The following is a 115343-nucleotide window of genomic DNA, read 5'->3' on the forward strand; positions in this document are numbered from 1 at the left end:
CCAGTGATTTTGAAAGAATTTTGAAGTTGATGGAAAAGTAAAATTATTCTCTTTAAGGATTTGTCAAGTCGAGCGCAGTCGAGACTCATCAATTAGGTCTCGACTTAACAAGATTAGGTATTGCTTATTTTATCATGCGAATATGTAACTCATAATTTATAACTCATAATTAATAATTTTTTTGAAAGCAACGTACCACAAATACATCCTTAATTTCAAACGCCCATCGGGAACTTCCCGTGGCGTTATGACCGAAAAAGAAACTTGGTTTATTGTCTTGGAACAAGATGGTAAAAGAGGAATAGGAGAATGCGGAATCCTTCGCGGATTGAGTATTGATGATCGGCCGGATTATGAAGAAAAATTGCGATGGACTTGTGATAATATTCATCTTGGAAAAGACCATCTTTGGGAAGCGTTATTAGAGTTTCCTTCAATACAGTTTGGAGTCGAAATGGCGTTTCAATCTTTAGTGAGTGAAACTCCTTTTTTACTCTTTCCTTCGGACTTTACAAATGGTACAAAATCTATCTTGATAAACGGTTTAGTTTGGATGGGTGAGGAGGTTTTTATGAAGCAACAAATCGAAGAAAAACTAGCACAGGGTTTCCGTTGCATTAAACTCAAAATAGGAGCGATAGATTTCGATAAAGAATTGCAATTATTGCGATTTATTCGGGAACATTTCACTCCGGAACAAGTCGAAATTCGGGTGGATGCTAACGGGGCTTTTGATGAAAATGAAGCTTTAAATAAATTAATACAACTATCTGAATTTAAGTTGCATAGTATTGAGCAACCAATACAAAAAAATCATACTGACAGTATGGCAGAACTGTGTAAAGCCACTCCTTTTCCTATTGCTTTGGATGAAGAGCTGATTGGTGTGTTTACTTTGGCTGAAAAAGAACAATTATTAGAGAAAATCAAGCCACAATACATCATTTTGAAACCTAGTTTTGTGGGTGGTTTTCGAGGCACGCAAGAATGGATTTCATTGGCTGAAAAGCATAAAATAGGGTGGTGGATTACCTCTGCTTTGGAGAGTAATATTGGACTGAATGCCATCGCGCAATGGACGTTTTTACAACATAATGTAATGCCTCAGGGATTAGGAACCGGAGCGCTTTATACCAATAATTTTGACTGTCCATTGGAAGTTTCAGAGGGACAATTATGGTATAAAAATGAATTGAATTGGGCGTTTGATTTTGCCCTTTTGAAATAGATTATTTCGTAGTTTTCTTTTGTTCACCGTCTCCCAATAAAACGGATAACGTCTTTAAGCTTGGTGTGCGGTCCGCAATCAACTTTGCTATACTGATGAAAGGAATGAAAAGAATCATTCCTGCAGCGCCCCATAAAATACCTCCCACAATTACCACAATAATTATAACCAATGTATTTATTTTCAAGCGGCTTCCTACTGCAAATGGAAATATAATATAGGCTTCCAGTAACTGTACAATTGAAAAAACTACAATAACGGCTAGTGGATACCAAATGGAATTATACGTAATCCAGGAAACTGCAATGGGCAAAAGAGCGGATATCATGATTCCAACATACGGAATAAAAGTTAAAATTGAGGCTATAAAACCAAACAGAAAGGGATTTGGTACCCCAATTATCCAAAGTCCAATGCTGTTTAATAAGCCAACTACTAAATAAACTACCAACATTCCTTTAATGAAATTGTAATATTCATGAATGGTTTCCACAAGGATTTCATGAATGGTGTTTTTTCTTTCAGGAGGAAAAAGCTCATATAAGGCATTCGATAACATCTGGCGATGGAAGAGTATTAATGTAGAGAAAACAGGAATCATGATTAGAAAAAATGCTGATTCAGACAGAGAATAAGCGGTGTTCCGAACGATTGAAAAGGCTTGTGAACCGGAGTTGTTGAGTGTATTATTGATAAAATCACTTTGTTTTTCCAAACTAATATCAAATCGTTCTGAAATAAATAGGCTCAATTGATTTACTGTTTCGGCTAGTTTCACTCGCAACGATTGCCACTCTTGAAGGAATTCTGAAAATTGCGCTATTAGTAAGTAGATGATACCTCCGACCAAAAGAGTTGCTCCTAAAATGGAAATGAAAATAGCAATTCCTTTGTTTATTCCTTTTGTTTCCATCCATTTACAAACAGGATACAGAATAAAACCAATGAGTAAAGAAAAACTTAACGGAATAAATAGTGTTTTGCCAAAATAAAGCAGAAGACAAGCTAAGACTATTAACTGAAGAATTTCTAAAACAGAATATTTTCTGTCGGAGTGAAATATAACGGGTGTCTTAGAAGATTGCAACATACAAATTTGTTTTTAAATCCGTTTTTACGATTCGTATTGTAAACGATTTTTAATAAAAGTACGAATTTTAAAGTATTGAAATACAGTAAATTGAATGTTTCTTATAATTACATTTTAGTATCTAATAATCGTCTGTGGTAATTGATTTGACCCAAATGATAGGCTAGGTGCGTAGTCAAATGGATAAGCATAAATTCAGTTGAAGTTTTATTTTGGAAAACTAAAAGGGGATATTCTGTATTTAAATCTTCTTCACAAATAACATTAAGCGCATTGTTAACCACAATTCTCGTTGCTTCGATTTTTGAAAGCAATTCTGTTTTTGGAATGTCTTTCAGTGAAAATTCGAGTGCTCTGTTTCTGATATATCCGGTTTTTCCAAATTCGGCTCCAATGTATGTATTTAAGTTTCCAATTAAATGCAAACACAGATTTCCTGCTGAATTGCTGATATTACTTTCGATTTTCCAAAGATTAATTTCATTTTGGTACGATTCAATTTCAAATTTAAGAATGTTTAAATCCCTATTGAAAAGTATCTTTAGAGTTTCAATCAACATGGTGGGTGTCTTTATATTTTTTCAAGGATAAGAGTGCTTTTTCTTGAATTTTTTTCTGAAAGAAACCGGTCCATCCAAATAGATGTCCGGTAATTCCAAAGGCTTGTTTCGACCATTTATAAAGATCAAATTCATCCGTATGCTTAATAATTAGTCCGTCTTTGAACTGAAATTGAGCCTGAATTACATTCACTACTTTTCTATTTGTTTTGCTGAAGTTGTAAGTTGCAATCCATTGTGCAGAACCTAAATATTCAGTAGCTTTTATATCTGAGTATTCGATTTTAATATTTCCATTACTTTTTTCTATCAGCATTTTCCACATTTGGCAAACATCATTTCCTTTCAATAAACCGAAAACAGGATCACGAAATTGTATCGTTGAATCGTAACATTCACACATTGTCTTTGCATCTGCATTTGAAAAAGCAGAATAGAATTTTACCAGGGTTTTCTCGTTATCAGTCATGTTTTACATAAAGTGATTAGTAAAATTACTAATTATTTTGCGAAAATTCACACTTTGAAATATAATTAGGGACTTGCAAAAATAAAAGATAGTCTCTTTTAATAGAAATATTAAAAAGAAGTGATTCCAATTCATGAAGTTACGAAGCATTTGTACTTTAAATTTTGGCACAAAAAAAAAGGATAGACTTTTTAGTTTCTATCCTTTTGGGTATTTATAAAATGTATTCTCCGACTACTTTAAATTATTTAACAGCAGGAATAATATCAATAATTACGGTACGGTTGTAAAAACGTTCCTCTGGAGTTTTATTTTCAAAAGGAGAATTGTTTTCATTTTCACCAAAACCAGAAACTTCAAATTTTACATCATTTCTACCAGTTTTAGCTAAAGCATTTGCAATGATATTTTTTGCATCATTTGCACGTGCAAGAGATAATCCTTGATTGTACACTTCTTCACCAATAATATCAGTATGACCTTTGATAAGAACCGTTGCTCCTACAGGAATTTTGGGTGTAACTACTTCAGTAAGGTATTTTTCATACATCGTAATTGCTTTTGACGTATTAAATTCATAGATGATACTATATCTTGTACCTTCTACCATTGTAGCAGGAGTCCAAAGTGTCACGTGAACCGGAGTTTCTTTCTCTATAATTTTACCACTTTTGGTTTGACCAATCATTTTTACTTTAAAATCACCTTCTGGACGATTTCCTAAAATTGATTTTCCAGGAATTTTAACCTCTTCTTCAGTATACGGTCCAAAAGATTGTACTTTTCCTTGTTCGTCAGCTATTTGTAATGACCAAGAAGATAAAGCTTCACCAGCTCCTTTGTTATTAAAGGTTACATAACTGTCAACGGGTGCGACTTGCGAAGCAACCATTTGAACTGGTTTTAATGGAGCATCAGGGCCACTTTGAAATTCCATCAATAAATCAGGACTGTTACTTTCAATAGAAACTCTGCGGTCACCTTCTCGTAGCAACACTAATTCTTGAGTTCCTCCTGGTTGTTCTGATGGGATATTTGGTTTATCTTGACCCTTAGTTGTAATTCTAGTTGCATTAATTGCAAATACGTTTACTAAATACGTTTTCACTGATTCTGCCATAGCAAGACCATCTGTATTTCCTTTTTCTGATGAACCAACCAAAGTAATAGTTGCAGCAGGATTTTTTTGCATACGATCCCCAAGGATGTTCAACACATTATAATAAACTGTCATTTGACGTTTAGAACGATCTGATAAATTTTTAGGAGCAAATGTTTCCAATTGATCTTCTTTAAAGTCTTTCACTTGATCTTTCGTTAATAAAACATAACGGTTTGGAATTTCAGTTGATCCTTCGTTAAAGAAAACGTAGTTTCTAAGTGGGAAAACTTCAGTCATTCTTTTTTCACCTTGAACATTGCTAGGAGAATTTACAGTAAAATCAACCTCACGGTCTTTTACCATATCTGTAGCTTGTTGGATATTTTGTCCTTGACCAAATTTAAGCGCTACACCAGCTCTAATTGTAGTAATGTTCCAAGTTTCTGTAGCACGTGGATTTTGACCAAAATAAGGTTGGAAAGAAACAAAAGGAGATAAAACAAATTGTGTTTTGTTACTATCAGAAGAAAGTGGAATATCATATCCAGCGCCAATTTGCATGGACAAAATAGTTTTTTCAATTTCACTAAATTCACCCGATACCGCCGCTGAAGGCTCTTGATCTGGGAATGCAGGATTAATTCCTAACTGATACGTAAATGATTTATCCAGATTGAAAGCCAAACGTGGACCTCCATAAAGGTAAAAATTAGATTTAAACGGAGCAAAACGTACGCTTGGTTCTACCGTGATATAACTAAGATCAGTAGATAAATCAGCTGGACAGTCACATGCTGTAAGCACTTGGTCAAAAGAACCTTTACGGCTATCAAAACCTGCTTGTAACATAACTCCCCATCTAGAAGTAGCAGGGCGATATTCTAAAAGCGGCGCAATAAAAAGTCCAACACCGTCACCGTCATGAAAAGTCGCAGGAGGTGTAAAAGCAGCATTTAGCTGATTTGTAGAACCACGGTAAAAGTTGAAATTTGCTCCACCGGCAACTCCAAAATACCAAGAAGGTTTTGCATATTTAATTGCTTGTGCTTCCTGTGCTTGTATAGGTGTTTGAACACTTAACCATGTCAAAGACACAAGTAAAAGACTTTTGATTGGTAAGTTATTAGGGGACCAAGCTTGGCGTAATCCCTTTTTTAAATTAGTTATATTGTTCATATTATTTATATTGTTTGATTCATTTTAAATATATCCCGCCTTTCGACGGGATAAAACTTTTTGTTTATTAAATCTATTGGACTAATGCTTAATTAGCAGGTACATTGATAGTTGTATTCACCATAGTAACTGAAGCTACTAATGAAATTGCTCTACCATTCAATACCGTTTGCACAGCATTTCCAGCAGTTGAGAATGTAACTCCGGCAGAAGCAATAATAGTTCCTGTCATAACTCCACCACCAGCGCCATTAATCACGGCTGCAGTACCAACATACCAGTATACGTTTTTAGCTTGGGCACCGTTTACTAATTTTACACTTTTAGCACCATTTGGACCAGCGATTCCTACTGTTAAACCAGCTGCTGTTTGAAAAATCCAAACTGCATTAGGATCACCTTTAGCATCTAAAGTTAAATCACCATTTGATATTTTGAAAGTTGCACCTGCTGATTTATAAATTCCTGGAGCTAAAACTAGATTCCCTAATTCACCTGCACCTGGATCCATTCCACCTGGTTTTTGTGCTGGAGAAATACTAAGATAAGCTGCATTTGCATCAACTAATCCTTGAGTAGCAATAGCTGCAGAGGCTGCTGAACCTGGAGCTGGGGGCGCTGTATGGATTCTTCCACTTACACGTCCTACATTAAGAGGAGTTTCTGTGTATACATCTCCTGTCGTACCATCATGAAATCCTGTTACTAGAGTCGCAGCAGCGGTTGTTCCAATATTTCCATTAATCACTGTATTCAAACCTTGATTCGTAATTCCTGCGTTTCCTCCAAAAACTCCGAAAAATAAACCGCTAGCGGCTGCTGGAGGTGGAGTAACAACTGCTGGATTCACTGTTGAGAAAGTCCATACATAGTTATTTGCCAATGAAGCACCTGCTACATTTTTAGCTCCTGTTGTGATAGTTGCAGTATAAGTAAGTCCTGCCTCAAAAGAATTAACTGGATTAAATGAAGCGGTTGTTCCACTGTAAGAAACTACTCCTGCAATAACAGTCGTACCTTGTCTTAAAGTAAAAGTTGTGGCATTAATAGTCAAAGGATCCATAGCTGTGCTAAATGTAGCAGTAACCGTTTTATTTAGATTTACTCCAGTTGCATTATTAAGAGGGTCAGTTGCAGTAACTGTTGGTGCAGCAGCGGTAGTAAATTTCCATACATAATTATTTGCTAATGGTATACCTGATACACTTTTTGCTCCTGTAGTAATTGTAACCGTATAATCATTATTTGCAACATATCCATTAGTAGCTGTAAAAGATACTGTTGAACCTGCATAAGTAATTACACCAGGCACTGTAAATGTTCCATGTTTTACTGTAAATGTTGTACTGTTTAAAGTTAAAGGATCCATTGGTACACTGAATGTTGCAGTAACCGTTTTGTTTAAACTTACTCCTTTAGCATTATTAGTAGGGTCAGTTGCAGTCACTGTTGGAGGTGCTTCTGTAGTGAAATTCCACACATAATTTGCAGCTAAAGGCGTTCCGTCTAAATTTTTAGCACCATTAGTAATTGTAACTGTATAAATTGTATTAGGAGTTAAGGCAGCAGTTGGTGTAAAAGTTACGACTGAACCAGCGTAAGCAATCGTTCCAGCAACTGAATTAGTTCCTTGATTTACGATAAAAGTAAAATTATTTATTGTCAATGGATCCATTGGAATACTAAATGTCGCAGTAATTGTTTTATTTAAAGGAACATTTGTAGCATTATTTGCAGGATCTGTTGTAATAACAGTAGGTACTATAACCATTCCAGTACTAAATGTCCAAACATAATCCGTTTGAAGGGCATTACCCATAACATCTTTAACACCAGTTTTAATTCTTCCAGTGTAAGTAGTGTTTGGTTTCAGAAAACTTGAAGGAGTAAATGTAGCAGTTGTTCCGCTATAAGTAACTGTACCTGCAACAGCAGTACCGTTAGCTTCCGTAACAATGAAAGTAGCTTCATTAATCGTTGTTGGGTTCATTTCTTCATTGAATGTTGCAGAAATAACTTGTCTTAAGGGAACACCTAAAGCCCCATTTAATGGAATTGTAGAAGATACTACAGGACAGACACCTTCTGTCTCAATAAAATTGTCTTCTGCACAACCTGAAATTAATGCAATAATCAGTATTGCAAAGGTTAGTAGTAGTTTTTTAGTATTCATTTTTTTAAATTTAGGGGATTAAGTATTTTATCGTCAAAGGTGAGCCTTTCATCGACTAAATAAGTTATACAATTAACTTTATAAGTTGTAAGATTCACTTATTTTATTTGTTAAAAAAATAATCAAGTTATTTAAAATCAATGTTTTAATATTTAAAAAGTGTTAACATTGTGTTATCACAATTAATTGTTAGGAAGAAAAAAAATATAAATGAAGACGATAATTGGAAAAAAGAAAAATAGGAGAGTATTCATTATTCTAAAACTATATTTTAAAATAATGTAAACGAAAAGTAGTATTTGTACCGTATGAAATAACAGCGTTATAAATAATTGCTTTTTAATACCAGTAGAAATTGGAGTGGTAGTAGGAACTAAAAGTTATATTTAAATAACTTTGAACTAAAAATTATTTAAATCATCAACATTTAATTCTTTTCCTTTTTGTTTTAAATTGGAAATAAAAATAGTAAGCTCTTTCGTAAATGTGTCAAGAGTTAATGCTGATTGTTTGATGAACTCTATACAGTCTTTAACTTCCTGTTGAGAATTGGAAGTTTGATCTAATTGGTTAGAAATTCCTAATATGTTTGTAACGGGCTGTCGTACACGGTGTGAAGTTATGAACATAATTTCTTGTAGTCCATTAATGTACGCTTTTTGATATTCCTTAGCGCTATTTAATTCAGAATTGATTTTGACAAGCTGCTCTGCTTTTTTTTCTTTCTCTTCGTTTTGAAAAGCAAGTTCTTTATTGGCAATAATTAATTCAGCAGCACGCTTTTCTTTTTCTTGGTTTTGAAAAGCAAGTTCTTTGTTTGCAATAATTAATTCAGCAGCACGCTTTTCTTTTTCTTGGTTCTGAAAAGCAAGTTCTTTATTGGCAATAATTAATTCTGCTGCACGCTTCTCTTTTTCTTGGTTTTGAAAAGCAAGTTCTTTATTGGCAATAATTAATTCGGCTGCACGCTTTTCTTTTTCTTGGTTTTGAAAAGCTAGTTCTTTATTGGCAATAACTAATTCAGCTGCACGCTTTTCTTTTTCTTGGTTTTGAAAAGCAAGTTCTTTGTTAGCGATAATTAATTCAGCAGCACGCTTTTCATTTTCTTGGTTTTGAAAAGCAAGTTGATTATTTTGAATTATTAATTCTTCCTTATTTACTCTTTTAATCATCTTGCTTCAATTTAAAATCTTTACTGAAAATTTTTTTAAAAATAGGTCAAAAAGCTTGTAATTTCCTATCAAAAATAAAAAATTAAAGATAATAATTAAAAAGATATAGAATTTAATAGTAAAAAAATATTAATCTAAAATTAGACATTTTCTAAGTCGTTGTCTTGTAGTTTTTCGGTCTTTTTAGTAACAATGTTGGTAATTACAAATTGTAAAACTGTTCCCAATATTCTTTTTATTGGATTGTGAGTAGATCCTAATAAAACTTTTTTAGTAATGTATCCTGTAGTCATTCCTAAAACATTGCTCAGGATATTTCCTTTAATTTCTGGGGATGTAGCTATAATGCCAAACGCATTTTTTATAAGATTTATTGGTTTTAAGCTTTCAACGGTATAATGATACTGATCTTTAAGTTGTACTAATTCATCAGCTTGTTTCATTTTCATTAATAAGATAGTTTCCTTAAGAATGTCTGTTTGGTTTATCTTTTTCATATTAATTTTTTTTAAGCATTTTAACAATCATGAAATTGCTGATAGGCATTTTAATCCACTCATCTTTAAAAATGTAAAGAATAATTGCGACAAGTAAATAAAAACTCGATACAATGAAAAAGCCATAATATAGTTTCCCAACTAATTCTCCAATCCATAAGGAAAGGCCAATATTGACCAAAAAGGCAAACATTGCAAAAACAATAGAAACAGCTAATCTAGAAATAAGAGAAGACATAACATCAGCAGTTTTATCCACTGCATGTAACTTCGCCAATTCTACTGTAGTTTTAGTGTAATTCTCTGCTCTTTCGAAAAGCATTTCTATTGTTGTTGCGTTGTTTTCCATGATATAATTTGTAAACGTATTGAATATTGAAATCTTAAAAATTGAATATCGAATTAGATATTTGTATTTTTAATTTCGTTTTTTGCATCGTAAAATTTTGATTTTCCTTCAGCAAGTAAAGTTTCACCTTCATTTTTAGCATCATAGAATTTTGATTTTCCTTCAGATACTAAAGATTCACCTTCTTTCCAGATTTTCTCGTATTTCTGAGTAATTGTACCTAATAAAGTATCTAACTTGCCTTTTAATTCATCAGCGTAGTCATTACTTTTGTCCATAATTTTAGTTCTTGTTTTGTCTCCTTTTTCAGGTGCAAACAATACTCCTAATAATGCTCCTACAGCTACTCCGCCTAAAACTCCTAATATTATTTTATCTGCTTTCATAATTATTTATTTTTATTTTTATTAATTTAAAAAATTGAATTATATACCTCTACCTTGAATAAGTCTAAAAAGTATTGCTATTACTGCAATAACAAGAAGTACGTGAATAATTGATCCTAAGCTGAATGCAAAAAATCCGATTGCCCAAAAAATTACTAGTATTACTGCGATTGTATAAAGAAGATTTCCCATTTTGTTTTTTTTTAATGATTTATAATTTTGATTTTTTTTAGTAGTCTTGAATTAAATTCTTCTACCTGATATAAGTCTGAATAAGATTGCAATTACTGCAATAACCAGAAGAATGTGAATAATTGATCCTGCACTATAGGCAAAAAATCCAATTGCCCAAAAGATAACTAAGATTACTGCGATGGTGTAAAGAAGGTTGCTCATGATTTTTAGTTTTAAATGATTAGTTATTATTTATTAGTTTAATCTCAATCCTACGTAAACGTTAAAAACACTGTTTTTTGCGTCAGAAGAAGTAAAGTTATTGTCCTTTCCTATTTTAGTTAAACCATAGTTGTAACGAACACCAAAGTTTACTACATCTAAATCTACTCCTACACCACCAGAAATACCAGCGTCAAACTTGTTGAAATCATCAGTGTCTAATTCACTTGTAGAAGATCCAAAATTAGTTTCAGTTGATGTTTTTCCACTAACCATGTAGGCTGCGTATGGACCAACATGTACATTAAAATTATCAGTCAAATTAGCAACTAATAAAACAGGTACTTCAATATAATTGATATTGAATTTTGATGTTCCCTGGAATACTGCGTTATCGTATATTTGCTCAGAACCTTTAGTTGTGTAATTTATTTCTGGCTGAATTGCAATACTATTTGTAATTGGGAACTTAGCATATAAACCAGCATTGAAACCTGTTAGTATATTACTGTCATCCACATTATCTGTATAAAAATTAGAAAAATTTAGTCCACCTTTAAAACCGTAAGAAGGTGTTTTTTCTTGCGCTTGTGCGCTTGTAAAGCTCATGAAACTTAATACTAATGAAGCAAAAATCAGTTTTTTTGAATTTTTCATTTTGTTTGTTTTTTAATTGAATTATTATATTACAAATATCCGCATCTTACCTTAGGCTATTGTTACATTACTTTTATTTAAAGTTACATTATTCACACTTTAGAGTATTTTAATAAATAGTTAAATTATTAAAATGCTGATAGTTATATTATTACCAAAAAAAAGGCGAGTTCTAAAACTCGCCTTTTACATTTTCTATTTATTATCTACTGTCAAGTTTTTCATTGCAGCACCTAGTTCATCCATGTCTCGATTGTATTCTTCTTTGAAAGATTGCCAGTCACTATTAGTATCATTTTTATACTCTTGCACTTTCAATTTGATGTTTTTATTTTTTAGCTCTAATGCTTCAATTTGTTTAGCATACATTTCATCAATTGATTTACCAGTTTTTTTCATATTGGTTTTCATTTCTGCAATGCGAATTTCATTTTGCTTAATTGTAGAATCAGTACTTTCTTTGAAATCATTCCATTCTTTCTCGGTAGCTGCTGCTCTTGCATCTGACAATTCTTCTTTTGCATCATCAAGATTATCTCTTGCTTCTTCTACGTTATCCTTAGCAGCTTCTTCTTTTTTTGAGGTGTCTTGGCATCCTACTAAAAGAGTTCCAGCCATAAATGTTGTAATGGCAAGTGTAAAAAATATTTTTTTCATTTTGAATTGTTTTAAGTTATTGATTTAATGTACAGTTTGTTATTGTGTTTTTGCTAGTATTTTTAAAGATGCTAAAATTATTTTTCGACAAAATTTTAATTTTAAATACAGTAATCTAAGAGGATTTTGAAGGATAGTAGAACCTAAAGACCTTCAAATATTTGTAGTAATTCTGCTCTGGATATTCCCAGTATTGCTTGATACTTTTTTAGCATTTCTTCTTTTTTCTCTTCAGAAAAAAGTGCTTTATTATTGGTTAAAGCAGCAAACTTTTCTTTTAGCTCTTTTTTTTGTTCTTCCCAGTTTCCCTCGCGCTCTATCGGATCCATTTATTTATTGTGTATTGTATGCGAAATAGTTTTCACTTTACAAAGTTCAGGCGTTTACAGGTTTTTGCAGTTATATAACTTTAAAGATTAGTTTCATTATTCACTGATTGAATAAAAATTAACACAGATTATGGGAAAATCTAAATAAATAAAAAAGTATTTTTTTACTATTAAGAAATCAATTGAAAACAACAATATTGCGTTTTATGTTTATTTATGACTTGAAATGTATTTCTCTACTATATTCTTAAGTGATTCATGATAATCAGTCAATACTTTAATAGTCATTTCGGGATTTTCAACGTCAGGAATTGTCACTGGCATCTCTAATAAATATTTGATCAATTCAGGATATTCATTACGGATTTTCATAGTAATTTCGAGTATTGCCTGATTGATTTCTTTTTCTGTTTTCATGATAAAGTATTTTAATGGATAAAATGGGTTGGTATTTAAAATAAAAAATTTAAAACATCATAATTGTTGCTAACAAGTATGATGTTTTAAATCAGTAAATATTGTGATTTCGGACTATTTTAAAGAATCATTTTCAGCACCAATTTTCAATTCTCTCTTCATTTCTTCCTCTTCTAAATCAGCTGCTGCTTCTTGCTTTTTTTCTTCCTCTTTTTTCTTTTTATTAAAATAACCTCTCAATAAGAAATTATTTTTTGCAGCTTCAATAACTTCATTCAGTCCTTTAGTTGCTGATTTAACATTAGTTAGTGAAGAATCGATTACTTTTCCCATTCTTTCATCGCTAACCAATTTTGACAAGGCGCCTTTTCCGTTATTCATATTTACTGTAAATCTTTTGAATTCCGTAGAGCTATTTTCAAGATTACTAACCATGGTTTTTATGCTGTTTCCAAATTCCTCATCAGAAACCAATCTGGATAGTGCACCGTTTCCATTATTCATGCTGTAACTGAATTGCGCCAATTGAGCAGTAATAACGCCCGCATTATCAACACTTTTCTTGACACTCACCATTAAATCATCCATTTCGATTGATCTTTTGGAAGTTATATAGTTGTTGTTTTCAACTATTACAGTAGAATTTTTACCGGATGAAATTGTCAAAACTTTATCACCCATCAAACCATCGGAATTAATACTCGCAATAGCATCTTTCTTGATGTATTTACGAACTTCGTCTCTTATGACTAATTTAATCACCACTGAGGTATCATTTAGAAAATCAATTTCTTCAACAGTACCAATATTAATACCAGACAAGCGAACATTGTTTCCAACTTCAAGTCCGTTAACCGAATTAAATTTAGAGTACAATTCAAACGTAGATCCAAATAAATTTTTTTGTTTTCCAACGAAATATATGGTTCCAACAAATAGTACCAATCCTATAATTACAAACATTCCCAATTTCCATTGGTATCCAGATTCTTTATTCATTTTTTATTTTTTAATTGGTTAGATGAAAAAAGAACGAACCCATTCATCGTCGCTTTTTTCTAATTCTTCATACGTTCCTTCAACATGTATGACGCCTTCTTTCAAAATAACGATACGATCGCTAGTATGTTTCGCACACGGCATATCATGTGTAATTATGATAGAAGATGTTTTATATTTTTTCTGAATTTCAAGCACTAATTCACTAATTTCTCTTGAAGTGATCGTGTCGAGTCCTGTTGTAGGCTCATCGTATAATATTATTTCAGGTTTTAAAATAAGTGTCCTTGCCAGACCAATTCTTTTGCGCATACCACCGGATAATTCTGAGGGCATTTTATCAATAGCTTCGCTCAAACCAACACTTTCTAAAATTTCCTTAATTTGATTTTCAACTTCCTCTGCAGATAAATCTTTGGCATGTCGCTTTAAAGTAAACCCCAGATTATCACGTACACTCATTGAATCATACAAGGCAGCATTTTGAAATAAAAATCCAATTCGGACTCTTATTTTGTTAAGCTCAACACTATCCAACTTAGTGATATCAGACCCAAACACTTTGATTTCTCCTTTGTCAATATCCATTAATCCAACAATACACTTGATGGTAATTGATTTTCCAGAACCCGATTTTCCTAAAATAACAAGGTTTTCTCCTTTATTCACCGTAAGATTAACTCCTTTTAAAACCTCATTTTTTCCAAAGGATTTGTAAAGTTCATTTATTTCTATCACTGAATCATTTACTGTAGTCACAGCGTTAAGTTCCAGATTTGTTTTTTCTTGTGTCATTTTAAAAAAATAAATCGGTTATTTGAACGGCCAACATATCAATAATAAAGATGGTTAATGAAGCAGTCACCACCGCTGAATTAGCCGCTTTACCAACGCTCTCTGTTCCGTTAGCTGCATTAAATCCTTTATAGCATCCAATCATACCAATGAAAAAACCAAAGAAAAAAGTTTTCATCGTTGCCGGAAAAATATCTAAAAAGGTAATTGATTCTAATACTTGAGCTAGATACCGATAAAAATTGACGTCGCTATGAATATTAATTCCAATATAGCCACCAATAATACCTATACCATCTGCATAAATTACTAATAGTGGTATCATAAGAGTCGTGGCCAAAATTCGGGTAACAACTAAATATTTATAAGGGTTTATAGCAGAAACTTCCATGGCATCAATTTGTTCTGTTACTTTCATGGATCCTAATTCGGCACCAATTCCGGAGGAAACTTTACCTGCACAAATCAAGGCAGTTATAACTGGCGCTATTTCCCTAATTAGCGACAGTGCCACCATACTTGGCAACCAAGATTCAGCTCCAAACTTGGCTAAAGTTGGTCTTGATTGTAGTGTAAGCACTAATCCCATTATAAAACCGGTGATGGTCACTAATGGCAATGATTTATAGCCTATCACATAACACTGTTTGATGAATTCCTTCATCTCATAAGGAGGCTTAATTACTTCTTTAAAAAAACGTAGAGCAAATAATGTCACTTTACCTACATCGTAAAATGTTTCTTTTAAATAGCTAATTATATTTTCCTTTTTTGCGGTTAGTGTAGTACTCATTTATAGTTGCTGTTATTTTTCGGACTCATTGGAACATTATAATTTTATACAGTTTGTGTGATAGGGTAGTAGTGAAGAAAAAATGAACGCTAGTCTAATACTTATTTGTGATTGTACTATAACATAATTTACGAAAAGTGTAAGCTATTTCACTGTGTGGTTCTAAACCAATAATTTTAAGTTCTCTTTATGAAATAGTGTGGAGTTTTGATAAAAAACTTTAAAAAAAAGATTTAATTAAAAAAATGACCATTTGAGTTGCCCACTAAAGGCCATAAATTAGTTATAGTTTTAATCTCCCACACATTCAATTACACTAAATGAACTAGAAGTTTTACTGGTAATACTTAAAAGAGCAATTGATTTCAGTAAAACGAGTATCTAATGTTCTTTTAAGACAACATCAAATCACCTAATTTTTTGACTTTATCATGGTGCTTTGTCAGCATAATTTGTTGTGATTTAAGCCTAATATGCAGTTCTGCGGTAAGATAATCCAGATTATTTGATAACGTATCTTTATAGCTTTTTATAGCAACAAACTCATTGTATTCTAAAGTGTTCAAAATATCTTCTCGATCTTTTCCCGCAATAGTTATTTTAAAATTAATCCAGAATCTTGAAAACAAGCTGTTTTTTTTACTGAGATTCACTGGGATGCCTCCCATCTTTTGTACTTCGTCTACTAGTTCTGATTTGAAAACGGTACTGGTTTCCTGAAATTCAGCGAATAAATCTTTTAAATCATTTTCCTCCGTTACTTTTTTGGCTGTTTTATAAATCTCAATTCTTTCATTATTGATTTCAATAAGATTATTTAAGACAACAATTGATTTTTCTTTATTCATGACCTTAACTATTAATAAATTAAACGAACATAGATAGTATCTTTAATAAGAACCATTGGTAAATAATAAAAGAATACTACTCTTTTTATTTTTTTGATTGTATTGCTAGTACGTATTTTATTTAAAAAGAGTAGTAGCCTTAAGCTATAAATCTCTAGAATGTACTAGAATCTATTTGTAGATAAAATAAGTTGCATTCCAGGATATTGAACATCTTGTTGATCTTCAGCTGTAATAAATATTTTTGAAGGTTCAAAAGAGGTAACAGTTTCAAAACTCGCTTTAAGTTTTGAAGACATAAAGCCTGTATCGCTTTTTATTTGTCCAATATTTTTAACAAGAGATTCTTCTGTTTCCATCCAAACTACATACACATTTTTTGAAGGTTGTAATCTGGTTACTTCTGCTAAATTTGATATCTTTATTTTAATAGAATAATTTTTATTGCTATCCTTTTTAACGCTTACATTCCCTTTTGCTGCAGGAACAATTGACGAATTTTGAAAAGCAACATTTTTTCCGCAGGAAGAAAATGATACAATTAGAAGAATTGCTGCTACACCTAAGAACAATTTTTTAATACTTAATTTTAATTGAATTGGCATGGTAATTTTTTTTGAGTTATTTTATCCTACAAAATTAAAGGAACAAATAATATAATAGCTTATATAAATATTTTAAAAAGTTATATTATTCACACCTAACCAGGCAATTCAAGCTATTACTTTCACACTTTTTTGTTAATTCCAGCTACTAACAAAACGACTCCTCCTACGGCGAGTACAATGCCAATTATTGGTGGCCAAGTGATGGGGTGATTTACTTCTTTATTGATCTCTATGGGTCCTATATCTACCACTTTTTCGGTGGTTGTGAAATTAAAGCTATTGTAAAACAGCATTATTGTCCCTAATATAATTAGGATGATTCCGATACTTTTTGATTTCATTTTTACAACTATTTATTTTATTTAAAGTAATTTCTGGATTATGCGCCAGAGAAATATTCTTTGACAAAATTGTGCTGCTGATTCACAGTCATCTTATCGGTATGCTTAATTTCAAATTTTATTTTTAAAAAGCGCTCATCTTCACTTAAGAGATCGAAGAGTTCAATTTTCGCATCAGTTGGTCCAAAAAGAATGACACGCTTATAATTTTTAACCGTTTCTCCAATTTTTTTATAATAATCGTAGAGTAGTTTTTTTTCTTTCTCCTTCATTAAATTTGTAGGCTTTGACAAATGCGTATTTTTGTCTTTTAATGCAAAATCTGATTCAATAGTTTCAATCTCAAAATGCTTAGAGGTAAATTCCATTAGATGAGCAAAGGAATGATCCATCCAAATACCCAATTTTTTTTTAGTTGTTATCATGATTTTTTTCTTGGATTAATCAATGCTACGTGGTTCAGCATTAACGAATAATGGATAATTTATAATAACCTAAATTTCAGTCATTTGCTTATTAAAATTGTTATATAAATTTATAATAAAATTGTATAATTCACAGGTTTCTCATAAATTAGAGGTCAATATAATTTAAAATTAAATCGAAGAACAGGATAATTTAAACTACGCTTTTATGTGAAAATTTAGTTTTAAACGATGGGAATAACGGGTAAGATGTTTTTTATTTTGCTTTATATCTCAAATGCTCTAAAACAAAAAAAGAGGACTGTTGTTTCCAACAGCCCTCAATTAACCAAACCAAAACCCAACCAAATCTTCTTATTTTTCGTAAGTCATTTTCAACTCTACTCTTCTGTTTTTTGCACGTCCAATAGCCGTTGCATTTGTTGCGATAGGTTTACTTTCACCGTATCCAATTGCTGTTACTCTTGCTCCAGAGATTCCTTTTTCCATCAAATAATTTTTAACGGATTCAGTACGTCTTTGAGATAATTCTAAATTAAAAGCATCACTACCATTGCTGTCAGCATGACCTTCAATAACTAAGTTTGAAGCATCGTATTTATTTATTAGACTTACTAATTCATCTAATTGTACTAATGAACCAACTTTTAATTTGTCGCTATTGTTTTCAAAGAATATTTTACTTCCTAAGTACGTAATTCTTTCAACATCTTGTTTTGTGATTTCTGGACATCCTTTGTTTTCCATAGTTCCTTTAACAGTAGGACAACGGTCATCTATATCAGCTACACCATCTCCATCAGTATCCGGGCAACCATTTAAACTTGCAGGACCAGCTACATCAGGACAACGATCTAAGTCATTTTGTATTCCATCTTGGTCATTATCCATAGGACAACCTGTAGCGTCAACTTTTGTTCCTGCTTTAGTATCTGGACATTTATCATTTATGTCTGCTACTCCATCATTATCTGAATCAGGACAGCCATTTAATAATGCAGTTCCTGCAACATCTGGACAAGTGTCTAAATAATCAGCAACTCCATCTTTGTCTCTGTCTAATGGACAACCATTTTCATCAACAACTATACCCGCTGGAGTATCAGGACACATATCTTTGTGATCAGCTACACCATCATTGTCAGCATCTTTTTTCTCTCCTAAATTGAAAGTCAATCCCGCCATATGAGAAAGGTAAGCATCTTTTTTGCCATTATCATTAACACCGTCTCTTCGGTCTTTATTAGAAAAACTGAACGTTTCTTGTAAATTAAGTGTAATGACATCACTCAATTTGAAATTCAATCCACCACCTGCAGTAGGCAAGGCGTAATCAATTCTGTCTTGATCAAAATTTACGTCATTATCAAATAAAATAGCACCAACTCCTGCAAAAGCATAAGGTCTAACTATGGATTCTGGACCTGTCATGTTAAATCTTAAATTCAATGCTACAGAATTAAAGTCACTCTTGAAACTTCTTAAAGGTCCGTCGTTGTATCCAATAGTTCCTTTTGAAGCTAAAAAATTCAAATCAAAATAGCGACCCAAGTAGCGCGAAACTGAAATACCTCCAAAACCATAAAACGCTTTATCAGTCTTATAAAAATTATTTCCTAAATCACCTTGATATTGTGTCACACCACTATGAAGACCAATGTTCCATTTCTTGTCCTCAGTTTGCGCTTTTGCGATAAATGTAAATGCTAAGCAAGTACATACTAATAGGATTTTTTTCATTATTATTTATGTTAAATTATTTCCTGCAAAGGTGATCAGCAGGGTGATTTTATTTGTTATAGAACTATTGTAATAAATTATATATTTCCCACATTTATGCTTGTTTACTATCTAATGACCAACTTTTTTGATAAAAAATAGAACCATTTAGAAACAGTATTCTCATTGAACTGCTCTAGGATACTATACTGAAAGTAGGCTATTAAAAGGATTTTAATTTTTTAAAAAAAACAAGGGGCTTAATTATGAAAAATAGTTAAAATCAAAATTCAAAACCCATTTTACTGCATATAAATAATGCTGTTGAAAATCGATTTCTGAGATTATTTTAAGTTATGCAACAGTTTTAAGAAGTAAATGTATTTACACAACGTTAACTTCTTAAAACTAGTTAGCTTCTGGTGCTCCAATCTCCATTTATTCGAACGTATTTAGTAAATAATTTATTCTAAATACCTTCTCAATGTCCAAGCCATTGTCTCGTGATCTTGCATTAAACCAGTTAGGAAATCTGCAGTTCCTGCATCTTTATTTTCATCTGCACTGAGATCTACATCTTTTCGCAATTGTACAATTAGTGTTTCATGATCCTCCACTAATTCTTTAAGCATTTCTTTTTGGGCGGGATATTGATTTGGAGATTCTTTGATTACAGTTAATTCCGAAAACTCTTTCATTGTACCAATAGTCTTTCCCCCTAATTTGCTAATACGCTCTGCAGCTTCATCAATTGATACTTCCAGCTGCGTATATTGACCTTCAAATAACTTATGAAGTTCCATGAAGCTTTGACCCGATACGTTCCAATGAAATTTTCTTAATTTAATGTATAAGGTCATTTCATTTGCTAAAATGGAGGATAGGATTTTAATACTGTTTTTTAAATGTGCCTCTGTAATTCCGATTTGAACTTTCATATTTTTTAGATTTTGTTTATTCTACAATGAGTTTTTAGAAAATAATTAGCTTTTCTTGACGTGAGGGACTTTTTATCAACATTCCTTTTGATAAATAAATCACTACACAAAGGTTATTTTATTCCTTTAATAAAGTATTACAGAATTACATTATTAATTTACATTTTTTACACTTTGTTAAATGTAAAATACTATTTATTAATGTTTTGTGGAATTTTAATCACTATTTAGATACTACTAATAAATTGTAAAATGCATTTTAAACTCCGTTGTTTTCCTTGTTTTAAAAAGAGTTAATTAGAAAGTATTTTGTAAAAAGTTAGGCTATTGAGACCTGATTTGTTAAATAGATTTTTTGGGCTACTTATAAGAGTTTAACGTCTTCTAAAAATTGTCTAATCGTTTTTTTTCCATGATTATTCCGAGACTTCCAGCTTGATAGTTCATGAGGACCGCCTTTATGACTTCAGTGAAAATTTGTTGTATGTTTTATTAACCCCAAGAATTAATCATTTTGATTCTTCTTGAATAACAATTGTTTCCTTTTTATAACGGCAGCGGGTGTATGGGAGGATCATTAGTTAATTTAGTAAACATGGTAGAAATTGTTAAGTAAAATTATGATCAGAGGAAAAATAAATTGGATTGGTAGTAAATGGACTTGCTTATTTATGCTTAATTCCTTGCGGAAAATTAAAATTTATTCAATACCAGAAAGGCAGGAAGGTTATTAGGTGGTGCTAAACTTCGAATCGGTTGCCCATTTCGATTGCTCTGTCAAAAACCAGGGCTAATGTGAAATGGTTTGGTTGAAAAGAGAGTCTTTCAGAATTATTTTTAAATAATTTAAAAAACAATCTTTTCAATCACCTTAAAAGTATATTAAATGAGATCTATTTTTTTCCATTCTTTTGGTCAAAACTCAGCTGCTAGAAAAAAAACCTTTTTATTTACAATTATTTTAATATCAAATTTTATAGACTGGATAATCTGTATATCCTTTTGCATCAGCGGTGTAAAACAAATCCATATCAAGGTCCTGGGATAAAGGCCAATCATTTTGCAATCTTTCTACTAAATCTGGATTATTTATGTAGGGTCTTCCAAAAGCAACGAGATCTGTAAGTCCGCTATTCAATGCAGATTCCGCACTTTCTTTATCATAACCACCACAGGTAATCAAGGTATTATTAAAATTATGACGAATCAATTTTTTAATTGCTAATGGTACAGCTGGAGCACCCATAGCAGAATGATCAACAAGATGAATATAAGCAACATCTAATTTATTTAATTCCTTAGATAAGTAGTCATACGTAGCCTCTATTTCAGGATAATGCGGCATATCACTGGCTACACCATAAGGCGATAGGCGAATTCCCGTTTTTTCTTTTCCAATAGCTTTGGCAACCGCTGTTACAACTTCAATCACAAATTTGCAACGGTTTTCTATACTTCCTCCATATTCATCAGTTCGGATGTTGCTTATTGGAGATAGAAACTCTTCTAGTAAATACCCATTGGCAGCATGTAATTCGACACCATCAAATCCGGCAAATAAAGCATTCTCAGCTGCAGAAATAAATTCTGTTTTTGCATGTATGATATCTTGTAATGTCATTTCATGGGGAACAACAAAGTCTTGCAATCCACTCGCATCAGTCCACATTTGCCCCGCAGCTTTGACCTGTGATGGAGCAAGTATTTGAGCATTTTTCGTCATATTAAGCGGATGACTTATTCTTCCTGAATGCATTAATTGGACGAATATTCTTCCTCCATTTCTATGAACGGCGCCTGTTGTTGCTTTCCAGCCTTCTACTTGTTCCGCATTAAAAATACCTGGTATTCTAGCATATCCCAAACCATTTGGCGAAGGTGATGTCCCTTCCGTTATGATTAGTCCTGCAGTGGAGCGTTGCTCGTAATAAGTGGCTATTAATTCATTGGGAACATTTCCTATCGCTCTGCATCGTGTCATTGGAGCCATTACGATTCTATTTTTTAAATCGATAGAACCCACTTTTTTTGGTTTAAATAATTCGTAATTTTTCATGTTTTTTTATTGTTATGTTGCTAATATAAAGGTAATTATATTAAATGATTTGTTTTTTAAAACCAACAAAATTTAATGTATTGCTGCTCTATAAAGCTCCTTTTCATTTTAATACCTTCAGAAAACTCGTTTCCATATTTACTTGCGATGAAATTTTGCTTAGAAAACCACTGCTCAGAAAAATATATTTTAAACGAGATTTCTTAAAGTATTAAACTATAGTAATCTAAATTTTTAGTAAACTAACGCCTAATTATTTATTCCTTTTTTTACATCAAGTTAGATCACATGGGTTAAAATTATGAATACTGGATGTCTAACTCGTGTAGTTAGACCATTGCAAAATCCTTTATATTCTAGATGCCGTTTCGCTATTCAGAGATATCAGAAATGTGGCTACTGAACAAAATTTAATCATTGTGTTCTTTAAAGTGAACGCTATAGTGGATCTGAAATTCCGCTAATACGGATGAGTTTTTTATTAACAAATTCCTGAATTCCTAATTCAGACAATTCTCTTCCATAACCAGAACTTTTTGTGCCTCCAAAAGGTAAATCAGCCTGCGTCCCAGTGGGATGATTGATGAATACCATTCCAGTATCAATTTGGTTAGCCATTTTTTCTCCACGTTTGATGTCTTTGGTAAAAATGGAACAACCTAGTCCAAAATCAGAATCATTTGCTAAGACAATCGCAGCTTCTTCATTTTTTACTCTGTAAAAAGACGCGACAGGTCCGAATATTTCTTCGTAATAAGCAGGTATTTCCGGTTTTAAATCAGTTAAAATAGTCGGTAGTACAAAAGCTCCTGGCAAATCAGCACGTGTTCCTCCTAATAAAATAGTAGCACCTGCATCAACGGATCTTCTTATCTGGTCAATGATGGTTACTGCCGCTTCCTCGCTGCTCATTGGTCCTAATTCGGTTCTCGGATCCATCGGATCCCCAATAATTAAGTTTGATAACTTTTCTTTGAATTTTTCAATAAATTCATCTGCTATAGCTTCTACGGCAATGAATCTTTTAGAAGCCACACAACTTTGACCATTGTTGTTAATTCTACCTACCACTGCCCATTCTACTGTTTTGTCAATATCAGCATCTTCCAGAATTATGAAAGCATCACTGCCACCCAATTCCAAAACGGACTTTTTTAAAGCGCTTCCGGCTTCAGCGGCAATACTGGCTCCAGCTGCTTCACTTCCGGTTAGCGAAACTCCTTTTATTCTTTTATCAGAAACCAAAGCTGATGCTCGTTTTCCAGAAATAAATAAATTCGTATAAATCCCATTTGGCGCTCCAGCTTCCTTAAATAATTCTTCAATTGCAATTGCGCATTGTGGCACCATGGAAGCGTGTTTTACCACTACTGTGTTTCCTACCATAAGGTTGGGAGCGGCAAATCTGGCCACTTGATAGAACGGGAAATTCCATGGTTCGACACCAAGAATGACACCTATAGGACTGGATTTTATGTAAGCGCTACCGTTTTCTGGTTCTAGAGGCTTGTCAGCCAAAAAGGTCTTTGCATTTGTAGCATAATAATCAAAAATAGAAGCACTTAACAAAATTTCACCTTCGGCCTGAGCAATTAATTTACCCATTTCTAAAGTTATTAATGTAGCTAACTGTTCTTTTTTTTCTCGCATTAAAGAAGCTACTTTGTGAAGTATTTGAGCACGTTCATCGTAGCACGTTTCTTTCCATGAAGTAAATGCTTTTGCCGATTTAGAAAGTAACAAATCAACAGTTTTTTCAGTCATTTCATCAAAGGCACTACCGACTTTATTAGTATAAGGATTAACAGTTTGAATAGCCATTTTTTATATATTTAGAATTATTAGTTATGTTTTTTTTATGTTTTTTGCGTTTGAGGATAAGCCGTACATAGCTTCATATTTTAAAACAATATTCGATTCACCTATTGAATTAAAAAAATCTTCAAGACGCTTAATATGATCCATTGTAAATTGTAAGTGTACTTTGAGTGCATTTGATAATTCTTCAGTAGCTGCGTTTTTTATCAATATGGGAATGGAAATTATTAATGCCTTTTCTGAAAAGTATATTTCTTTTAATTCCTCCATAAATATATTTCGACAGCTACTTTTAGTTTCAATAACAGATTCGTTCAAAATCACTTTCTCTTTTTGCAAAATTATTTTTTTATCGACTTTATTTGTACTATTTTTCATTTGCTAATTGTTTTAGATAGTAGTTATATACTCTATGGTAAAGTTCACTTTTAAAGTCCGAAAATTCATTACACAATATTATAAATGAGTTGCAATATTCACTGGTAGTAGTAGAAAATAAAATTTATTATTGGCGTTTTACTGTATTTTCTAATGATAGGTCGTTCTCAAAAAACACTATACTTTTATACTAATGCTAGTAATTTGTTTACTATTTCTTTGACAGAAGATTTAAATTTTTGCTGTTGCTAATAAATTAAGCTAAAATATTTTGACTAAAACCTAAATTTTATATTTCATTTGGAACTAAGTAGTTGGACTTATTTATTGCCGTACTATAAAGTCATTGAAATACTATTTAACATAAAAAGTCATGTAAGCATTAAACCTTAAATGACCTTATTATTGCTTACATTATCAGTCTTACACAAATGAAACTTCAATGACTTATATGGTAAAAAAAAATACGTCATTGTTTTATTCTTAGTACTTAATAATGTGGTTTTTAGCAAATATTTTGCGTTTATTTCGACCTCAATAAAGTTGTAAAATAAAAAGATGATGTTGAGTTATTGATTGATTCTAAAGAATGTAGAAATGAAAAACCAGTACAGTTATCAAGAAAAGATCTTGTTCGATTAAGAAGCAGAGCGAATATTTTTATTACCTACTTGGTTAATTGACAACTATAATTTCATGTCGAAATAAGTCAATAATAGATGATAAATACAACCTTTCGCTTGACATTTTAAATTCGGAAATAGGAGTAGCTCATTTGTAGGTTGGTGCTACTGTTTTAAAATTTGGAATTATTTTGACTTTTTTATTTTTTAAAGATTTGTGTCTTTTTTGATTCTGATAATACTTTTAATTCTCAGTAATTTTATTACCCTTTAATGATTCATACTTATTCTTTGATTGTTGAGATATACAGTAATTCTACTGTGCCATAAACACCATTATGATAATGTTGAACGGGTTTTATATATTTGTTAATCTCAATTTATTTGTCAGCAGATTTGCTTTATTATTGGCTAGTAATAAAAACTACTAGGAGAAGGTGTCTTAGACTTTTCGTGCCATAAAAAAACCCCTAAATAGTGTTTGACTTTTTAGGGGCGTTCCAAAAAGTTTAAATTTTCGGAGTTTAAGTTATCGTTTCTTAGTATTTCATTTTCTAACGAAAGGAGGCAGCAGTTTACTGGAAACTTCGCCAAAACCAATTCTTACGTGACCGTTTTGACAAAAGCCTTTCATGATAACAGTGTCATTATCATTAATAAACTTACGTTCTGTTCCATCATTTAATTTAATTGGGTTTTTCCCTCCCCAGGTAAGTTCTAGCATGGAACCAAAACTATCTGCTGTAGGTCCTGATATTGTGCCTGAGCCCATCATATCACCAGAATTAACACGACAGCCATTAGAAGTATGGTGCGCTAATTGCTGACTCATTGTCCAATACATATATTTAAAATTCGAACGTGATATCACGGTCGGTTCTGATTTTTCAGGTTGAATAGCCACTTCTAAATTAATATCAAAAGAATGCTTTCCTTTTTGTTGTAAATAAGGCAGGGGAGTTGGTTCTTGTTTTGGTCCTTTGGTTCTAAAAGGTTCCAGAGCATCCATTGTTACAATCCAAGGAGAAATGGAGCTAGCAAAACTTTTAGCTAAGAACGGGCCTAATGGAACATATTCCCATTTTTGAATATCCCGCGCACTCCAATCGTTCAACAATACCATTCCAAAAATATAATCTTCCGCCTCTGTTACGGCAATATTTTCGCCCATTATATTGACATCAGTAGTAATAAAGGCCGTTTCCAATTCAAAATCTACTAAACGGGATGAACCAAAAACAGGTGTAGTTTCTCCGTTTGGCAATGTTTGTCCCATTGGCCGGTGAACCGGAATCCCAGATGGAACTATAGTAGAACTTCTACCATGGTATCCCACAGGAATATGAAGCCAGTTAGGCAACAAAGCGTTTTCTGGGTCACGAAACATTTTCCCTACATTAGTCGCGTGCTCTTTACTGGAATAAAAATCAGTGTAATCGCCTATTAATACTGGTAACTGCATTTCAACATCTTCTAAATTGAAAATGATAATGTTTTTGTCTTTTACATTGTCTTGTAATTTCGGATTGGTCACATCAAAAAGATCAGCTATTCGGTTCCGAACCAAACGCCATGTTTTTTGACCATCAGAAATAAAATCATTCAAAGTATCCTGCATGAACATATCATCTGTCAATTCAATACCTTCAAAATAATTTAATTGTTGCAAAGCGCCTAAATCAATGGCGAAATCTCCAATTCTAGTTCCTACGGTTACTACGTTTTCTTTTGTAAGAAAAACACCAAAAGGAATATTTTGAATGGGAAAATCACTGTTTGCATCTACTTCTAGCCATGATTTTCTATTGGTATCGTTAGCTGTTATCGGCATATTTTGTTAATTAATTTATTAAAAATTACTTGTCAAATATATTATAATCTAACTATTAACCAAACGTTTTTTTGTATTTTTGCATCAAATTAACGAAAATCAAAAAAATGCAACGCGACGAACAAATTTTTGACCTTATTCTGGAAGAACAAGAAAGACAAATTCACGGATTAGAACTTATCGCCTCAGAAAACTTCGTGAGTGACGAAGTACTGGAAGCTGCTGGTTCAGTTTTAACGAACAAATATGCTGAAGGATATCCTGGCAAAAGATACTACGGAGGTTGTGAAGTAGTTGATGTTGTTGAACAAATTGCTATTGACAGAGCCAAAGAATTGTTTGGAGCTGCTTACGCAAATGTGCAGCCACACTCCGGTTCACAAGCTAATACTGCGGTTTACCACGCTTGTATTAAACCCGGTGACAAAATTTTAGGTTTTGATTTGTCTCACGGAGGACACTTAACACATGGTTCACCAGTAAATTTTTCAGGTCGTTTGTACACTCCTTCTTTTTATGGTGTAGACAAGGAAACGGGAAGATTAGATTATGATAAAATTCAAGAAATAGCTACTAAAGAGCAACCAAAATTAATCATTGCAGGAGCTTCGGCTTATTCTCGCGATATGGATTTTGAACGTTTTAGAGTAATAGCGGATAGTGTTGGTGCTATTTTATTGGCTGATATTTCTCACCCAGCTGGACTTATTGCCAAAGGGTTGATGAACGATCCATTGCCACATTGCCATATTGTAACTACTACAACACATAAAACATTACGTGGTCCTCGTGGAGGATTAATTTTGATGGGTAAAGATTTTGAAAACCCATTTGGTTTAACTACTCCAAAAGGCGAAATCAGAATGATGTCTTCTTTATTAGACTTGGCTGTTTTTCCTGGAAATCAAGGTGGTCCATTAATGCATATTATTGCTGCCAAAGCTGTAGCTTTTGGGGAAGCTTTGAAAGATGAATTTTTTACATATGCTTTACAATTACAAAAAAATGCGAACGCTATGGCTGATGCTTTTGTAAAAAGAGGATATGAAATCATTTCTGGTGGAACAGATAATCACATGATGTTGATTGATTTAAGAAACAAGAATATTTCTGGAAAAGATGCTGAAAATGCATTGGTAAAAGCAGAAATTACCGTAAATAAAAACATGGTTCCCTTTGATGACAAATCACCCTTTGTAACTTCAGGAATTCGTGTAGGAACGGCAGCTATTACTACTCGTGGTCTTGTAGAAGAAGATATGGAAACTATTGTTGCCTTAATTGACAGAGTTTTGGTAGACCATACTAACGAAGAGGTTATCGAAGCGGTAGCAAATGAAGTAAACGAAATGATGAGCGAAAGAGCTATTTTCGTATACTAATTTTTTTAGTCTAAAGGTTAAAGGTTAAGGTTTAAAGTTTAAATTTTTGGAATCAACAGTTATTAAATACTAGTAGGTATTTAATAACTGTAATTGGTCTCTGAATTTTAATTTTAAACCTTTTTCTTTAAACCTTAAACTTTTTTAAACTTTAAATAAATTTTCAATGTCTGTACTAAGATTAAAATTACCCACGGATCCGAGATGGGTTAATATTGTAGAAAAAAATATTGAGGAAATCTTGACGGATCATGCTTGGTGTGAACAAAAAGCAGCTACAAATGCCATTACGATTATTACCAATAATTCAGAACACCAAGATTTAGTGAGGGATTTATTGGCTTTGGCCAAAGAAGAAATCGATCATTTTGAACAGGTTCACAATATTATTATTAAACGCGGCTTGAAATTGGGGCGAGAACGTAAAGATGAATATGTGAATGAATTGTACCTGTATATGAAAAAAAGCAGCGATGGAAGTAGAGTTTCCAGTTTAGTGGAACGGTTATTGTTTTCTGCAATGATCGAAGCTAGAAGTTGTGAGCGTTTCAAAGTGCTTTCAGAAAACATTCAGGATGAGGAATTAGCCGTGTTCTATAGAGATTTAATGGAAAGTGAAGCAGGACACTACACTACTTTTATCACTTACGCTCGGAAATATGGCGTTGGAATAGATGTCGAAAAACGCTGGAGAGAGTGGTTGGAGTTTGAGGAAGCCGTTATTGCAAACTATGGTAAAAATGAAACGATTCACGGGTAATACCAAAAGTTTTTTTTTAAACTATTCAATTGATAATATTATTATTTTAATAGTGGAGTGCAACTTCTTGGCTTCAATTCGACCATTTCCTACTAAAATTAATCTAAAGGTAGCTATTCGTTATTTTTCGTCTACATTTATAAGATTTAACAAATGTTCAATAATTTATTTATTTCATGAAGCTCAATTATAATTACGATGGAAATATTGCTTGTAAAAGAATATTAGAAGATCATTTAGATAAATTAAATGTTGAATACCAAATTTTAGGATTAGGTCAAATTGAAATTAATGATGATTTATCGTTAGAAAGTTTTCAAAAACTACAATTGGAATTGGATAAATATGCTATACACATTATTAATAATCCAAAAGCTCAACTGATACAAACAATCAAAGACATGATTGTCGAAATTATTTATGAAAAAGATAAGTTTCCAAGTACGACAATCTCACAGTATTTAGCGGAAAAACTTGATTTGCGATACGGATACATTACAACTATTTTTTCTGAGTACACTTTTACTTCAATAGAAAACTTTATTATAATCCAAAAGATTGAAAGAGCCAAAAAATTAATTTTAGCAGAGAAATTAAGTTTAACGGAAATTTCATATGAATTAAATTATAGTAGTGTTGCCTACTTATCAACACAATTCAAAAAAGTAACGGGGTTAACTCCATCAATGTTTAAAAGAATAGTCCATAAAAAAAGACACCTATCAAAGGCGATTATCAAAGACGAAGATTAAATAAAACAATCCATACCCCAAATTTTATGATTAATAAAATAGATAGAATCCATATTTTGATTGCAGATGATGACGATGAGGATATTGAACTTTTTAATGAAGCTTTAGCCGAACTTAAAATGGACTCTAAACTAACCTCCTTTAAAAATGGTGAAGTTTTAATGAATTATCTGGAAAATATAGAAAATAAGTTGCCTCATATTTTATTCTTAGATTTGAATATGCCTTGTAAAACAGGACATGAATGTCTTAAAGAAATAAGAGCCAACTCGCGTTTCATAGATGTTTCAATTGCCATATATTCTACTTCCTCATCAGAAAAAGATATTGAAGAAACTTTTGTACAAGGCGCTAATATTTATATTAAAAAACCGAATGATTTTTCAAAACTAAAAAAGATAATTAAAGACGTAGTAAACATGGATTGGCAGTATCAATCGTCAGGTTTAAACAAAGAAACCTTTTTTTACAGTTTGTAACTAAGCAATAAGAATAAAACAATGGTGCATTTTTTTACCATATAAGTTATTTAAGTTTCATTTTTTAGGCTTATAAACCTTAAACAACAAAAAATTCATTTAAGGTTTAATGCTTATAGGACTCCAATGTTAAATATTATTTCAGTCATTTTATAATACGACATTAAATGGGTCCAACTACTTAGTAAGAAATTAAATTTTAAATCATTTTAAAATTTGCTAGTATTTAAAATTAGGTTAGGATGGAGTTGTATTCATGGTGCTGGATTGCATTGTACTATAATTTAATTTTTTTAATGGTTCAAATTGATCTGTAAGTTGAATGAATTAAAATTTCAATAGCCGAACTTGAATTAGAAAATCTTTTCAGCCATTCACCATTTATAAACTAATTGGAATAGTCAGTTGGTTGTTCGATAAATATTTTACGCCAAGACGCAGCATTTTATTTAAAATAACCCATTGAGAGTACTTATTCAAAACGTTTGTTCGAGTGTTTTTTGAGGAGTAAAACGGGGCAAAACTTCTCGATACGCTCCACTACTCGAAGTGACGTGTATCGAGAACCGTTTTTAATGAAATTTATACTGATCTCGATACATTTTTCTATCCAAGACTACTCGAAATGATGAAAAATTATATCAAAAACAAAGTACACCCAACGGGGCCAAATAGAATTCTATAAGAAACAGTGGTTGTAAAAGAGGATGTAAAGGTGTTTTTTAGGAGCTTCATTCGTGCTAGTGGAATCCAATTACAAATTAGTCAAATTAAGCATCTAGAGCACTGATTTTTTATCGAATTGGTAACCATTAACTTGATTTTATTCAAGCGGAAGGAAAACCAAATGCATTTTTTTTATTTTTATACCATTAGATAAGGTACTTTTATTACAAATAACTCAAATAACTCAATTTTAATGTTGTCAGTACACGAGGCTACTAGTAAAGATTTTAAAATAATTCAAGAAATTGCGTATAAATCTTGGCCAAATACCTATGGTTCTATTTTATCAAAAGAGCAAATTGATTATATGCTCGATTTGTTTTATTCAGAGCAAACCTTACTTCAAAATTTAAACGAAAAAGGACATCGCTTCTTATTAGTGTGTGAAGGAGCGCTTTGTCTTGGTTTTGCTTCGTACGAGCACAAGTACTTAAACGATAGATGCACTCGACTGCACAAAATCTATTTGCTACCCGAAGCACAAGGAAAAGGAGCGGGGAAATTGCTGATTGATACCATTGAAAACTTAGCCAAGGAAAATCAATCGGTTGTAATTTCATTAAATGTAAACAAATTTAATAAAGCCATCACATTTTATAAAAAAATAGGATTTGAAGTCATTTTCGAAGAAGACATTGAATTGGATCATGGCTATAAAATGGAAGACTACAGAATGGAAAAGAAGCTTTAACTTAGATTTTTTTTATTATAAAACACCTTTTTACACCCAATTTACAAGGACGAATTTAACTTTAACATTTATATTGTCGTATATTTATAGAAAGAATTTACAACAACCTATACGCTAAATAAGAAGTGAAATGAGTTTGAAATTGCGATCCCTATTCTGTTTAACAGTTCTTAGTTTGCTTTCTTGTTCTAAAAAGGAAATAGAAGAACTTAAACCCACAGTAGGAGAAGTTACGGAAAGTGTTTATGCATCTGGAGTTATAAAAGCAGATGGACAATACACGGTTTATGCTACTGTAAATGGTACTTTGCAAAAAGTGAATGTTACAGCTGGTCAATCTATTTCTAAAGGGCAGTTGTTATTTGAATTGGAAAGTGATAAAGCAGAACTGAATACGGAGAATGCTCGATTAGCGTATCAACTAAGTCTGGAAAGCAGTCGTTATATTCAGGATAAAATTGCCGAAATGGAAATGAAAGTCCAAGCAAGCAGAGATAAATTGACGTTGGACGAATCCATCTACATCCGAAACAAAAACATCCGAAATCAAGGTGGAATTTCGGAAGTTGATTTTGAAAGAGTCGAATTAGCCTATAAAAGTTCTAAAATCAATTATGAATCGGCTAAAAAACAACTGGCACAACTCAAAGCCCAATTGAAGAATGATCAAAGCAGAAATGCTGTCAACCTAAAACTCAACCAGAAGTCCCAAAGTGATTTTAACGTTAAAAGTGCCTTTTCAGGGCAGTTGTTCGATGTTTTGGTAAAAGAAGGAACACTAATTACACCGCAAACTCCTTTGGCAATAATTGGTCAGGCAAACTCCTTTTTGTTAGAACTAGAAGTCGACGAAAATGATATGGTTCGTGTGAGCACCGGACAAAAAGTTTTGGTTACCATGGATAGTTATAAAGGACAGGTTTTTGAAGCCGTCATTGATGAAATTTACCCGATAATGAACGAACGTTCGCGTACATTTAAAATCGAAGCGCATTTTGTAAAACCACCCGAGAAACTTTATCCAAATCTTACTGCCGAAGCCAATATTATCATTCAGATAAAGAAGAATACCATTACGATTCCAAAAACGTATTTAATGGAAGGCAAATATGTTTTAGTAAACAAAGACGAAAAGCGCGAAGTGAAAACTGGTTTAAGCGATTATCAAAAAGTAGAAATACTATCCGGTTTATCCGCCGAAGAAACGATTTATAAACCTAAATAATGAACTTTAAACTCATTTTAAATATTGCATTGCATTTGCTTCGGGCGCGATTGAAGCAAACGATTGTCGCGGCCATTGGCGTTACGTTTAGTATTGCCATGTTTATTGCTTTGGTTAGTTTTATGAATGGTTTAAATGATTTGCTGGATGGTTTAATGCTCAATAGAACGCCTCATGTGTTGCTTTATAACGAAATTAAACCGTCAGAAAATCAACCTGTACTTTTGTCCGAAGAGTTTAAGAAAAATACCAATTTTGTTCGTTCGATTAAACCGAAAGACCGAGGGAAATCCATTTACAACAGTAAAACTATTCTAGCAGTTTTAAAACAAGATCCACGCGTGATTGATGTTGCGCCAAAGGTGACTTCACCGGTTTTTTTTAATTCGGGAACGATCGAAATCTCTGGGATAATCAATGGAATTGATGTTTTAGCCGAAGATAAATTATTTAAAATCAGTGATTATATTATTGAAGGCAAAGTAGCTGATTTGCTTCAGAATAACAGTATTATTATCGGGAAAGGCTTGTCAGATAAAATGCTGCTTGCCAAAGGTGATATCATTAAGATTACGACTTCTAAAGGAAATTTAGCTTCGCTTAAAATTGTGGGTATTTCCGAAATTGGAATTGCTGAAATTGACAATGTGATGAGTTATACCTCTTTGGCGACAGCCCAGAAAATATTGGGAGAACCTACAAATTACATCACGGACATTCAGCTCAATTTATACGATATGACTGCAGCGCCTGCTGTTGCAAAAGAGTTTCAAGATACCTTTAATCTGGATACGATTGATTATCAAACCGCCAATTCTCAGTTTGAAACTGGAAGCGCAGTGCGAAGTATTATTTCGTATTCCGTTGGAGTAGTGTTGCTGATTGTGGCCGGTTTTGGAATTTATAATATTCTGAACATGATGATTTATGAAAAAATGGACAGTATTGCCATTTTGAAAGCCACCGGATTTTCAGGGAATGATGTGAAATGGATTTTCATTTCTCTTTCTGTAATTATTGGATTGGCTGGCGGATTATTTGGTTTGCTGTTTGGCTACATTTTTTCTTCTATTATTGATGTGATTCCGTTTGAAACGGCTTCTTTGCCCACAGTGAAAACGTATCCTATTAATTACAATCCGCTATTTTATGGTATCGGGATTACTTTTGCATTGTTCACCACGACCATTGCCGGACTTTTTCCTGCTTTAAAAGCCAGTAAAGTAGATCCGGTAGAAATCATCAGAGGAAAATAAAATGGAAAACAATACGGTTCTAGAGACAATTGGATTAAGTAAATATTTTTACGATCCTGTAAAATTCCAAGTTTTGAAGGAAATTAATATGCGTGTGAATCACGGAGAGTTTGTTTCGATAGTTGGTAAATCTGGCTGTGGTAAATCGACTTTGTTGTATTTGCTTTCTACGATGGATACGGATTATGACGGTCAGGTAATTATTCATAACGAATTAGTTACGGGGAAAACCGACAAAGAATTAGCATTAATCAGAAATGAAAAAATAGGTTTTGTGTTCCAGTTTCATTACTTATTGGCAGAATATAATGTGTTGAAAAATGTAATGCTTCCGGGCATGAAATTGGCTAAATATTCGGATAAAGAATTAGAGCATCGCGCCATGGAACATTTGAAAACCTTAGATATGCAGGATCAAGCGCTGAAAATGCCCAATCAATTGAGTGGCGGACAAAAACAACGCGTGGCAATTGCACGTGCTTTAATAAACGATCCGTTGATTATTATGGGAGATGAGCCTACTGGGAATTTAGACAAGAAAAACAGTGATTTGGTTTTTGATATTTTCAATAAATTGACTCAAGAAAAAAATCAGACTTTATTAGTGGTTACGCACGACACAGATTTTGCCCAAAAAACCAATAGAATCATTACTATGGAAGACGGGAAAATAATTTCTTAACTCCACAGGTGTAAGTATTCAAAACATCACTTTAGTTTATCCCGAACTTATTTTTTTGGAGTAAAAAGGAACAAAACTTCTCGATACTTTCTGCTACTGGAAGTGACGTGTATCGAGAACGGTTTTTAAATCAAAATCATCTTGTTTTCAATACCATTTTCTAACGAAAATCACTCAAACTGACGATGATTAGAATTAAAAACTAAGTACCTCCAACAGGTTATTTTACTATAATTTCATGTTTGTAGAGTAATCCTTTTAGTCCTTCCAAAGCAAAAATGGCTCTCTTCAATTTTGTTGTTTTAGGATCAATCGTATAATTATAGCTGGTTCTAAAATCAGCTTTGTTAGCAATTGCTTTCGCAAATTCAGAACGGTATAAATCGCATTTTTCAAAAACGACTTCGGTCAAATCAGTACTCATAAAATCAACTGCAACGATACTACAATTCGTAAATGATGTTCCTTTTAGTTTTAAGGTGTAAAATTTGGAGAAATCCAAAACACAATCTTTAAAAGCAATTTCGAAAATTAACTTATCGCACATGGCAAAATTTACGTCTTTGATTTCACACCGATTGAAAGCTACGGTTCTAAAGGCAACATAATTAATTTTGGCGTTACTAAAAGTGCAATCATTGAAGTTGCAATCAATGAAGGTAACCGCTACAAAAGTACATGGAGAGAAATTACAATTGGTAAACGTACAGCATTCAAATTCCTTGAAATTGACTTCTTCCTCCTGGTACGTTATGTCTTTGTATTCAATATCTAGAAAATATTCTGCCATTTATGGGTTTTAAATTCAGTTTGTAGTGCTGTTATAGGAACAAAGAAACAAAAATCTGAATTGTTATATTGGAATAATCAGCGTATTATTTGAGATTTAAACTCTTTCGTAGTCGCCTTTCCAGTGTTGAATCGCTTTTTTAATTTCCTTTCCTGAAAGAGATTCACTTAGTGCTCTTTGGGTAAGTGCTTGCAATTCCTCATCTGGGGCAAACCGCAAGGCAAATAGTTGGTCATCATTTAATTGATGTTCCAATTCCTCCAATCGTTTTCCTGTGATAGAAAAATAACGATATCGAAGTTCTAATCGCACGATTCGGTTTTGTAAAGTCAACGCATAATGCTGTCGCAACATGAATGCCAGACAAAAAAGCACTACAAAAACAGCGCTGATGAATGCCCAAATTAATGGATCTTCAGTGGTGAAACTAAAATAAATACTGAAGGCCAGCAATGTCATGATTATTGGATAATACACAAAATGATGCGGCGGATAGTACCGAACGTGATTTTTATAGGATTGAGTTTCCATTTTATTTTTTTTAAAGATACTCAAAACGACTTGCTTTTTGAAACATTTAATATGTAGAAACTAAAATTTTTCAGTTTCATTGAGAACTAGTTCATTTGTGGAGGAGTACTTTTTGATAGGAATCAAAAGAGCTGTAACGAAGTACATTTTCATCATTCCTTTATTTTTTACTTCAAATTCGCCTCTGTATTGGCAATCGAAATCATTTTTAATAATATTATATGTAAATTCTGATATATTTATTTTTCCTGCTTCTGAATTAGATTCCATTCGGGAGGCGATGTTTACCGTGTCACCCCAAATGTCATAGGAGAATTTCTTAATTCCAACTACTCCAGCTACCAGCGGCCCGGTATTGATTCCGATTCGGATTTCAAAGCGAGTTTGATTTTCTGTTGTTACATTTTTAGAAGCTTCTACAAATTCAGCAATTTCTAACGCTGCAAGTACTATTTTGTGCGCATGATCTTGTGTAGGGAATGGCAAACCTCCCGCGCACATGTAACAATCACCAACGGTTTTAATCTTTTCAAGATTGTATTTTTCCATGATTGTATCAAACTTAGAAAAATAAAAATCGATGCTTTCTACTAATTTTTCTGGAGATAATTTCTCTGAATATTTTGTAAATCCTTCAAAATCAGCAAATAAAACCGTAACAGAATCAAATTTTTTAGCTTCCACTTTTCCATTTTTCTTTAATTCAACAGCCGTTTCTTCCGGCAAAATGTTCAGTAATAAATTATTAGAACGATTTTTTTCTTCTTCGATAATGCTGTTTGTTTTTTTTACAAATTTATAGCGGCGGTAAAACCCGATTGTGATTACTAAAACTAGCAATAGAGATATTCCTGATGCATAGATGATGTTTTGTTGTTTTTTGTCTTTTAATTTCTGGATTTCAGCATCCTTTTCCAGTAGATCTACTTCAATTTGTTTCTGGGACACTTCATAATTTGTCCTGATGTCAGCCATTTGCTGAACCGCTTTGAGATTAGTGATGCTATCCCGATATGCAATGTGATTTTTATAATATTTAAAAGATTCTTCTGGGTTATTAGCTTTTTTATAAAGTTCAGAAATTTTCAGATTAGAATTGCTAATTTGTTCTTTTAGTCCATAATCTTGCGCCAGTTTCAGACTGCGTTTGGCATAGCGAAGTGCTGCAGGCCAATTATTCTGCGTTAGGTAGATATCGGACATGTATACTAAATAGTCTGAAATGGCATAATAATCTTCCACATCTTCTAAAATCTTTATTGCTTTTGTGATATAGGGCTTTGCAAGATCACTTTTACCTGTTTTGGCATAAACCATTCCGATATTTCCGAGAGTGTAAGCTGTGCCGCTCGAGTAATTGATTTTCTCAAAAATGACACCTGCCTCTTTAAAATAGGATAATGCTAACGCAAATTTTTTGTTCTTGGAATATTCATCTCCCGCGTTCAATAGCGCACTGGCCAGCGATATAGGGTCATTGGCCTTTCGTAATAATTGTATTGATTTCTCGTAGTAAATTTCGGCATTCGTTGAGTTTCCCATAACCGAGTATACATCTGCAATTGCCATATATGAAGTTCCCTCTCCTTTTATCGACTTCGCTTTGATGGCTGCTTTTCCACCATTAAAAAAATCGTTTAAAGCTTTGTTTAAATTTCCTGTTAGCCTATTTTTATTGCCTTTTTGATAATAACCTCGATAGAGATATAAGTTGTTTTTTTCTAATTTTGATAAAGCTATAAGTTCATCTGCATACTGCATTGATAATTGTAAATTAGTCACTTCATTGAACGATAAATTTCTCAGTAATTCTAATTTCTCTGAATTGGTAAGGTTGTTTTGCTGATAGATTTTAACAAGGCTATCAGCCACTTTTTGATTTTGTGCAAAAATACTTGGTATCTGAAAAAATATAAAAAACACAGTAAACAAGATTTTGACAAAATATTTAAAATCTCTTAAAAGTATCATGGGTTTGCGGCTAATTTTGGATCGATGTGAAATGATTTAGAAGAATTTCCATCGGCATAAACACTGAAAGTAATCGTGTATTTGTCGTGTTTATGGACCAAATTCGAATCATTTTTAACCTTAGCGGTAGCGTTTCCTGACCTTCCTCCAGTACCGTAAATAGTCTCAACGTCAAAGAAATTCACATCTCGGGTTTCCGGTTCATTAAAAATACTATCAATAGCTACGGAAAAGCCTCTATCAGTTGATATACCAATCCATTTGACATCTTGGTTGAGGTATACGTTAGATAAAAAGTCTTTCAAAGTTCCGTTAGAGGATCTACCTGAATTATCATCAGATAGGGAACAGGCAGTATCAATATCCTGTTGTGATGGATTGCTCATTGCGTAAAGACTGCTGGCTTGAACAGTCAATGCTATTTCTACTTTTTTGCCCATGATTATTATATTTAAAAATTATTAAATAATAATGAATTGAGACCGTGTTAGAATGAGGCAGTGATAATTAATATATTGATTTTTAGTAGGTATAGGTCTGATTTTAATATCAAATTTAATGATTTTTTCTAAATCAACATCAGTTTACTATGCACGCATTCCTGTTGTAATTCTCCTTTTTTATAAAATTATGAAATCGAAATCCGACAGGATTAGAATTGTTCCCGAGATTATTTTTGAATTAGTAAATTATAAAATTAGGAATGCAAGTACAAAAAAATAAATTAAATAAATATGTAAGGTGTTATCAGTCAGTAAATTGAAGTTTATTTATTAAATTAGTAGCACCAAAGAGTAGTAATTAAAATAGATCCTAATGATTACTGATCAAAATTCATTTAACTGGAAAAAAATATTTTGTTTTAAAAACATTGTCTTAAATTTAGTAGGAGTAGCCTTGATAACCCTCGCCTTAAAAGGTTTTATGATACCTAATAAGTTTTTGGATGGTGGAATCATCGGGATCTCCATATTAGTTCATGAAATTACAAAATGGCCTTTTGGAGTCTTGGTATTAATGTTTAATATTCCATTTTTAGTCATTGGAAACCGAATGCTTGGAAAAACATTTGCGTTACAAAGTTTGTTGACTTTCTTGTTAATCGCCATCAGTATGACGTTTTTAGAAGTGGATCCCGTGACATCAGATCCGCTTTTGATTGCATTATTTGGAGGTTGCCTTATTGGTGTAGGAATGGGCTTGTGCATTCGAAGCGGTTCAACAGCAGACGGAGTAGAGATCCTGGCATTATTGACTACCAAAAAAATTGGTCTTAATGTATCAGAAGTGATTTTTGCCTTGAATACATTATTGTTTCTTGCAGCTGCATGGTCTTTCGGAATTTCTACGGCTTTATATTCAATCGTTACTTATTTTTCAGCTGTAAAATCTTTGGATTATATTTCCCATGGATTAGAGCAATATACTTCGCTGCATATTATTTCTTCTAAAAGCGACTTGATTAAAGCATTGATTGTCCAAAAATTTGGAAAAGGAATCACCATTATTAAAGGAGAAAGAGGCTATTTACCGGATAAATTTGATGTAAAATTAGATTGTGATATTATTGTTACTGTAGTAACCCGACTCGAATTACTTCGGATTAAAGAGGAAATCCATAAGCTAGATCCTAAAGCATTTATGTTCATTCAATATATCAAAGAGGCCAGTGGAGGTATCTTGCGAAGCATGAATTAGCATCATTAAACTGCTACTTAAAATTAAAAATACAAGCGTGCTCACTCTTTCAACGTAGATGAAAATAGTAACAAGTGGGAATTATGCAACAAGTTTAAAGAGCGGACTAGAATAAATTTCATAATTTTATAAAAATTAGAAAATATGATACCAACGAAAGGATATGCAGTACAGGATGCTAAGACGGATTTAGCGCCATGGAATTTTGAAAGAAGAGAATTAGGACCACATGATGTGCAATTTGATATTCAGTTTTGTGGTGTTTGCCATAGTGATCTTCACCAAATAAAAGATGATTGGGGCGGAGCAATTTATCCTATGGTTCCTGGACATGAAATTGTAGGGAAGGTAGTCAAAATAGGAAGTCACGTAAAGAAATTTAAGGTAGGTGATTTAGCAGGAACAGGTTGTTTGGTCGATTCCTGCAGAACCTGTGAAAATTGTAAAGAAGGTTTAGAGCAATTTTGTTTAAAAGGAAGAACAGATACGTATAATGCTTTGGGACAAGATGGAGTAACACCTACTTACGGCGGGTATTCCGATACGATTGTTGTTCACGAAGATTTTGTTTTACATATTTCGGATAAATTGCCATTAGCTGCAGTAGCGCCTTTGTTGTGTGCTGGAATCACAACGTATTCTCCATTAAGACATTGGAAAGTAGGAAAAGGACACAAATTAGCGGTTTTAGGGCTTGGCGGTTTAGGTCACATGGCAGTAAAATTTGGAGTTGCTTTTGGTGCTGAAGTTACTGTTTTGAGTACATCGGCAAATAAAGAAGCAGATGCCAGAAAATTAGGAGCTCATAATTTTATTGTTACCAAAGATGAAAAGCAACTGGCAAGTGTAGCGGGTTCGTTTGACTTTATTCTGGATACCGTTTCTGCGCCACATGATTTGAATTTGTATTTGTCTTTATTAAGAGTAAACGGAGTGCATATATGTGTGGGAGTACCTCCAACGCCTTATGAAATCCATGCTTTTAGTCTTATTGGAGGACGAAGAAGTCTTGCAGGTTCATTAATAGGCGGTTTGCCTGAAACGCAGGAAATGTTAGATTACTGTGCTGAACACGGAATTGTTTCTGAAATTGAAATGATTGATATCAAAAATGTGCATGAAGCCTATGACCGAATGACAAAAGGCGACGTCCGTTACCGTTTTGTTATCGATATGGCGACATTGTAACAAACAGCAGTAGTTTATGGTTTACTATTCAAACACTCTAAGACGAGTTATCACGATGATTTTGAATATAAAGCATAAAAAAGACTACAGGAATAAAGTGTACTTGGTTTGTCATTTCGTCATTGGCGGAATGACAAAATAAGTACAAATAATAGTCAAGTAGTTGGACTTATTTATTGCCGTACTATAAAAGGAGTGAAATACTATTTAACATAAAAAATCATATAAGCATTAAACCTTAAATGACCTTATTATTGCTTAATTTATACAGGGCAAACGCATTATATTTTTTACCACATAGCGTCATAGAAAAATGCCAAAATACAGCATTAAATAGGAGTAATTCTTTCATCCCGAAGCTTCGGGACTATGTTTTCTATATGTAATGAAATGTTTTTTTCTCCAAACAAGCGAAATCTAAGTAATGAGAATTATTTATTGTCCTATTTTGCTTTTAAATCTTATCGGTTTTAAACTTGAAAAATTTATTCCGTTATTGTGTCATTTCGACGAAGGAGAAATCGCATTAGTTGCTCTCGTTATGTGATTTCTCCTTCGTCGAAATGACAAAAAAATTAAGTTTAAAAAATACGCCATTGTTTTATTCTTATTGCTTATTATCAGACAGTTGTAATGTCTTTTTGCAAATTACCCCATCAATGGCCAGTCCTTATACTGTCCTTCGGCTTGTTCCAAAACTTCTTTCAATAAATTATCCAGTTCTGAAAATGGGACTTTGCCTTTTAATTCTTTTTTAACGGCCAATCGTATTGCGGAGCGAGCATCTTCTTTTTTAGTCCAATCGAGTTGCAAGTTTTTCTTAACCAAGGCTACTACGCGATGCACTAAATCCTGAATGGGTCCTGATTGATTTATGATTTTTTCATTGGCAGATAGCAAATCATAAAAAGCCAATTCATCTTCGGTTAAACCTAATTCTTTGGTTCGTATGTCGTCATTTTTGAATTCGGTGGCGATGTCCAGCAAGTGTTTGATTGCCGCTATAGAATCGAGACTGTTCTTGTGGTATTTACTCAATACTTTCTCGAGTTCTTCTTTTAGGCTGGTCATTTTACGAATGTTCTTTACCATCCGCACTTTTAATTCATCATTGATGATGCGTCGTAATAATTCGACTTTGATATTCTCGCCGCCTTTTTCTTTAACCATGGCTTGAAAACGATCATCGATAATAGAAATGTCTATTTTGTCTAAATCGTACATAGCAGCCAGATCCACAATTTTTTGCGATTCGATAGATTTGCTGATTAAATCTTTGATGCGGTCGTTCTTCTTACGTTGTGGCCCGGGTGGTGATTTTATCTTTCGAATAACTTCCCGCATTTTCTGAATAATGGCTATTTCTTCCTGAATTTCCCAAATGCGTGGGTCAGAATTGGTCATGGCTACCAGCTCAGTCAATTTTCTTTCTTCTAACAAAAAAGCATCTGTAACTGCATCCGATTGTAATAAATCATTGACTGCATTATTCGACCATTTCATCTTTTCGCTTTCCTTCATGGTATTGAAAACTGCAATATCAAAATCAGGCATCAGCTCTTTTACCGCCACAAATTGCTCCAAACACAAGTTCACCGCCACATCCATATCGATGGTTGGTTTTCCTTCGCCACCGCTGCCGGTATATTTTTTGGTCGCTTCTGCTAAAAAGCCTGAGATTCCTATAAAATCCACTACTAATCCGTTTGGTTTATCCTCAAAAACTCTGTTTACACGAGCAATAGCTTGCATTAAGTTATGCCCTTTCATGATCTTGTCTACATACATCGTATGCGCACAAGGAGCATCAAAACCAGTTAACCACATATCACGAACAATCACCATTTTCAAAGGATCTTCGGGCGTGCGGAAACGCTTTTTGATGGCTTCCATATTGTCCTTCGTGCGTACGTGTTCATTCCAAGCCACTGGGTCTTTGCCAATATTGCTGGTCATAATCACAGCGATTTCCGGACAACCTTCAAGCGCTGTAATGGCATCGTACATTTTTACGCAGTTTCTTCGGCTCATGCACACAATCATAGCTTTTCCGTCGAGTGTTTGTATGCGGGCATTATAATGTTCTAGTATATCAGCCGCTACTGTCTTGACACGGTCTTCTGAACCTGCTGCATCTTCTATCGCTGCCCAAACGGTATGGGTGCTTTCTTCTTCGTCTTCATCTACCTGATCTAATTCGGCTGCATATTTAGCATTGATGTTCAGTGGAACCATTTTGGGCTCGTAGTAAATAGGCACCGTGGCGCCATCTTCTACCGCTTGTTTGATGTCGTAAGTATGTATCGTTTTTCCAAAAACTAATTCCGTATCGGCTCCTTTGCCATCAACGGGTGTTCCTGTAAAACCAATAAACGATGCATTAGGCAAGGCTCTACGGATGTTTTGCGCAAAACCACCATCATTAAAACCGTATTGCGTGCGGTGTGCCTCATCGGCCATGATGATTAAATTATAGCGTTCTGAAAGTACAGGGTGTTCTCGTTCTTTTCCGTTTTCTAAATCTTTTAACCTGAATTTCTCTATTGTGGTAAAAATTACGCCGCCGCCATCATTGCTGAGTAATGTTCTTAATTCATCGGTAGTGTCAGCGTGTTGTACATCGCCGACCAAGTCTTTACACAATACAAAACTCTCATACAGTTGCTGGTCTAAATCCGAGCGATCGACTTGTATGACGATGGTTGGGTTTTTCATTTCGGGCAATTGGCGCAAAATACCCGTTAGTATTGCCATCGAAATGCTTTTTCCTGATCCTTGGGTATGCCAAATTACGCCCAATCGTCCGTCACCGTTGGGTTTTATATTGGCTACTGCTGAGGTTACCGCTTTATTAATTCCCCAAAACTGGTGGTATTTAGCACCTTTCTTGATGATTTTGCCGTTGTGGTCTTCGTGAAAGATAAAATTTTGCAGGTAATTGAGTAAAATATCCTTTGGAAACAAGCCATTAATTAGGGTTTCCAGTTGCAGATCGGTGTTTCGTTCTATGGTGTCGCCGGTTACACTTTTCCATGGAGCAAACCATTTAAGGGACGAATTGTACATGCCGTGCAAGGCTTCGCGACCGTCTGAAATGATGGTCAACGCGTTGTAATCGAACAATTGCGGAATGTCTAGCAAACAATGGCCTATTTGGCCGTGGGCATTATCGACACCAACGTCATGGGCAAACATATTTTTGAATTCGAAAACAATCACTGGCAATCCATTGATGAAAATCAGTAGATCCATACGGCGGTTGTTTTTGCCTACTATAGAGACTTCATCAGCGCAAATAAAACTGTTTTGCTCTGGTACGGCGTAGTTGATGGGATAAATATGCTTGGCGTTTTCTTTGCCTTGCGCATCTTTCCAAGAAACGGAAATTCCTTGTGTCATTTTGCGATGAAAGTCGCGGTTGCGGTGATCCGTGTCCATCCCTAAATGCTGGGTAAAAGCGGCCATAGCTTCATTGATGGCGGTTGCAGGAACATCAGCGTAAGTTTTTTGCAAGAAGGAACGCAACTCTATCTCGAGCACTACTTTTTTGAGGTCACGGTTTAAGGAATTGCCTTCCTTGCGTGTATAACCCAAATCCTGCAACCACTCGATTGCCGCTTTTTGAACCGTTATCTCGATCATATCTTTCATAGTATCTCTTGTACTAAATTTTCAACATCTTTTACTCGAACTTCGCCGCTGATGAGTTTGGGTAATAAGGTGTCGCGGAGAGTTGTGAGGGTTTGGTTTTCCATTGTATTTTTATAGACTATATTATAATAATTTTTAATCTCACTTATGATTTCTTGAAGCAAACTAAGATTATGTGGCAAAACTATTTTTAAACTATTTATATTATAAATTGGAAGTTTTGGTTGAGTAGATCCCACAGTTTTACTTCTTATTTCGTCTTGACCATTAACTGATTTCAATTGTAAATATATTAATTCGGGTGAAAAACCATGATATGTCAGCGTAATCTTGACACAATTCTCAGTCAAACTACCACGGTTTAGATTCTCACCTACAATTGCTAAACTCCCAACAGTTCCTACGATAGTAAGCACAACATCATTAGTGCTAACGATATAATTTGAAATCAAACTAAAAACTTCATTAGGAACGTATTCCATTCCTTTATCGCTAAGATATGAATGATTAAAATCTCTTACACGAATATAAGGATGACTATTTGGCGTAATTTGCAATTGTGCTCCTTTTGGAAGTCTTTTTCCACCTTTAATTTTAGAAATATCCTCTAATCTCTTCACTTCCCAACCTTCAGGAATCATTCCCAAATCAGAGTCTATGAATTTCCCGTTTTGGAAAGGGCCAAAATCTACAAACCAATGTTTGTACAACGCCATCGCCATTTCTTCGAGGGTTTTGTTCATTTGTAGGTTCAGCTCTATTTTATCGTCTAAAGCAGAAAGGATGGAGGCAATGGCGATTTGTTCTGGTAATTCAGGTAATCGAATTTCTATTTTTTTTAAAAGTTCAGTCGTTAAACTGGGAATTGCAGAGCCAACATCCATCGAAGCAAAATCTAAAATCTTTAAATTGTAGAAAAGATATTTAGGAAATGCTACTTCTTCATTTATTTTAGACCAAAATATCGTGTCAACCGACCAAAAAGGTTCGTTTAAATAGTAAATATTATTCAAAGAACCTTTTCGAGGAATCAGTATTGTTTCCTTGTCATAAAGGAATTGATTACCATATCTCATAATACCTCCAGTTCCATAAATAGGTATGTTACCGGCTTCTACTTTTTTATGGTCTTTACCATATTTAATTTCGAGAGCTTCGGAGAGTTTATATGTTTTCCAGTTTTCGGGCATTTATATTTTTATTTTAGTGTGTTTTTATTTTGGATTAAAGATAAGTTAATCCCTTGTAAACAATTCGATTTTGTGTTTTGTCATTTCGACGAAGGAGAAATCACATAACGTGAGCAACTGGCTGCGATTTCTCCTTCGTCGAAATGACAACACGGTAGCATTTAATTCTTAACTAAACGACATTGACTTTCGTTTTATTTTTGGATTAAAAATAAGTTAATCCCTTGTAAACAATGCAATTTTTTTTAGTCAGACAGTATTTTCTATTTTTGATACTAGATCAATACTAATACAAAATTAGTTGTGCTTTTTTTAGCTTCCAATTGATTCCTCTGCCTAATTTTGATATAAAATTTGTTTTTGGCACAAGAGTTGTGCATTTGCAAAGTCATTTCCCTAGGGAAAAGGACCTGGTTCGTGAAAACGTACGCTACAGCACCGTAGTCTGTGGCTTTTTTATTTTACCCTCTTATCATATTTGCCTTCATAGTATTTCTGGTTTCTCGTAATGACGGTTGGTGCGTTGGCTTGTGTTGTTCCTCTTATTTATCTGTTCATGTTACATGAACATTTAAGAAAAATGAACATGATTACAATTTTAGGTATTTATTTAAAATTGTATTGCTTTTTATTTTAGTTCTTTTTGAGTTTAAAATAAGCTTATTCATTGTGAATAAAGGGATTATGTTTTTTATTAGTCATTTTTATTTTTCGTTTGTTTTTTTTTGACCAGATTGTATTTTCTGTTTTTTAAACCACCAGACGTTATTAAATCTTCTGTTTTTACCAATGCATAAAGACATTTTTGAATGTCTTTTACTTCTACATCTTGTATATGACTCGAAATTTCAGTTTTAGAGTTCGCACCGTTATATCTAATAAATTCTAAAATTAGGTGCTTCAATTGTTCCTTATCAATAGTTTTTAATGAAGGTGTGATCTTCAATTTAGATTGTGAAAATAAAGTAGGATTAAGTAAATATTCAGTTCCTTTTTTAACTCCTCGAGTAATTAATATCGATTTTTCTAATAAAGAACCAATCCAATTTCGCATTCTATCTTCAGTAGAAAGTTGCAATTTTAGACTTAATTGGGGTGCGGTTATTTTCTTTTCAGCAGCAACAATACCAAGTACTGTGTATTCCTTTTGAGACAATCTAAAATGTTGACTTACATATTCAATTATTTCTAAAGCTTCTTTGTTTACTATTCCAGAATAAATAGTGACACTAGTTTTATTAAAATTACTTTCGATTATAGGTAATGGTTTTATATCTCTTGCTAATTTTTCGTATATTAAATCATAGCCTGAACCTTCTCCTTCCATTAAACCAAGATCGTGAAGTGTATTTATTAAATGAGGATTTCTTCGATGTCTTTCATGTAGGATATTGTCTTTTGTGATGCCTAGAGGTAATCCTCCTGGATTAGTTATTACCAATCTGTCAGGATATACTTCAATGAAAATATCACCAGATATTGTAAAACGCTTATGAGCAATGGCATTAATTAATAACTCTCGAATAACTTCTTTGGGATAATTACGAATTTGTTTTCTAAATAGTCCATTTGAAATTTCAGTAGTATAGTTTAATTCTGTAGCCTCTTTTTCAATGTCTATTACCAATTGCTTTGGGTTGTGTATATGAAAGTGCCAATCTTTTTTTCTTATTTTTTCCTCAAAATCATTGTATACAATATATTGAACGGTTATTGGATAACTTAAATTTGCTCTTTGAGTAGTAGTTCCAAACCAAACTACACCTAAATTTGTTAAATATCCCTCAGAGGTAATCAATTGATAAAATTCTAATATTTCATCATTTGATTTTTCTTTAATAAAATTAGATACTATTTTTGACTTTTGGATGTCTTCGATAAAACTAGAAACCTCTGCAATATTTGAATTAATCCAACTAATTTTTTTTGTAGAAACTAATTCCCATTGAAAAGCATTTTTTTCTGCAGCCAAGTTGGTTAATTCTTCTCCAGAGATAGGAACACTATTGTCAGTTATTCTAATCAATACTTTACCTGAAGAGGTTGTTGCTATCGTTCTAGATGATGGAAGAATTTTAAATTTAAAATATTGCCCTTCATTTTCATCATCAATAATAATAGGATTTACCAAAGCCACGGAGTCTGTTAAATCTCTTAGTCTAGAAATAACAAGATTTACTGCTTCAATTTTTATCTTTTGATTAGGATCAGGTTTTGTTGCTGCGTTTTCTATTCCCACTACAATTTCACCTCCTTGGGCATTGGCAAAAGAAACACAAGTTTCAGCAAGACTTTTTAAATCTGCAGTTTTTCCTATTACTTTTTTTAAACTTTTGTATTCAATATTAGCGTCTTCGATAGCCATGCTCTGTCATTTAAAATTAATTTTCTGTTTCACAGATTTTACCTTGGATATAATACATCATGCAGTTTTTAAGAGTTCCGATAACTATCGGGAGCCCAAACTATAATTTTTCAAAATTAGCCACAATTTGTTTTTTCAATAATTCGCTTTTTTCAAACTGCGTCAAAAGGGTTGCTTTCAAACCTTCCATTTTATCCTCAAACAAAATCCCATCGTCTTCTTCGGCTTCGGTACCTACATAAATTCCGGGCGTTAGTTTGTAATCTTGTTTTTGTACCTCGGCAAGGGTGGCAGCTTTGCTAAAACCATCAACGTCTTTGTAGGTGTTCTCGACTCCGCTCTGCTTCTCGACTCCGCTCTGCTTCTCGACTCCGCTCTGCTTCTCGACTCCGCTCGAAGTGACAGAGCGCCAGTTGTGGTAGGTGTCGGCTATTTTGTTCACATCAGCATCGCTAAAAACGCGTAGTTTACGGCTGGTCATGGTTCCCATTTTGGAGGCATCCAAAAACAAAATTTCGTTGTTGCGCTCGCGGTGTTGGCCATCTTTACCATCTCGGTTTTTACTCAGGATAAACAAACAGGCAGGAATTCCTGTGGTTAAAAATAACTTATCGGGCATGCGCACAATACAATCGATCATGCTGTTGTCTACCATGTGCTGGCGTACGTTTTTCTCTCCTTTGGTATTTGAGGTCATGGCGCCGTTTGCCATTACAATACCAGCTGTTCCGGTGTCGCTGAGGTGGTGCCAGAAGGTTTGCATCCACATATAATTAGCAGAGCCATCGGTGGTAAATTCTTCTTTAGGACCAAACAAACGCGGGTCGCCTTCGGGTAAATCTTCAGGGTGCCAGTTGCTCACATTAAAGGGAGGATTGGCAATAATATAATCGGCTTTTAGTTGCGGGAATTTATCATCGAGCAATGAATTACCCATTTTTATATCAAAGGATAAATCACGCAGCAAAAGGTTCATTAAACACAAACGCAGGGTTTGGGCTGTCATCTCTTGTCCGTAAATCGAGATGTCGTTTTTGTTTCCGCCGTGTTCGTTGATGAATTTTAAACTTTGTACAAACATACCGCCAGAGCCACAAGCGGGATCAAAGATGCGTCCTTTGTACGGTTCTAGAATTTCGACAAGCAAACGCACAATGCTTCCCGGCGTGAAGAACTGTCCGGCACCAGAACCTTCGGCCATGGCAAAACGGCCTATGTAGAACTCATAAATTCGACCTAAAATATCACTTTCGGGATTTTCTTTTTCGGAGAATTTGGTGTGCGAAAGCAAGTTTATAATTCCAGCTGTTTGTTTTGCTGACAACTCCGAGCGCACAAAAATACGCGGTAATAAATTGTTTAATTGTGGGTTATGGTCGGTCAATAAATCCTGAATCACATCAAAGGCATCATCAATAATAACTTTGATATCGTCTTGTTCGGCATTGTCTTTCAGGTAGTTCCAAGAGGCTTTCTTAGGGACTACAAAAGTATTGCGCGAACGGTATTCGTCCCGGTCTTCGAGTACATAGTTGATTTCTTCTTTGTCCGAGGTGTAATAGTCTGATTTTGGGTCTTTTAGTAAGTCGGCAATTTCATCGTGTACGATGTCATACCGCTCGCTCAGGTGTTTTAAAAACACGAGAGGTAAGATGTAGTTTTTATAGTTGTTCTCGGATACGGCGCCTCTTAATTCGTTGGCGGCGTCCCAGAGTTCTTTTTCAAAATCGATGTCGGCTTTGGCAATGGTTTTTGACATTATATTTTTTTATGCTTATGGATTAAAATGTATGAGTCGTAAAAATAGGATATTTTGCACAATTTTATAGGTAAAATGTACTGCAAATTTAATTAGATCATAACAATTGGCTGGAGCGGAGCGTGATTTATTTTTTTAAAGGTATGGAATGGGTAAGTTGTTGACGAAAAGAATTGTGGTAGCTACTGCTAACTTGACTGTTATAAAGCGTTTGCGTGTGATTGATGCGTTTACTTTTTATATTGGTCACAGCAATAGTTAAAACTATTCGCTGTAGTGCATGTAGCTTTAGCTTCTGCAACTATTTTCTACTACAAATTACACAAATAGCACGAATTATTTTGTGAAAATGGGTGTAATTCGTAGTAAAATTTTAACCGTGCAGACTTTCAGTCTGCCAAAGCAAATCTGTGGACTTTCAGTACACAGTTGATTATTTTATATTTTGATGCTAAAAACCATCATTAATATCACTTTTAACCAATAACGATGGCATTTACCCACATAAAGCACCAACTATTCGTTAATTATTAAATTTTGTTTATATTTGTTGGTAAATACCAACAGTAATACAATTTTAAACAGATAATAATGGGAAATACCAACACAGACTGGGTTGCCATGAGTGATACTGCTATCGTGAGTAAGATGGGCGCATTCATAAAACAAGAGCGATTAAAGGGTAATAAGACTCAAGTGCAATTGGCAGATGCAGCTGGTGTCAATCGTTCGACATTAAGCCAAATTGAAAATGGTGAAGCCATCACAATGCTGTCACTTATTCAAATTATGAGAGCTTTAAATATTTTACAGCTCCTTGAAGGGTTTACTATGCAACACGAAGTGAGTCCACTGGAATTGGCAAAACAAGATAAACAAATGAGGCAACGCGCTAGAAATAGTGCTAGCGATAACACTAATAAATCCGACTGGTAATGATTACAACTGCTTTTGTAAAAATATGGGGAGAAACGGTAGGAGCTGTTGCGTGGAATGCGGAAAAAGGTTTGGCAAGTTTTGAGTATGATCCCAAATTTATAAATACTAAAACCGATTTGGCACCTTTAAAAATGCCGATAATCAATAGCATGAAGCGTATTTTTTCGTTTCCAGAATTACGGGACATAAAAACATTTAAAGGGTTACCGGGATTATTAGCGGATGTATTACCAGATGATTATGGAAATCAATTAATCAATAGCTGGCTTGCACAAAATGGGCGTCCAGAAAATAGTATGAACCCCGTTGAACTCTTGTGTTTTATAGGAACACGCGGAATGGGTGCTTTAGAATTTGAACCTTCACAGCTTAAAACTACCAAAAGAGCCTTTGAAATTGAAGTTGATAATTTGATTCACATTTCTCAAAAAATGCTATCCAAAAGAGATCGTTTTGAAACTAACCTGAGTGACGATGAACAACAAGCCATGTTGGATATTCTTAAAATAGGAACTTCGGCTGGTGGTGCTCGACCAAAAGCTATTATTGCCTATAACGAAAAAACAGGTCAAGTAAAATCGGGACAGACTAGTGCTCCAAAAGGTTTTGAGCATTGGTTACTAAAGTTAGATACGGTAAGCGATGTGCAATTTGGCGAAAGCACCGGCTTTGGCAGAATTGAAATGGCCTATTACCTAATGGCAAAAGATTGTGAAATTGATATGATGGAGTGCAGGCTATTAGAAGAAAAGGGCAGAGCACATTTCATGACGAAGCGTTTTGACCGGGAGGGTGGCGAACAAAAACACCACGTACAAACGTTGTGTGCCATGCAGCATTATGATTTTAGCCAAATTACCAGTTTTAGCTACGAACAACTTTTTCAAACGATGCGTTTGCTGCGATTACCCTATCCAGAGGCAGAACAAATGTACAGAAGGATGGTGTTTAATGTAATCGCAAGAAATTGTGATGATCATACCAAAAACTTTGCTTTCAGACTAAAGAAAGATGGGAATTGGGAATTGGCACCAGCTTATGATATTTGTTTTGCGTACCGCCCAGGTAGCGATTGGGTAAGTCAACACAATCTAAGCATCAACGGAAAGAGAAAAGACATTACAAGAGCGGATCTTTTGCAAATTGCGAAGAGCATGAATATTAAAAAGTCTGAAGCGATAATTCAAAAAATTAGTGATACCGTTACCAACTGGCAGGAATATGCAGCAATAGCTAAAGTGGACGCCAAATTGAAAGAAACAATAGGCAACGCTCATTTAATTTTATAAAAATGGTTGGAGTTCAAGTAATGAAAACAGAAACGGTTAGTGCTAAAAAATTATTTTCTGCTTTGATTTTGATGATTCAAAGAAAGAAGGAGCAGGAATAGGAGTAGTTGTAAGGCAGAATTACTTTAGATTAAAAATGGACAAACAATTAAATAAAAAATCCCTAAAATACTGATTTTAAGTACTATTAGGGATTTTAAAAGTGACCTTGACTGGATTCAAACCAGTAACCTCTTGAGCCGTAATCAAGTGCGCTATTCAGTTGCGCCACAAGGCCATTTGCAAACCGTTATAATAACTTCATTGCGGGTGCAAATATAAGGATAAATGTGTAATTTGCAACTGTAAAATTGTAAAAAAATAAAAAAAGATGCCGTTAGAAAAGTATATCCGTGATATTCAGGGATTTCCTAAAGAAGGAATTTTGTTTAAAGACATCACTCCGTTGTTAATTGACCCTAAAGCAAGGAAAAAATGCCTTGATATACTGGTTTCTTCACTCGCCAATAAAAAAATTGACAAGGTAATAGGAGTAGAAAGTCGGGGTTTTTTCTTTGGAATGTTAATCGCGCAAGAATTAAATGTTGGTTTTATTCCAGTTCGTAAACCGAATAAGTTGCCTTACGAAACCATTTCTGCAACGTATGATTTAGAATATGGAACCGATACTTTAGAAATACATACTGATGCGATTCAAAAAGGGGACCGAATTCTGATTCACGATGATGTTTTAGCCACCGGAGGAACGGCAAAAGCAGTTTGTGAATTGGTGGAACGATTGGGTGGCGAAATCGTGCAATGCAATTTCCTAATGGAATTGACTTTCTTAAACGGAAGGGCAAAAATTAAAGGGAACGAGATTTTTGCAGCAATAACGTATTAATTTAACGCACGTGTGGTTACATAATACCTGAAACCAATAATGGCCATTTGCCATTTCTTGGCTTTAGCTAAATCCAAACGTTGCTTAGTAAAACTAGGTAATATGACTTTGTTGATTTGTGCTAGGATTTTGAACATAAGGTTTATTTTGGACAAAGATATAAAAAAAGACGGTCTTGATTGAAACCGTCTTTTTTAACACTTACTATTTATTTTCTTTTTGTTTGGCTTGATAGTCCTCCATTTGCTTCTCGTAGACTTTCATTTTCTTTTCGAAGATTTCCATTTTAGCATTAAAAGGCTTCATTTGTTGATCAAATTCATCCATTTTATTTTCAAAATCGGCTATTTGAGGAGCCATTGCTTCCATTTTTGCATTAAATTCTTCCATTTTTTTGTCAAACGCTGCCCATGCTTTTTTATCACCATTTACCGGAGAACCTTTAGGCGCTACAGGCGCTTTTGGAAAATTAAGTGCTTTGGGAGTTTTAAAGTTAAAAGTTGGAGGTGTTGGTGGAGTAGGAGGCGTTGGTGGTTGTTGCATATTGCCTTTACTAGCAACATAGTTTTTAGTAAGGATACGGATGGAATTTTTATTTGACACAGCGTCCTTTTGTACATCAACAGCGGTTATTTGATTTGGATTCATACTTTCAGCTTCGAGAGGGCTTACTTTTTTTCCATCAATATAATAGTCAGCATCTCCCGGAACACCATTTACCTCTTTAGTCACCTTTGTAACGGTGTACGTGTCTTTTGTTATTTTATGAATAGATATTTTGTTTGGATCAATTTTTTCAGTGCCTAAGTCGCTATATGGAATTTTAAAAGTGAATTGAGAAGCATTTTCATCAGTTTTCTCTTTTGTCGTAATTTTGATAATAGATTGATCCTTATTTTTACTTACATCCATTGTTTTAATAGCTTTTGGATCTAATTTATCTAACTCGTTTTGAGTTGTTTTTACCCCATTGATAAAAATTTCTTTGGTTGTAGACAAAGGTGCGTTAGGAGAAATTAAAACACTTTTTTTATTCAATTGAATATCATCTTCAGCGAAATCTATGGTAAGGATTCCGTTTTCATTTTTAGAAATAATGATTCCAAATGTATTGATAGCTTCAGTTCCTTTGATTGCCATTTCCTGATTCTTTTCCTCTCCTTTTTGTAAATTAACTTTAATAGCGATTAATTCATTTTTTGAGTTTCTTTTTATCCTAGAAAAAACGGCCTTTATTCCATAGTTTTTGTTTAAAGCAGTAGTTTTTTCTTTAAGTTCTTCATCTGTAGTATTTTTATTTATTTTGTACACATCCACTGAATTTTCAATTGCTGTGGAAGATTCGATTATCATTTTTTCTGAACTTTTTTCCTGTGCAATGGTTTCAATTTGGAATAAAAACATAAAGGCAAATAGGGCAGGAAGTACAAGTGCATACTTCCAAGAATTCCTTTTGTTTGATTGATTTTTGTTTAACATAACGATTCGTTTTTTGATTAATGATTGATAAAAATGATTAGTAATGGCAACACAATTTTCGTGTGTTGTTATTTTTAAAAGCGTGAGTTGATAGGCTTTTTTGTCAGATAGCTTTTTTGTGGCTACGCTATCAGCAATGAATTCCAAGTTTTGTAAAATGGCCTTTTTGTACAGCCAAATGAATGGGTTGAACCAAAAAATAACGCAAAAAATTCTAGAAATCAACACATCTACAGTATGATTTTGTTCGCTATGCACCTTTTCGTGCTCTAAAATATTCTGTAATTCAAAACTGCTGTATAAGGAAGAATTGTAAACGATTGTATTAAAATAGGAGAAAGGAGCAATATTTTCTGAGGTATCTATAAATTTAAAATCAGCCTGACGTTCTATTGTTTTTCCTTTAAAAATCTTTCGCAGGCTATAAAAATCAAACCCAAATTTGGTCAACAAACCTAATGCTATTGTGCAGTAAGTCAAAGCCAATCCCAAATAAATATACTCCTCAGTATGATTTTCCTCAGCGACGGTTCTTATCGGTAAGGAAGACCAATCATAATTTACAGGTGTAGGTTCTACCCAGATTATTTGGGTGAAAACTACTAACGGCAAAACAGTAGCAGTTAGTAATCCTGCTAAGAGGAACCAACGATTTGCAGTAAAAAAAGTTTCTTTGCGCAATAGAAAATGATACGCTATAAAAAACAAAAAAAGTAAACCGCAGGATTTGGTTAGGTAGATTGCTACTGATTCCATAAATAATTATTTTAGAAAATGGTATTTATAAACATACAACTATTTTGCTTCTTGATTTTCAATCATGGCTAAAATCTCTCGTAATTCCGCAGCTGAAATCTTCTCTTCTTTGGCAAAATGAGACACCATATTTTTATAGGAACTATTGAAATAATTATCGATTGCCGTGTGCATAAAGCGTTTTCTATAGTCCTCTAAACTTACAATAGGATAGTATTGGTGCGTGTTTCCAAAAGCATTATGAGATACAAAACCTTTTTCTTCCAGATTACGTACAATAGTAGAAAGTGTGTTGTAATGCGGTTGATCCTCTGTGATTTCAGCCAGGACTTCTTTTACAAATGCTTTTTTTAGCTTCCATAAAATGTGCATGATTTCCTCTTCTTTGTTGGTCAGTTTTTGCATGATTTTTTTATTTAAATCAAACGTACAACTATATTTTTAGTTTGCAAACTATTTTTATAGTTATTTAACTAATTTTTTAGTTTTTAACAGATGGAGGAACTGAATTGAAGGGTTAAATCACGTTTTTGAAACGCAAAATAACTCCAAAAAATGCTAATGCATTTATCTAAATACGGTAGAGAAAAATAATTTTAGGAAACTATTAGTCTTGCTCTTTTCGAACTAATTTTTGCAGCCAGATACAACCCGCTACCGAAAGTATTCCCAGTGTTCCCATGACAAACCAGTTGGCTTGGTATCCAAAAGTGGCAATAATTTCCAGTCCGGTTTTAGAACTCGCAATGTGTGCTAAACTGAAACTCATCGTAAACAAAGCCATATAGCGTCCTTCGTGGCCTTTTGGCGCGCGACTTAAAGCAAAAGAGTTGGAGAAAGGAAAGATGAACATTTCGCCAAAAGTGATAAAAAGTATACTCACAATTAGTATTCCTGCCCACATATTAATCATTAAAACGTAGAAACTTAGCGACATCAGGAAGGAACCCCAAAGAATAATTTTAAGTGTATCGATGCCTTTTCTTTGGCTAAAACTAACAATTGGCATTTCCAGAAAGAAAATCAACAGTCCATTTAGGGATAATAAAAGCCCGCTTTGAAACTCTGTTAACCCAAATTTTTCATTGTGATACAGCGGTAAAGTGGTGAAAAGTTGAAAGAAAAGCATGGCTGTAATAAAACAAATAAAGAGAAAAATCCAGAATATTTTGTCTTTGAAAACAGAAGCTGGAATCTCGGTTTCGCTATTGGCGGAGTCTAAATCGGCTGGTTTTTTGCGTTCTTTTACTAATACCGTAAAAATTAATATCGAAATAATACACGAACTTCCATCTACCCAAAATAATCCGCTGTACCCTAAATTCATAATGATTAAACCGCCCAAAGCTGGTCCTGCGGTAAAACCTAAATTTACTGCCAGTCGAACTAGAGTCAGCGCTCTGGTGCGATTCTCAGGTTTAGCGTACGTCGCCAAGGACACAAACATTGCGGGACGAAACATGTCAGCCACGGTCATTATAACGAACATTCCAATGCATAATCCCCAGAAAGTCCGAATGTATTGTACCAAAAACAGTAATATTCCGCTAGTGAATAAACTGAAAACCATGATTTTATAAAAACCTATTTTGTCGGATAATTTACCGCCAAGCCACGAACCTAACATGGAACCAAAACCAAAAGCAACCATAATCCAGCCCACTTGTGCATAGGAAAAACTCAAATCTTCTTTCAAATACTTGGACAAAAACGGTAAAACCATTGTACCCGCACGATTGATAAAAGTGATGAGTGTCAGAATCCAAATTTCTCTGGTAAAGCCTCTGAAATTATTTATGTAACGTTGAAAAGCAGTTTTGAGCATAAGGTTCATTTCTAAGCCACAAATTTACAATGTTTTTTAGGAGCTTTTTCCAGCTATTCGTTACAATCTTTTATTTTTTTAAGAAAAAAATAAAAGGATTTTCACTGCTATCTGGGCTAGGAATCCGTCTTATAAACTTATTTATTCCAATATATAAACGTTGCCGCTTTATAACTTTTAAGCTATTTTTGCATAAAATCATACAAATGAAAAATCTGCTGCTTTTTGTGTTTTTAGTTCAATTGAATTTTTGCTTTGGCCAAAATAAATTTGATGTTTCGGCGGTGGAAAAATTCCAAACAGAATTGAATGCAGAATATGCCGATGCAAAGACAAGTCCGCTGACTGCAGAAGACTTGGCAGTTTTTAAAACGCTGGATTTTTATCCTGCAAACGAAACTTTTTATGTGGTTGCAAAGTTAATCAGGATGCCAAAAGAGAAGCCGTTTGAAATGAAAACATCAACGGACAGAAAACCAGTGTATGTCAAATATGGTGAACTTTTTTTCACAATTGATGGTCGGGATTTTAAACTGAATGTGTATAAAAATATTGAACTTTCAAAAAAGAAGGAGTACAAAGACTATTTATTTCTGCCGTTTTCTGATTTGACTTCAGGTCACGAAAGTTATATTGGGGGGAAATATATCGATTTAAGAATTCCAAAAGGAGATGCCATTGTGCTTGATTTTAATACGTCTTACAATCCGTATTGCGCGTACAATTCGAAATATTCTTGTCCAAAAGTTCCTTTAGAAAACGATTTGGATATCGAAATAAAAGCTGGAGTCAAAAAATTTCACGACTAATGGAATACTTTAATCTGCACACTCACAAATTCACCAATCAGTCCAACGTATTGGAATTAGTAAATCAATATCCACAGGAATTTGATGCAAGAATTCCGTATTATTCCATCGGGATTCATCCCTGGTTTATTGTTGAAGAACGAATAGAAGCTGATTTGGCGATAATAGAAAGTAAATTACAAGAGGCAAGTTGTCTCGCTGTGGGCGAATGCGGATTGGACAAACGCATCGAAATTCCTATGGAATTACAAGAAATGGTTTTTGAAAAGCAATTGCTTTTGGCACAACATTACAATAAACCAGTTGTGATACATTGCGTCGCTGCTTTTCAGGAATTGATAACCATAAAGAAAAAATTGAATATTTCAGTTCCAATCTTGATTCATGGGTTTTCCAAAAATGCACAAATTGCCAAACAATTAGTGGACAATGGATTTTATATTTCGTTTGGAAAATATTTGTTACTCAATAAGGAATTAGAAGCTGTTTTTATTAGCGTCCCCAATAGTCGATTTTTTCTGGAAACAGATACAGTTGAAGAAGGAATTGAAGCTGTTTATGAATTGGCAGCAAAATACAAAAGAGTTTCTGTTAATGAAATACAGGAACTTGTGAATAGTAATTTTAATAAAGTTTTTGATTTTAGATTGTTCAAGAACTTTAAACTTTAAACAAAAAAACAATGGCAGAGTGGACAGAAAGAGCCGAACTTTTATTCAAAAAAGAAGGTTTAGATAATTTAAAAAATGCAAATGTACTGGTTGTAGGATTGGGAGGCGTTGGTTCTTTTGCCGCTGAATTTTTAGCAAGAGCAGGAGTGGGAACGATGACGATTGTTGATGGCGACGTAGTTGATATTACAAATATTAACCGTCAATTACCCGCGTTACATTCGACTGTGGGGCAACCAAAAATCACCGTTGTTGGAGATCGATTGATGGATATCAATCCCGAATTAAAATTGACTCGGGTACAAGAATTTCTTTCGCCGGAGCGTGCTTTTGAGATTGTTTCAGAAGAATTTGATTATGTTTTAGACTGCATCGACAGTGTGACTCCAAAGTTGAATTTGATTATTGCCGCCAAACGAAAAAGAGTCAAAATCATAAGTAGCATGGGCGCAGGCGGGAAAATGGAAGCCTCTAAAGTGAAAGTGACGGATATTACGAATACCGTAAATTGCTTCTTTGCTAAAACCATTCGCCGCCGATTGAAAGAATTTAAAATTGACAAATTAAAAGTGGTTTTTTCATCTGAAATTCAAGATGAAGCAAGTCTTAAAATGACCGATGGTTCCAATTTTAAAAAATCATTTTACGGGACAAACAGTTACATGCCTGGGTTATTTGGTTTGTACGCTGCCGAAACCGTGATTCGCTATTTGTTAAAAAAATAGTGTCGGCTTTTCAGTCTCTGTTTTAGAATTTAAAACTCATAATTTATAATTACAAATGATACAAACCGTAATTTTTGACATGGATGGTGTAATAGTTGATACTGAACCCGTACACCGTTATGCTTATTTTAAACAATTCGGCGAATTGAATATTCCAGTTACGGAGGAAATGTACACTTCATTTACCGGTTTTTCGACTCGAAATACGTTTCAGAAATTGAAAGAGTTTTTTGTAATTGACCATGAAGTGGAAGATTTGATCCAAAGAAAACGTACTATTTTTAACGATGCTTTTGACAGTAAAGCCGATTTGGAATTACTGGAAGGTGTTGAAAATCTAATTAAAGATTTACATCAAAACGGAGTGCAATTGATTTTGGCGTCTTCGGCTTCCAAAGTGACAATTGAGCGCGTGTTTAGCCGCTTTAAGTTGCATGATTATTTTACGCATGTGGTAAGCGGGGAAGATTTTCCTAAATCGAAACCACATCCTGCTATTTTTGAACATGCAGCGAGTTTATCAATTGCGCCGAAAGTAAGCTGTATTGTGATTGAAGACAGTACGAATGGGATAAAAGCGGCCAAAGCTGCCGGAATTTTGTGCGTGGGGTATAACAGTATTCACTCTGAGGCGCAAGATTTATCACAAGCAGATTTTGTTATTAATCACTTTAACGAATTAGGTTTTGAAACCGTTACGAATATTGATTCTAAATTAAGGAATAATTAACATTTGAAAGCCATTGAATTTGTAAATTTGGAGATCATAAAAATTTAAAACATGAAAAAAATAATCATTGTATTTGCCATTATTATAGCAAATTTCACCATTGAGGCACAGGTAAAAACACCTCAGTCAAGTCCAAAATCTACTATCATGCAAGCTGTAGGTTTGACAGATGTAGAGATTAATTATTCAAGACCAAGCGCAAGAGGAAGAGCCGTTTTTGGTAATTTAATCCCTTTTGGAAAAGTATGGAGAACTGGAGCTAATGAAAATACAACAGTATCTTTTAGCGACGATGTTGTTATAGATGGTAAAACGTTGAAAAAAGGAACTTATTCTTTATTTACAGTTCCAAAAATAGAAAGTTGGGAAATCATTTTCTACAAAACTACTGATAACTGGGGTAATCCAGAAGAATGGAAAGAAGACAATGTAGCACTTAGAGCGACTGTTAAACCAGAAACATTGAATAAAAGTGTGGAAACATTTACTATTGGAATTAGTGGTTTAGACAATAATTTTGCTTTTTTAGAAATATATTGGGAGAACTCGTATGCTGCTGTAAAATTTGAAGTTCCTACGCAGCAAAAAGCAACGGCTAATATTGAGAAAGCTTTATCTGGACCAACAAGCGCAGATTATTTTTCTGCTGCTCAATTTTTATTCCAATCTAATGGTGATACTGCTAAAGCGTTAGTTTATGTAAACAAAGCGCTGGATATGACTAAAGACAAACCTTTTTGGTATAACAGATTAAAATCGTTGATTCAGGCAAAACTTGGAGATAAAAAAGGAGCAATCGAAACGGCTAAAGCATCACTTGCCGCAGCTGAAATTGCTAAAAATCAAGATTACGTAAAGATGAATAAAGATAGTATTGCAGAGTGGAGTAAAAACTAATTTCTCTCAATTCTAGTGCAAAATCCCGTCTCGGTAATTATCGAGACGGGATTTTTTTTGCATTTCATTTAGGTTTTTAACTATAGATTCGCAGATTATATTTGGATTATAGTATATGTAAAAGAAGAAGAAACAACCGCAGATTCGCAGATTAGTTGTTTTCTGTTTTTGTTTCGATGTAGTAAAGAACAGCCACAGATTCGCAGATTCTATTTGGATTATAGTGACATGTAAAAGGAGAAGAAACAACCGCAAATTCGCAGATTAGTTGTTTTCTGTTTTTGTTTCGATGTAGTAAAGAACAGCCACAGATTCGCAGATTATATCTGGATTATAATTACGTATAAAATGAGAAGAAACAACCGCAGATTCGCAGATTTATTATTTCTGTTTTTGTTTCGATGTAGTAAAAAACAGCCACAGATTCGCGGATTATATCTGGATTATAATTACGTATAAAATGAGAAGAAACAACCGCAGATTCGCAGATTAGTTGTTTTCTGTTTTTGTTTCGATGTAGTAAAAAACAGCCACAGATTCGAAGATTATATCTGGATTATAGTGACATGTAAAGGAGAAGAAACAATCGCAGATTCGCAGATTTGTTGTTTTCTGTTTTTGTTTCGATGTAGTAAAAAACAGCCACAGATTCGCAGATTATATTTGGACTACTAAAGAGTGTAAAATGAGAAGAAACAACCGCAATTTAGCAAATTTGTTGTTTGTGTTTAGTGATTGGATTTACCTAAAAAATAACCGCAAATTCGCGAATATTTATAATCTGCGAATCTGCGGCCAATTAATTTCAACAGCTAAATTTCATTTATTTATTTTAAAAATAAACGATTTTACCTTAGGCTACAACTACTTTTTGTTTCCTAAAAATCGTCCATTGCAACAACAATGAAATTACTATCGTTAACATCGCTCCAATGAAATTAAGCCACAAATAACCCAGTTTTTCTTCTCCGCTTGGGAAAATATAAATGGCATAATAGAAGATCATGAAAATAGTAAGCTGACTAATTACGGCACTGTAAAATATAGCTTTAGATTGGACTTTATGGATGTAAAAACCAACCAAAAATATGCCCAATACGGTTCCATAAAAAATGGATCCAATGATGTTTACCAACTGAATTAAATTTTCAAACAGCGTTCCTATACAAGCAAAAAGGATTGCAATAATTCCCCATAATAAAGTGAAAAATTTAGTTGCATACAGATAATGACGTTCTGATTTTTCTCCTTTTACATTGCGTTTGTAAATATCAATTGCTGTGGTAGAGGCTAGTGCATTTAACCCTGAAGCCGTAGAGGACATGGCTGCTGAAATAATTACTGCTAACAATAAACCAATAAGTCCTTTGGGTAAATAATTTAGGATAAAATGAAAAAACACATAATCTTTGTCGTTCGTTTCACTGTTACTATCCGCTTTAAGGATTATTTCTTTGGCGCGATCTCTCAAATCTTTTTCTTTATTGGACAAAGCCACTAATTCTTTTCGAAGAATTGGATTGTCATAATCCTGATTGAGCTGATCAATATACAAAAGGTTAATTACTTTTTTATCTTCGGATAAATCGTTTAATTTATTCTCCAAAGCATTGTATTCGCCTTTGAAAGATGATTTTTCAATCATGGCTTTGTTGTTTGGATTAAAATTTAAAGGAACAGGATTGAATTGAAAAAAAACAAAAACCATAACCCCAGTCAATAAAATGAAGAACTGCATAGGAACTTTTAAAAGTCCGTTCATAATTAATCCCATTTGACTTTCTCTAACAGATCTTCCCGATAAATAACGTCCTACCTGAGATTGATCGGTTCCAAAATAAGCTAAAGCCAAGAAGAAACCACCTGTTATTCCACTCCAAAACGTATATTTTTCTTCTGGGTCAAAAGAAAAGTTGACGATATTCATTTTATCATTTGCACCAGCAATATGTAACGCACTGGTGAAAGTCATATCGTTTGGTAAATAATGCAATATCAGAAAAAACGTGATAAACATTCCCGACATGATGACAAACATTTGCTGTTTTTGAGTAACGTTTACCGCTTTGGTTCCACCTGAAAACGTATAGATAATTACCAAAACCCCAATAATAATATTCATGTAAGTAAGATTCCAACCCAATATTGCCGACAAAATAATCGCTGGCGCATAAATAGTCAATCCAGTTCCTAAACCTCTTTGGAACAAGAAAAGAATGGCTGCAAGGGAACGCGTTTTTAAATCAAACCTTTTTTCGAGGTATTCATAAGCGGTGTAAACTTTGTATTTATGGTATAAGGGAATAAAAGTGACGCAAATTACCACCATCGCAATAGGCAGCCCAAAATAGAATTGTACAAAACCCATTCCGTCGTGATAAGCCTGTCCGGGAGTGGAAAGAAACGTAATGGCACTGGCTTGTGTGGCCATTACAGAAAGTCCCACAACATGCCAAGGAGTTTCATTGCTTCCCAGAATAAAGTCTTCTACATTTTTGCTTCCTTTGGTTTTCCAAGCGCCATAAATTACAATGAACAGTAAAGTAACTATAAGTATAATCCAATCAAATAATTGCATAATTTAAGCGTATAATTTCATGATGAGACAAAAGATTAAGATGTATATAGCGTTAGCTACAAGCACCCACGTATAATTCTTCTTCCAGGTTTTTATTTTTTTTGTTTCCATTTTATGTGGTTTAAGGCTTGATTTTTTGAGCAGGAATACTTTCTGATGCTTGTAAAGAGATGATATTTGAAATTAATTTATATGCCCCCGTAACCCCTTCTGGCAACTCTCTAAAAAAACTAAGTCCCGTATAAATATAGTGTCCTTTTCCGTATGGAGCAATTAATAAAGCACCGTTTTTAGGAGTTTCTCCCTTATCATTTGAAGATAGAATAGGAGTAAAGGCTTTGTCATATTGACTAGGATAATACAATCCTTGCTCTTGTTTCCAACCTTGAAAATCTTTTGTAGTAATTTTGTTTGGGAAATTCAAAACGGGATGGTTTGGTGCTAAAAATCGCACTTCGGCATCTTCTTCGGTAACGCGGTCGCGAGATAGTTTTAATGGATATGGTGCGATATTTTCGGTTACCAGATCGCCCGCAGTATTGTATTGTACGAGCATTGTTTTTCCGCCTTTTACAAAATCAAAAAGAATTGTTTGCTTATTGGCTAATGCTGCAACGGTATTATAGGCACGAACACCGGTCATCACTACATCAAAATTCTCTAATTTTTCAGGTGTTATTTCTTCTGGTTTCAGCAGTGTTACACGGTATCCCAATTGAGTCAAGCTACTTGGAACTTCATCTCCGGCACCCATAATATAAGCAATTCTCTCCTGATTTGTTTTTAAATCTGTTTTGATGAGTTTAGCTTCTGCTGATTTTAAAACTTGCTGTTTGGTAATGTGATCATAATTAATGATGATTTGCTCTTTGTCAAATCGCTTGTTATCAATTATCGCCACACTTTGGGCAACCGCTTCTTCAGCTTTATTTGGCGCAGTTACCTCAAAATAAACAATTTGTTCCGTTCCCTTTTTTTGGATGTTAAAAGGAATTGATTTTGGAGATGCTTTCCAATTTGCAGGAAGTTCAAGTTTCAAATCACCTTTTACGTTGTCTTTTCCCGCTTTAATTTTTACACCAACATATTTAATTTTTGCATCTTTAAAAAGCAATACTTTGTCAATAATTGATGTAGTCACTTCGGGAACAATATCTAGATAGTTATAGACTTCCCCTTTTACGTCGTCATTGTATTTATAAACGACTGTTCGCTCAAATGGGATTTCGATTCCGTTGATTTGAACGTTAAATACCACTTTAACTTCCCTAATAATATCAGGGATTCCTATGTTTTGTTGTTCGTTGACGGCATACATTCCAACAGTTCCATTTTCTCTTAACCAATACGGTTGTGTGTAGTTAATGGATTCCGGTAATTTTAAATCTACGTTTATAGTATTTAAAATATTATTTTTTAATTCGCGATTTTGTGATGTGATTATGCGTTCTGGTAAAGTGGATACACTGGTTAATTGAATGGAATTGGTACTTCTATTAATGGCTTCTAGTTTCAATTTAATAGTGCTTCCGGGAGTCGCTTCCTGATTTTGGGCAACGGCTTCAAGATACAAACCAGAACAGGCCGCTATAATTTCTTTTATAGCTTCAGATTTCAGTGGAGCCCAATGATTTTCATCCAAAGCTTTCATCATTGCATAGGCTTTCGCCAAATTTGGAATACTTGCTGAAGGATTATTGTGGTCGAAAGCAGCGGCAGTAGCAGTCAATAAATCTCCAATGGCTTTTCCTCCTTTGACACGGTTCCAAGAAGTATCAATTCCTTCAAAAAGTGATTTTTTATCTTTTAAAGCGTCTCCATTTATAAACTCTAAATATTCCGTTTCTTCACCACGTGCACCAGTGCTTCCAAAGCCTTGTGATTGATGGCGACTGCGACTTAAAGCGGCTATTTCTTGGTTTGATTTTCCTAATCCAGCATAATAAACTCCCGTTTCAAGTGCAATTAAATTCGTTTTATCGGCAGCATTAAATTTTTCGATAGTTCCATAAAACCACCAAGAGGTGTTAAAAAACTGGCGTTTGGTTTGCCAAGGTTTCACAAATTGTAATTGTTCTGGAAAAACGGTTGGATCATTAGCTAGTTTGAAACTTTCGACACTCAACATTGCGGATGAAGTGTGATGTCCGTGTGTAGTTCCTGGAGATCGATGATCAAATCGATTAACAATTACATCAGGTTGAAATTTCCGGATGGCCCAAATAACGTCAGCCAATACTTTCTCTTTATCCCAAATTTCTAAAGTCTCTGTTGGATTTTTAGAAAAACCAAAATCATTGGCGCGGGAAAAAAACTGTTCTCCACCATCAATTTTTCGAGCTTCAATAAGTTCTTGGGTTCTAATGACTCCTAATAATTCTCGTAATTGTGTACCTATCAAGTTCTGTCCACCATCACCGCGTGTCAATGATAAATATCCGGTTCTTGCTTTTTGTTCATTGGATAAATAAGAAATTAATCGGGTGTTTTCATCGTCTGGATGTGCTGCTATATAAAGTACTGAGCCTAAAAAATTAAGTTTTTGTATTTGATTGTAAATTTCAATAGCATTTGGTTTTTGGGGTTGTTGTGCAAGTATTACTTGGCAACATAAAAGAAATGCTGTGATAGCTAAAAGGTGTTTTTTTTGCATTTTTTTAAATTTAATTTGCAATAGCTTCAAATGTAGGAATTAAATATTTTTTTCTGAAATGTTTTTAGTTTTCTTTCTACTATTCTGATTTTATTTAACCTGAGACATGTAAACAAGTTTCCTGTTTTGACTATAGAAACATGGGATAGACTATTTCTATAGAAATGTCATGATTAAAAAATAAAAGAGAGAAAACTAGTGGTAGTTTTCTCTCTTATATTTTTTACTTATCTGTTGTGTATTAGTTTTAATCTTTACCATGTCCGCGTCCGCGATCACCTCCGTGACCTTTACCACCTTTTCCTCTGTTATGACTGTAATTTCTATTGTCTCTGCGGTCGTTATCTCTGTGTTTGTTATAATATCTGCGGTTATCATTTTGTCTTGGACTCACATATACACGACGATTATTATTGTAACCTATATTTCTTTGTTCTCTACCATGATATCCTTTATAATATTTGACTTTATGATTTCTAAAGTTATTGTAAGGTCTTGAACCACGATAATCATTAAGTACAACTTTGTAACCACCATACAAATCATAGTTTCTATATTGTCCAGGAAGGTATCTCGAGCGAATCCATCTTCCGCTACCAAAATAAATAAATTGTGTTGCTCTTACATCATAATAGGCTTCGATATCTGGAAGATAATAGTATTCTGCTTGGGCATATCCTACTGGACCCCACGAAGGTGCTCTACCAATATTTACATTTACTGAAACTTGTGCATAAATTGAACTTGATGCAAAGAGGATAATTCCTATGGCGATTAGTTTTAATGTTTTCATCTTTTTTTAATTTAATTCTAATATAAATTTATGGGACTGTGTTTTAATATATCTTTTTTATATTTTTCAACAACTATGCCATATCAAAAAAATTAACATTTAATTAAGAGTTATTGTTCTCAAAAAAAAGAGAGTTTCTAAACAGAATCTCTCTTATAAAATTAATAGGGTCAATATTAATGTTTTCCATTTCCATGGCCACTTTTGCCTTTACCCCCTTTACCTCCATTACCAGTACTTTTATTACCAGTACTTTTGTTTACTCTACTACTATTATTAGACCTAGATCCAATTGATTTTTGAGGTTTTCCTTTATATCCTTTGTAATATTTTACTTTATGATTTTTAAAATTACTATAGGGTCTTGTACCACGGTAATCATTCAACACTACTTTATACCCATTGTATAAGTTATAGTTTCTGTATTGATTGGGAAGGTTTCTAGAGCGAATCCATTTTCCTCCGCCGAAATAAATAAATTGAGTAGCTCTAATATCATAATACGCTTGAACGTCTGGTAAATAATAATAATCAACATTTGAATATCCTGCTGGACCCCATGCTGGTGGACTACCAATATTTACATTTACTGCAACTTGCGCTTGTATAGTATTAGTGCTTACTAAAAAAACTATAGCGACTGCGATTAATTTTAATGTTTTCATGTTTTCTAATGTTTATTTAATAGTCATTTTGTATTTCTTATCTTAAATTTTTAATATAGCCAACAACTATGCCAATAGTAAAAAATAGGGGATCCAAGTAATTATAGTAACCCGTTGGGTGTAATTTATTTTTGATGGCAATTTTTCGTCAGTTCCAGTATTTTTCTCCCGAAGCTGCGGGAAGAAAAATGTTTCGAGAACAAGAAAAATTTCATTAAAAACGCTTCTCGATTCACGACACTTCGAGTTGCGTAGTGTATCGAGACGTTTTGTTCCGTTTTACTTCACAAAAAAACACTCGGACAGACGCTTTGAATAATTGCACCCAACGGGTTATAGTAATAAAAAAAGGAAACGAATAATCGTTTCCTTTTTTTATTCTTATTTTTGATTTGATTATAGTAAAAGAATCAACAATAGGATAACAATAATGATAGCACCTACAGATAAATAAACTCCATTTCCTGTAGATCTTAATTCCGTTTTGATAGCACGAACTTCTTTACGCAATTCTTTTTTCTCTGATGAATTCAAAGAAGACTTGTCCATTTCTTTTATTTCGTCAAGACGATTCAGCAATACCTTAACTTCTGCAGGCACTTCTTTTGGAGTGTTCGTAATTGCTGTTGGATTTTTTTCAGCTGCTAACATTTGAGTAGGAACAACACTTAATGACAATACCATCATCATTAAATAAAAGGTAACTTTTTTCATTTCTTTTGGTTTTAGTTATGAATTTCTATGAGTATAAAAGTAAACAATAGTATGATATAAAATCTTATACAATTATAGTATTAAATTATATAATTTACGCTTTTGTGTTCTGATTATTGTATTTATTGTTTTGTAAGTTAATGATTTATGTATTTCTATATGATTTAAAGTGTTAAGTGGATGTGTGCGGTGGTCATCTATAAATTACAGTCCGAGGCTTTGCCAGTTCAAAATCTTGAAAACCAAAATCAGTTGTCTCAAATGAATTTGTTTTGAAAATGTTTTCTCCATTTCCAGGAATGGAAGGATAATAGGAAAGTGAAATTTGAAAGGCGCTGAATACTAAAAAATCATTATTAATAATTAAACCAATTCCAATTTTTGAATACGCTTTGCTTTCCGCTATTCCATTCTTAGCATTTCCAAGTATTGCAACTGAATAATTTAGATAGGGATTCAATCGAAAACCCCATAAATCCCAGGGTGCATAAGCTTGAGTTTGCAGAGTCAGTAGTGCTTTTTCGGTACCATATTGTGCGATCGTAAATCCATTAAGTCCATAACTCTCGTTGATTGAAAGTTGGTCTCCAATTGCATTCATGCGGTTTGCACCAATGACTAATTGGGGTTTTACGAACTGACGCAATTTCCATCTTCCAATGCTTAGCAGATTAGTAAAATAATTGGCCTGAAAAGAAAATGCTGTTTGTTTTGTTGTTGCTTTTTCAAAAAAAGTTCCTATTTCAAAATTAGCGCTTAGAAACCCCCATTTATAGAAATTTCCAAAAGCAGCACGACCACCCAAATAGTACCGACCGGCATTGTTTTTATATTGATAACCGGTTGTTATACCGTAAATTCTGCCAATGGGTACATCCTCAATAATTCCGTTTCTGAATATAAAGCGGTCTCTAATAAATTTACGGGAAGAAATACCAATACCAACCAAAGCGAGTTTTTCATTGGAATAAAAATCATCGGGATCATATTCAAAAACAGGACTTTCTTGGTATTTAAGATGTAAGAATCGGCCTGTTGTAACTAGATTTGTCGTTCTTTCACTTTCGGTATTACCCTTAAAAATTCTAAAAGCTCGTCCAAGCCAAAAATCGTGTGTATTATATTTAAAATTCTGATAGGCAAAAATTAAATTAGAGTCGGGGACGGTGTCTTTTCTAAATTGCTGATCTATATAAATTCCACCTGCCCATTTTGTCAGCGGGGAATAAAAAGGGCGATCAATTGCTATACTTTTACCATAATATTCTTCTAAATCAATTTGATAACTGGCTCTAGTGTTTATAAAGGTATTTTTTATGTTTGGAATACTATAAGCAACTGAATAAGCGCTTTTGCCATCACTGAATCTATTTCTTATTTTGTTTTCAAATTGATGACCTGATCCTAAAAAATTACGGTCGTTCAGACCAAAACTGACTCGGGAACTTGAAAGGGAGCCTGTAGGAATCAAACTCCATGAATCTAAAACACGAATAGCAATATCAACGGAATCAGGGCTGCTCGGGATTAATTTGGGAGCAATATCCACTCGGTTTATAAAGCGTTGTGTACGGATCAAACGTTCTGATTCTTTAACAAGTAGCGAATCAAAAGGTTTGTTTCTTTTGATCAGTAATAAATTTAATATTGCAAGTCGGTTGGTTTTGATATGGATTTTATTTCCATTCTTTTCCGCCCAATTTTTAGGTTTTTTTAAAGTGTCGGTTTCAGAGTAACCAAAAGGGTCGAGTGTTAGAATGGTAATATTCCTTATTATTTTGCCTTCAAAAGTGCTGTATTCTTTTTGGACTTCTTTTGTTATTTCGTTTTTTATAACTGGCGTTCTAAAAACTATTTTATGCATCAAACGTGTAAACTTGTTCTTCTTGGAATAATTTTTAATATTTGTATATACGTCAGATGAATCTTTCTTTGCCGTTTTTTCCTGAGCGATAGAAGTCTGAAAACAACTAAATAGTACAAGTAGAAAAATTAGATTTATTTTTTTATACATTGTCTGGATATCAACTGTAAAATTAAAAAGCAATCTTAATAAATTTTTTTATCAACTACATTAGAATTTTAAAAAAATAGATTTGATTTTTTTAAATTATCCATCCTTTCGATTACTCGTATTTTCAGTTGTTGTTTCTGTAAACACGGGTAAAGGAAGATCCGTCTTTATTGTGTTTTTTTCAGGTGGTACTTCTGAATCAAAAAGAGGTAATTTAATTTTTCTCCAAGTATAAGTCTTAGGTAGATGATCCCCCATCAAATAACCCCAGGGCTCTAAAGATTCAATTCTGTCAAAAATTACTTTTAAAACGGCCAGTATCGGAAGTGCTAAAAACATACCGGAAACTCCTGCAATTGCTCCACCAATAATGATTCCAACAATGGATATAAACGCATTTATTTCAACTTTTGAACTTACAATCATTGGTACAACAATATTATTATCAATGATTTGTACTACAATCGTAACTGCTATAACACCCACTATGATCGATAAATCAGGAGAACCCGTCAACGATGCAATAATACTTAATAAACCAGCAAGAAGGATTCCAATGTATGGGATTAAATTGAGAATCCCAGTTATTATTCCTAATAGAATAGCGTATTTTACACCAATTAACATAAACCCAAGCGTAGTCATAGTTGCAATTAAAATCATTTGGATTATTAAGCCAACAATATAACTATTGATTGCTACTCTTATATTCGTTAATATATCTTTTAGTTGTTCATGCTTTTCTTTGTTTACTAATTTAGCTAAGAACAGTAAAAAATGAGTTCGGTATAAAAGAATTAAAAAAGTATATATAGGAATTAAAGTTAAATTAACTACAATATCCGTAAGAGACAGCAGCGTTGTACCTAGTATTTCTTTTCCTTTTTCCATCGAATCTTTTGTGGCGGAATCGATGTACTCTTTTTGTTCTCTAGAGCTTAAATGAAAATTATCTCTGATAAAACCCTGAATGTTTCTAATATGAATCGAAATGTTTCTTTCAATTTTATCAAAATCGGCTGCGAAATCGCTAATTTGAAAAGATAAAAAAACGAATAATCCAATAAAAATCAGCACAAATAAAATTACGGAAATCATAACCGCTAGGACATGCGGTAAACGAATTCTAACTTTAAAAAACTGGACAACAGGATATAACAATATGGCAAATAAAAATGAGATCATCACCGGTACTAAGATATCTTGACCAATATAAAAAATAAAGAAAATGGATATCAATCCTAGCAAAGTGAGTGCTAGTTTAGCGTAAAAGGGCAATTTAAGAATGTCATTCATTTCTTTTTGGGTATTTCTTTATAAAAAGTAATTATTCTACTCGCAAATATGCGTAATTATAAAAAGTAAAGTATTACATATTTTTTAGCAATTGTTGCATAATTATCACTTCTTAATTAAGTACTTACTAATAAAAAATAAATTAGCATTCATAAAGTTATGAATTAATCTACATATTCTTTGTCATTGAATTGTTTTTCTAATATCGAGATTCCTTTCTGTAAAAGAAGATTGTTGGGATAGATGATTGTTTCTCCATCACTTGTTTTTAAGAAAACATGAAAAGCACCAATGTCCTCAATTTCAGCCATAAAAGGAAAATCTTTATCATGTATTTTTATAACATCACCAATTTTAAATGGAAACGAAAAGAACAAAATGATACCCGCTGTAATATTGCTTAGAATGGACCATTGCGCAAACAAAGCTACACCTACAACGGTTGTAAAAGAAGAAAGTGCAATAATGATGTCTTTAGTTTGCACTCCCCATATAATTATTAGAGCTATTATCACTAAAATATTAATGAACAAATGCATGTATTTAATCACTAAATTCGTTCTGCGCTCTAAAGTTTGGTTTGTCTTTGCATACCGCCGCACCAGTTTTGTAGCAACAATTCTTAAAAAAATAAGCAAAGTTCCTAGAATTCCACTAGCAATTAGTTCCCGTGAATATTCGTGTAGTATTGACATTTCCATACCGTATTTAAGCTAGTTTTTTTAAATATTCATATACTTTATCCGTTGGCATTCCCATCACATTTGCATAGGAACCTTCAATTTTTGAAACGCCAATAAAACCAATCCACTCCTGAATTCCGTATGAACCGGCTTTATCATAGGGCTTGTAATTCTCTAAATAATAACGAATCGATTCATCGCTTAATTCATTGAAAGTGACTTTTGTTATTTCATACAATACATCTACTTTTTCATTGGTTTTAAAGCAAACCGAAGTGATGACTTCATGAGTAGCATTCGACAAGGATTTCAAGATTTCAAATGCATCTTGTTCGCTTTTTGGTTTACCCAAAGCTTTATTGTTGTGCCAGACAATGGTATCACTAGTGATCAGAATTTCATTCGGTTTTAATTCTCCTTCAAAAGCACTGGCTTTCAATTCAGCCAAATAATTAGTGATTTTGTGCGCTTTCAATTCGGCAGGATAAATCTCTTCAATTTCTTTCAATCGAATTTCAAAATCCAAGTCTAAATCCTTGAAGAATTGCTGACGTCTCGGTGAACCCGATGCCAGAATTAAAGTGTATTTTTTTAATTGATTTCTAAGCATTGTATTTTAAATTTAAACTAATAATAACAACAGATAAAATTCCAAAAAGCAAAATCCATTTTAAAAGTATACTTAAAAAATGGAATTCTTTTTTGGTTGTAGCCGACCACATTTTTACAGTAAAAAAAAGTAATGGACCTACAACAAAAAGCAACATATATAATGTCACGAATAGTAAATTGAACAAGTATTTATTGATGTAAAATACAATAAATAAAAGTGGAATGAAACTCAATCCAAAAACTATTTTTCCAGTTCTGGATTTTCCTATTGCAATAGGTAAGGTGTTCATTCCTTGATTGTAATCACCGTCTGTATCCTCAATGTCTTTAACTATTTCTCGAAGCAGATTAATCATAAAAGCAAAAATTGCATAATCCAATAGGATTGAAAAAAAGATTCTCATTTCTTGCTGATTGTCTATTCCTGTTGCAGGATATAAATCAAAAACTCCAATAATAACCACACTAAAAGAAAGCAATAAGGCAACTATAATATTACCAATGAGCATCATTTGTTTCAAACTGCTGGCATACAAATAAAGTGCACTAGCAATCAGAATAAAAAGAGAGGCAAAACCTGGTTTTGCTATAACATTTGACAAATAGAAACCAATTGCCACGCCTGTTACAGTAAGTCCAATGTAAAAATTATAGGCTTGCGTTTCCGAAATGTTTTTGCCTACAATTACTGAATTGGGCTTATTGATCTGATCTGTGTCTTGATCAAAGATATTATTTATCACATAGCCACCGGCAGCAATCAAAACGGTTGATAAAATCAGTAACCCATATTGCCAATCTGCTAATGCCAGTGAAACATTTTGAATTTTAAAAAATCCGTACCTAAAAATAAGCTGCATAAAAGCAAGCATCAGCAGGTTTTGGTAGCGGATGAGTTTTAGGAATTTCATTTAAAAGTTATGGGTTATGGGTTTTATCAAAATCTGAAATCAAAAATCTGAAATCAAAAATCGTTAATCTAATCGTGTTTCCCATCAAAATGCACCATCCATTTTCCTTGCGCTTTCATCACTTGTTCAATGACATCTCTTGCAGCACCTTTTCCTCCATTTTTATGCGAAATATATCTTGAGATGCCTTTGATTTCCGGGCTTGCATCTTGAGGGCAAGTTGGTAATCCCACTAATTTCATCACATGATAATCAGGAATATCGTCACCCATATACAAAACGTGCTCTGGATTTATTTTATAAACATCCGTATATTCATTGAAGGTTTCTACTTTATCAGGTGTTCCCAAATAAATATCAGAAATACCAAGATTTTGCAGTCTCACTCGCACGCCTTCATTACTTCCCCCTGAAATAATGCATACATTATAACCACTTTCAACAGCAGCTTTCATTGCATAACCATCCCTGATGTTCATCGTTCTCAGAATTTCTCCTTCATTGGTTACAAAAACAGAACTGTCTGTAAGTACGCCATCGACATCAAAAATAAAAGTAGTGATGTCGTTCATTAATTCTTTATAACTTTTTGCCATTCTCTTGTATTGATTGTGTTAGTGTTTTATAAATTTCATGGTGATTTTCGTTAGCTAAAAAAGCTTCATGAGCTTCAATAGTTGCCGTATCATTTCGTTTTGCAGGACCAGTTTGCGCCTCTTCCGGAGAAAGTACCATTATTTTATTGGCTGTTTCAGCAATTAAAGGTTTCAATATTTCGAAAGGAACTTGGTTTTCCTGGCAAATTTCTTGACCTATTTGGTACAAATGATTTGTGAAATTATTGACAAATACGGCTGCCACGTGCAAAGCTTTTCGTTGTTCTGAATTAATGGCGAAAACTTTTTCAGAAATTGATTTGGCCACTTTATCCAGTAATTGATAATCGGTAGCATTTTCACTTTCCAAACAAATGGGAATGATTTTGAAATCTACAGGTTTATTTTTGGTAAAGGTTTGTAAAGGATAAAAAACGCCTTTACGATTGTCTTCATTCAAAACATTCAAAGGAACACTTCCTGAAGTATGCACGACCAGGCGGTTTTTAAACGGAAGTAGCGACGAAATTGCTTCTATTGCATCATCAGAAATCGCGATAATATACAAGTCCGCCTCCGCCAAAGCGTCTAGATTATTTGTGATCTGTTCCAAATTGATTAGGTGAGAAACACTAGCTGTTTGTCTGGAATACACTTGAATTAACTCGATTTCAGTCCCTGAATTTGGAGCGTTTTGAAATGCTGCAATCAAATGTTGTGCTACATTTCCAGAACCGATAAGTACTACTTTTATCATGTGACAAAATTAGCAAAAAAATATTAAGAGTTTTATTCGAAAATTATCCTTTTAAAAAATTCATGATGCCTTTAAAAAGAGACTTTTTACCGTGTATTGAAGAAGCTTTATTTTGGATTTAATTAACAAATGTCAGAATATAGAAGTCAACATTTTTAAGTACTTTTGTGGCACTTTTACAAAACATAATCCCATAAAAATGGATAAAAAAATATTTTCTTTTTTGTTTTCAACTCGATTAATGGCTTTTTTATTTATTGCTTACGCAGTAGCCATGGCAACCGGAACTTTTATCGAAAGTAAATACAACACCGATACCGCAAAAATTTTAATTTACAATGCATGGTGGTTTGAAGCCATTCACGTCTTTTTCTTAATCAATTTTATTGGGAATATTAAGCGTTACCAGCTATTAAAAAAGGAAAAATGGGCTACTTTATTACTCCATTTGTCTTTTATATTAATTATTGCGGGTGCTTTTGTTACGCGTTACATTAGTTATGAAGGAATGATGCCCATTCGCGAAGGCGCAGCTGAAAACCAAATTTTTTCAGATAAAACCTTTTTGACTGTTTTTGTTGATGGCGAATATAAAGGTGAAATGAAACGTAGGGTTTTTGAAAAGAAAGTATTGCTTTCCCCAGCGACTAATAATAGTTTTAGTATTTCCGAAAAGTTTGCTGATACACCGTTTGAAGTAAAATATGAAAACTTCATAATGGGAGCTAAAGAATACATTAAACCTGATCCAAAGGGAACGGTATTTTTAAAAATTGTAGAAGCGGGCGATGGCGGGCGTCACGAGCATTTCTTGAAAGAGGGTGAAGTACAAAACATCCATAACGTTTTATTTTCTTTAAATAAATATACTGACGGTGCTATAAATATAAATACTACTGGAAGTGCTTACACCATTCAAACGCCTTTTGAAGGAAACTTTATGCGAATGGCAGATAAACTTCAGGGCAAAGTGACTAAAGATAATGTGCAACCCTTAATGATGCGTTCGTTATATAGTATTGGCGAAATGCGATTTGTATTTCCAGATTCTGCAGTGAAAGGAATTGTGGATTATGAATCGGATAATGATTTTAAGGCGAAAAGTCATGAGGATGCGGTAACGGTAAAAGTTATTGCTGACGGTCAAGAAAAAATCGTAACCGTATTAGGTTCCAAAGGTAAAGTAGGAGAGGCCAAAACTGTAAAAATTGGGAATATCGATTACTCTTTTTTCTACGGAAGTAAAGCGTATGTGTTGCCTTTCAAGATAAAATTGAATGATTTTATCGCTCAAAAATATCCAGGAACGGAGAAAAGTTATTCTTCATTTGAAAGTAAAGTAACCGTTGAAGATACTAAACCATTTGATGCCAGAATTTATATGAATAATGTTTTAGATTATGATGGATATCGCTTTTTTCAATCAGGATTTGATCCAGATGAAAAAGGAACAATTCTATCTGTAAATCACGATTTTTGGGGAACTGCTTTAACTTACATTGGTTATTTTATGTTGTATTTTGCAATGATGGCGATAATGTTTACGAAGTATTCTCGTTTTGCTGATATTAAACGCAAACTGGAAGTAGTTAAAACGAAGAAAGCTAAATTGTTGACTATATTAGTGTTGATGTTCAGTTTCAACAGTTTTGCGCAAGAGCAAGAACACAATCACGCAGATCATGAAGGACATGCACATACGGAAGCAGAAGCAGCGCCGGCAACACATGCTAATCATAGCAAAAAAATATTCAGTCAAGATGAACTGAATGATTTGATAACTAAATATAAAGTGCCTGCGGAACATGCGGCAAAATTTGGCAGACTTGTTATTCAAGACGGTGGCGGTAGAATGAAACCTATTAATACATTTTCATCAGAATTGTTGCGTAAAGTAAGTCAAGATGATTCTTATAACGGAATGAATTCTGATCAGGTATTTTTGTCCATGACACAATATGCCAGTTATTGGATAGAGATTCCAATTATCCATTTACGTAGAGGTAACGACAGTATTAGAAAGATTATTGGAGTCGACAAGAAAGCTAAATCAGCACCGTTTGTGGCTTTCTTCGATGCAAAAGGAAATTATAAGCTTTCTAAATATTTAGAAGAAGCCTTCAAAGCTGCAAATCCAAACCAATTTGAAAAGGATTTTATAGAAACCGATAAAAGAGTAAATTTAATGGAATCTGCATTAAGTGGTCGTATTCTTAAAATTTTTCCAATTCCAGAAGATAAAAATAATAAGTGGGTTTCTTATTTAGAACTTAACGAAGCAGGTTTTAAAGGAATGGAAGCAACGTATACTAAAAACGTTCTGCCTTTGTATTTCGGTTCTTTGGCAAACGCTTCAACATCTAACGATTATAAAGCATCGGATGAATTATTGGAAAGTATCAATGGTTTCCAAAAACGTTTTGGTAGCAAAGTAAGACCAAGTGAAGAAAGAATTACATCAGAAGTATTGTATAATAAATATGATGTTTTCAATAAGCTTTTTTATTGGTATGCTTTTGCGGCGATTTTGATGTTGTTTTTTACGATTATGCAAATCTTTAAAGAGCGCAAATTATTAGCTATAGCAGTAAATACAATGCATATTATAATAGGATTATTATTTGTAATGCATACAGTGGGCTTAATTGCGCGTTGGTATATTTCAGGTCACGCACCTTGGAGTAATGCGTATGAATCTATTATTTATATTGCATGGGCTACTATGTTTTTTGGTTTGGCTTTCGACAGAAAATCGAAGCTTACTGTGGCTTCATCAGCTTTTGTAACTGCTATGATTCTTTGGGCTGCGAATCTTAACTGGATTGATCCAGAAATTGCAAATTTGCAACCAGTTTTAAATTCGTATTGGTTGATGATTCACGTTGCAGTAATTGTGGCTAGTTATGGCCCGTTTGCATTAGGATTTATTTTAGGAGCAGTTTCATTGTTGTTGATTTCATTTACAAATGAAAAAAACAAAGTCAAAATGGACTTGAATATTCAGGAAATCACCTATATCAACGAGTTAGCATTAACGATAGGTTTGATAATGTTAACAATTGGAAACTTCCTCGGCGGACAATGGGCTAATGAAAGTTGGGGGCGTTATTGGGGATGGGATCCAAAAGAAACTTGGGCCTTAATTAGTATTATGGTATATGCATTTGTCATTCATGCTCGATTTGTTCCTTCTTTAAGAGGAAAATGGATTTTCAATTTAATGAGCATGTTTGCTTTTATATCTATTTTGTTTACGTATTATGGAGTAAATTTTCACTTGGTAGGATTGCATTCTTATGCAAGTGGTGAAGCACATTCATTGAGCTGGATTTGGTATTCTCTTGGAGCAATTACATTGTTTGGAGCCGTTTCTTATCCAAAATTCAAGAAATATTACAAGAAATAAGATTAGTATAATTTAGATATTAAAAAAGGTTCAACTAGAGTTGAACCTTTTTTTTATTCCTCAAAATCAGCTTTATTTATTTTATAATATTCTAATGGAGATACACCAGCAATTTCTTTAAAACTCGTAAAGAAAGGGTTGTAAGAGGTAAATCCAACCTTTTTTGATAGCGAATCTAACGTGTTATTCTTTAAATAATTTTGTTCAATTTGATTGATCGCATCATGAATGCGAATTACTTTTTTATACTCAGTAAATGAAATGGTTGAGTGATATTTAAATAAATAAGAAAGGTGACTTTTGGGGATTTTTAGGTTGTTTGCTAAGTCTGACATAGTCAAATTAGCATTTCTAAACAATTCAAATTTAAGTGAAATGGATTCAATTTCCTTAATGTAATCAATGATATTTGGATCTATTTTTTCTTTAAGAGCTATATGCTGGTGGTTGTTCAGCTGAATATCAGAATTTTTTTTCCAAATACCATTTATCACTAAAGTATTTTTTTTATTCTCATTGATCTTTTGGTGAAGCACACTATAGCCGTAAAGAATTTCTGGAGAACGTAATATTTTAAATAAAATAGTTAACCAAATCAATGCTGATATCCATTGATAGCTGTGTCCTCTAATACTTTCATCAAAATATATTTCCATTGAAATTGATATAAATAGTCTAGATATTGTGAGTATAAGTCCAATAAATAAATAAAGTGTCCAGTTATTTATTAATTTATTTTGTTTCTGAATCACTTTTATATCTCCTTTTCTAGTCCAAATAGTATTTCTTAACAGCCGATAACATAAAATAACATACGTGATAGAAAACATAAAAAAAAATCCATATGTGATCATTTCTATATGTTTTGAATCAAGATCAAAATAATCTCGATTTATAGTAAATAGAAATAGCGCTACGGGGAATACGAAATGTAAAATCTCTTTTGAATTTAGTTTTCTGTTATTTTCAGATAAATTTTTAAAGTACAGATAGCAAATTGGAATTACTACTAGGGAGAAATTAGAATATTTGAAATAAGTAGCTCTAAAATTGGAATCGAAAATAAAATTGGTCAATCCAGATAAGAAAAAACGTAATGATATGATCAGTATAAATAGAATAATGTACAAGTTCATTATTCTATTGGATTTATAATTTGTAAAAATTAAAAAAGTAGTTATTAATCCTATTAATCCAGTAATTACGAAAAGTAGATTTGAAAGCATTTTTGTTAATTTTTTCTAAAATTTAAAATTACAATTTTTTTTTAAAGTTGAATAATTTAGTTGCTATATATTGAAAATATACCAAAGTTACATTAGGATGCTCTCTTTTAAAAAGAATAGTTCTCTCCTGTAATTTTAATAATTTCAATTAGTTACGCTGTTTTTTATCTCTACTTTATATTTTTAGAGTTACTAAAAACTGAAAAGTTATTACTAATCAGCTACATTTCTGTTTAAATGCATTTTTTATCGATGAAATACATTATTTTAAATTAATATTGTTTAAAATTAATTTCATGAGGTACTTACTTATATTTTTTACAGTCACCTTTCATGGACAAGTTTTACACCATCAAATGTTATCATCTCAAGGTGTGTCTAAAATTTTGTCAGATGGAACGGTAATATCTCAAACAATCGGACAGCAAAGTCTCAATGGAACTTCAAATAAGGACTATGTTGTAATGCAAGGTTTTCAACAAAGCTTTTGGGGAAAATACATTGCTTTAAATACAGTAGAAACAATTAAAACGATAACGTTTCCTAATCCATTTATTCAAACAGTGAACTTTGAATTTTCAAAAGTCATTACAGAGGATATACATATTACTGTATTTGATTTAGGCGGTCGGTTGGTATTTGAACAAACAAAAAAAGCGGATGATTTAGTATTAACTATTACACTTCCTTTTTTACCTAGCTCAGAATATTTAGTTCGATTAAACACTTCAAGTTTTACGCATTTCACTAAAATCATCAAAATATGATAAAAAAATACCTTTTTTTTATTGCTCTAATCGTAACATCTCAAGTTTTTTTTAAAAGGTTTTACCTGAATTTTGAAAATAATTTGAATACTGACATCTCTCAAACTTCATTTGCAGCCTCAAGTACTGGTACCTGTATTTTCTTTATTAATTTTATTATATAGATCTAAAAAATCCATCAAATCAGGCTAGATGTAATTCGTTTTTTTCTTGTTTTTAATCATTTCTCAATAAAAAGCAATGATTTAATTTCATTGGAATTGATAGTATCAACCCCGTATTTAAGAAAAGGAATAAGCGCATAAAGTTACTTACGTTGTACAACTATTTTTGCAGAAATTAACGTATAATTTACAATACCAAGAAATATAATCATGTACACTAATTGAAATTCATTTTACTAAAAAATATTGAACCATGAAAAAAATAATTTTATTTTTTATGTTTTTTTTATGCGCTAAGAGTTTTGCGCAAACCAAGGGGATAACTTATCAAGCTTTAATTCTAAATCCATCTGAAGGAAAAGTTTCATCTGCAACTAATGTAAATTCACCTTTAGTGAGTAAGAATATTTGCATGCTATTTAAATTTGTTGATGAGTTTTCAAATGTCGAGTATCAAGAGTTTATTAGAACGAAAACTGATCCATACGGGATGGTGAATTTAATCATTGGATCTGGAACACAAACCGCAGGATATTCAACTTCTTTCGAAAAAATTTCTTGGGATTCATTAGAAAAGAATTTAGTAGTTGGGATAAGTTTTAGTGGTGATTGTTCTTCATTTACAGAAATAAGTAATCAACCTTTTAGTTCTGTTCCTTTTGCTTATTCGTCATTAAATGCTGTGAATGTCACAGGTGTTGTAGCTTTAGAAAATGGGGGTACAAATGCGACTACAATTGTTGGTGCTAAAACTAATTTGAGACTTGAAAATGTAGATAACACTACAGATTTCAATAAACCAATTAGTACAGCTACAGCAATAGCTTTGAATTTAAAAGAGGATACAATTAACAAAAGTACGAATGTAACTTTAGATGGGAATTCAGATAATAAATATCCAACTGTAAAATCTGTTAAAAAATATGTAGACTCTAGTGTTTCCTTCAATTTATCAGGTTTAACGAATGAGATTTCCAGAGCAACTTTAGCTGAAAATACAATCGCTGCGAATTTAAGTACTGAAGTAAACCGAGCCACTACTGCTGAAGCAACGAAAGAAGATGCTGTAAATAAAAGTACAGATGGAACATTTACTTCAAATTCAGATGTGAAATTCCCAACAGAAAAAGCGACAAAAACATATGTAGACGCAAGTGCTTCATCGAATTCATTAGCTTTAACGAATGAGATTTCTAGAGCGACTTTAGCGGAAAATACAATCGTTAGTAATTTGGCTACAGAAACCGAAAGAGCGACTTTAGTGGAAACTACTTTAGCAACGAATTTAACTGCGGAAGTAACTAGAGCAACTGCTGCCGAAGCTACAAAAGAAGATGTCTCGAATAAAAGTACAGACGGAAGTTTTACTTCGAATTCAGATGTGAAATTCCCAACAGAAAAAGCGACAAAAACATATGTGGATGCAAGTTCATCTTCAAATTCTGTGGCTTTAACGAATGAGATTTCTAGAGCAACTTTAGCTGAAAATACAATCACTAGCAATTTGCTTTCAGAAACCGAAAGAGCGACTTTAGCAGAAACGACAAATGCAACTGCAATTGCTTCGGAAGCAAACCGTGCAACTTTAGCGGAAACTACTTTAGCAACGAATTTAAATGCGGAAGTAAACAGAGCAACTTCTGCTGAAGCAACGAAAGAAGATTCCTCAAATAAAAGCACGGACGGAAGTTTTGGTTCGAATTCAGATGTGAAATTCCCAACAGAAAAAGCGACAAAAACCTACGTTGATGCAAGTTCATCTTCAAATTCTGTGGCTTTAACGAATGAGATTTCTAGAGCCACTTTAGCTGAAAATACAATCGCTACGAATTTGGTTTCAGAAACCGAAAGAGCGACTTTAGCAGAAACGACAAATACTACTGCAATTACTTCGGAAGCAAATCGCGCCACTTTAGCGGAAACTACTTTAGCAACGAATTTAAGTATTGAAGTAAACCGAGCAACTGTTGCTGAAGCTACAAAAGAAGATATAGCAAATAAAAGTACAGACGGAAGTTTTACTTCAAATTCAGATGTGAAATTCCCAACAGAAAAAGCGACAAAAACCTATGTGGATGCAAGTTCATCTTCAAATTCTTTGGCTTTAACGAATGAGATTTCTAGAGCGACTTTAGCGGAAAACACAATTGCTACTAATTTGGTGTCAGAAACCGAAAGAGCGACTTTAGCAGAATCGACAAATGCAACTGCAATTACTTCGGAAGCAAACCGTGCAACTTTGGCAGAAACTACTTTAACTACGAATTTAACTGCGGAAGTAAATCGAGCCACTACTGCTGAAGCAACGAAAGAAGATGCTTTGAATAAAAGTACAGACGGAAGTTTTACTTCGAATTCAGATGTGAAATTCCCAACAGAAAAAGCGACAAAAACCTACGTTGATGCAAGTTCATCTTCAAATTCTTTGGCTTTAACGAATGAGATTTCTAGAGCGACTTTGGCGGAAAATGCAATCGCTAGTAATTTGGTTTCAGAAACCGAAAGAGCGACTTTAGCAGAATCGACAAATACTACTGCAATTGCTTCGGAAGTAAACCGTGCGACTTTAGCAGAAACTACTTTAGCAACGAATTTAAGTGCGGAAGTAAATCGAGCCACTACTGCTGAAGCAACGAAAGAAGATGCTGTGAATAAAAGTACAGACGGAAGTTTTACTTCGAATTCAGATGTGAAATTCCCAACAGAAAAAGCGACAAAAACCTACGTTGATGCAAGTTCATCTTCAAATTCTTTGGCTTTAACGAATGAGATTTCTAGAGCGACTTTAGCGGAAAATGCAATCGCTAGTAATTTGGTTTCAGAAACCGAAAGAGCGACTTTGGCAGAAACGACAAATACTACTGCAATTGCTTCGGAAGTAAACCGTGCGACTTTAGCAGAAACTACTTTAGCAACGAATTTAAGTACTGAAGTAAACCGAGCTACTACTGCTGAAGCAACGAAAGAAGATGCTGTAAATAAAAGTACAGATGGAACATTTACATCGAATTCAGATGTGAAATTCCCAACAGAAAAAGCAACAAAAACCTATGTGGATGCATCAGCTTCTTCAAATTCTGTGGCTTTAACGAATGAGATTTCTAGAGCCACTTTAGCGGAAAATACAATCGCTAGTAATTTGGTTTCAGAAACCGAAAGAGCGACTTTAGCGGAAGCGAATAATGCAACTGCAATTACTTCGGAAGTAAACCGTGCAACTTTGGCAGAAACTACTTTAGCAACGAATTTAAGTACTGAAGTAAACCGAGCCACTACTGCTGAAGCAACGAAAGAAGATGCTGTAAATAAAAGTACAGATGGAACTTTTACATCAAATTCAGATTTAAAATTCCCAACTGTAAAAGCAACAAAAACGTATGTAGACGCAAGTGCTTCATCGAATTCATTAGCTTTAACGAATGAGATTTCTCGAGCGACTTTGGCGGAAAACACAATTGCTACTAATTTGGTGTCAGAAACCGAAAGAGCGACTTTAGCAGAATCGACAAATGCAACTGCAATTACTTCGGAAGCAAACCGTGCAACTTTGGCAGAAACTACTTTAGCTACGAATTTAAATGCGGAAGTAAACAGAGCAACTTCTGCTGAAGCAACGAAAGAAGATTCCTCAAATAAAAGCACGGACGGAAGTTTTGCTTCGAATTCAGATGTGAAATTCCCAACAGAAAAAGCGACAAAAACATATGTAGACGCAAGTGCTTCATCGAATTCATTAGCTTTAACGAATGAGATTTCTAGAGCCACTTTAGCGGAAAATACAATCGCCAGTAATTTGGCTACAGAAACCGAAAGAGCGACTTTAGCAGAAACGACAAATGCAACTGCAATTACTTCGGAAGTAAATCGTGCGATTTTAGCGGAAACTACTTTAGCAACCAATTTAAGTACTGAAGTAAACCGAGCCACTGCTGTTGAAGCGACTAAAGAAGATGCTGTAAATAAAAGTACAGATGGAACATTTACTTCAAATTCAGATGTGAAATTCCCAACAGAAAAAGCGACAAAAACCTACGTTGATGCAAGTTCATCTTCAAATTCTGTGGCTTTAACGAATGAGATTTCTAGAGCGACTTTAGCGGAAAATGCAATCGCTAGTAATTTGGTTTCAGAAACCGAAAGAGCGACTTTAGCGGAAGCGAATAATGCAACTGCAATTACTTCGGAAGTAAACCGTGCAACTTTGGCAGAAACTACTTTAGCAACGAATTTAAGTACTGAAGTAAACCGAGCCACTACTGCTGAAGCAACGAAAGAAGATGCTGTAAATAAAAGTACAGATGGAACTTTTACATCAAATTCAGATTTAAAATTCCCAACAGAAAAAGCGACAAAAACCTACGTTGATGCAAGTTCATCTTCAAATTCTGTGGCTTTAACGAATGAGATTTCTAGAGCGACTTTAGCTGAAAATACAATCGCTAGCAATTTGGTTTCAGAAACCGAAAGAGCGACTTTAGCAGAAACGACAAATACTACTGCAATTACTTCGGAAGTAAATCGTGCGATTTTAGCGGAAACTACTTTAGCAACGAATTTAACTGCGGAAGTAACTAGAGCAACTGCTGCCGAAGCTACAAAAGAAGATACAGCAAATAAAAGTACAGACGGAAGTTTTACTTCAAATTCAGATGTGAAATTCCCAACTGAAAAAGCAACAAAAACCTACGTTGATGCAAGTGCATCTTCAAATTCTGTGGCTTTAACAAATGAGATTTCTAGAGCCACTTTAGCGGAAAATACAATCGCTAGTAATTTGGTTTCAGAAACCGAAAGAGCGACTTTAGCTGAAACGACTTTAGCAACGAATTTAACTGCGGAAGTAACTAGAGCAACTGCTGCCGAAGCTACAAAAGAAGATGCCTCGAATAAAAGCACAGACGGAAGTTTTACATCAAATTCAGATGTGAAATTCCCAACAGAAAAAGCGACAAAAACCTATGTGGACGCAAGTGCTTCATCCAATTCTTTGGCTTTAACGAATGAGATTTCTAGAGCCACTTTAGCTGAAAATACAATCGCTGCGAATTTGCTTTCAGAAACCGAAAGAGCGACTTTAGCGGAAGCGAATAATGCAACTGCAATTACTTCGGAAGTAAACCGTGCAACTTTGGCAGAAACTACTTTAGCAACGAATTTAAGTACTGAAGTAAACCGGGCTACTGTTGCTGAAGCTACAAAAGAAGATACAGCAAATAAAAGTACAGACGGAAGTTTTACATCAAATTCAGATGTGAAGTTCCCAACTGAAAAAGCAACAAAAACGTATGTAGACGCAAGTTCATCTTCAAATTCTTTGGCTTTAACGAATGAGATTTCTAGAGCCACTTTAGCTGAAAATACAATCACTAGCAATTTGGTTTCAGAAACTGAAAGAGCAACTTCAGCAGAAACGACAAATGCAACTGCAATTACTTCCGAAACTAATCGCGCCACTTTAGCAGAAACTATTTTAGTAACGAATTTAAGTACTGAAGTAAACCGAGCTACTACTGCTGAAGCAACGAAAGAAGATGCTGTAAATAAAAGTACAGACGGAAGTTTTAATTCGAATTCAGATGTGAAATTCCCAACAGAAAAAGCGACAAAAACGTATGTCGACGCAAGTGCTTCATCCAATTCTTTGGCTTTAACGAATGAGATTTCTAGAGCCACTTTAGCTGAAAATACAATCGCTGCGAATTTGCTTTCAGAAACCGAAAGAGCGACTTTAGCGGAAGCGAATAATGCAACTGCAATTACTTCGGAAGTAAACCGTGCAACTTTGGCAGAAACTACTTTAGCAACGAATTTAAGTACTGAAGTAAACCGAGCTACTGTTGCTGAAGCTACAAAAGAAGATACAGCAAATAAAAGTACAGACGGAAGTTTTACTTCGAATTCAGATGTGAAGTTCCCAACTGAAAAAGCAACAAAAACGTATGTAGACGCAAGTTCATCTTCAAATTCTGTAGCTTTAACAAATGAGATTTCTAGAGCAACTTTAGCGGAAAATACAATCGCTAGTAATTTGGTGTCAGAAACCGAAAGAGCGACTTTAGCTGAAACTACTTTAGCAACGAATTTAACTGCGGAAGTAACTAGAGCAACTGCTGCCGAAGCTACAAAAGAAGATGCCTCGAATAAAAGCACAGACGGAAGTTTTACATCAAATTCAGATGTGAAATTCCCAACAGAAAAAGCGACAAAAACATATGTGGACGGAACGACTGTAACAGCTTCGACCGCTTTAACCACAGAAATAAACAGAGCTACAACCGCTGAAAATACGATTACTGTAAATTTGGTTGCTGAAACAAATAGAGCAACTTCAGCAGAAACGACTTTAGCCACTAATTTAACAACATCAATTTCCATGTTCCATGCTTTATTAGATTTAAAAGCATCTGTGGAATCCCCAACATTCACCGGAACGGTTTCTGGAGTTACAGCTGCAATGGTTGGATTAGAAAATGTGAACAATACAAGTGATGCAGACAAACCCGTTTCTGCAGCGACGCAAACGGCATTGGAAACAAAAGCGAATTTAGAGTCTCCACATTTAACAGGAACACCCTTGGCCCTGACCGCTATAGCAGGAACTAACACAACACAAATTGCTACAACTGAATTTGTAACTGATGCTATTACAACGGTAAGTACAAATACAAGTACAAATTTTGTTAATTTAACAACGAATCAAACTATTGCGGGAACTAAAAATTTCACATCAGATGCGACTATTAATGGAGTTACGGTTGGAAGAGGTAAGTTCAATGAGAATTCAAATACAGCAGTTGGATTAGGGGCTTTGGAAGCTAATGCCGGTTACGCAAATACCGGAATAGGTAGAGGAGCTTTAGCATTAAATGATAGTGGAAATGGAAATACTGCACTTGGTTATATAGCATTGTCTAATAGTAAATCTGGTGTCGATAATGTTTCCATAGGAGGTTCAAGTTTGTTAAAAAATATTTCCGGTTCTCAAAATACTGCAATTGGTAATCGTGCAGATGTTGCTTCTGATGGAATTACAAATTCAGTTGCGATTGGTGCGAATGCTATTGTTACGGCATCTAATACAATTCAATTAGGTTCCGATGGAAGTGGTTCTCAAACTGCGGTAACTAATGTAAATACAAGTGCCATAATTACTGCTATTGGATATAAAATACCAAGTGGTACAGCGTCTCAATATTTAATGGCTAATGGTACTATTTCAACTGGAGCCATACCATTACAAGAGATAGCTGATGAATTTACCGCAACTGAATCAGTGATAAATTTCATTTTGTCTCAGACACCATCTGTAAATAGTAAAGTAAAAATGTATGTAAATGGTATTCGAATTAGTAACGCTGCATATAGTTGGACTGGAACTGCATTAACTTATATTCCTGCTAACAATGGTTCCTATTCATTATCCGTAAATGATAGAATTCAATTTGATTATTTTTATTAATAAATAACTTTCAATATAGGTATATCATGGGATTTTATAAAAAAATATTTATCTTTATTTTGATTGTTGCTGGTTTTGAAGGGTATTCTCAAAACACGTTAGACAAATTAGGGCTTACGAGTGCTACGCCTGCGGCAGGAGCTTATAGTTTGAGGAAATTAAGCAGCTCTTACGCTGGTAATGCCATACAGGTAAGACGTAGTACCGATAATACTACTCAAGATATCGGTTTTGATGGTAATGGAGATATGGACACTGCCGCATTGTTGACTTTTGTCGGTGCAAATAATGGTTTCGTGACTATTTGGTACGATCAAAGTGGGAATGGAAACAATGCCATTCAAAATACACTAATAAATCAACCAAAAATTAGTACTTCTGGAGTTATTGAAAGATTAAACGGATTACCAACAATACTTTTCTCAGGATCACAATTTTTAGTAGTGACATCCACTGCATTCAATAATGATTTGACTGGTTGTCTGGTTTATAAAGCCTTAAATTCAAATACAAGTAGTGGAGGTGCTAATACTTGGTATAGAATGAACGGTATATTTGGTTCTGAGCAGCCTGGTGGCACTACAGACTTTGCATATGGTATTTACAATAATAAATTTACTGCAGGAAACGGGTCGTCAGATAATTCTGTGGCAGGAAGTACAATTGTAAATGACAATACCACTCGGATACATTCTTGGACCAGAAATAGATCTAATGGACAAATATTTTTATACTCTAACGGAGCAATTGATGGCACTGCAAATCGTAACAGTGGAACATTTTCAGCGGTGACATCAGTAGCTATTGGTGCCAATCAGACTTTTAGTGGAGGACAAGTATTTTATAATGGTAACGTGAGTGAGTTAATCTTGTTTTCAACGGTATTAACCGCACCTCGCCAGACAATTGAATCTAAACAAGGGATTTACTACGGTGTGTGTACTTTGGCAACTCAACCAAGCGCTAACAACCAGTCAGTTACATTGGGAGGAACGCCTACTACTCTAAGTGTGTTGTCTGGCGATCCTGACACAACATACCAGTGGTACAGCAATACTGTGAAGTCAAATACTGGTGGATTACTTCTTTTAGGAGAAACCAATACGAGTTATACGCCAAATACCGCTGTAGAGGGAACTCAATATTACTATGCTGTTGTTTCTTCCGCAACCACCATTTGCAATAGTAATGTTTCTGGATATGTTCGTGTAGGTATTGAAATTACTACTCAACCAGCCAATTTTAATCAAACAATAATTCAAAATAGTTCCGTAAGTAGTTTAAACATTGTAGCTACCGGTAATAGTATAACTTACCAATGGTATAAAAACTTAAGTATTAGCAATACTGGTGGAACATTAATTACTGGTGCCACTGCAAGTTCTTACGTACCTCTAAGTACTGATTTAGGAACAACTTATTACTACGTTGTGGTTTCTGGAAACAATACTGTTTTAGTAAGCAATCCATCAGGAGCTATAAAGATTACTACAACTCCCGTAATTTGGAATGGACCAACTATAACTTTTAGTAAAGCGAACTATGCCGATTATACTTTAGAACAGAATCAAGATGTTATTACGAGTACAGTTAAGTTAACCAGGGCAGATCAGCAAGGCTTATTTAACATTGCTACAGAAAGTTGGTTTGGAGGACTTTCTCCATCAAACACGGAATGGGCAGAGGGTTTATTGATAAACTATGCAAATTTAACTTATACAAATTGGCAACAAGCAGTTAATTACAATGCCGTAAATAGCATCAATAAAACATATGTCGTGCATTTGATTAATGAGAATATTTTTTTAGAATTAACAATACTTGCATGGACTTCGGGAGCGAGTGGGGGTGGATTTACGTATTCCAGAACTACAGCGTGTGTACCGCCCTCAGAGCCTATAGCAAATAATCAAAGTTTTAATTCTCCGGCTACCATTGCAGATTTGGTTGCAACAGGAACTAACATTAAATGGTATTTGGCTAGTTTAGGAGGAAGTCCTTTGGTTTCCTCAGTTGGTTTAACTTCAGCAACTTACTACGTTACACAAACAGTAAATAACTGTGAAAGTGCTAGAAAACCAATTGCAGTAACTATTGTAAGCTGTTTAGAACCAATAATTAGCAATTTTAATGACAGTACTAAAACCTACTATGATTCAAATTATACTGTTGTAGCGCCTTTTAGTAACAGTTCTGGGATTTTCACTTATACGAGTAGTAATCCATCAGTAGCAACAATTAGTGGGACTACGGTAAATATTATAGGTTCAGGAAGTACCACAATTAGTGCTACTCAGGACGCTAACGGAATTTATTGTTCAGGCAGTGCTACCGCTACTTTAATTGTAAATACTGTTTCAGTACTTACTAATAACGGTCAAATAACCAATAGTAATCCAAATTATGTAAACAAAAATGGTGCTGCAGGAAGTAATAGTGGGGTAAGTGCGAACGGTCAAGCAAAAGTAACTAAATCCAATTAAAATTTTAATTATCTGAAAAGAGGTAAATTCTTTCCATAAAAAAAGGTTCAACTTTGCGGTGCGGTTGAACCTTTTTATTGTCTAAGAAAATATGTTTTTACACTTTTCCTAACGTATATAATTGCTCCATTGTAGGAGTTAAACTTCCGCCTTTAGGCTCAAGTGTAATTCCAAATGCTTCTGCTTCATTAGCATTATTTACAGCAAATAATTTTTGTTCATTTACATCAAAGTCTTCCAATAATCCAATGCTGGTAGGAGTCAATGGGCTTAATTTTAAGGCCCAAACTTGATACACCATTCCTTCTGGTGGTTCTGGTAAACCAGCAGCGTCAATGTAAACGACTTTCGTATCTTGATTCCAATACACTTTAGCCGAAGATTCCGGAGCAATTGCCTGTCCACCAAGGGCCACAACCGTATTTTTAATATCCCTAACAACCGCTAAACTGGTTTCATTAGCCGAATTTTTCAATTTTAATACATTAAACTCTTTCTCTAATTTTGCTTTTTCATTTTCAGTATTGGCGACTTGCGTTGACGTCTGATTCAACTGATTGTATTGGTAACCAATACCCACCAATAATAACACAGCTGCGGCCCACCCAATGTATTGAGACCTGTTTTTAGTAGGTTCTAATTGTATGACTTCGGCATGTTTTAGCTCTAATTTCTCTTTAATTTTTTCGAAATTAGCTACCGAATGAAATGGTGAAAAACTAGATGATAGTGCAATAATTGCTTTTTCAATTGCTATAATTTCTGCATTTATTTCCGGGTTGGTTTTTGCCATAGCTGTAACTTCCTCGTTTTCGGTTTCACTTAATAAACCGTAAACATAAAGTTCCAGAATTCCTGATTCAATATATTCTTTTGTTTCCATTATACTTTCAAATAATTTCGTAGATCATTAATACAATTTCTATTTTGTGTTTTTACCGTTCCTAAAGGAATTGCCAACTCGTCCGAAGCTTCTTGTTGGGTGTAGCCTTTGAAAAACAGTAAATCAATTATTTGTATACATTTTGGTTTCAGTCTTTTTACAAATTCCTGTAAACCTATAGTATCCACCTTGTCCGATAGTTTAGAACTGTCTTCAAAATGATTTACGAAATTATCAGTAGAAAGGTTTTTTTGACTGTTATTAAAGTTTTTAGAACGCAGTTTATCAATAGAAGTATTTCTGGCAATATTGAGAATCCAAGTATAAAATCTCCCCTTGCTTTCATGGTAGGAATCAATGTTCTTCCATATTTTAACAAACACCTCTTGTAGGACGTCTTCGGCTTCTTCTCTGTTTTTTACAAGCACATTGATAACTGAAAATAAACTTTTGGAATACATATCATATAAATGTGTAAATGCCCTTTCGTCTTTCTTGTAAACTAATACTAATAACTCTTCTTGACTCATATCTTATTGTTTTTCTATTACAAACTTATACATTCTTATTTAAAAATATTCAATTTTAACGAATTCAAGATAGTAAAATAAATAAACTAAAAATAATTGTATTTTTTTTAAGAACTTAAGGTACTGATTTATTGATGATTAAAAATTAAATTGTTTTTTTTTAAGAATTTAGAAAACCAAATTGGAAACTATCCCGTAAATGACTTTATAACCTTTTAAATTTTAACAAAATGAAAAAAACAAAAATGATTTTAGGTCTGTCGCTAGTGGCGATTTCAGGCTTGATTTTAGTAGCAGCGGATCACATTGATGCTCCAGGAACAATGTCGGGAGATGCAGGTGACATTACAGATGTATATGCTTTCCAAGGACAAAACACAAGTAATTTAGTGTTCGCAGTAAACACACAAGGATTGTTAAGTCCTAACGCTACAGGCGCTGCAACATTTAAAGACAATGTTATGGTAGAAATCAATATTGACAACAACGGTGATAATATTGAAGACTTAGTAATTCAAGCTATCAAAAGAGATGACAAAATGTATTTCTTTGGTCCAGTTGCTCCAGGAACTACAGGAATAACTAGCACAGTTAAAACTGGTGCAGCAGCAGGAAGTGTGAAAATATCTCAATATGGTGCAGCTGCTGTGACTGCTGAGCAAAACGGAATGAAATTTTTTGCAGGACCAAGAGATGATCCTTTCTTTTTTGATTTAGGTCAATTCCAAGCAATTCTTGGAGGAACAGCAACAGGATTTAATAATCCAGGTACTGATACATTTGCAGGGACCAATGTAATGTCAATTGTAGTAGAAGTTCCTAAAACAATGTTAGGCTCTTCAAGTACAATTAATGTTTGGGCAGAAACTAAGAAAAAACAATAATTAATTTTATTAAAAAAAGTAAAAACATGAAATCGAAATTTACGATTTCTTAAATACAAACATCATGAGTAAAACAAATAAATTCAAAATTATAACAATCGCACTAGTAGCTGCAGTTGTTTCAGTAAATTGTGACAATGACGATTCAAACGGTGATTCTTCCGTAAACCTTGATTTTTCAGGAACTTTTGTTCAGCAAGATCAAATGGCAAGACCAGCAATCAATACGGTATTCGTTGCTTCAGGACAACCTAAAGATGACTTTAATGTTGCAATTCCATCGGCAATGGGAGCAAAATACCAATCTATTTTTCAATCTAGATTATTGGCTTTGAATCCTGCTTATACGACTAATGCTTTAGGTCAAACTGCTGCTCAGCTTTCGGGTCTTCTAGCAACAGATGTATTGGGAGTTTCTAAAACGGCTCCAACTACTTTCTTCGATGGAACTAATGTTTTAACAGGAAGAGCTTTGGCAGATGATGTCATAGATGTAGAGCTTTTATTAATTTTTGGTGGACCAACAGGTGGATCTAATCCAGGTCTGACTAAAGATAATGTGAATTCAAATGATAAAGCATTTAGTACAACTTTCCCTTACTTAGCTTCTGCTTGGTAATATTTTAAAAAAAAAACAGAGTGCATGCAATAAATTTCGCTCTGTTTTTTTTAAACAAACAAACAAACAAAACAATTAGAGTATGAAAACTTTAAAAACACTATTATTTTTAGTTTTCACAATCCTATTTATATTCGGTTGCGATACTAAATCAGAACAAATTACAAAAGCAGAGGACTATAATAAATACTTGACTTTAAAAGAAAATATAGGACTCAAGTATGCTCATAAAGAAATAGACTATTGGCAAAAAAAATTCGATGCAGCGCCAAATCAAATCAGTTATTTAAGTCAGTTAGCATCAAATTACAACATGCTTTTTGAATATACTGGAGATGTAAAAAATCTATATAAAACCGAAGAATTACTGACAAAATCTAATGAAGCCTACGATTATTCAAGAGTTTCAACCATTCGATCTTTGTCCAGAAATTATATTTCACAACACCGCTTTAAAGAAGCATTAATTTTGGCTAATAAAGCATTAGCAATAGGCGAAGGGAAAAAAGAAACTCAAAAATTATTGTTTGATGTTCAAATGGAACTGGGAAATTATCCTGAGGCGGTCATAAATTTGAATGCCATTAGAGACATGAACAGCTTTGATTATTTGATTCGCTTGGCAAAGTGGAACGATCATAAAGGCGATTTGGATACCGCTATCACTTTCATGGAAAAAGCAAGAGATATTGCTGATAAAGAAGACAATAAAGTACTTAAAATTTGGTCGTATTCTAATTTAGGAGATTTTTATGGACATGCTGGAAGAATTCAGGAATCGTATGACAGTTACTTGAAAACATTAGCATTAGATCCTAATTATTCCTATGCTTTAAAAGGTATTGCGTGGATTGTTTTTTCTAATGAAAGAAATGTGAATGAGGCCAACAGAATTATTGATGCTATCGCTGCCACTCATAACACGCCTGATTTTTATTTATTGAAATCTCAAATCGCCCAATTTGAAGGAAATAAAAGTGAGGAAATGAAAAATAGAAATTCCTATTTTTCTATGATGGAGAAAAATAATTATGGTGCTATGTACAATAAATACAATGCTTTGATTTATGCTGATGATAAACAAACAGCTCAAAAAGCATTAGAAATTGCTAAAATTGAAGTTGAGCACAGACCTACTGCAGATTCTTATGATTTGTTGGCGTGGTCTTACTTAAATGTGGGCGAGAATAAAAAAGCATTAGAAATCGCTCAGAATCATGTAGTTGGAAAATCTTTCGAACCAAAGGTACAGTATCATTTGGCAATGATTTACAAAGCAAATAATTTAGCGCTTAAAACGAAACCGATTAAGGAAGAATTACTATCCAGTTTGTATGAATTGGGACCGAACTTCGAGAAAAAGGTAAACCAATTATAGCGTATGAAAAATATTATTGTAGTGATGATTACCCTTTTTGGGTTGTCTTCGTATGCCCAAATCCAAAAAGGAAAAGTCTTGGATCGCGACGGAAATCCTGTTGAGAATGCTTATTTAGTAAACACCAATTCCGAAAGCCATGCACACACGAACGAATTCGGGATGTTCAGTTTGGATAAAACAGTTATTGGAAATGTGATTAAAATAACGGCTTTAGGATATAAAAAATCAGATTTCACCATTGTTTCTTCGGATGATACAATTATTTTGGAGGATGATATTTTTAGATTAGACGAAATTGTTATTCAACCCAAACTATCAGCCATGAATGTCATTTCTAAAATAGATTTGCAAACGACACCGGTAAATTCTTCGCAGGAAATTTTACGAAAAGTACCAGGATTATTTATCGGGCAACATGCCGGTGGAGGTAAAGCTGAACAAATATTTTTGAGAGGTTTTGACATCGATCACGGAACGGATATTGCCATTTCGGTAGATGGAATGCCTGTAAATATGGTGTCTCACGCACATGGTCAGGGTTACGCTGATTTGCATTTTGTAATCCCGGAAACGGTAGAAAAAATAGATTTTGGAAAAGGAACGTATTATGCCAACAAAGGGGATTTTGCTACGGCAGGATACGTTGCCTTCCAAACTAAGGATAAAATTGAAAAAAGTAGTATTGGTGTCGAAGTAGGGCAATTCAATACGCTGAGAACGGTGGGGCTTTTTAATCTTTTGGGCAACCAAAAAACGCAAAGTGCTTACATTGCCACAGAATATATCCTAACAGATGGTCCATTTGATTCTCCACAAAATTTTAACAGAGTCAATTTATTGGGTAAATATTCTGCTATTTTGAAGGATAACAGCAAATTTTCAATCTTGGCTTCTCGCTTTACCAGCAAATGGGACGCTTCTGGTCAAATTCCGCAACGTTTAGTTGATAATGGAACGATTTCAAGATTTGGTGCGGTTGATGATACTGAAGGAGGAACTACTTCTCGAACCAATTTTAATGCGAGTTTAAGCAAGCCAATTGATGAAAATACGTTCTTAAAGGCAAATGCTTTTTATTCCAATTATCAATTTGAATTGTATTCTAATTTTACTTTTTTCTTGGATGATCCAATAAATGGCGACCAAATTAAACAGAAAGAAAACAGGGATATTTATGGAATGAATGCCGAGTTGAATAAGAAAACGAAATTAAATGAGGTGGATGTTTTGTTACAGCTTGGTGGAGGTTTTCGTGCAGATGCAACAACAGATACGGAGCTTTCACATACTTTGAATAGAAGAACGGTTCTTGAGAATATACAATTAGGGGATATTAATCAAGCTAATTTGTTTTCCTATTTCAATTCTGAATTCAATTTTGGAAAACTGATGATTAACCCAGCGATTCGATTGGATTATTTTAAATTCAATTACCAAGATAAATTGATGGAGAATTACAAAACACAATCGGAATCGAAAGTGAAATTTTCTCCAAAACTAAATTTTATTTATTCACAGAATAATAATTTACAATTTTTTGTAAAATCAGGGATGGGTTTCCATTCGAATGATACGCGTGTAGTTGTTCAAAACAGTGGAAAGCAAATTTTACCAACCGCTATAGGAACGGATATTGGTACCATTTGGAAACCATTTCCTAAGTTAATTGTGAATTCAGCTTTGTGGTATTTATTTTTGGAACAAGAGTTTGTTTACGTGGGAGATGCCGGAATCATTGAGCCAAGCGGAAAATCAAGACGAGTGGGAGCAGAGTTAGGATTGCGTTATCAGTTGAACGACTGGTTGTATTTTGATGCTGATGCAAATTATACGTACGCTAGGAGTATTGACGAACCTAAGGGACAAGATTACATACCGTTAGCACCAGATTTTACCACGACAGGAGGATTGAGTTTCCAAAAATTGAATGGTTTTTCAGGTGGAATTCGCTACCGATATTTGAAAAATCGTCCAGCAAATGAAGATAATTCAATCGTTGCCAAAGGTTATTTTATTTCCGATTTAAATGTTAATTATCAATATAAGAATATCAATTTCGGAATTGCAGTAGAGAATATATTTGACACAGCATGGAACGAAACACAGTTTGCAACAGAATCCAGGCTTCAAATTGAGCCTGAAAGTGTTGAAGAAATTCATTTTACTCCAGGAACGCCTTTCTTCATGAAGGGAAAGATTACCTATACGTTTTAAATACCACATTAAGATTTGTTGTTTATTTGTTTGGAGGTCTGGCATTTCATAGTGTCAGGCTTCTTTTTTTATTTAACTACTGTTTAACTAAAAAACACTTTTTTAAAACAAATATTTATTTAATTTTATAAAAAATTTCAATTATGAAAAAACTTGTATTTATAGCAACTTGTACTTTAGTATTACTTAGCTGTCAAAATCAGGCACAACCTAAAAAATCCCAAACAATCATGAGTACTCCAGCAATAGCAAAAGAAACCATTTATCAGTTCAAAGTTGAAGATTTATCAGGTAAGAGTTTTGATTTTGCTTCTTTAAAAGGCAAAAAAGTAATAATAGTAAATACTGCTTCAAAATGTGGTCTAACTCCACAGTATAAAGATTTAGAAGCTACTTATAAAGAATATAAGGACAAAGGCTTAGTAATTGTGGGTTTTCCAGCTAATAATTTTGCTTCCCAAGAGCCAGGAACTAATGAAGAAATCGCTACTTTTTGCCAAATGAATTACGGAGTGACTTTCCCTATGATGGACAAAGTATCTGTAAAAGGCGATGATATGGCGGCCATTTATCAGTTTTTGACACAAAAATCTAAAAACGGACTACAGGATTCTGCTGTAGAATGGAATTTCCAAAAATACCTAATTAACGAAAACGGAGAATTAGAAAAAGTAATTTCGCCACAAACATTAGTAACAGATCCTGAAGTAATGAACTGGATCAAAGCCTAATTATAATCTACTAGTTCTATAAAAAAAAATGAGATTTTCAGCAGCTGAAAATCTCATTTTTTTTATGGACTAACTAAGAATTTAATATTTGTCAAATGATAATCAGTAACACATTAAGTGCTGGTAACACTCGTTGCTTAATTATTCATAGTTTCTTAATCGTTTATTTTTGAATTATAATTTTTCATTTTTGAAAATTTCAGCTACAGCAGCCTCGTAATTCCGAATACTTTGCGCCTTTTTTATTTTCTTTAAAACCTTATGTGGATTTGAAAACGTAGCCGAAAAGTATTCCCATAAATGATACATTTTCAATAAAATATGGGTTGAACCAGAAAGAGATTCACTATAAATAGCATATAAAGTATCGTGAAACGCACTGAACAATTCCATTTTGTTAGCAGGATATTCTGAAGTATTGTTTTTTATCATATTAGGTAAAAATGGATCCGAAATTAATCCTCGTCCTATCATCCAATGATCAATAGTTGGAAATCGTTCTTGCATTTCATGAAATTTAGCCACTGAGGTTATATCTCCATTATAATACAATTTATGTTTAGTGTTATCAACACATAACTGAAACGCATCTAAGTTTACGCCACCTTTGTACAGTTGTTTCCCAATACGCGCATGAATCGCAATATTTTTAATAGGATACGTATCTAAAATAGGCAAAACATCAAGAATCTCCTCACTGTTTTCATATCCCAAACGCATTTTCATGGACACAATAATATCTGATTCAGTGTGCGCTCTGTGAAGGATGTTATTGATTTTTTCGGGATTGCTGATCAAACCAGAACCCATTCCAGATTTAGTAACCATAGGATACGGACAGCCTAAATTCCAGTTTAATTCTTTATAGCCCAATTCGCGAACATACTTGGCCACAAATAAAAATTCATCGGCATCGTTTGTGATTACTTGCGGAATAACCTCTAAATCCAGATTATTTTCTGGAAGTAGGTCACGCTCGTATGATGGTTTGATTACCATTTTTCCGTTTAACCGAATATAAGGCGAGTAAAAAGTATCGATTCCGCCAAAAAGTTTGTTTTGTGCGTTTCTAAAACGAAAGTCGGTAAATCCTTGTAAAGGCGATGAAAGAAGAGTAAAGCTCATAATAATTATAAAGGCGCAAAGATACACTTTAAATGTACTTGAGTTTAGCTTAAAGAAACATTCAATTGTAATTACAAAAAAACAATTTGTGAAAATTTGTAGTGGAAATTATTTTTTATCCAAAATCAATTGCATGAAAACGGAACTCAACCAACGATCAAATTTATAGCCAGATTCTTTGATAACGCCAACGGTTTCAAAACCAAATTTTTGATGAAAAGCGATACTTCCTTTGTTTTCGGAGTCAATAACGCCAATCATAGTGTGGTATTTTTGTTTTGTTGCCAATTGGATTAATTCAGCCAATAATAATTTACCAATGCCTTTTCCTAAAAATTCATCCGCAACATAAACAGAATGTTCCACTGTAAAACGATAGCCTATTTTATGACGAAAAGTACCATAAGTAGCGTATCCAATCGTACCATTTTCAGTTTCAGCGACAATTACAGGTAAATCATGGGCTAACTTGTCTTCAAACCACAATTTATGAGTTTCAAAATCACGTGGCTCATAATCATAAATCGAAGTACTGTTCAGTATTTGGTGATTGATGATTTCCAATATTGTATCTAAATCGGTAAAAACAGCCGGTCTTATTTTGATTTCCATGAAGCATTTATTTTCCTTCAAAATTAAGAAAAAAGAGCTAAAAATAAAGCAAAAAGCCTGGCAAGTTTGTAACTTTGTTTCTTTGAAACTAAAACAATGATTTACCCCAAAATACCTTTAGCACAAAGCATTATTGAAATTTGTTTGGCCAAAGGAATCACCACCATAATTATTTCTCCGGGTTCTCGAAATGCCCCTCTTACAATTGGTTTTGTAAACAATCCCGCTTTTCAATGTTACAGTATTGCTGACGAGCGTTCGGCTGCTTTTTTTGCACTGGGAATAGCCCAACAAACCAAGCAACCCGTGGCTTTAGTGTGTACATCGGGTTCTGCTTTATTGAATTATTATCCGGCTTTTGCGGAAGCGTTTTACAGCCAGATTCCTATGATTGTGATTTCGGCAGACAGACCGCAAAGCAAAATTGATATTGGCGATGGACAAACGATTCGGCAGGAAAATGTATTTGAAAACCATTCTTTGTACAATGCTAATTTGCATGAGGACGTTTCAATCGAAAATGATTTAAAAATCAATGAAGCCATCAATGCGGCTATCACTCAAAAAGGTCCCGTTCACATCAATGCGCCTTTTGAAGAGCCTTTGTACGAAACCGTTTCGGAACTTTCTGTCGAAGTGAAAACCATCGCTTCCGCAAATGTGACTCAGACGATTTCCATTGAAGACGTTTTGGAATATGCAACGATTTGGAACAATTCTACTAAAAAAATGATTTTAGTTGGGGTGAATGATCCGAATGTTATTAGCGAAAATATAATTAAGGCTTTCGCCAAAGACGCGTCGGTTGTCGTGTTGACTGAAACGACTTCAAACGTGCATCACGCTACTTTTATCAATAATATAGACACGATAATTACCCCTTTTACGAATGAAGATTTTGAAAATTTTCGTCCGGAGATCTTAGTCACTTTTGGCGGAATGGTCGTTTCAAAACGAATCAAGGCTTTTTTAAGAAAATACAAACCAAAACACCATTGGCATATTGATAATCTAAGAGCATATGATACTTTTGGCGCTTTGACCCAACATTTTGAAGTAGACCCAAATCCGTTTTTTGACACTTTCTTGCCGCTTACAAACGCAATAGAAAGTACTTATTTCCAGCAATTAGATGCAGTAAAAGTGTTGCGAAAGCTAAAAAGTGATATGTATCTAGACAAAATTCCTTTTTCAGATTTTAAAGTTTTTGAAAAAGTGATAGAAGGTTTACCAAAGAACAGTCAATTGCAAATAAGCAATAGTTCAGCCATTCGTTACGCACAATTAATCGACATTGATCCGTCTATTGAAGTGTATTGTAATCGCGGAACCAGCGGAATTGACGGCAGCACTTCTACGGCGATTGGTGCGGCTGTAGTCAATAATAAACAAACCGTTTTCATTACAGGTGATATTGGATTTTTATATGATAGTAACGCATTATGGAACAATTACATTCCAAAAAATTTCAAAATTATTTTGATTAATAACGGAGGTGGCGGTATTTTTAGGATTTTACCAGGACATGAAGAAAGTCCTGTTTTTAATACCTTCTTTGAAACTTCCCATTGCTTAACGGCGGAAAATTTGGCTAAAATGTATGGCTTTGAGTATACAATTGCCAGTGATGAAGTGAGTTTAGCAACAAGTTTGACTGATTTGTATGCTCAAAATGAAAAACCAAGTATTTTGGAAATTTTCACACCTACATTAAAAAACGATAGTATTTTACTGCAGTACTTTAAGGAGTTGATTTAATTATTTTGTACTGTTCGTTAAATGATAATTTTAATTGTTTAAATTTGAGAGAGTTAAACAACTAATAATCAAATATTAAACTTTTATTTATGAGTGCAAGAGACGAATTAATTGTAAAGTTTGCTGCCGATTTGAAAGACAAATGTGGTGTAAATCCAGATATGGATTTGTTGACAAAAGTAACTATTGGTTGTGGTCCGTCAATTTATAATGATGATTCAGCAACGGTAGCTGGAAGTCAACAAGCCGAATTGGATACGGTAAAAAACAATTTTCTAATTAAGAAATTAGGACTTGCAGATGGACCGGAATTAGATGCAGCAATAGATGCCGTTTTAGAAAAATACGGTCGCTCTAACAGAAATAAATACAGAGTGGTAATTTATTATTTACTAACAACTCACTTCAAAAAAGAGAGTGTTTACAATTAATATTTAAAATGTTATCTATAAAAAAAAGCGTTTGCCATACAGCAAACGCTTTTTTTGTTTTAATTCTATATTGAACCATTAAAATTAAGATTCAGTAAGAAAAACTTAATTTCTTAAATGTCTCAATGGTTTAAAATCTGCTAGTATTTTAACGAATTGGCACTGGAAAAACCGGTAAACTAGAATGTCCTAATACATCAACCGATTGAACAGCAAAGAAAAAATTGTCTTTCGAATACGGAATTTCAGCTTTAGTGTCTTTTACAAAAATTGTTTTTTCCCAATGTTGCGATGATGTTTCTCTGATAAGAATATTATATCCGTAAACCGATTTTCCTTCAGGTGCAGTCCAAACTAAAGTAGAAAAATTAGTAAGGTCTTTTATCTCAATTCCTACGTTTGTCGGTGCTTTTGATGACCACGCTAAATTGCTGAAAGTAGCTAAGTTAGAACAGGTTACTTTCTTCATGTATTCAAAGTCCATAAACTCTGCAAGATCACCATATTGGATGTTGTTTTCTTTTCTAACATCTTGATGTTGGTGATCAAAGTTTTCGTTCATTTCGCAAAAACGAATCGCTGTAAATCCATTTTGACTGAAAGGTGTATGGTCGCCACCACGCAAGAAACGGTCGTTGCGATACACTAAATTAATGTCTAATTGTTCTACATATTGATTGGTCACCGTTTTGATGTATCGAGCCAATTGTCTCGATGGACTGTCATTATCACGATTGGTTGATTTACGCATTTTTGATTCGGCTTCCGTTTCTAAAAATGGAATTGTTTCACTAAAAACACGAACTTTAGTATTGTCTCGCAATAATGTTCCACTAGACAAACTGTTTCCAATCATGTCATTATTGATCATCGCAATAACATTCCATTTCCCTTCTTTGGCAACATCTGCTAAATGTTTAGCTCCGTATAATCCTTGCTCTTCGCCAACTACTGCTACAAAAATTAAGGTAAAAGGAAATTCTCTTTGGCTCATTATTCGGGCTAGTTCCATCATGGCGGCTACTCCGGAAGCATCATCATTTGCACCAGGCGCATCTGATTTAGCATCCATAACATCAGAAGCTCTTGAGTCTAAGTGACCGCTGATTATCATCACACGATCATCTGTAGGATCAGTTCCTTTTAAGGTCGCCATAACATTCCCTAACTGGCTGTCGTTGGCAATACGTCTTCCATCCGCTTTGATGGTAAAAAAATCAATAACAGAGGTCAGTCTTCCGCCAGATGCCAAAGCATATTTATCAAATTCGGATTTTACCCAGCGCTGTGCTGCGCCAATGCCTCGCGTATTACTTTTGGTGTCGCTCAATGTGTGTCGGGTTCCAAAAGATACTAGTTTGCGAACCGTAGCTTCCATATTTTCCGATTTTACTTCGGCCACCATTTTTTTTATTTCAGGATCATCGACTGTGGTTTGTGCGTAATTGGTATGAGAAATGAATACAAGTAGAAACAAATAGAGAATTGAGGTTGGTTTCATTAATTAGATTTTTTAGTTTCCTCAAAGTTAGTAAAAAAGAAAAGAAAGTATAAGCGAAATCAGATTTTAGGATTTGTTTAATTTACGATAGGCACATTTAGTTTTTTATTTAGATATAGTATTAATTTTTAATGTCTGACAACAAATATTTATTAGAAATCAAATTTATTGTAAAAATGTTCCTAAAACCAAAATCTAAGATTTCCCATGTGAAGTTTGAATGAATTCCTTGATATGCTTTGGCTAGTAAACGTATTTTTTTTCTTAATTATCAAACAATTAAGTTTTATTAACAATGTTTTAAATACCTTTTTTTAATTCAATCAATGTTTACTTTATGATCCCCTTATGAAACTCTAAGTTTTACACGACCAAATTTTTTTTATAATCAATACAAGTAAAACAGCGATACGATTTAAATGCCATCTCTTTGATTTATCTAATTCTTGTAGTTTAGAATTTTCACTCATTACTGTCTCGTGACAAATATTTTTTTAGTCAGTTATAAGTAAATCTCTAATTAAGGAGGTAGTGAAAGCTGCTTTAAGGCTGTTCGTTTCTATTGGTTTGTTTGCTATTAATTTTTAGTATTTTTAATAGCCATGGTGAAATTTTCTTGTTTTATTTTAATAAATAAAGATTGGCTGTCTTTTAATTAAATGAATGATTCTAGCTATTTGTAGTAATTTTCAACTTAAATTTAAACAAATCAATTAATACTTTTGTTTGAATAGTTTTTTCAATTTCATCTTCATTTATAAAAATGCCTGAATTGTAAGTTTAACTTATTTTTAAATATAAAGACTCTTAACGGATCCATTTGGACTTGTAAAGCCCGAATTCTACTTTAGGTTGAAATATAAAATAGTTCCTTTTTAATTTTCAGGGAAGATCTGTAAAGGTCAGTTTTTATATTCTTGATTTCACTGTTTACATTCTCACATGCTATTTTAGTACATTCTGTATAATCGAAAGAAAAAAATGATATTTTTTTAATATTGCGTAATATGCTGCCTACTTACCAGTCAATTTCAATTTAGACACTTCTTAAGTATTTGGTTTAAATATATTTTTTCGTCCTCATTTTCTAATAACATGCCAAGTAATTAAAATCTATTACCTAATATAAGGTTTTCTCGACATGGCATGGACGTTTCGATCTCATCTCGTAGTTCGTGGTATTTTTTATTTACAAAAGATACTCCGGACTGCGGGAAGGATTATTTCCTATTTAAAATATGAAACGCGACCTCAAAAATAAAGCACCAGATTTTAACTGGTGCTTTTTCAGTGCTTTGCCAAAGTTCAAAAAATCAGCAAAGATTTTAAGTAAAAAACATTGGATTAATGCGCTAACTCACTTTGATTCCTAAAAACCAATTTCCCATCAAAGGCGTCTATCAAAACAATGCTTTCCGTCGTTATTTTGCCGGACAGAATTTCTTTTGAAAGTTCATTTAATACTTCTCTTTGTATGACTCTTTTAACTGGTCTGGCGCCAAATTGCGGATCATATCCTTTCTCCGATAAATAGGCAATAGCTTCTGGAGTTGCGTCCATTGTGATGCCCTGGAGTGCGAGCATTTTAGTCACACTTTTGAGTTGAAGCCCTACAATTTTTGAGATATTTTCTGTTGTGAGCGGCGTAAACATTACGATTTCGTCAATACGATTGATGAATTCTGGACGTACTGTTTGCTTCAATAAAGCTAGTACTTCTATTTTGGCAACTTCAGTGGCGGCTTCTACACTTCCTTTTAAATTATCAAATTTATCTTGAATAATCTGACTTCCCATATTCGAAGTCATGATGATAATCGTGTTTTTAAAGTCGGCCAAACGCCCTTTGTTGTCTGTCAAGCGTCCTTCATCTAATACTTGTAACAAGATGTTGAACGTGTCTGGATGCGCTTTTTCGATTTCATCTAATAAGATTACAGAATACGGTTTTCTACGAACGGCTTCGGTCAATTGCCCGCCTTCATCATAACCTACATATCCCGGAGGCGCACCTACCAAACGGCTTACGCTGTGGCGTTCTTGGTATTCACTCATGTCAATTCGGGTCATTGCATTTTCATCATCAAACAAGTATTCCGCTAAGGCTTTCGCCAATTCGGTTTTACCAACTCCCGTTGTTCCGAGAAAAAGAAAGGTTCCCACCGGTTTTTTCATGTCCTGTAATCCCGCACGGCTTCTGCGCACCGCATCACTTACAGCTTGAATGGCTTCTTCCTGTCCTACGACTCTAAGATGCAATTCATCTTCCAGTTTTAATAATTTTTCACGTTCACCTTGTAGCATTTTCATCACTGGAATTCCAGTCCATTTTGCTACTACTTCGGCAATATCTTCGCGGGTAACTTCTTCTTTTATTAAGGAGGTACCCGATTGGTTTTCTTGCAGTTGTTTGGTATAGACCGCTAATTTTTCTTGTGCTTCCTTGATTTTACCGTAACGGATTTCGGCTACTTTTCCGTAATCGCCATCACGTTCGGCACGTTCCGCTTCGTATTTAAAGTCTTCAATCTCCGTTTTTACGGCTTGAATGTTATCAACGACATCTTTCTCTGTTTTCCATTTGGCGTAGATTTCGTTGCGATCTTCTTTGAGGTTGGCCAAATCCATTCCCAAAATTTTGAGTTTGCTTTCGTCTTTTTCTCGTTTAATGGCTTCAATTTCAATCTCCAACTGCATGATTTTTCGATCCAAAACATCTAATTCTTCGGGTTTTGAGTTGATTTCCATGCGCAGTTTTGAAGCCGCCTCATCCATTAAATCGATGGCTTTGTCCGGAAGAAAACGGTTTGTAATATAACGTTGCGATAATTCGACAGCCGCAATTATAGCGTCGTCTTTGATTTGGACTTTATGGTGTGTTTCGTATTTTTCTTTGATTCCACGCAAAATCGAAATCGCACTTTCGGTATCTGGTTCTTCGACCATTATTTTTTGGAAACGTCTTTCGAGTGCCTTGTCTTTTTCAAAATATTTTTGATATTCGTCCAATGTGGTTGCTCCAATCGCGCGCAATTCTCCACGAGCCAAAGCTGGTTTTAAAATATTGGCAGCATCCATAGCGCCTTCGCCACCACCAGCACCAACGAGTGTATGAATTTCGTCAATGAATAAAACAATATCACCTTCGGCAGCAGTTACTTCTTTAACTACGGATTTCAGGCGTTCTTCAAATTCTCCTTTGTACTTGGCTCCAGCAATTAACGCTCCCATATCAAGGGAAAATACGATTTTGTCTTTCAAATTGTCAGGAACATCACCGTCAACTATTCTGTGTGCTAATCCTTCAGCGATAGCGGTTTTACCTACGCCAGGTTCGCCCACTAACATTGGGTTGTTTTTAGTACGACGCGTTAGAATTTGCAACACCCTGCGTATTTCCTCGTCACGACCAATAACAGGATCTAGTTTTCCGGCGCGAGCCAATTCGTTTAGGTTTTTGGCGTATTTATTTAATGAATTGTATGTTTCCTCAGCAGAGGCAGAGGTTACTCGTTCTCCTTTTCGCAATTCTTCAATGGCAGCTTTCAATCCTTTTCCGGTTACGCCTTGATCTTTTAATATTTGGGCAGCTTTGGTTTTAGAATCAAAAATCGCTAAAATTAAATGCTCTACCGAAACGAATTCGTCATTCATTTTCTTGGCGATAATTTCAGCTTCGTTCAGCGTTGTGTTTGCGGTTCTCGAAAGCATGATTTCGCCACCGGAAACTTTTGGAAAACTTTGAATCGTGCTGTCCAATATTTGAAGAAATAAAGGCACATTTACGTTTAATTTTTTCAAAATAAAAGGCGCCACATTTTCATCAACTTCAAAAATAGCCTTGAAAATATGTTCATTTTCTATTTGTTGCTGTCCTTGGCTTTGCGCCAATTGTTGCGAAAGCTGAATCGCTTCCTGGGATTTGATGGTGAATTTATTTATGTTCATGATGCTATATGTTTTGTGGTTATTTGACTAACTTTGTACATCGATATTCAATTTATATTCCAATACAATAATACAGACAAATTGACAGAAATTTCATGATTTATATCATGTTTTAAAGTCAAAATGTCTTAAAACAAGACAATTATGAGTTTTTTTAAAAATATGTTTACAGGTTCAGACGATAAAGAATCAAACGAAAACAAGATCAACTGGAATGAACTAACCGATTTGGGTCAGCTAAATGAAATAATAGCTCTTTCAAATGAAAAGGCAGTTGCTATTTTCAAACACAGTACGCGTTGCAGTGTGAGTAGGATGGCGCTGAAACAGTTTGAAAATGAGTTTGATAGCTCAGATAAAGTTACGCCTTATTTTTTAGATTTAATAGCACATCGTGATATTTCTAATGAAATTGCAACTCGTTTTGGAGTGTATCATCAATCACCACAATTGATTTTGATCAAAGAAGGAAAAGCAATTTATAACGTTTCACATAGTGATATTGATGCGGAGGAATTGGGGACGAAAGTCTAATTTTTGTCGAGAGAGAATTGAAAATAGAATCCTGAATTCATTTATTTAATGTGAATTCAGGATTTTTTTTGGTTCAAAAACTTCCATCAGAACCTCCACCGCTAAAACCACCACCACCAAAATCCATTGGAGACTCGATTGTAACTTCGGGTTTAATGCCGCCCATTTGCGATGCAATGAGTATCTCGGCATTCAAGAAAGCGTTTGTTTTAGTAAATCGATCGGGTTGGAAGGTGATTCCGGTTTCCTTGTTTTTTAATTTTTTTATGGCAATAAGTGTCAATGCAAATATTAGGGCTCCCCAAATGGTTAGGGCAATCTCAATAGGCATTATTGCATAGTAAAAGCGGATGGTATAAACGGAGAAGCACAAAGTTAGTAATCCAATCCAAAGTAGAATACGGTCTTTTTTTACTAAAGCAAAAAATAAAAAAGCTGCTGGGACTATAAAGGTAAAAGCATAAAATAGTAAGGCAAATGGAATATCAGTTCCAGGCTTCACATCTTGCTGTAATAACTGAATTGAAAGTTCTCGTACTACTAAATAATTTCCAGAAAAGTAAAAGAGGATTAAAGCGAAATTCTTTGCTAGCAAAAGTCCGTTTAAATAAAAGGGAGCAGTTAATTTTTGCATCGTCGTTTTGCTGCCAAAATATAATGCTGCTGCAAAAGACATCATGAGGAATGGTAAAAAAGGGTGAATGCTTTCATCCAATTCTAGTATCCCGAAAATTAAGGTAGCAGTAAAGGCCATGCAAAATAATAATGCCATCGATAGGTGTAAATATCGTAGGTAGCTTAAGACTGCTGTTATTGTTACTAAAGCGGCAATTAATAGTTCGTTGCTGTTTGATGCAATTCCAATAGCGAATGCAAAAGTGAGTTGTGATCCTAAAATAAAGGCATCATCTAAACCATGACCATAAAACTTAGATTGGGCAAGAATTTCGGCACCAACAAATCCAATAAGAGCAAAGAAAAAAACTAAGTATTCATAATTTTCATTTAATGTCTCCAAGGTAGTTAATGTAACGAAGCCGCATAGTGAGGAATACAAGAACGCTCCCAGAATAAAAAACAGTGCTCTAATAAGTAAGTTGTCGTGTGTTTTGAGTACAATTAATTTTTTTTCAAAAGATTGGTACTGTTCTAGGGCTATAAAACCTGCCTTTTGCAACGACTGCGCTTCATCAAGTAGGGCTTTATTTTGTAAGGTTGTTTTATCGTAGACTATCATTATTTTTCTGGATATTAAATTGCTTTACAAGTTTGATAAAAAAGATGATGGAACCAATAAAATAGAGTGGAACTACAAAGAAGAATAGTGAAATAAAATCACTGAAATCAATAGCTGATACAATTTTAATAATTAAAATAGTAACACCAATATAAGCATATATAATGGAAAATATAAAAAGTGAAACGGCTTGAAATTGATAGCTTGCTTTGTAAAAATAAATGGAACTACTAGCTAAAATAATAAAAAATACAAACCAAAAAGGTTGGGATAAGTTATTGATGCACGAAATCCCAATAAGATGCAATCCAAAAGTAAGGTACACTAATGTGAAATGCTTTTTCAAGCCAATTTGGTTGCTATAAATCGCCCACAGAATAAGCGCCATTCCCAGACCAATAGCCGAGTAACTTAAAGTATTTGAGTCATAAAAGTCATTGTTAAGCAACGTTTGCGGACTTACGGATAAACCAATATAAGCGGCGAGACCAGTTATAGCAATAGATAGGATACTTTTATTATCAAAATAATAGGCACAAAATAATCCGATGATGGTAGGGATAAGTGTTGCTAATCCGTAATGCGTGCCAAAAGCAGTATATTGAAATTGCAAATACCCTATAAAAACGCAAGTAAGCAACAAAGCAGTCAGAATAATGTAATCATAAATAGGGTCTTCAAAATTAGTTTCCTCTTTTCGAAAACCGTTTGCTTTCTTGAAACTGAGATAGTAGCAAACAACAGTTCCTGCAAGTATAATTGCTAAAATTACGACATGACCAATCGTGTCTATGTTTTGATAAATTAATATTCCGATTCCTGTTGTAAACGAAATTATAGAAAGGTAGAGAAATAACTTCAGCTCTGTATGAAGCGAAAAAATCCCCAAGTTTCTATAGGCTTTTACTTGGGTGAGTTGGGTTGCAGTTATTACATTTTGGTCAAAAAGTTCCTGAGTTTTTTGTTCTTGGAAACGGTTCATAGAGAGTTTTTAAAGAGCTAGTAAACAAATATATGTAATATTCATCAATTTTTTATAATCAGTTTTACTTGGTGAAATTGAAAAAAAAATCCATTCGGTTAAGAATGGATTTTAAAAGTAGTTGTGTTGGTAGTAGCGTTGTATTATTTAAAATGTTTGCTTCATTTTTGCTTTAATTTCATCCAAACACAAATTATTTATACTTCCTTCGTGTGTATGTTTGGTTTCTTTTGGAGATTTAAAAGTGCCATTTTCCAGTTGTTCTGCAACGGCTTTGTAGGCGTCTCTAAACGGCATTCCGGCAACCACCATTTCGTTTAAAGAATCTACCGTAAACAAATAATCATATTTTTTATCGTCCAAGATGTGTTCTTTTACCTTAATGTCCTTGATGGCAAAAATCGCAATATCCAAACATGCTTTCAAGTTTTGAATCGCAGGAAACAGTCCTTCTTTCAAAAGTTGTAAATCTCTGTGATAGCCACTTGGAAGATTGTTTGTAATCAACGTAATTTCGTAAGGCAACGCTTGAATCTTATTGCATTTTCCTCTAATTAACTCAAAAACATCCGGGTTTTTTTTGTGTGGCATAATACTCGAACCTGTTGTAAGATGCGAAGGCAAAGTGATAAAATCAAAATTCTGGCTCATATACAAACAAACATCCATCGAGAATTTAGCCAAAGTTGCAGCCACACTGCTCATCGCAAAAGCAACCGTTTTTTCTGATTTTCCACGGCTCATTTGTGCGGCAACCGAATTGAATTTTAAGGTTTCAAAACCTAATTCTTCTGTCGTGAATGTTCTGTTGATAGGAAACGAACTTCCGTATCCTGCAGCTGAACCCAATGGATTTTGGTCTACGATTTTCAAAGCGGCATTTAGCATCGTTACATCGTCAATCAAAGTTTCAGCATAAGCAGAAAACCACATTCCGAAAGAAGATGGCATTGCAATTTGCAGATGCGTATAACCCGGCAATAAAACATTTTGATGTTTTTCGGCTGATTCCATTAGCAAATCAAAAAGGCTTTTTACTTGCTCTTTCAAATCTTTTACAACGTCTTTTAGATACAAGTTAACGTCCACCAAAACTTGGTCGTTACGGGAACGGGCCGTGTGGATTTTTTTTCCGGCGTCACCTAGTTTTACTGTTAGTAAATATTCGATTTTAGAATGTACGTCTTCAAAACTGTCTTCGATTTCGAAATTTCCATTTTCGGCATCTTTTATAATTTCTTCCAAAGCCAAAACTAAAGAAACGGTTTCGGAGTCTGTTAAAAGCCCAATTTGGCCAAGCATTTTAGCATGTGCAATAGAACCTAATGCATCATATTTGGCCAGAACTAAATCCAGTTCTCTGTCGTTTCCAACGGTAAAATGTTCGATTTGCTTATCGGTTGGTATTCCTTTTTCCCAAAGTTTCATATTGTTTTTTTGTTTCAGGTTTAAAGTTTCAAGTTTTGTGTTGAAACTCGAATAATCTCTAGGAATCGTTTTACTAGCCCCGATAGCAGTGGAAATCCTTTTATTTTTTTCTTTAAAAAATAAAAGATTGCAACGTATAGCGGGATTAGCTCCTGAAAATACTCAGGATAAATCCAAATTATTTTATTGTTTGAAAAAATCAGTTAGTATTTTGATATACAACTCAATTCCTTCTTCTATTTCGTTTATAAATATAAATTCGTCTGCTGAGTGTGACCGCAGGGTTTCTCCAGGTCCTAATTTTAAGGATTGACAACTCAAAACGGATTGATCAGAAAGGGTAGGAGAGCCGTATGTGGTTCTTCCGAGTGCGATTCCGGCTTGTACTAATCCGTGTGCAACTGGAATCGAAGACGCGTTTAAATGCATCGAACGCGGATTGACTTCGGCAGTCAAATGTTTCCTTACGGTATCTAAAATTTCTTGATTGTTGTAGCAATCATTTACTCTGATATCGACAACCAAATGACATTCGGCAGGAACTACATTGTGTTGTTTTCCTGCAGAAACCTGTGTTACCGTCATTTTTACGGGACCTAAAACTTCTGATATTTTTTCGAATTGATAGCTGTTAAACCATTCCATAACAGGTATCGCATTATAAATAGGATTGTCCGGATTGTTGTGTGCGGCGTGACTGGCAGTACCTTTTACGATAACATCGAGTACCAATAAGCCTTTTTCGGCTACTGCCAATTGCATTAATGTTGGTTCACCAACAATAGCACATTCTAGTTCTGGTAGGTGTTTTAAAACGCTGTTCAACCCGTTTTTTCCGCTGCTTTCTTCTTCGGCTGAAGCGACCATCACGATATTGTAAGGCAAATTTTCATTCGGATAAAAATAAACAAAAGTCGCTAAAAGCGAAACCAAACAACCGCCAGCATCATTGCTTCCAAGTCCAAATAGTTTGCCGTCTTTTTCGATGGCTTTAAAAGGATCGTTAGTGTAACCTTGGTTTGGTTTTACGGTATCGTGGTGCGAATTGAGTAAAAGCGTAGGTTTGTTGGCGTCAAAATGTTTATTGAAAGCCCAAACATTATTATTTTCTCTTTCGAAAGGGATATTATTTTGTGTAAACCAATTTTCGATTAAAAGTGCTGTTTTATCTTCTTCACTTGAAAAGGAAGGCGTTTCAATCAGTGCTTTTAATAGCGCAATGGCTTCTTGTGTTAAGGTTTGTATGTTTTTCATATTTTTTTCGCCACTAATTCACGAATTAATTTTTATAATTTACCATATAAGGAATATAAGGTCATTTAAGATTTTAGGATACTTATATGCTCTTATATTTCTTATATGGTTCAAAAAGAGTTTTGTTACAATTGAATTGTCGTGCAAATTACTTCATCGTTTTGTAACATCCTGTGATGACCAATTTTTATTTTTTGAACTCCTTTGGACAAACTATTGAAACAGTTGTCTAATTTAGGAATCATGCCGGAATGTATCGCTTTTTCGGCTTTTAATTTGGAATACAATTCTTGATTGATGTTTTCGATCACGGAAGAATCATCTTCGGCATCAAATAAAACGCCGGGTTTTTCAAAGCAATAATTCAAAGTAACATCAAAAACATCCGATAAAGCAATCGCTAATTCGCTGGCAATAGTATCTGCATTTGTATTTAATAATTGTCCTTTTCCATCGTGTGTTATGGCGCAAAATACGGGAACGATTCCATTTGAAAGTAAGGTTTCTAACAAGTTAGTGTTTACTTTTTTGACATCGCCAACAAAACCATAATCGATTGTTGGATGGTTTCTTTTATCCGAGTGAATTAAATTTCCATCCGCACCAGAAAATCCCATTGCATTTGTGGAATTGGCTTGTAATTGAGCAACGATATTTTTGTTAATTTGACCTGCGTAAATCATCACAACTACATCCAGCATAGCGGCATCGGTGATGCGCCTTCCATCAATCATTTGAGGCACTAAACCAATGCTTTCGGCCATTTTAGTAGCTGATTTTCCGCCACCATGAACGAGTATTTTATACCCTTCAATTGCAGAAAAATCAGTTAAAAATTGTGATAATTCCGTTGGATTATCAATAATGTTTCCACCAATTTTTATGATCGATACCGATTTATTATTTTCCATTTTTCAATATTTTTTGCAACACTACTTGTGCAGCATACGTTCTATTGTTGGCTTGTTCTATAACAATTGAGTTTTCGCTGTCAATGACTTCATCGGTGACAATTACATTACGTCTTACTGGCAAACAATGCATGAATTTGGCATTGTTGGTCAGTTTCATTTTATCAGCGGTAACAGTCCAATTTGGATCTGAATTTGTAATTTGACCATATTCCTTGTAATTGCTCCAGTTTTTCGCATAAATAAAATCAGCGTTTTCAAAAGCTTTATCTTGATCGTATTCAATCTTGGAATCTTTTGTGATTTTAGGATTCAATTCGTAGCCTTCGGGATGCGTAATCACAAAATCGGCATCTTGTAACTGCATCATTTCCACAAAGGAATTGGGCACAGCTTGAGGTAATGCTCTAGGATGTGGTGCCCAAGTCAAAACTACTTTTGGTCGGTGTTGCGTTTTGTGTTCAGCCATAGTTATCGCATCTGCTAAGGATTGTAAAGGATGTCCTGTAGCGCTTTCCATATTCACAATTGGAACCGTAGCATGTTTTAAAAAACCAGAAAGTACCGTTTCGGCATTGTCTTTTTCCTTGTCTGTCAATCCTGCAAAAGCTCTGATAGCGATAATATCAGCGTATTGTGAAACTACAGCTGCTGCTTCTTTGATATGTTCTGAAGCTCCTTGATTCATGATTGCCCCATCTTCATATTCCAAAGTCCAGCCTTCGCTACCAAAGTTCATTACCATCACGTTCATTCCTAAATTGATAGCCGCTTTTTGAGTACTCAAACGTGTTCTTAAACTAGAATTAAAAAACAACATTACTAGTGTTTTGTTTTTACCTAGTTTTTTGTTTTTTAGTGGTTTTTTCTTGATTTTAAGGGCTTGTTTTACCCATTTGTCAAGGAAATCTATGTTTTGTATGGAAGTAAAGTTCATTGTTTTATATTTTAGGTTTTAGAACGCGGATTATACGGATTCGCTATCGCGAAGACACGGATAAAAACGGATTTTTATTCTTTTTTATTTTCTGTTGTTTTCAAAAATTTTCCTTCTAAATTCAGGTTTCTTTCCAAAGTTTAATAGTAGCCCTACTTCACAATCGGTGCTTCTTAAATAATTTAAAATTTGGTTTTCAAAATCTTTTATAATGTAATCAACTGCCTTTAGTTCTAATATCACTAGATTTTCAACTATCAAATCTGCGTAATATTCGCCAACTTCAGTTCCCTTATAGTAAACTTTAATTTTGTTTTGAGCTTCAACTTTGTATCCTTTATTTTTCAATTCTATATACATTGAATTTTGATATACTTTTTCTAAAAAGCCATATCCTAATTCATTATATACTTCATAAAAAGTTTTTAAAATTCCATCCGTTAATTCTTTATGTTTTAAATCCATTTTAAAAATCTGTTTAATCGGTGTCTTCGCAACGCGAATCCGTTTTATCGGTGTTCCTTCTTTATAGAATTTTAGTAAAAGGTATTTCGTTTTTTAAAGCATTCAAAATAAAATTATCTTCCAATCCATTGACAATCCAGGTTTCGATAGCTGCATTCTGAGCAATTGCCGAAGCTTCTATTTTAGATTGCATTCCGCCGGTTCCGTGCGAGGATTTAGAATCTCCAATCTCTTTTTCCAATACTTTTAAATCGGTTACCAAAGAAATCGTT

General features: G+C 33.9%; 99 protein-coding genes and 1 tRNA gene (2 of these 100 running past the window's edge). 32 read left to right on the forward strand and 68 right to left on the reverse strand.

The genetic code is table 11. The features are described 5' to 3' along the window. Positions 1–41: the final stretch of a tetratricopeptide repeat protein gene (locus E0F91_RS02395; protein ID WP_132064770.1), read on the forward strand. Its footprint begins 1168 nt before the window's first position; only the last 41 of its 1209 coding nucleotides appear in the window; its start codon lies beyond the left edge, outside the window; the stop codon is at positions 39–41. A gap of 140 nt (positions 42–181) precedes the next feature. Beyond that, a complete protein-coding gene (locus E0F91_RS02400) occupies positions 182–1228 on the forward strand; it encodes an o-succinylbenzoate synthase (RefSeq protein WP_113633700.1) in 1047 nt (348 codons plus the stop codon). Between the two features lies 1 nt (position 1229). Here E0F91_RS02400 and E0F91_RS02405 read toward each other — a convergent pair whose 3' ends face one another. The 28 genes from E0F91_RS02405 to fahA all read right to left on the reverse strand — a co-directional run bounded on the left by E0F91_RS02405 (position 1230) and on the right by fahA (position 26830). After that, entirely contained in the window at positions 1230–2318 is a 1089-nt protein-coding gene (locus E0F91_RS02405; RefSeq protein WP_113633701.1) for an AI-2E family transporter, read from the reverse strand. A gap of 107 nt (positions 2319–2425) precedes the next feature. Further along, entirely contained in the window at positions 2426–2878 is a 453-nt protein-coding gene (locus E0F91_RS02410) for a DUF1572 family protein (RefSeq protein ID WP_113633702.1), read from the reverse strand. Continuing rightward, complete coding sequence (locus E0F91_RS02415) at positions 2868–3347, reverse strand: nuclear transport factor 2 family protein (protein ID WP_113633703.1); 480 nt, start codon at positions 3345–3347, stop codon at positions 2868–2870. Before E0F91_RS02415 ends, E0F91_RS02410 begins: the two co-directional genes overlap by 11 nt. 244 nt (positions 3348–3591) lie before the next feature. Next, positions 3592–5625 (reverse strand): OmpA family protein, encoded by a 2034-nt coding sequence (locus E0F91_RS02420; protein ID WP_113633704.1) that lies wholly within the window; start codon positions 5623–5625, stop codon positions 3592–3594. 88 nt (positions 5626–5713) lie between these two features. Further along, positions 5714–7798, reverse strand: coding sequence for an Ig-like domain-containing protein (locus E0F91_RS02425; RefSeq protein WP_113633705.1), 2085 nt, complete (start codon positions 7796–7798; stop codon positions 5714–5716). Positions 7799–8199: 401 nt separating this feature from the next. Further along, positions 8200–8970, reverse strand: a complete 771-nt coding sequence (locus E0F91_RS17920; protein ID WP_243698820.1) for a diguanylate cyclase — start codon at positions 8968–8970, stop codon at positions 8200–8202. 140 nt (positions 8971–9110) lie between these two features. Next, positions 9111–9467 (reverse strand): hypothetical protein, encoded by a 357-nt coding sequence (locus E0F91_RS02435; RefSeq protein ID WP_113633706.1) that lies wholly within the window; start codon positions 9465–9467, stop codon positions 9111–9113. Between the two features lies 1 nt (position 9468). Beyond that, positions 9469–9816: a hypothetical protein gene (locus tag E0F91_RS02440; RefSeq protein WP_113633707.1), complete on the reverse strand. Its 348-nt coding sequence runs from the start codon at positions 9814–9816 to the stop codon at positions 9469–9471. A gap of 53 nt (positions 9817–9869) precedes the next feature. After that, positions 9870–10202: a YtxH domain-containing protein gene (locus E0F91_RS02445; protein WP_113633708.1), complete on the reverse strand. Its 333-nt coding sequence runs from the start codon at positions 10200–10202 to the stop codon at positions 9870–9872. Between the two features lie 39 nt (positions 10203–10241). After that, complete coding sequence (locus E0F91_RS02450) at positions 10242–10394, reverse strand: lmo0937 family membrane protein (RefSeq protein ID WP_113633709.1); 153 nt, start codon at positions 10392–10394, stop codon at positions 10242–10244. A 51-nt stretch (positions 10395–10445) separates the two neighbouring features. Next, on the reverse strand, positions 10446–10598 hold the full coding sequence (locus E0F91_RS02455; RefSeq protein ID WP_113633710.1) for a lmo0937 family membrane protein: 153 nt from the start codon (positions 10596–10598) through the stop codon (positions 10446–10448). Positions 10599–10631: 33 nt separating this feature from the next. After that, the gene (locus tag E0F91_RS02460) at positions 10632–11255 is read right to left on the reverse strand and encodes a porin family protein (protein ID WP_113633711.1); all 624 of its coding nucleotides are present in this window, start codon (positions 11253–11255) and stop codon (positions 10632–10634) included. A 195-nt stretch (positions 11256–11450) separates the two neighbouring features. Continuing rightward, positions 11451–11912, reverse strand: coding sequence for a hypothetical protein (locus E0F91_RS02465; protein ID WP_132064771.1), 462 nt, complete (start codon positions 11910–11912; stop codon positions 11451–11453). A gap of 143 nt (positions 11913–12055) precedes the next feature. Then, positions 12056–12241 (reverse strand): general stress protein CsbD, encoded by a 186-nt coding sequence (locus E0F91_RS02470; RefSeq protein WP_113633713.1) that lies wholly within the window; start codon positions 12239–12241, stop codon positions 12056–12058. A 210-nt stretch (positions 12242–12451) separates the two neighbouring features. After that, positions 12452–12658 carry a hypothetical protein gene (locus E0F91_RS02475; protein WP_113633714.1) on the reverse strand — a complete coding sequence of 69 codons (207 nt, stop codon included), beginning with the start codon at positions 12656–12658 and terminating at the stop codon, positions 12452–12454. Positions 12659–12772: 114 nt separating this feature from the next. Beyond that, complete coding sequence (locus E0F91_RS02480; RefSeq protein WP_132064772.1) at positions 12773–13657, reverse strand: MlaD family protein; 885 nt, start codon at positions 13655–13657, stop codon at positions 12773–12775. Between the two features lie 18 nt (positions 13658–13675). Next, a complete protein-coding gene (locus E0F91_RS02485) occupies positions 13676–14452 on the reverse strand; it encodes an ABC transporter ATP-binding protein (RefSeq protein ID WP_132064773.1) in 777 nt (258 codons plus the stop codon). A 1-nt stretch (position 14453) separates the two neighbouring features. Further along, on the reverse strand, positions 14454–15212 hold the full coding sequence (locus E0F91_RS02490) for an MlaE family ABC transporter permease (protein WP_132064933.1): 759 nt from the start codon (positions 15210–15212) through the stop codon (positions 14454–14456). Positions 15213–15637: 425 nt separating this feature from the next. Continuing rightward, positions 15638–16093 (reverse strand): PA2169 family four-helix-bundle protein, encoded by a 456-nt coding sequence (locus tag E0F91_RS02495; RefSeq protein WP_132064774.1) that lies wholly within the window; start codon positions 16091–16093, stop codon positions 15638–15640. 164 nt (positions 16094–16257) lie between these two features. Next, a complete protein-coding gene (locus E0F91_RS02500) occupies positions 16258–16698 on the reverse strand; it encodes a hypothetical protein (protein ID WP_243698821.1) in 441 nt (146 codons plus the stop codon). A 122-nt stretch (positions 16699–16820) separates the two neighbouring features. Beyond that, entirely contained in the window at positions 16821–17042 is a 222-nt protein-coding gene (locus E0F91_RS02505; protein ID WP_132064775.1) for a hypothetical protein, read from the reverse strand. Positions 17043–17080: 38 nt separating this feature from the next. Then, complete coding sequence (locus E0F91_RS02510; RefSeq protein WP_243698822.1) at positions 17081–17467, reverse strand: hypothetical protein; 387 nt, start codon at positions 17465–17467, stop codon at positions 17081–17083. Positions 17468–17821: 354 nt separating this feature from the next. After that, complete coding sequence (locus tag E0F91_RS18060; protein ID WP_132064776.1) at positions 17822–19207, reverse strand: OmpA family protein; 1386 nt, start codon at positions 19205–19207, stop codon at positions 17822–17824. A 443-nt stretch (positions 19208–19650) separates the two neighbouring features. After that, positions 19651–20124, reverse strand: coding sequence for a Dps family protein (locus tag E0F91_RS02520; protein WP_132064777.1), 474 nt, complete (start codon positions 20122–20124; stop codon positions 19651–19653). Positions 20125–21091: 967 nt separating this feature from the next. Further along, complete coding sequence (locus tag E0F91_RS02525; RefSeq protein WP_132064778.1) at positions 21092–22180, reverse strand: alkene reductase; 1089 nt, start codon at positions 22178–22180, stop codon at positions 21092–21094. Between the two features lie 438 nt (positions 22181–22618). Further along, positions 22619–24001 (reverse strand): NAD-dependent succinate-semialdehyde dehydrogenase, encoded by a 1383-nt coding sequence (locus E0F91_RS02530; protein WP_132064779.1) that lies wholly within the window; start codon positions 23999–24001, stop codon positions 22619–22621. A 24-nt stretch (positions 24002–24025) separates the two neighbouring features. Continuing rightward, positions 24026–24376, reverse strand: a complete 351-nt coding sequence (locus E0F91_RS02535) for a DUF892 family protein (protein ID WP_132064780.1) — start codon at positions 24374–24376, stop codon at positions 24026–24028. A 1170-nt stretch (positions 24377–25546) separates the two neighbouring features. Next, complete coding sequence (gene fahA, locus E0F91_RS02540; RefSeq protein WP_132064781.1) at positions 25547–26830, reverse strand: fumarylacetoacetase; 1284 nt, start codon at positions 26828–26830, stop codon at positions 25547–25549. 107 nt (positions 26831–26937) lie between these two features. Here fahA and glyA point away from each other — a divergent pair, with 107 nt between their 5' ends. From glyA to E0F91_RS02580, 8 genes are all read left to right on the forward strand, one after another. Continuing rightward, positions 26938–28212 (forward strand): serine hydroxymethyltransferase, encoded by a 1275-nt coding sequence (glyA, locus tag E0F91_RS02545; RefSeq protein WP_132064782.1) that lies wholly within the window; start codon positions 26938–26940, stop codon positions 28210–28212. 166 nt (positions 28213–28378) lie between these two features. Next, complete coding sequence (locus E0F91_RS02550) at positions 28379–28972, forward strand: MiaE family protein (RefSeq protein ID WP_132064783.1); 594 nt, start codon at positions 28379–28381, stop codon at positions 28970–28972. A 176-nt stretch (positions 28973–29148) separates the two neighbouring features. Then, the gene (locus E0F91_RS02555) at positions 29149–29724 is read left to right on the forward strand and encodes a helix-turn-helix domain-containing protein (RefSeq protein ID WP_132064784.1); all 576 of its coding nucleotides are present in this window, start codon (positions 29149–29151) and stop codon (positions 29722–29724) included. A 26-nt stretch (positions 29725–29750) separates the two neighbouring features. After that, on the forward strand, positions 29751–30203 hold the full coding sequence (locus E0F91_RS02560; RefSeq protein ID WP_207919025.1) for a response regulator: 453 nt from the start codon (positions 29751–29753) through the stop codon (positions 30201–30203). 919 nt (positions 30204–31122) lie between these two features. Beyond that, positions 31123–31620: a GNAT family N-acetyltransferase gene (locus tag E0F91_RS02565; RefSeq protein ID WP_132064785.1), complete on the forward strand. Its 498-nt coding sequence runs from the start codon at positions 31123–31125 to the stop codon at positions 31618–31620. A 130-nt stretch (positions 31621–31750) separates the two neighbouring features. Further along, on the forward strand, positions 31751–32845 hold the full coding sequence (locus tag E0F91_RS02570; RefSeq protein ID WP_132064786.1) for an efflux RND transporter periplasmic adaptor subunit: 1095 nt from the start codon (positions 31751–31753) through the stop codon (positions 32843–32845). After that, positions 32845–34101: an ABC transporter permease gene (locus E0F91_RS02575; protein ID WP_132064787.1), complete on the forward strand. Its 1257-nt coding sequence runs from the start codon at positions 32845–32847 to the stop codon at positions 34099–34101. Before E0F91_RS02570 ends, E0F91_RS02575 begins: the two co-directional genes overlap by 1 nt. A gap of 1 nt (position 34102) precedes the next feature. Further along, positions 34103–34783: an ABC transporter ATP-binding protein gene (locus E0F91_RS02580; protein WP_132064788.1), complete on the forward strand. Its 681-nt coding sequence runs from the start codon at positions 34103–34105 to the stop codon at positions 34781–34783. A 220-nt stretch (positions 34784–35003) separates the two neighbouring features. Here E0F91_RS02580 and E0F91_RS02585 read toward each other — a convergent pair whose 3' ends face one another. The 4 genes from E0F91_RS02585 to E0F91_RS02600 form a co-directional block, all read right to left on the reverse strand. Further along, a complete protein-coding gene (locus tag E0F91_RS02585; RefSeq protein ID WP_132064789.1) occupies positions 35004–35573 on the reverse strand; it encodes a pentapeptide repeat-containing protein in 570 nt (189 codons plus the stop codon). Between the two features lie 96 nt (positions 35574–35669). After that, a complete protein-coding gene (locus E0F91_RS02590) occupies positions 35670–36104 on the reverse strand; it encodes a DUF6526 family protein (RefSeq protein WP_132064790.1) in 435 nt (144 codons plus the stop codon). A gap of 60 nt (positions 36105–36164) precedes the next feature. Continuing rightward, positions 36165–37976 (reverse strand): adenylate/guanylate cyclase domain-containing protein, encoded by a 1812-nt coding sequence (locus tag E0F91_RS02595; protein ID WP_243698823.1) that lies wholly within the window; start codon positions 37974–37976, stop codon positions 36165–36167. Between the two features lie 95 nt (positions 37977–38071). Further along, complete coding sequence (locus tag E0F91_RS02600) at positions 38072–38515, reverse strand: hypothetical protein (RefSeq protein WP_132064792.1); 444 nt, start codon at positions 38513–38515, stop codon at positions 38072–38074. A 376-nt stretch (positions 38516–38891) separates the two neighbouring features. Between E0F91_RS02600 and E0F91_RS02605 the strand changes: the two genes are divergently transcribed. Next, positions 38892–39773: a YitT family protein gene (locus E0F91_RS02605; RefSeq protein ID WP_132064793.1), complete on the forward strand. Its 882-nt coding sequence runs from the start codon at positions 38892–38894 to the stop codon at positions 39771–39773. A gap of 144 nt (positions 39774–39917) precedes the next feature. Next, a complete protein-coding gene (locus E0F91_RS02610; RefSeq protein ID WP_132064794.1) occupies positions 39918–40961 on the forward strand; it encodes an NAD(P)-dependent alcohol dehydrogenase in 1044 nt (347 codons plus the stop codon). Positions 40962–41609: 648 nt separating this feature from the next. On the opposite strand, the gene E0F91_RS02615 is transcribed toward E0F91_RS02610, so the two are convergent. The 4 genes from E0F91_RS02615 to E0F91_RS02630 form a co-directional block, all read right to left on the reverse strand. Then, a complete protein-coding gene (locus tag E0F91_RS02615; protein ID WP_132064795.1) occupies positions 41610–44612 on the reverse strand; it encodes a type I restriction endonuclease subunit R in 3003 nt (1000 codons plus the stop codon). Further along, complete coding sequence (locus tag E0F91_RS02620; protein ID WP_132064796.1) at positions 44609–45802, reverse strand: restriction endonuclease subunit S; 1194 nt, start codon at positions 45800–45802, stop codon at positions 44609–44611. The genes E0F91_RS02615 and E0F91_RS02620 overlap by 4 nt, the downstream gene beginning before the upstream one ends. 694 nt (positions 45803–46496) lie before the next feature. Beyond that, on the reverse strand, positions 46497–48167 hold the full coding sequence (locus tag E0F91_RS02625; RefSeq protein ID WP_132064797.1) for an ATP-binding protein: 1671 nt from the start codon (positions 48165–48167) through the stop codon (positions 46497–46499). Between the two features lie 100 nt (positions 48168–48267). Next, complete coding sequence (locus E0F91_RS02630) at positions 48268–49926, reverse strand: type I restriction-modification system subunit M (protein WP_132064798.1); 1659 nt, start codon at positions 49924–49926, stop codon at positions 48268–48270. A gap of 591 nt (positions 49927–50517) precedes the next feature. Here E0F91_RS02630 and E0F91_RS02635 point away from each other — a divergent pair. Then, positions 50518–50862 (forward strand): helix-turn-helix domain-containing protein, encoded by a 345-nt coding sequence (locus E0F91_RS02635; protein ID WP_132064799.1) that lies wholly within the window; start codon positions 50518–50520, stop codon positions 50860–50862. Further along, entirely contained in the window at positions 50862–52154 is a 1293-nt protein-coding gene (locus E0F91_RS02640; RefSeq protein WP_132064800.1) for a type II toxin-antitoxin system HipA family toxin, read from the forward strand. Before E0F91_RS02635 ends, E0F91_RS02640 begins: the two co-directional genes overlap by 1 nt. Positions 52155–52357: 203 nt before the next feature. Here the strand turns inward: E0F91_RS02640 and E0F91_RS02645 are convergent. After that, positions 52358–52431: transfer RNA gene (locus tag E0F91_RS02645), tRNA-Arg, on the reverse strand. A gap of 93 nt (positions 52432–52524) precedes the next feature. On the opposite strand from E0F91_RS02645, the gene E0F91_RS02650 reads away from it, so the two are divergent. Then, positions 52525–53037 carry an adenine phosphoribosyltransferase gene (locus tag E0F91_RS02650; RefSeq protein ID WP_132064801.1) on the forward strand — a complete coding sequence of 171 codons (513 nt, stop codon included), beginning with the start codon at positions 52525–52527 and terminating at the stop codon, positions 53035–53037. On the opposite strand, the gene E0F91_RS02655 is transcribed toward E0F91_RS02650, so the two are convergent. From E0F91_RS02655 to E0F91_RS02670, 4 genes are all read right to left on the reverse strand, one after another. Continuing rightward, positions 53034–53174 carry an SsrA-binding protein gene (locus E0F91_RS02655; RefSeq protein WP_132064802.1) on the reverse strand — a complete coding sequence of 47 codons (141 nt, stop codon included), beginning with the start codon at positions 53172–53174 and terminating at the stop codon, positions 53034–53036. The two genes, E0F91_RS02650 and E0F91_RS02655, sit on opposite strands and share 4 nt — an antisense overlap. Positions 53175–53241: 67 nt before the next feature. Then, the gene (locus E0F91_RS02660) at positions 53242–55272 is read right to left on the reverse strand and encodes a M56 family metallopeptidase (protein ID WP_132064803.1); all 2031 of its coding nucleotides are present in this window, start codon (positions 55270–55272) and stop codon (positions 53242–53244) included. Positions 55273–55311: 39 nt separating this feature from the next. Then, positions 55312–55677, reverse strand: a complete 366-nt coding sequence (locus E0F91_RS02665) for a BlaI/MecI/CopY family transcriptional regulator (protein ID WP_073355440.1) — start codon at positions 55675–55677, stop codon at positions 55312–55314. A gap of 202 nt (positions 55678–55879) precedes the next feature. After that, complete coding sequence (locus tag E0F91_RS02670; protein ID WP_132064804.1) at positions 55880–57097, reverse strand: MDR family MFS transporter; 1218 nt, start codon at positions 57095–57097, stop codon at positions 55880–55882. Between the two features lie 206 nt (positions 57098–57303). Between E0F91_RS02670 and E0F91_RS02675 the strand changes: the two genes are divergently transcribed. From E0F91_RS02675 to E0F91_RS02695, 5 genes are read left to right on the forward strand one after another with little or no spacing between them, the layout of a single operon-like run. Continuing rightward, complete coding sequence (locus E0F91_RS02675) at positions 57304–57906, forward strand: DUF1684 domain-containing protein (RefSeq protein WP_132064805.1); 603 nt, start codon at positions 57304–57306, stop codon at positions 57904–57906. Next, positions 57906–58577, forward strand: coding sequence for a TatD family hydrolase (locus E0F91_RS02680; protein ID WP_132064806.1), 672 nt, complete (start codon positions 57906–57908; stop codon positions 58575–58577). Before E0F91_RS02675 ends, E0F91_RS02680 begins: the two co-directional genes overlap by 1 nt. Positions 58578–58588: 11 nt before the next feature. Beyond that, positions 58589–59302, forward strand: a complete 714-nt coding sequence (locus tag E0F91_RS02685; protein ID WP_132064807.1) for a tRNA threonylcarbamoyladenosine dehydratase — start codon at positions 58589–58591, stop codon at positions 59300–59302. Between the two features lie 55 nt (positions 59303–59357). Continuing rightward, a complete protein-coding gene (locus tag E0F91_RS02690; protein ID WP_132064808.1) occupies positions 59358–60032 on the forward strand; it encodes an HAD family hydrolase in 675 nt (224 codons plus the stop codon). A gap of 51 nt (positions 60033–60083) precedes the next feature. After that, complete coding sequence (locus E0F91_RS02695) at positions 60084–60929, forward strand: DUF2911 domain-containing protein (RefSeq protein ID WP_132064809.1); 846 nt, start codon at positions 60084–60086, stop codon at positions 60927–60929. A gap of 853 nt (positions 60930–61782) precedes the next feature. On the opposite strand, the gene E0F91_RS02700 is transcribed toward E0F91_RS02695, so the two are convergent. From E0F91_RS02700 to E0F91_RS02755, 12 genes are all read right to left on the reverse strand, one after another. Then, positions 61783–63507, reverse strand: a complete 1725-nt coding sequence (locus tag E0F91_RS02700; RefSeq protein ID WP_132064810.1) for a sodium:solute symporter family protein — start codon at positions 63505–63507, stop codon at positions 61783–61785. 121 nt (positions 63508–63628) lie between these two features. Next, a complete protein-coding gene (locus E0F91_RS02705; RefSeq protein WP_132064811.1) occupies positions 63629–66160 on the reverse strand; it encodes a PIG-L family deacetylase in 2532 nt (843 codons plus the stop codon). Positions 66161–66407: 247 nt separating this feature from the next. After that, complete coding sequence (locus E0F91_RS02710) at positions 66408–66953, reverse strand: hypothetical protein (RefSeq protein WP_132064812.1); 546 nt, start codon at positions 66951–66953, stop codon at positions 66408–66410. Between the two features lie 176 nt (positions 66954–67129). Continuing rightward, on the reverse strand, positions 67130–67618 hold the full coding sequence (locus E0F91_RS02715; protein WP_132064813.1) for a hypothetical protein: 489 nt from the start codon (positions 67616–67618) through the stop codon (positions 67130–67132). A gap of 396 nt (positions 67619–68014) precedes the next feature. Beyond that, on the reverse strand, positions 68015–68332 hold the full coding sequence (locus E0F91_RS02720; RefSeq protein WP_132064814.1) for a hypothetical protein: 318 nt from the start codon (positions 68330–68332) through the stop codon (positions 68015–68017). Between the two features lie 193 nt (positions 68333–68525). Next, positions 68526–70346: a BamA/TamA family outer membrane protein gene (locus E0F91_RS02725; RefSeq protein WP_132064815.1), complete on the reverse strand. Its 1821-nt coding sequence runs from the start codon at positions 70344–70346 to the stop codon at positions 68526–68528. A 96-nt stretch (positions 70347–70442) separates the two neighbouring features. After that, entirely contained in the window at positions 70443–71642 is a 1200-nt protein-coding gene (locus E0F91_RS02730) for an AI-2E family transporter (protein ID WP_132064816.1), read from the reverse strand. 164 nt (positions 71643–71806) lie between these two features. Continuing rightward, positions 71807–72337 (reverse strand): mechanosensitive ion channel domain-containing protein, encoded by a 531-nt coding sequence (locus E0F91_RS02735; RefSeq protein ID WP_132064817.1) that lies wholly within the window; start codon positions 72335–72337, stop codon positions 71807–71809. 13 nt (positions 72338–72350) lie between these two features. After that, positions 72351–72935: a Maf-like protein gene (locus E0F91_RS02740; RefSeq protein WP_132064818.1), complete on the reverse strand. Its 585-nt coding sequence runs from the start codon at positions 72933–72935 to the stop codon at positions 72351–72353. Then, entirely contained in the window at positions 72928–73848 is a 921-nt protein-coding gene (locus tag E0F91_RS02745; protein WP_132064819.1) for a geranylgeranylglycerol-phosphate geranylgeranyltransferase, read from the reverse strand. Before E0F91_RS02745 ends, E0F91_RS02740 begins: the two co-directional genes overlap by 8 nt. A gap of 68 nt (positions 73849–73916) precedes the next feature. After that, positions 73917–74444 carry a KdsC family phosphatase gene (locus tag E0F91_RS02750; RefSeq protein ID WP_132064820.1) on the reverse strand — a complete coding sequence of 176 codons (528 nt, stop codon included), beginning with the start codon at positions 74442–74444 and terminating at the stop codon, positions 73917–73919. Further along, entirely contained in the window at positions 74428–75201 is a 774-nt protein-coding gene (locus E0F91_RS02755; RefSeq protein WP_132064821.1) for a Rossmann-like and DUF2520 domain-containing protein, read from the reverse strand. The genes E0F91_RS02750 and E0F91_RS02755 overlap by 17 nt, the downstream gene beginning before the upstream one ends. A gap of 199 nt (positions 75202–75400) precedes the next feature. Between E0F91_RS02755 and E0F91_RS02760 the strand changes: the two genes are divergently transcribed. Then, positions 75401–78607 (forward strand): cytochrome c biogenesis protein CcsA, encoded by a 3207-nt coding sequence (locus E0F91_RS02760; protein ID WP_132064822.1) that lies wholly within the window; start codon positions 75401–75403, stop codon positions 78605–78607. 53 nt (positions 78608–78660) lie between these two features. Here the strand turns inward: E0F91_RS02760 and E0F91_RS02765 are convergent, their stop codons facing one another. Beyond that, positions 78661–79461 carry a helix-turn-helix domain-containing protein gene (locus tag E0F91_RS02765; protein WP_165930078.1) on the reverse strand — a complete coding sequence of 267 codons (801 nt, stop codon included), beginning with the start codon at positions 79459–79461 and terminating at the stop codon, positions 78661–78663. A 668-nt stretch (positions 79462–80129) separates the two neighbouring features. Here E0F91_RS02765 and E0F91_RS02770 point away from each other — a divergent pair. The 3 genes from E0F91_RS02770 to E0F91_RS02780 all read left to right on the forward strand — a co-directional run bounded on the left by E0F91_RS02770 (position 80130) and on the right by E0F91_RS02780 (position 90706). Then, positions 80130–80600, forward strand: coding sequence for a T9SS type A sorting domain-containing protein (locus E0F91_RS02770; protein WP_132064824.1), 471 nt, complete (start codon positions 80130–80132; stop codon positions 80598–80600). Positions 80601–81017: 417 nt separating this feature from the next. After that, a complete protein-coding gene (locus E0F91_RS02775) occupies positions 81018–88223 on the forward strand; it encodes a beta strand repeat-containing protein (RefSeq protein ID WP_132064825.1) in 7206 nt (2401 codons plus the stop codon). 26 nt (positions 88224–88249) lie between these two features. Next, on the forward strand, positions 88250–90706 hold the full coding sequence (locus E0F91_RS02780; protein ID WP_132064826.1) for a hypothetical protein: 2457 nt from the start codon (positions 88250–88252) through the stop codon (positions 90704–90706). A 97-nt stretch (positions 90707–90803) separates the two neighbouring features. On the opposite strand, the gene E0F91_RS02785 is transcribed toward E0F91_RS02780, so the two are convergent. Beyond that, the gene (locus E0F91_RS02785; RefSeq protein ID WP_132064827.1) at positions 90804–91589 is read right to left on the reverse strand and encodes an anti-sigma factor; all 786 of its coding nucleotides are present in this window, start codon (positions 91587–91589) and stop codon (positions 90804–90806) included. Then, positions 91589–92119: an RNA polymerase sigma factor gene (locus E0F91_RS02790; RefSeq protein WP_132064828.1), complete on the reverse strand. Its 531-nt coding sequence runs from the start codon at positions 92117–92119 to the stop codon at positions 91589–91591. Before E0F91_RS02790 ends, E0F91_RS02785 begins: the two co-directional genes overlap by 1 nt. Before the next feature lie 230 nt (positions 92120–92349). Here E0F91_RS02790 and E0F91_RS02795 point away from each other — a divergent pair, with 230 nt between their 5' ends. The 5 genes from E0F91_RS02795 (at position 92350) to E0F91_RS02815 (ending at position 97948) form a co-directional block, all read left to right on the forward strand. Further along, positions 92350–93003, forward strand: a complete 654-nt coding sequence (locus E0F91_RS02795) for a DUF4331 family protein (protein ID WP_132064829.1) — start codon at positions 92350–92352, stop codon at positions 93001–93003. A 64-nt stretch (positions 93004–93067) separates the two neighbouring features. Then, positions 93068–93622 (forward strand): DUF4331 family protein, encoded by a 555-nt coding sequence (locus E0F91_RS02800; protein WP_132064830.1) that lies wholly within the window; start codon positions 93068–93070, stop codon positions 93620–93622. Between the two features lie 82 nt (positions 93623–93704). Next, positions 93705–95000: a tetratricopeptide repeat protein gene (locus E0F91_RS02805; protein WP_132064831.1), complete on the forward strand. Its 1296-nt coding sequence runs from the start codon at positions 93705–93707 to the stop codon at positions 94998–95000. Between the two features lie 3 nt (positions 95001–95003). Continuing rightward, a complete protein-coding gene (locus E0F91_RS02810; RefSeq protein WP_132064832.1) occupies positions 95004–97217 on the forward strand; it encodes a TonB-dependent receptor in 2214 nt (737 codons plus the stop codon). Between the two features lie 143 nt (positions 97218–97360). After that, positions 97361–97948 (forward strand): glutathione peroxidase, encoded by a 588-nt coding sequence (locus E0F91_RS02815; protein WP_132064833.1) that lies wholly within the window; start codon positions 97361–97363, stop codon positions 97946–97948. 174 nt (positions 97949–98122) lie between these two features. On the opposite strand, the gene E0F91_RS02820 is transcribed toward E0F91_RS02815, so the two are convergent. Both E0F91_RS02820 and E0F91_RS02825 read right to left on the reverse strand, forming a co-directional pair. Further along, positions 98123–99073, reverse strand: coding sequence for a tRNA dihydrouridine synthase (locus E0F91_RS02820; protein WP_132064834.1), 951 nt, complete (start codon positions 99071–99073; stop codon positions 98123–98125). 108 nt (positions 99074–99181) lie between these two features. Continuing rightward, entirely contained in the window at positions 99182–99685 is a 504-nt protein-coding gene (locus E0F91_RS02825) for a GNAT family N-acetyltransferase (protein ID WP_132064835.1), read from the reverse strand. 96 nt (positions 99686–99781) lie between these two features. On the opposite strand from E0F91_RS02825, the gene menD reads away from it, so the two are divergent. Together menD and E0F91_RS02835 are read left to right on the forward strand one after the other, a co-directional pair. Beyond that, on the forward strand, positions 99782–101443 hold the full coding sequence (gene menD, locus E0F91_RS02830; RefSeq protein WP_132064836.1) for a 2-succinyl-5-enolpyruvyl-6-hydroxy-3-cyclohexene-1-carboxylic-acid synthase: 1662 nt from the start codon (positions 99782–99784) through the stop codon (positions 101441–101443). An 89-nt stretch (positions 101444–101532) separates the two neighbouring features. Continuing rightward, positions 101533–101874, forward strand: a complete 342-nt coding sequence (locus tag E0F91_RS02835) for a DUF2853 family protein (RefSeq protein WP_132064837.1) — start codon at positions 101533–101535, stop codon at positions 101872–101874. 148 nt (positions 101875–102022) lie between these two features. On the opposite strand, the gene E0F91_RS02840 is transcribed toward E0F91_RS02835, so the two are convergent. Next, positions 102023–103375, reverse strand: coding sequence for a M20/M25/M40 family metallo-hydrolase (locus tag E0F91_RS02840; protein ID WP_132064838.1), 1353 nt, complete (start codon positions 103373–103375; stop codon positions 102023–102025). Between the two features lie 1344 nt (positions 103376–104719). After that, positions 104720–107323 (reverse strand): ATP-dependent chaperone ClpB, encoded by a 2604-nt coding sequence (gene clpB / locus E0F91_RS02845; protein ID WP_132064839.1) that lies wholly within the window; start codon positions 107321–107323, stop codon positions 104720–104722. 144 nt (positions 107324–107467) lie between these two features. On the opposite strand from clpB, the gene ytxJ reads away from it, so the two are divergent. Beyond that, positions 107468–107857, forward strand: a complete 390-nt coding sequence (gene ytxJ / locus E0F91_RS02850) for a bacillithiol system redox-active protein YtxJ (RefSeq protein ID WP_132064840.1) — start codon at positions 107468–107470, stop codon at positions 107855–107857. A gap of 73 nt (positions 107858–107930) precedes the next feature. Here the strand turns inward: ytxJ and E0F91_RS02855 are convergent, their stop codons facing one another. The 8 genes from E0F91_RS02855 to proB all read right to left on the reverse strand — a co-directional run. Beyond that, complete coding sequence (locus E0F91_RS02855) at positions 107931–109094, reverse strand: hypothetical protein (protein ID WP_132064841.1); 1164 nt, start codon at positions 109092–109094, stop codon at positions 107931–107933. Continuing rightward, positions 109078–110076: a DUF2157 domain-containing protein gene (locus tag E0F91_RS02860; protein ID WP_132064842.1), complete on the reverse strand. Its 999-nt coding sequence runs from the start codon at positions 110074–110076 to the stop codon at positions 109078–109080. Before E0F91_RS02860 ends, E0F91_RS02855 begins: the two co-directional genes overlap by 17 nt. Before the next feature lie 147 nt (positions 110077–110223). Further along, on the reverse strand, positions 110224–111504 hold the full coding sequence (gene argH / locus E0F91_RS02865; RefSeq protein WP_132064843.1) for an argininosuccinate lyase: 1281 nt from the start codon (positions 111502–111504) through the stop codon (positions 110224–110226). Between the two features lie 183 nt (positions 111505–111687). Next, a complete protein-coding gene (locus tag E0F91_RS02870) occupies positions 111688–112758 on the reverse strand; it encodes a M20 family metallo-hydrolase (RefSeq protein WP_132064844.1) in 1071 nt (356 codons plus the stop codon). A gap of 125 nt (positions 112759–112883) precedes the next feature. Continuing rightward, entirely contained in the window at positions 112884–113669 is a 786-nt protein-coding gene (argB, locus tag E0F91_RS02875) for an acetylglutamate kinase (RefSeq protein WP_132064845.1), read from the reverse strand. Beyond that, positions 113659–114606, reverse strand: coding sequence for an N-acetylornithine carbamoyltransferase (locus E0F91_RS02880; RefSeq protein WP_132064846.1), 948 nt, complete (start codon positions 114604–114606; stop codon positions 113659–113661). Before E0F91_RS02880 ends, argB begins: the two co-directional genes overlap by 11 nt. Positions 114607–114690: 84 nt before the next feature. Then, entirely contained in the window at positions 114691–115071 is a 381-nt protein-coding gene (locus E0F91_RS02885; RefSeq protein ID WP_132064847.1) for a GxxExxY protein, read from the reverse strand. 61 nt (positions 115072–115132) lie between these two features. Continuing rightward, on the reverse strand, positions 115133–115343 hold the end of the coding sequence (proB, locus tag E0F91_RS02890) for a glutamate 5-kinase (protein WP_132064848.1). The gene runs 551 nt beyond the window's last position; 211 of the gene's 762 nt are visible here — the last part of the coding sequence; the start codon falls outside the window, past its right edge; its stop codon occupies positions 115133–115135.

The organism is Flavobacterium sandaracinum, assembly GCF_004349135.1.
Taxonomy (GTDB): Bacteria; Bacteroidota; Bacteroidia; order Flavobacteriales; family Flavobacteriaceae; genus Flavobacterium; species Flavobacterium sandaracinum.

Excerpts from the sequence above, each read along its gene's own strand:
- E0F91_RS02405 (WP_113633701.1), bottom strand. The coding sequence starts at position 2,318 with ATGTTGCAATCTTCTAAGACACCCGTTATATTTCACTCCGACAGAAAA.
- E0F91_RS02410 (WP_113633702.1), bottom strand. The coding sequence starts at position 2,878 with ATGTTGATTGAAACTCTAAAGATACTTTTCAATAGGGATTTAAACATT.
- E0F91_RS02415 (WP_113633703.1), bottom strand. The coding sequence starts at position 3,347 with ATGACTGATAACGAGAAAACCCTGGTAAAATTCTATTCTGCTTTTTCA.
- E0F91_RS02420 (WP_113633704.1), bottom strand. The coding sequence starts at position 5,625 with ATGAACAATATAACTAATTTAAAAAAGGGATTACGCCAAGCTTGGTCC.
- E0F91_RS02425 (WP_113633705.1), bottom strand. The coding sequence starts at position 7,798 with ATGAATACTAAAAAACTACTACTAACCTTTGCAATACTGATTATTGCA.
- E0F91_RS17920 (WP_243698820.1), bottom strand. The coding sequence starts at position 8,970 with ATGATTAAAAGAGTAAATAAGGAAGAATTAATAATTCAAAATAATCAA.
- E0F91_RS02435 (WP_113633706.1), bottom strand. The coding sequence starts at position 9,467 with ATGAAAAAGATAAACCAAACAGACATTCTTAAGGAAACTATCTTATTA.
- E0F91_RS02440 (WP_113633707.1), bottom strand. The coding sequence starts at position 9,816 with ATGGAAAACAACGCAACAACAATAGAAATGCTTTTCGAAAGAGCAGAG.
- E0F91_RS02445 (WP_113633708.1), bottom strand. The coding sequence starts at position 10,202 with ATGAAAGCAGATAAAATAATATTAGGAGTTTTAGGCGGAGTAGCTGTA.
- E0F91_RS02450 (WP_113633709.1), bottom strand. The coding sequence starts at position 10,394 with ATGGGAAATCTTCTTTATACAATCGCAGTAATACTAGTAATTTTTTGG.
- E0F91_RS02455 (WP_113633710.1), bottom strand. The coding sequence starts at position 10,598 with ATGAGCAACCTTCTTTACACCATCGCAGTAATCTTAGTTATCTTTTGG.
- E0F91_RS02460 (WP_113633711.1), bottom strand. The coding sequence starts at position 11,255 with ATGAAAAATTCAAAAAAACTGATTTTTGCTTCATTAGTATTAAGTTTC.
- E0F91_RS02465 (WP_132064771.1), bottom strand. The coding sequence starts at position 11,912 with ATGAAAAAAATATTTTTTACACTTGCCATTACAACATTTATGGCTGGA.
- E0F91_RS02470 (WP_113633713.1), bottom strand. The coding sequence starts at position 12,241 with ATGGATCCGATAGAGCGCGAGGGAAACTGGGAAGAACAAAAAAAAGAG.
- E0F91_RS02475 (WP_113633714.1), bottom strand. The coding sequence starts at position 12,658 with ATGAAAACAGAAAAAGAAATCAATCAGGCAATACTCGAAATTACTATG.
- E0F91_RS02480 (WP_132064772.1), bottom strand. The coding sequence starts at position 13,657 with ATGAATAAAGAATCTGGATACCAATGGAAATTGGGAATGTTTGTAATT.
- E0F91_RS02485 (WP_132064773.1), bottom strand. The coding sequence starts at position 14,452 with ATGACACAAGAAAAAACAAATCTGGAACTTAACGCTGTGACTACAGTA.
- E0F91_RS02495 (WP_132064774.1), bottom strand. The coding sequence starts at position 16,093 with ATGAATAAAGAAAAATCAATTGTTGTCTTAAATAATCTTATTGAAATC.
- E0F91_RS02500 (WP_243698821.1), bottom strand. The coding sequence starts at position 16,698 with ATGCCAATTCAATTAAAATTAAGTATTAAAAAATTGTTCTTAGGTGTA.
- E0F91_RS02505 (WP_132064775.1), bottom strand. The coding sequence starts at position 17,042 with ATGAAATCAAAAAGTATCGGAATCATCCTAATTATATTAGGGACAATA.
- E0F91_RS02510 (WP_243698822.1), bottom strand. The coding sequence starts at position 17,467 with ATGATAACAACTAAAAAAAAATTGGGTATTTGGATGGATCATTCCTTT.
- E0F91_RS18060 (WP_132064776.1), bottom strand. The coding sequence starts at position 19,207 with ATGAAAAAAATCCTATTAGTATGTACTTGCTTAGCATTTACATTTATC.
- E0F91_RS02520 (WP_132064777.1), bottom strand. The coding sequence starts at position 20,124 with ATGAAAGTTCAAATCGGAATTACAGAGGCACATTTAAAAAACAGTATT.
- E0F91_RS02525 (WP_132064778.1), bottom strand. The coding sequence starts at position 22,180 with ATGAAAAATTACGAATTATTTAAACCAAAAAAAGTGGGTTCTATCGAT.
- E0F91_RS02530 (WP_132064779.1), bottom strand. The coding sequence starts at position 24,001 with ATGGCTATTCAAACTGTTAATCCTTATACTAATAAAGTCGGTAGTGCC.
- E0F91_RS02535 (WP_132064780.1), bottom strand. The coding sequence starts at position 24,376 with ATGAAAAATAGTACAAATAAAGTCGATAAAAAAATAATTTTGCAAAAA.
- fahA (WP_132064781.1), bottom strand. The coding sequence starts at position 26,830 with ATGCCGATAACAGCTAACGATACCAATAGAAAATCATGGCTAGAAGTA.
- glyA (WP_132064782.1), top strand. The coding sequence starts at position 26,938 with ATGCAACGCGACGAACAAATTTTTGACCTTATTCTGGAAGAACAAGAA.
- E0F91_RS02550 (WP_132064783.1), top strand. The coding sequence starts at position 28,379 with ATGTCTGTACTAAGATTAAAATTACCCACGGATCCGAGATGGGTTAAT.
- E0F91_RS02555 (WP_132064784.1), top strand. The coding sequence starts at position 29,149 with ATGAAGCTCAATTATAATTACGATGGAAATATTGCTTGTAAAAGAATA.
- E0F91_RS02560 (WP_207919025.1), top strand. The coding sequence starts at position 29,751 with ATGATTAATAAAATAGATAGAATCCATATTTTGATTGCAGATGATGAC.
- E0F91_RS02565 (WP_132064785.1), top strand. The coding sequence starts at position 31,123 with ATGTTGTCAGTACACGAGGCTACTAGTAAAGATTTTAAAATAATTCAA.
- E0F91_RS02570 (WP_132064786.1), top strand. The coding sequence starts at position 31,751 with ATGAGTTTGAAATTGCGATCCCTATTCTGTTTAACAGTTCTTAGTTTG.
- E0F91_RS02575 (WP_132064787.1), top strand. The coding sequence starts at position 32,845 with ATGAACTTTAAACTCATTTTAAATATTGCATTGCATTTGCTTCGGGCG.
- E0F91_RS02580 (WP_132064788.1), top strand. The coding sequence starts at position 34,103 with ATGGAAAACAATACGGTTCTAGAGACAATTGGATTAAGTAAATATTTT.
- E0F91_RS02585 (WP_132064789.1), bottom strand. The coding sequence starts at position 35,573 with ATGGCAGAATATTTTCTAGATATTGAATACAAAGACATAACGTACCAG.
- E0F91_RS02590 (WP_132064790.1), bottom strand. The coding sequence starts at position 36,104 with ATGGAAACTCAATCCTATAAAAATCACGTTCGGTACTATCCGCCGCAT.
- E0F91_RS02600 (WP_132064792.1), bottom strand. The coding sequence starts at position 38,515 with ATGGGCAAAAAAGTAGAAATAGCATTGACTGTTCAAGCCAGCAGTCTT.
- E0F91_RS02605 (WP_132064793.1), top strand. The coding sequence starts at position 38,892 with ATGATTACTGATCAAAATTCATTTAACTGGAAAAAAATATTTTGTTTT.
- E0F91_RS02610 (WP_132064794.1), top strand. The coding sequence starts at position 39,918 with ATGATACCAACGAAAGGATATGCAGTACAGGATGCTAAGACGGATTTA.
- E0F91_RS02615 (WP_132064795.1), bottom strand. The coding sequence starts at position 44,612 with ATGAAAGATATGATCGAGATAACGGTTCAAAAAGCGGCAATCGAGTGG.
- E0F91_RS02620 (WP_132064796.1), bottom strand. The coding sequence starts at position 45,802 with ATGCCCGAAAACTGGAAAACATATAAACTCTCCGAAGCTCTCGAAATT.
- E0F91_RS02625 (WP_132064797.1), bottom strand. The coding sequence starts at position 48,167 with ATGGCTATCGAAGACGCTAATATTGAATACAAAAGTTTAAAAAAAGTA.
- E0F91_RS02630 (WP_132064798.1), bottom strand. The coding sequence starts at position 49,926 with ATGTCAAAAACCATTGCCAAAGCCGACATCGATTTTGAAAAAGAACTC.
- E0F91_RS02635 (WP_132064799.1), top strand. The coding sequence starts at position 50,518 with ATGGGAAATACCAACACAGACTGGGTTGCCATGAGTGATACTGCTATC.
- E0F91_RS02640 (WP_132064800.1), top strand. The coding sequence starts at position 50,862 with ATGATTACAACTGCTTTTGTAAAAATATGGGGAGAAACGGTAGGAGCT.
- E0F91_RS02650 (WP_132064801.1), top strand. The coding sequence starts at position 52,525 with ATGCCGTTAGAAAAGTATATCCGTGATATTCAGGGATTTCCTAAAGAA.
- E0F91_RS02655 (WP_132064802.1), bottom strand. The coding sequence starts at position 53,174 with ATGTTCAAAATCCTAGCACAAATCAACAAAGTCATATTACCTAGTTTT.
- E0F91_RS02660 (WP_132064803.1), bottom strand. The coding sequence starts at position 55,272 with ATGGAATCAGTAGCAATCTACCTAACCAAATCCTGCGGTTTACTTTTT.
- E0F91_RS02665 (WP_073355440.1), bottom strand. The coding sequence starts at position 55,677 with ATGCAAAAACTGACCAACAAAGAAGAGGAAATCATGCACATTTTATGG.
- E0F91_RS02670 (WP_132064804.1), bottom strand. The coding sequence starts at position 57,097 with ATGCTCAAAACTGCTTTTCAACGTTACATAAATAATTTCAGAGGCTTT.
- E0F91_RS02675 (WP_132064805.1), top strand. The coding sequence starts at position 57,304 with ATGAAAAATCTGCTGCTTTTTGTGTTTTTAGTTCAATTGAATTTTTGC.
- E0F91_RS02680 (WP_132064806.1), top strand. The coding sequence starts at position 57,906 with ATGGAATACTTTAATCTGCACACTCACAAATTCACCAATCAGTCCAAC.
- E0F91_RS02685 (WP_132064807.1), top strand. The coding sequence starts at position 58,589 with ATGGCAGAGTGGACAGAAAGAGCCGAACTTTTATTCAAAAAAGAAGGT.
- E0F91_RS02690 (WP_132064808.1), top strand. The coding sequence starts at position 59,358 with ATGATACAAACCGTAATTTTTGACATGGATGGTGTAATAGTTGATACT.
- E0F91_RS02695 (WP_132064809.1), top strand. The coding sequence starts at position 60,084 with ATGAAAAAAATAATCATTGTATTTGCCATTATTATAGCAAATTTCACC.
- E0F91_RS02700 (WP_132064810.1), bottom strand. The coding sequence starts at position 63,507 with ATGCAATTATTTGATTGGATTATACTTATAGTTACTTTACTGTTCATT.
- E0F91_RS02705 (WP_132064811.1), bottom strand. The coding sequence starts at position 66,160 with ATGCAAAAAAAACACCTTTTAGCTATCACAGCATTTCTTTTATGTTGC.
- E0F91_RS02710 (WP_132064812.1), bottom strand. The coding sequence starts at position 66,953 with ATGAAAACATTAAAACTAATCGCCATAGGAATTATCCTCTTTGCATCA.
- E0F91_RS02715 (WP_132064813.1), bottom strand. The coding sequence starts at position 67,618 with ATGAAAACATTAAAATTAATCGCAGTCGCTATAGTTTTTTTAGTAAGC.
- E0F91_RS02720 (WP_132064814.1), bottom strand. The coding sequence starts at position 68,332 with ATGAAAAAAGTTACCTTTTATTTAATGATGATGGTATTGTCATTAAGT.
- E0F91_RS02725 (WP_132064815.1), bottom strand. The coding sequence starts at position 70,346 with ATGTATAAAAAAATAAATCTAATTTTTCTACTTGTACTATTTAGTTGT.
- E0F91_RS02730 (WP_132064816.1), bottom strand. The coding sequence starts at position 71,642 with ATGAATGACATTCTTAAATTGCCCTTTTACGCTAAACTAGCACTCACT.
- E0F91_RS02735 (WP_132064817.1), bottom strand. The coding sequence starts at position 72,337 with ATGTCAATACTACACGAATATTCACGGGAACTAATTGCTAGTGGAATT.
- E0F91_RS02740 (WP_132064818.1), bottom strand. The coding sequence starts at position 72,935 with ATGCTTAGAAATCAATTAAAAAAATACACTTTAATTCTGGCATCGGGT.
- E0F91_RS02745 (WP_132064819.1), bottom strand. The coding sequence starts at position 73,848 with ATGAAATTCCTAAAACTCATCCGCTACCAAAACCTGCTGATGCTTGCT.
- E0F91_RS02750 (WP_132064820.1), bottom strand. The coding sequence starts at position 74,444 with ATGGCAAAAAGTTATAAAGAATTAATGAACGACATCACTACTTTTATT.
- E0F91_RS02755 (WP_132064821.1), bottom strand. The coding sequence starts at position 75,201 with ATGATAAAAGTAGTACTTATCGGTTCTGGAAATGTAGCACAACATTTG.
- E0F91_RS02760 (WP_132064822.1), top strand. The coding sequence starts at position 75,401 with ATGGATAAAAAAATATTTTCTTTTTTGTTTTCAACTCGATTAATGGCT.
- E0F91_RS02765 (WP_165930078.1), bottom strand. The coding sequence starts at position 79,461 with ATGATCACATATGGATTTTTTTTTATGTTTTCTATCACGTATGTTATT.
- E0F91_RS02770 (WP_132064824.1), top strand. The coding sequence starts at position 80,130 with ATGAGGTACTTACTTATATTTTTTACAGTCACCTTTCATGGACAAGTT.
- E0F91_RS02775 (WP_132064825.1), top strand. The coding sequence starts at position 81,018 with ATGAAAAAAATAATTTTATTTTTTATGTTTTTTTTATGCGCTAAGAGT.
- E0F91_RS02780 (WP_132064826.1), top strand. The coding sequence starts at position 88,250 with ATGGGATTTTATAAAAAAATATTTATCTTTATTTTGATTGTTGCTGGT.
- E0F91_RS02785 (WP_132064827.1), bottom strand. The coding sequence starts at position 91,589 with ATGGAAACAAAAGAATATATTGAATCAGGAATTCTGGAACTTTATGTT.
- E0F91_RS02790 (WP_132064828.1), bottom strand. The coding sequence starts at position 92,119 with ATGAGTCAAGAAGAGTTATTAGTATTAGTTTACAAGAAAGACGAAAGG.
- E0F91_RS02795 (WP_132064829.1), top strand. The coding sequence starts at position 92,350 with ATGAAAAAAACAAAAATGATTTTAGGTCTGTCGCTAGTGGCGATTTCA.
- E0F91_RS02800 (WP_132064830.1), top strand. The coding sequence starts at position 93,068 with ATGAGTAAAACAAATAAATTCAAAATTATAACAATCGCACTAGTAGCT.
- E0F91_RS02805 (WP_132064831.1), top strand. The coding sequence starts at position 93,705 with ATGAAAACTTTAAAAACACTATTATTTTTAGTTTTCACAATCCTATTT.
- E0F91_RS02810 (WP_132064832.1), top strand. The coding sequence starts at position 95,004 with ATGAAAAATATTATTGTAGTGATGATTACCCTTTTTGGGTTGTCTTCG.
- E0F91_RS02815 (WP_132064833.1), top strand. The coding sequence starts at position 97,361 with ATGAAAAAACTTGTATTTATAGCAACTTGTACTTTAGTATTACTTAGC.
- E0F91_RS02820 (WP_132064834.1), bottom strand. The coding sequence starts at position 99,073 with ATGAGCTTTACTCTTCTTTCATCGCCTTTACAAGGATTTACCGACTTT.
- E0F91_RS02825 (WP_132064835.1), bottom strand. The coding sequence starts at position 99,685 with ATGGAAATCAAAATAAGACCGGCTGTTTTTACCGATTTAGATACAATA.
- menD (WP_132064836.1), top strand. The coding sequence starts at position 99,782 with ATGATTTACCCCAAAATACCTTTAGCACAAAGCATTATTGAAATTTGT.
- E0F91_RS02835 (WP_132064837.1), top strand. The coding sequence starts at position 101,533 with ATGAGTGCAAGAGACGAATTAATTGTAAAGTTTGCTGCCGATTTGAAA.
- E0F91_RS02840 (WP_132064838.1), bottom strand. The coding sequence starts at position 103,375 with ATGAAACCAACCTCAATTCTCTATTTGTTTCTACTTGTATTCATTTCT.
- clpB (WP_132064839.1), bottom strand. The coding sequence starts at position 107,323 with ATGAACATAAATAAATTCACCATCAAATCCCAGGAAGCGATTCAGCTT.
- ytxJ (WP_132064840.1), top strand. The coding sequence starts at position 107,468 with ATGAGTTTTTTTAAAAATATGTTTACAGGTTCAGACGATAAAGAATCA.
- E0F91_RS02855 (WP_132064841.1), bottom strand. The coding sequence starts at position 109,094 with ATGATAGTCTACGATAAAACAACCTTACAAAATAAAGCCCTACTTGAT.
- E0F91_RS02860 (WP_132064842.1), bottom strand. The coding sequence starts at position 110,076 with ATGAACCGTTTCCAAGAACAAAAAACTCAGGAACTTTTTGACCAAAAT.
- argH (WP_132064843.1), bottom strand. The coding sequence starts at position 111,504 with ATGAAACTTTGGGAAAAAGGAATACCAACCGATAAGCAAATCGAACAT.
- E0F91_RS02870 (WP_132064844.1), bottom strand. The coding sequence starts at position 112,758 with ATGAAAAACATACAAACCTTAACACAAGAAGCCATTGCGCTATTAAAA.
- argB (WP_132064845.1), bottom strand. The coding sequence starts at position 113,669 with ATGGAAAATAATAAATCGGTATCGATCATAAAAATTGGTGGAAACATT.
- E0F91_RS02880 (WP_132064846.1), bottom strand. The coding sequence starts at position 114,606 with ATGAACTTTACTTCCATACAAAACATAGATTTCCTTGACAAATGGGTA.
- E0F91_RS02885 (WP_132064847.1), bottom strand. The coding sequence starts at position 115,071 with ATGGATTTAAAACATAAAGAATTAACGGATGGAATTTTAAAAACTTTT.